Origin of the sequence: Maribacter algarum (ex Zhang et al. 2020) (genome assembly GCF_005885635.1) — a bacterium.
GTDB classification, from domain to species: domain Bacteria; phylum Bacteroidota; class Bacteroidia; order Flavobacteriales; family Flavobacteriaceae; genus Maribacter_C; species Maribacter_C algarum.
The window spans coordinates 1-115,343 of the sequence record NZ_VATY01000003.1 but is presented as its reverse complement, the minus strand read 5'-3'; the positions used below and the strand labels follow the sequence as shown (position 1 = coordinate 115,343).

Sequence of the window (115,343 nt, the reverse complement as noted above, 5' to 3'; positions counted from 1 at the left end):
TTTTCAAAATCGGTCTTCAAACGCCATATCATACCGCCAACCAAACCCTCCACCACATCGTTAAAGAATCGGGTAGTGGCGTTCATGTTGTTGTCCTTCTGTTCCAATAGGTTTTCCACCAGTACCCGTGAAAGCTCGTTGACACTTTCTTCATCGGGCAGGTATCGCGGGGCAATGGGATTGACCCTTGAATGAATGGTGTCGAAGGAAATGATAAAGAAGGGAATATCGCATTGGCTGAATAGGGGGTAGGCCATTTCGGTAATTTCAAAGTCTTTGTAATCATAGATGACCCCACTAAAGTTCCACTGGCTAAAATGATTTAAAAGGGGATAGACCACACTTTCCGTTTTACCACTTCCAGCGGCACCGATAATGGCGATTCCCCTACGGATGTTTTCCAAAAGCAGATTCCCTTTTGAGACTTGCAATTTCACTTTATACCTACTATTGGTATTCGATTCGCTCTCCTTGGGAAAGAAAACATAGAAAAGGATATTGACAAACAATAGGGGCAATCCAATCAACAACAAAATCAACAGAAATCGATTTGTATGAGGAGCATTTGACCAAGCCCAAAAAAGGCCGAGTCCAATCCAAAGGATATTGATAAAGAACCCTTCTTTGACAAAACGCACCAAAAGAAAGCAAAGGCTGCTTCCAAAGAGAAGGGTAAACATCACACTACTAAAATTCAGTTCTTCCATGGTTTTGATTTAAATTCCGATTGATCCCGATTCGATTGCCCGTTGCATTCCCCGTCTCAATCTGTGAAACACTTTTAAGGCCAATTGCACTTTGTTGGTGGGTATGGATGGAATGCGCATTCCCGATTTTGAAAGTAGTTTCAAGGCAAGGGCTTTTTCGTTGGTTGGTAGGTTTCCCAAGAGCATCCGAAACATAGCGGGATTCTTGACCAAGGTTTTCTTGGCGGTATAGGTTTCCACAAAGTTGCGGTCATAGCCAAAAACTCTATCAAAGGTCTGTTCGGCTTTTTCAAAAAACTGATCCCGATGGAAACCCCGTTGTACCTTTTTACCATGCATTTCAACTTCCGAAGCCTTGTAGTTCGATCCAGGGGAAAGGCTAAAGGTATTGGTCACATCCTTGCGGCTAACGATGATATGTATGTGGGATTGATTGCCCTCTTTTTTCATTCCGGCCACAATCATCTGGCCGTTGATTTGATGTGGTGCGGCTTCTTTTAAAGCTGCGATTTCTTGCTCCAATTTTTTGATAGTTCCCTTCAGTTCACCTCGCGCTACTTTTCGGATATCGTTCTCCAACTTGGCGATGCGTTTTCGATATGGCGCATTCTCCAAGACCTCTTTTTCAAATCCGCGATAGGTACGTTCATGCTCTATTTTGGCGAAGTATTTTATCTGATCTACCGTTACCGGTTTCTCCCGGTAAAAGGACTTGGCGTAATCTTTCATTAACTCCCTTGTATAGGTTTTTAAAGCCTCTGGATTGTCCGCTATTTTTTTGAGTTCACGTTGACTTGGACTGACCACGATCGAATAAAATTTGGGTTCGGTTTTTTTGAGTTTTGCGGTATTGGCATCGATTTCCGAAATGACTTTATCAGGAGTAATTCGGTCCTCCGTCTGGTTGAAAAAGTGTTCCTGATTTTCTTGTTCCAAACCCTCGTTTTCCTTTTCGAGATAGGCGACATAATCCGCTGCGCTATTCGAATAACTTTGACCTAATTTCTGTGCTGTGATCGCTATGTACATCTTATGAATCTTTTAAGCCTCTTTTGAAACGGGCGAGTTCTTCTCGAGTGATTTCCAATTTTAAAAAGTCCTTACCGAAACGGTTGCTGACCAGTTCGACCCGCTCCAAAACATACTTCAATCGGTCCCGAGTTTCGGATAGTTTTTCCTGTGTTCGGTCATAGTCGATTCTTGAAATGGTGTTCTTTTCCGCTTTGGATTTTTGTTCGGATTTAGTAACCTTTTTCGGTTCCAATAATTTGGGAGCGTACTTTTTGATTTCCTCTTTAAAGAGTGATTTCAGCATGGCCTCGATATTCATGATCGGAATATTCTGAGACTTCTCAACGGACTTGATAATGGCGATTACGGCATCGATTCGCTTGCGGTTTTTCTTCTGTCCGGCGATTACATCTTTACCGAAACGTTGGTGGGGCGAATAGTTGTGCCATTCGAAAAAGTCCATCATAGCCGTTAAGGTATCCGCATGGGAACGGGCTGTTTTTTTAGAGAAGGCACGAAAGCGGATAACGACCTTTGCCCGTAAGTTCAAGGCCAGATAGTCATACTTGTATTTGTTTTTTACCTTCATTTTGCAACAAATTTTTTCAATGTTTTAGGGGTCTACCGAATGTTTTGCAACAAACTTTTGACCTATTCCTAGGCCGAATTCAGGCCTAAATCAGCTATAATCAATTCATTTTCAAGGCATTGAAAAGGAAATCAAATAGCATAACACCGCTTTAGCGTGTTATCCTCTTGCTATTCCTTTTTCCCCGCAGGGGTCAAAAAAAATACCTTTCCCTCAAGGTAAAGGCTCTTATAGCTACAAGGATTGAAATACCATTTTTTAAGAGGGAAATAGACTCTTTTTTAAGGAATCTGTATTGAATATGGAAAAGCGTTGCATTTCCCGAAACGGAAAAGGGCAACTTTTTTAAAGTCGCCCCATTCTCCTAAAACCTCCTTTCTTTAGATAGTGAACATGAATTTGTAATTGTAAAGATTCTTGATAGCCTCCTCTTCCAAAATTTCTTGATAGTCCAAATGATTTTCTTGGGCATAGGCTTTCATTTCAGAACCGAATTTCAGTGCTACTTCTTTCTTGGATTGCTCCATCAATTTTTTCTGTGTGTCTCCGTCTAGATTATTAAAGTTCAGACGAAACGGTATATCTATATTGATGTCCATAGCGTTCAATTTTACATCAGTCCGTTATCCGCAAAACTGTAGTAGTCGCCATTGGGTACGATCAGAATATGATCTAACAATCGAATATCAAGAAGCTCGGCGGCCTTTTTGATTTTATAGGTGATTTCTTTGTCCGCCGCACTTGCTTTTAGTGTTCCACTCGGATGGTTGTGGGTCAAGATTATTGCCACTGAAAGGGTCTTTAAGACTACCGCAAATAAGATTCTTAAATCAACCAAAGTTCCTGTTATTCCACCTTTTGAAAGTTGGTAGATACCTTTTACTTTATTGTTGTTGTTCAATAGGACGACCTTAAAGGATTCATGTACTTGTATGGTCTGTTTGTCCCAATGTTCAAAGAGCATATCGGCAGCATCTTTTGAAGATTTTATCTTATGCCAAAAGGGGGAAGTTATCCGTTCTTTGTAGCTCACTTTTATTTCATTAACTTGTAATTTCATTGCGTATTAATTTATGTTAGTGGTAATGAAAAAGGGGGCGATACTTTAGCTGGAACGCCCTCTTTCTTTTTTAATCTCAAAGCATTAGGCTGCCTTGTTTTCGTTCTTGGTGCCCAAGAGTAAAACCTCGCTAACGATCACTTCCGTGATGTAGCGTTTTTCACCTTCTTTGGTCTCATAGCTTCGTGAGGTCAATTTTCCTTCGATGGCGATTTGCTTGCCTTTGACGGCATACTTTTCTACGATCTCGGCAGTCTTTCCCCAAGCCACCATATTGTGCCAGTCCGTACATTGTACTTTCTCGCCTTTGGCGTTCTTGTAGTTTTCATTGGTCGCCAAAGAAAAGCGGATTACTTTTTTACCACTTTCCAAAACGGTCATTTCGGGATTATTACCCACGTTGCCAATCAATTGGACTTTGTTTCTAAGATTACTCATAATTGAAAATATTTGGAATGAATTAATAGACCTGCCCGAACTTTTCGAACAGCATTTAATAGCGATTTACTTATTACACCTAGAGCGTTTTCCTTTTTGTTGTTTTTTAACTTTTGTTCCGATTCATTTTTGAGGATTTGATATGATTTCATGATTTCCAGTTTTGATTTACTTCCCATAGTGTATCCTATGGTAAATCCAAATTTCCGATCATAAATTTTTTCTATCATTTTGATTTTTTCCGCGCAAACCCTTTGAATCGATTTACTTATTATATCCTGAGCGTTTTCCTTTTTTGATTTTTTTTGTGCCGTTCCGTTTTTGAGGATTCGATTCGCTTTCATGATTTCTAGTCTTGATTTACTTCCCATAGGGCCTTCGCCGTTACCTTTTTTGATGCTGTACTTCTCTACAATATCCGGGCTTGGTAAGGCGTATAAATAGCGCAGCGGTTTATGCCGCTGTCCAAGAACGGATGTTGTTATTTTGCTATCAAAAAATGTAATTGTGGAGGTACTAAATGTGGGGCAAGACACATTTATGAAAGAATCCAATAACTATAGAACGGCACAAAATGCAATAAGGGGCCCTTGTTGTCCATAGCTTGCTTAATGGGTATTTTTGTAATATCGGACCAAATATGTCATCTATGCAGAAAACGGTATTCGAAATTTCCAAAATGGACTGTCCTTCGGAGGAGAATCTGATACGGATGAAACTGGACGGGATTCCATGTATAGAACACTTGGATTTCGACATTCCGAACAGAAGACTATCGGTCTATCATGATGGCGAACTCAAACAAATCGAGCAATCGATACTTGAACTAAAATTGAGAGGAGAGAGAATATCGACCGAAGAGGCGGAGGTTAAGGAATTCAATGAAGGCCAAGGTCAAAGAAAATCACTTTGGATGGTGCTAGCCATTAACTTTGCATTCTTCCTCATCGAGATGGCAACAGGGGTTTTTTCAAGTTCGATGGGCCTTGTCGCCGATAGCCTTGATATGTTGGCCGATTCCTTTGTCTATGGAATCAGTCTTTTTGCAGTCGGGGGAACATTGACAAAGAAAAAACGGATAGCCAAACTGGCGGGATACTTTCAGATTATCTTGGCTGTTATCGGGTTCGCCGAAGTAATGGGTCGTTTTTTCGGAGCGGAGAAACTTCCAGACTTTTCGACAATGATAACCGTTTCTATCTTTGCGCTGATCGCAAACGGAATATGCCTATACCTACTGCAAAAATCCAAGAGCAAGGAAGCCCATATGCAAGCCAGTATGATTTTCACATCGAACGATGTCATAATCAATCTAGGTGTAATCATAGCGGGACTGCTTGTAAATTGGTTCAGTTCCAACAAACCGGACCTGATAATAGGAACTATCGTTTTCGCCTTAGTGGTCCAGGGTGCGATACGGATTCTCAAACTAGGAAAATAGTTGTGGTTCGGTCAAGATATGTAACCCATCGTATTCATTTAGGGTGTCCCGAGTGCGACTACTGCAAAGGCCCGTGCGACCAATTTGTTTCGGATAGTGTTCAACGTACTCATTTTGCTTTTGCCTAATTCAAGCCTTCGCTCATTATAGGCTTTTATTTCAGGATTGTATTTTAAGGCCGATTTATAAAACATTTAGATATAAATACCAAACTGTCAAGATATTCCACAGCCCTCAAATCATCCCTTTTTTTGAAGGCTACATATTCATTAAAAGATTCAAATAAATTACGGATAAATGTTGTTTTTACTCGATAATCGAGATTTGAACCCTACAAGGCTTGTCTGGAAATCAAAGTATTTTTCCTTACAAATTCGTTGTGGGCTAGCCCGGAAGTAGTTTGCAAATATTGAAATCCCCTTATTTTCCATAAAAGGATAAGCCTTCCCTATGTTTCACAAGGAAGGCTTATAAAAATAAACTTAAACTAACTCAAACTTCTTTTTAATTGTTGCTAAATAATTTATACGTGATTCCCAAATTGAACTCTGCAGGTCTTGCATAGGTGCCATAAATGATTCCCACTCCTGGGTTATTATAACCACCAACCAAATAGGTCTGGTCGGTAATATTGGTGCCTCCCATACTTATTTTCCATGCGCGACTTGCACTTTCTAAAGATAAAGAGGCGTTCAGCAAAGTAATTCCGTCTTGTAATAACAAAGGGGTGTTCTCTACATCGTTGTATATCTCACTTTTACTGGATAAATCTGTGTGGAATATGAGCCTACCCTTGTTCTCACCAAACGGAATTATCCAGTCCATGGCGAGTGAACTAGAGAAGTCTGGTGTATTTACAAAACTGAAATCTTCTTGTATTACAGCATTGGGATCCGTGATTTCGTTGTACGAGGCATCAATAAAACCTAGATTTCCTGAAAAGGTTAGATTTTCTGAAGCTCTCCACTGCGCATCTACTTCCAAACCTTTAATGGTGGCTTGTGCTGCATTTTCCACAAAAGGGGTAATGCCACGTTGTACGGTAATTTGCAGATTTTGGTAATCGGTGTAAAAAGCTGCAATGTTAAAACGGAATGTATTATCCGCCAAATCGGTTTTAAGACCTAGCTCATACGTATTTGCTTTTTCGGGTTCGAAGGTGGGCGCTTCTAAAACTGGGCTAGTTACCCTAGTTGTCCAACCCCCAGATTTAAAACCTTGGGCAAAGAAACCATAGGCGAATACATTTTCAGAGAATTTATATTCCGTTCCTAATCTAAAAGTAGGTTCACTAAATGTCTGTTCATTGACGCCAGGTGGATAGTAAAGCGTAAGATCCGTTGTGGGAAAATCAGCTGGACTTACAACCCCCGTCTTTAGGGCAAAGCTATTTAAATCACGTTGTCTGCCATCGAGTTCTTTACGTTCATTCGTAAGTCGTGCTCCAGCAGTTACACTCCATTTTTCGGAAAGGTTATAGGTAGCTTGCGCAAAGGCAGCATAACTTTTGTTTTTGACAAAATTTTGTCCGTATATCTGCACAAGACCATTACCAAGAATAACTTGGTCGGTTACAGAGCCCTTTTCGGTAAAGTAATACAGGCCACCAATCCACTTTAATTTATCGCTATTACCAACCAGTTGAAATTCTTGGGTAAACTGTTTTTGAGGCATAATGAAACCTGCTGTACCAAAATCCAAGGGTGAAAAGTCTTGGTCTTCTGCGAATCTAGATTGTAGGTTGCGATAGCCTGAAATCGATTTAAAGGCTAACTTATCACTTAATTCCCAATCCAACGTCATAGAAGCACCCCAAGTATCAATTTTAGTTCCGGCATCAGCCGTACCATAGTTGGTAAAGGGGTCGTCAGTTATAAAGCGTTCGTCATATGGTGTGCTACCAGTAAGGGTCAACCCAGGTGCATTGGCGATATTATCACATAATTCCGGAGGTAAAAGGCCGGCCGCACAGGCGTTATAGGCACCTACTATAGTCGGTGCACCACCCACATCATTGAACATGGCCAAAATCTTAGAGGCATTCTGGTTTTCACGAACGCGTTCATAATCCCCGCTAAAAGTGGCCTGGAATTTTTCTGAGGCCAACCATTTTAATTTAGCACGCCATGTATCGTTATTTTGATTGCCTTGTTCCCCGTCGAGGTTTACATCTGAAAACACACCGCCTCTTGGGCTCGCTAAATCTGCATTGGCAGGACCTGTATAAGGTACTCGCTTCATATGACCGTCTCTATTGATTGAAGAAACTGAAAAACTTGAGAGTAATTTATCTTCTACCAAGGGTATGTCAACGGACACTTTTGTGTCTAATCTATTGAAGTTACCAGTCGTTAGTTGGCCTGTTGCTGAGAAAGTTCGCGATGGGTCTTTTGTTGTGATATTTAAAGCACCAGCTATAGTGTTTCTTCCGAACAAGGTTCCCTGTGGTCCTTTTAATGCCTCAACTCTTTCTACATCTAATAAATCGATTATTGATCCTACCGTACGACCAAAATAAACTCCGTCAACATAGAGCCCAACTGCTGGTTCGTAGGTTATCGCAAAGTCAATTTGTCCAATTCCTCTAATATATGGCGATAATACTGATTGGCTACCACTAAAAGGAGCGGTAACATCAATTTCTACATTGGGAATAAAATCTGCAATGCCCGAAACATTTTCAATACCCCTAGCCTCCAAGGTTTTCGCTGAAAAAGCGGATACCGAAATCGGAACTTCCTGAACATTCTCTGATTGTTTTCTTGAGGTTACGACCACTTCTTCCAATCCAAAGCTTCCTTCTGCCAAAACTGCATTTATGGTACTTTGTCCGTTAATGGCAATTTCCTGTGTTTTATAACCCACATAGGAGAAAACCAAAGTTTCTCCGCCTTCTGGAATGGTAATACTATAGTTTCCATCAAAGTCGGTAATGGCTCCTGTTGACGTATTTTTCACTACGACATTAACGCCCGGTAGGGTTGCTCCGCTCGCATCGTTTACTGTACCGCTAACAATGCCTTCTTGTGCAAACACGGAAAAGCTTGTAAGTAGCAGAACTGCTGAGAGCAGCAATACCTTAAAGTAATCTTGTTTTTGAATTGAATTTTTCATTTTTTAGTTTTAAGTTGAGTTGTTATTTTAATTGAACCAGGGTAGTAATCCTGTTTTTGGATGACAGTTGATATATTCAAAGGTTTGCCCTTTGGGGAGCACGGATACTTCGTGCCATAGTTTAATAGCTACCTGTCCTTCAAGTGATTGAACCATCTCTAAAAAACTGTGAAAAATGGCCAAATGCGTTGGATGGGTCTTAGACCATTTTTCTAAATGCTCAAGGGTCAGGAAATATGCGAATCCGAATGTTTTCTGTGTGGAATTTCCATCTAGTGTCAATTCATCTGAAAACCGAGAACAGGCACAACCTGTTTCTTTGGGATTGGTTGCTATGAAATCCATTCCTTTCAAGAGATGCGGATGAACATCTTTATAGTAGTAGTCCAGTTCCTCTTGTTTACAATGCCCTAAATTTTGTGCGGAACGGATAATAGCGAGATTCTCAGGGGTTTTTAAGTGAACCCTTTTTCCTAAAGATTCAATCTTGGACCGTTTTGTTAGTTCGCTGCCATTACCTTCCAAAAGGTTTACCTCCGAGATTTCCAACCTATCCCGCATTCCCCCAAAATAATTATGTTCTTTGATAGGCCCTTTGAAATCATTGAAAATAGTGGCTGCACCTGCTTTGTCTTCACTGGAAAAAAGAGTCTCAAAACGTTCCGTCGGAACTATCATGGGTTCTAGCCAATAGCCCGATGTTTCTCGCGTGCGCTCTTCAGTACCCCACCAGTCCATAAATTCGCTCGAGGAACGGTAGTTTTCATAATCCTCTTTCGAATTCCAATAGGAAATATAGAAGTCGTTGACGTAGTTTTCGCTATCCAGCATTCGGCCTCTTTCAGTGTGAATCGGCGCGTGTTCTGTTTTCATCATACCGGCATACCAGTTGTGAAAAGCAGTTGGTTTTTGACTATTATCCGTAAGGGTCTGAACACCGATGTATTCAATGACTACTTCGGTACAGTCTTTTTCTATTTGAGCACTCCAAGCGGGAACCGGTGGTTCCCAATCGGGGGGCATATTCTTTTTATATTTTTCCATAATTAATCGGCTGTTTCTTCGGCAGGTGCTTGCTCTGCAACAGGTTCTTTGCCAGCATTGTATTCGTCGCGCATTACCACTGGGCGCTGCGGTTTTGGATTGAAGAGTAGTTGTGTTACATCCGGTCTGGAGTAGTGTCCGGCAGGATCGGCCGCAGCCTTTGCCACAGCAATAGCACCCAGGTCGATATCCGCATAAATAATACCTTCTTGATCGTGCGGTAGTGGCTCGGCAAGTTCAGAACCATCAGGGCCGTAAATTCTGGCGTACCCTCCGCCTAGCGGTAAAAAGTCTTTCTTTAAGTCCGTATCACAGAGCACATCGTGCATTTGTTGCGATACCATACAAGACGGGGCTATCACATAACAAGACCCTTCAACGGCATATATTAAGCTGGCAGCAGTATTTACTTCCCACCCAAGGGCATGTGCTTTTCCTTCATATAAAGAAAAGCCCGGCCATGCGGCAAAATGTAATTGCTCGTCCTGCGAATACATGGCATATTTACTCAAAGGCTGTATATGCTCCCAGCAGGCCAAGGCCCCAAGTCTGCCTATAGAGGTATCATGCACTTTGAGATCACTACCATCACCATTACCGAATACAGTACGTTCTACATGGGTCGGCTTTAATTTTCTTCGTGCTGCAATAGTCTCTCCTTGATCATCGATCATCAACTGGGCGATATATAAAGAACCTCCCGCACGTTCAGAAAAGCCCATACAAACAAAGATGTTGTTTCGCTTGGCCGCATCGCAAAGTTGCTGATGCTCAGGTCCACCCACTTCCATGGCACTTTCAAAATAGGGCTGTACAAATTGCATGCCCATTGCAGGAGCATCGAGCCATATCCACCAAGGATAACCGGAAAGCCAAGTTTCGCCAAAGGAGACGACTTTTGCACCATTTTTGGCTGCTTCCTCTATTAAACCAATTGCTTTTTTAAGGGATGCTTGAAGGTCTAAAAAAATGGGGGCGGCTTGTACCGCTGCCACTTTATATTGCGTATTTTTCATATCCATAAAGGTTTTAACGTTATGGATATCAAGTAACTACAATCTAATTGAAACGGATTGGCGAATAGTGCACAAAGTATTGGTCAATAGGGAAACGCTCTTTTTTAGTCGAATTTTAACACCCGACGAAGACCAAAAACCGAATTTAAATGAGTTGCACGGATTTCATGTGGAAGGTTCTGTATTCACCGGGTGGAATACCGAATTTGTGTTTGAAGGATTTTGCAAAATTGCTTACATCGTTAAAACCGTTTCTATATCCGATTTCTGCGATGGTCAATTGGAAGAGATTTCGGTTTTCGATATCGGCCCTACACTTTTGTAAACGTGATTCTTTGATATAGGAATTTATGGTGCAATCTTCCTTTGAAAAAATATTATGCAATTGTCTTTTTGAACATTTGAAGGTGTCGGCAATTTGTTGAATAGTCAACTGAGAACTTGAAATATGCTCCTCAACAAAACATTTTATTTGAAAAAGCATGGTCTCTTTTGACGGAGTACTACTCTTTTCTGTGATAAACTTTAAGTTTAAATAATCGTTGAGCAATTGTAATAGGCTAGCGGCTAAATATTTTCTGGTGTATTGGTCTACGATTTTTAATTCTGCACTTAGCGAGTAAACAAAATTTTTCAAAATTTTACCGAGACCTTCATCATCCAATAGTTTGGCGGTATTTGAAGTAACATATGATGTACCATAGGTAATCAGTTTTCTTGGAATTTTAAGAACGAGTTGTTCGAAATCATTTAGAAAATTCAACTGGTATGGGCGGGTACTATCCGTAAAGGCCCAGTCGTTCGGTTTTAAATGTACATGACGACCGTCTTGCGATAAAAAGCATTCTCCCGAGACTTGGAAATTAATCATGAAATAACCTTCAGTCGATTTTGCTATTTGGCCTTTGGTACGATGCACCCCACTTGATTGTGAATTAATTCTACAAACATGCATTTCATCTAATTGATGGCCTATTAGCGAACCATAAAAATTGGTTTTTGGGCTGCTATGCGAAATGTCCAAACCGATTAAGGTATCGCACACATAATCATTCCAAAAAGAAAGCGATTCTTTCGGATTTACTTTTGCAGTACTAATTTCGAAATCGGTTGTATGTACCATAAGTTCCTGTTTTAAAGATACTTAATTTATTTTTTTATTATCTGTTCTCATTTTATTTTTTGAATTATTCGTGTTTGCCTGCATTCCAGCCTTTAGATGCTATTAATTCCTGTGCCACTTCTTTCGGATATTCTTCCAAATCGGTCGCCATGGTATCATTCCATCGGTTTAGATATCCAAACAAAGCAATCGATGCCACGATTTCTACGATTTCATCTTCGTTAAAGTATTTTTTCACTTCACCGAAATCTTTTGAAGAGGCTGCATTCGGAATTATGGCACCATGATATGCCAGTTGTAGGACAGCTCTTTCGGCATCTGTAAATAGGGGAGAAGTCTTATACTCCCAAACAGCTTCTATTTTCTCTTTTGACGCATGGTATATTTTTGACAAGTTGGCCATGTGTGCTTGGCAATATCTGCACCCTGCCGCTTGACTTGCGATAAGGCTTACCAACATTTTCAGTTCTTCGGATACGGTTCCTTCATACAAAATGGCTTGATTCAAGTCCATAAAAGCCTTTGATATTTTTGGCCTTCTTTGCATTGTTAGAATACTGTTGGGAATAAATCCTCTTGTTTTTTGATAGTGGTCAAATTGGGGCTCTAAATCTGAATGAAGATTTTTAGGAAGCGGTTTTAGATGTGCCATGATTGCTAATTAAACAGTTATTTCTTTATTTGAGAGTGTAGTATTATTTGCAGTGTTCAAAATCGTATTCCATTTTTCTTTGCCCTGGACCGTATCCATTAACAACAAAACTAGATTTGCATTCAGTGCGTCACTTTCTTCTTTGGATAAACCTTCATGTGCCTCGATCAACGCTTTGTACATATCGTCTTTGGCATATGCGGGATTGGCATCCGTGATATTGCTTTTTTCTATGGCCGAGGTGGCCTGTGTAGCTTTACAAATACCCATATTTATGGCTTCATAGTCTAGCGTTCTACCTCGGTTTGCAATATAGTGGTCAGGGCGGATGAGGTACCAACTACCTGGGGTAGCATCATACCGTTTTTTGAAATAACCATTACTATCTACCAAACCTTTGTTGGTATTCCCTTCCGAAATAGAAATTACATTCACAGGAAAATGAGCCGTGATTTTCGAGACATCAACAAGAACATCACCATAAAGCACTAGATTGAAATCATCGCTCAAAGCATCTAACAAATACGAAGTTTCCCCATTATGTTTCAGTGCCACATCGTTCAAAGGATATCCGTTTTGCAGCTTACAGTTCCATTCCTCTTTTTCGCTTGACGTTAGGGTGGAATTTAAATATTTGAATGCATGTGATAAGCGACCACTGTTCACCATTTTTTGAGCGAAAACATGGTCTTTTGCAAGGCTCAATAATTGATTTCTAAACAGTGTGCTGATTTCCGATTTTGGGGAAATAAAATCGGTCGCATTAGAAGAATGGTAGATATTCTCATCGGCAGCCGGACTCCTTTCTTCCTGATAACTATCCAGCAGACTTTTTGGTGCTTTGCCCTGTAGTACATAGGCCAATTTCCAAGCAAGATTGTCGATGTCTTGAATGCTTCCGTTTGCGCCACGAGCTCCGAAAGGAGAAACTTGATGGGCGCTATCTCCTGCAAAAATCACCCTATCGTGAACCATGTTTTTGATGCGCATACATCTGAAATTATAGATACTCGTCCACTCCAGTTCAAATTTGCAATCGTCGCCCAGCATTCTTCGTAGCCTGCCTTTAATCCGTTCAGGGTCTAACTCTTTATCTTTATCAACACCATCTATGCCTAATTGCAAATCAATACGATACACCCCATCGGGCTCTTTATGCAAAAGGGCGGAATACCCTTTGTTGAATGGCGGGTCGAACCAGAACCAACGTTCTGTAGGAAAATCATTTTCCATGGTCACATCGGCAATGAGAAAATTCTCCTCGAAGAGTTCCCCCTCAAAAGGAATATTCATCGTTTCCCTTGTTTTACTGCGCACGCCTCCACAGGCCAAAAGGTATTCTGCCTCGATGTTATAATTTCCAAGTTCGGTTTCTATTTCTAACGTAACCTTATCTTCATCTTGACTTACAAAATGTGCTGCACTTTGCCATCTTAAATCGATTAGCGGTTGGTTGGCGATTTCATCTACGAGATACTCCTCAAAATAATACTGCTGAAGGTTGATGAAGGCGGGAATCTTATGACCGTCTTCAGGCAACAGGTTGAACTTGTATACTTCATCTTCTTGATAAAAAACCTTTCCTAGATTCCAGGTTACCCCTTTAGCCAACATTTTTTCAACAGCTTTTGGTGCAATTCGATTGATAACCTCTAAAGATTTTTTTGAAAAACATAGCGCCCTACTACCAATACTTACCGTATTTTCTTTGCTAAAAACTACACTAGAGATGCCGCGATTTGCCAAATCAAGAGCGGCAGTAAGACCAGCAGGTCCGGCACCGATAATTGCGACCTGATAATTAGTAACGGTATCAGACTCCATATCCGCAACTTTTTTTAAAGGATAGGTAGGATTCTCATATGTTTTTGGCAAAACCCATTTCATAGTGCTACGGTTTTATTATTAATTTACTTCTTAAGAATTCAGTTCGTTCCACATGGCCACATCGCGCTCATCTGTCCAAATTCTTGGATGGTCAATTCCGCTCGCTTCATCGTAAGCCCGAGTTACATTAAAAGGCATACAATGTTCGAAAATTACCCACTCCCCAAAACGCGGTGACATATTTTTCATCAAGGCATCATAGCACTGCTTCAATGTTTCGCCCCTTGTGACGCTAAGCAAAGCTTCCTGATATAGCATGGTTACATATTCAGAAGTCATCAAAATCGCCTCTTGGCATTCTACTTCATTTTTTAAAGCTTCCCCACGACCGGGAACCAAAGCTTTTGGTTTAAAATCGCTCAATTTTTGAAGTGTGGCAGGCCAGTTTTTTAACTGCGCGTCACCACAATAGGGAGTTGCACCATATTCTACCAAGTCACCGGCAAACATCACTTTTTCATCCGGCACCCAAACGATAGAATCCCCTTTGGTATGACCCTCGCCCACATGCATGATTTCAACCTTTTTGTTTCCGAGTTCTATGGTAAGTTTATCCTCAAAAATCATAGTAGGGTGCGTAAGACCAGGAATACTTTCATGCCCTCTGAACAATCTTGGAAAACGCTCGAATTCGCTTTTCCAATCTTGTGCGCCACGTTCTTCAACCATTTCATTGGTCTTTTGAGACATGATGATTTCATCCACACCATATTCGCTTGCCCCAAGTACACGTACCGCATGGTAGTGTGTAAGCACCAAATATTTAATGGGCTTATCGGTTACGCTTCTTATTTTGGCAATAACATCTTTTGCCATACGGGGCGTTGCCTGCGCTTCTATGACCATTACGTAATCATCACCTATGATTACACCGCTATTGGGGTCGCCCTCTGCGGTGTAGCCGTAGCATCCTTTTCCTAGTTCCACAAAAGAGATTTCTTTTTCTCCGAGGTCTGCTTTTGATGCAAATTCTTTTGCCATTGTATTTGTCTTTTAGTTGTATTAAATGTTCATTTCAGGAATTTCTCCTGTGATAATTAAATTTCCTTCCGTAGCAGCTTTGATTTCTTCTACATTTACCCCAGGGGCTCTTTCTAAAAGGTTGAAACCTTTGCTGGTCACCTCGAGTACAGCGAGATTGGTCACTATTTTTTTTACGCAGGCAACTCCGGTCAAGGGCAGCGAACATTGCTTTAATAATTTAGATGCACCGGCACGATTGGTATGCATCATCGCAACGATAATATTGTCCGCACTAGCCACCAAATCCATGGCACCGCCCATTCCTTTTACCATTTTTCCGGGTATTTTCCAGTTGGCGATATCACCATTTTCTGAAACTTCCATCGCACCAAGAATGGTGAGCTGCACATGTTGTCCGCGTATCATTGAAAAGCTGAGGGCCGAGTCAAAAAAAGAAGCCCCGGGCAGGGTGGTTATGGTTTGTTTTCCGGCGTTGATGATATCCGCATCTTCCTCTCCTTCAAAAGGGAAAGGCCCCATGCCCAATACGCCGTTTTCACTTTGAAATTCCACATCAATATCTTCCCGCACATAGTTTGCCACTAGGGTAGGTATACCAATACCAAGATTTACATAGTAGCCGTCTTTTACCTCTTTGGCGATGCGTTTTGCAATACCTTGTTTATCCAATGCCATATTGTGCTTTTTGTCTTACCGTTCGTTGCTCGATTCTCTTTTCGTAGTTTACGCCCTGAAAAATGCGTTGCACGAATATTCCGGGAATATGAATTTGGTTCGGGTCTAAACTTCCTGCGGGTACGAATTCCTCTACTTCGGCAACCGTAATTTTTGCCGCACCGCACATATTCGGATTAAAGTTTCTAGCGGTACCTTTGAAAATCAAGTTTCCGGCAACATCACCTTTCCATGCTTTTACAAAAGAGAAATCAGCTCTAAAGGCATGTTCCAACACATACATTTTACCATTGAATTCACGGGTCTCCTTTCCTTCAGCTACCTCCGTACCGTAACCGGCGGGTGTATAAATAGCCGGAAAACCAGCTTGCGCTGCTCGGCATCTTTCTGCCAAGGTACCTTGTGGAATCAGTTCTACATCTAACTCGCCACTGAGCATTTGTCGTTCAAACTCATCGTTTTCTCCCACATAGGAGGAGACCATTTTTTTGATTTGTTTTTTCTGGAGTAACAATCCCAATCCGAAATCATCTACGCCAGCGTTATTCGAAATGCAGGTCAGGTTATTGAAACCTTGGTGCATCAGTTCTGAAATTGCATTTTCGGGAATACCCGATAGTCCGAAACCTCCAAGCATTAAGGTCATTCCGTTTGATACCCCTTGTAGGGCCTCCCTAGCGTCTGAAACTTTCTTTTGTATCATACTGTTATCAATTCAAGCAAAAAAGGATGCTTAATGCGTTTTCCAAATCATTATTTTCTATGGATGCCACTACATATTTGTGCAGTTCATCCTGCTGTTGTTTTGGGTCTTCGATTGCCAGTATTCCCTGAATTTCATGGGAACTTTGCTGTTTGCTGATTTCATCTTCGGAAGGAAGATGTTCCATATTGCCCAATCGTCCCAGATGATTTCCATTTAAAACAGTACTTGATAAAACATGGGCAGGAAGTTGGTCAACACCAATACCTTTGTTGAAAATCGGTTTGGGAATTTCAAAAAGCGCATCGCCACTTGCACGGCAATACCAACTCTCACCCATACGTGCCACCAAGTCGAGCTTTTGGGTATCCAATTCCCCATTATCTTTCAAATATTTGGTGTGCAAATGAATGCGTTCGATTCGCGATATTATCAAATTACCTGCTCCGCCCTGACTGCCTAATTCAACAATATTATCAATAGTACATTCAAAGGAAACCGGTGCTTCACCAACCCGAGGTGGTTTGATAACCTCGCTGGGTACTTGCGTAAAACCAGCTTTTACAAACTCATTGACACCCGCGTCATATTCCGTGCTCGAAAGTGACATTTGCTCTACGATATCATGGTTTACGATATTGACCACCACTTCAGGGTTGTATTTTGCATTCTCGTAGGTATGCTTGGTGGTATTGTTTCGCCCCCTTCTCGCCGGTGAAAAAATCAAAATCGGTGGATTGGCACTGAAGACATTGAAAAAACTAAACGGACTCAAATTCACCCGACCCCTGGCATCCATAGTGCTTGCCAAGGCTATTGGCCGAGGGGCAACCGCTGAAAGCAGCAACTTGTGCAAATTGGGCACCGCTAGGGTGTTTGGGTCTATACTTTTAATGGTATCCATACTTATCTTTTTGCAGGTAGTATTTTTGTCCGTACTTCACCGAAACCAACTCGAACATCTCCTTTCTCACAGAAGCCTCGCATGATTACGGTATCTAGATCGTTGATGAATTTCCGTTCTTCTCCGCCTTCAAGCTTAACGGGTTTTTGACCTGCCCACGCAAGTTCTAGCATGGAACCATACGAATCTTCGGATTTTCCGCTAATCGTACCTGAACCCATCATATCACCGACATTGAGATTGCAGCCATTCACAGTGTGATGTGCAATTTGTTGTGCCATATTCCAGTACATGTATTTAAAATTTGAGCGGCTGATAACGGTTTCTACTCCGTTATCTGGTTGTAATGCTACTTCCAAAGCGATGTCAAAATTGCGTGCACCTGAAAATCGTAGATAGGGGAGTACCTGTGGTTCTTGCTTCGGACTTTCATAACGAAAAGGTTGTAAGGCTTCCATGGTAACAACCCATGGAGAAATGGAAGAAGCAAAGTTTTTTGCCAAAAACGGCCCCAAAGGCACATACTCCCATTTTTGAATATCCCGGGCCGACCAGTCATTGAAAAGTACTTTTCCGAATATATATTTTTCAGCGTCTACCGTTTGTACTGTTTCACCCAGTTCTGTTTTCTTTCCGATGATATAGGCCATTTCCAGCTCAAAGTCCACACGTTGTGAAGGACCATAAACCGGTTGTGATTCGCCTGCCGGAAGTGTTTGCCCTATCGGTCGTCGAACATCGACACCACTAAGTACTATAGAGGAAGCTCTACCATGATACCCCACAGGAATATGTTTCCAGTTCGGAAGCAAAGCATTTTCAGGATCTCTGAACATTTTGCCAACATTGGTCGCGTGTTCTATGCTCGAATAAAAATCCGTGTAATCACGGATAAAAACGGGCATGTGCATCATAATACTAGACTTATGTGCCGTTAGAAAAGCAGCTTCACCCTTCAAAACCGAAGATTCGTTCGTCAATTCCTTTTGAATGATTTTTCGAACTTTGCTAGTAACGGATTTGCCTAAATCAATGAACGGATTTAGAAACTCGTTGGTGAAAATTCTAATATCTATATTGAGCTCATCGAAAATTCCGGTTTTGGCCGCTATGGACAAATCTAAAATATGGTCTCCTATAGCAATCGCGATGCGTTTTGTACTATTGGAATCACTGAAAATTCCGAAGGGAATATTGTGAATTGAAAAATCGGAGTTTTCGGGAATCGGTATCCAGCAATCTGAATTGGTCATTATTGAATTGAATTAGTGATTTTCTTCTAACCATGATAGATGATATGATTCATCGCCAATGTTTAGTGCTTCTTCTGTTAGTTGTAAAGGTTTAAAGGTGTCGACCATAACGGCTAACTCCTCTGTTTTTGTTTTTCCTATGCTTCGTTCGACCGCTCCCGGATGTGGGCCATGCGGAATACCGGCGGGATGCAATGAAATGTGCCCGGCTTCAACATCATTTCTACTCATGAAATCCCCATCTACATAATACAATACTTCATCGCTATCGATATTACTGTGATTATAAGGAGCGGGAATACTTTCTGGATGGTAGTCATATATACGTGGTACGAAACTGCAAATCACAAAAGCACTCGTTTCAAAAGTCTGATGTACAGGAGGTGGTTGATGAATACGCCCTGTTATGGGTTCAAAATCGTGGATTGAAAATGCATAGGGATAATTAAAACCATCGTAACCCACCACGTCAAAAGGATGGGTAGCATACACCACATCAAAGATGTCTTCTTGCTTTTTTATCTTAATCAGAAATTCTCCTTTCTCATCATGCGTCTCCAATTCCTCGGGCCTTCTTATATCACGCTCACAAAATGGGGAATGCTCCAATAATTGACCAAACCAGTTGCGGTATCTTTTTGGCGTGTATATCGGGTGGTAAGACTCTACTATGAATAGTCGATTGTCTTCTGTATCAAATTCAATCTTGTAAATCATACCACGTGGAATAACTAGATAATCACCATAACTGAATTTAAGATTGCCCAAATGGGTTCTCAGTAATCCGCTTCCTTTATGGATGAATATGACCTCGTCGGCATCGGTATTTTTGTAGAAATATTCTTTCTGTGAAGTTTGGGGAGCAGCTAAAATGATATTACAATCACTATTGGTCAAGACCACCTTTCTGCTTTCCAAATAATCTTTTTGAGGAGCAATCTGAAAGCCTCTTAGTTTATAGGAAGTAATATTATTTTTCTTTGTGATTTTAGGAGCGACACTATATTGTTTTCGAATTTCCCTGACCTGAGTGGGCCTGTGTTCGTGGTATAGATTTGATGACATGCCATCAAAGCCTATGGTTCCGAACAATTGCTCATAGTATAAATCGCCATTTGGCTTTCTGAATATAGTATGTCTCTTGTGCGGAATATTTCCAAGTTTGTGATAAAAAGGCATAATACTAACATTTTGTTGATTCAAACATAAACAATTGTTGATATAAAAACAACAAAATTTTATTAAACCATAATTTTTCTGTTTATTTGTAATGCTCAAAAAAAGTTGCACAACAGGGAAAACCCCATAAAGCCATATAGTATGAAGGTTAGCAATAAGAAGGAAGATTTTTTGCAAGAATCATTAAAACTGATTCACGAAAAGGGTTTTAAAGCAACTACTATGAGGGATATTGCTGAACGAATGAATTTCGATGTGTCTAATAGCTATAACTATATAAAGTCAAAACATGAGATACTTGAAGGTTTTTTATTTGGTACTTCGGCAGAATTCCATTCCGCTATGGATAATGTTTTATCATCAAGTTATTCGCCTGACGAAAAGTTAAAACAAATTATTTCCTCGCATATTACAATAGCCTCGACCAAACCTTTTGAAGTTGCTTTGATGGTTAATGAATGGCGTAATCTAAAAGAACCAAAGTATACAGAGTATATAAAACTTCGTGATAGTTACGAGGAAAAATTGGGTAGTCTGCTTTTAGAAGGAATTGAAATGGGAGTGTTCAAAGCCTTTGATATTACCATAGCGAAGTCCGTTATTTTATCATCTTTAAGATGGTTTTATGATTCGTATGCCACTAATAATCCTAATATAAACCCTATAGAATTGGAAAGACAAATCGTAAGCTTTTTGTTTAAAGGATTTCTTGAGTGATAAGTTTTCTAATGAATTTCCAATTCTTAGTTACTTTCCTTAATCGACTATTTAAAGTGGTCATTAGCTATACTTTACAAGCCTTATAGTATACTGGGATGTAAAGAATCGGCCTCCTACAGAATTTAAATATCCCACCTCACAAGATGGTGAAGCTTATTTTTGAACCAAAAGATAGAAAGTGTTCTCAATTCCCATTAAAAATCTCTGAAAATAAAGCGTCCATTTCAGCTTCCTCATCCGCTCCCGAACCCAAAGATCGATGAATAATTATACCATTTCGGTCTACCAATACCTTGGTGGGTAAAGCACCAACAGCATAAAGCTCGGCTAAATCAGTTTGGTCAACGGTATCATTCTTACCGTTACCTCTCAAAACATGTTTCCACATTCCAATTCCATCTTTTTCAATAGCTTCACGCCATAACTTCTGTCTTTTCTCATCATCGGCAATACCGATTATCTCAAAACCTTTTGATTGGTATTTCTTATATAACTTAATAAGATGAGGATTTCCTTCCCTACAAGGTTTGCACCATGTTGCCCAAAAATCGAGCAATACGTATTTACCCTTAAAATCAGATAACGTCATTTTATCGCCATATATATCTTCCGTGCTGAAGTCTGGTGCTAAAGTTCCTATAGAGCTACTTTTGAACCGCTCTAAACGTTCTTTGATACTCTTACCAAGTTTCGTGTTCTTGAGTTGTTCAGAGAACATTTCAAATTTGCCAAAAATTTGATTATAATCCGGTGAGAGGGCTAATTCATCATCTAGTTTTTCTAGACCAAAGTATGAGGATGTATTATTTTTGACCCATATCAGCTCGTAGTTATCCAAAGAGTCATAATAATCATCCAACTTTGAGTCTACTTCATCCAATTGTGAGTTAAGGGTGGCTATTTGGTCTGCATCTCTATTCTTCAGGACCATAAGACTATCAATACGATCATATAGGCTATCGGCTTGTCTGAAAATATTTAAGTAAGGTGCTTTAAGGCTATCCTTGCCTTTATGGAAGTCGTAGTAATCCTGCTGGGTTTTTGAACCTTGAAGCTCTAATGATGTCACATTTTCAACATCGACCGATAAAATTTGTTCACCCCTCTCTAAATACAAAGTTTCCAATGGATTGCTATTTCCGTTTGGATTGTCGATATACAGAAATCGCTTCTCCACGAGATCATCGATTTTTCCCGTAAACTCGAAATTTCCATCTTTTACCTTAATAATGGCCGTACTATCTTTCTCCGTATTCTTTAAATAAAGGTTTCCATCCTCCATCCCCGAAACTTTGCCAATTAAAGTAAATGCATTTTCTTTCAGGGCCGTGCTCGTGTTCCCTTTCTTTTTGGAATCATCGGCACAACTTGACAAAAGTAGCATGCCAATAAAATAGGATATTGCTTTTTTCATTTTCCTCTTCGTTTTAGTATTTTAAAGGGCAAACTATGTTGAAAAAAGGCTTTTGGTATTGTGTAACCAAAAGCCTTTCTCTTTCTGTTGTTTTATTAATCAGCTTTGGTGATTGTCACCGTTCCTGTTATGGTCTCATCAAAGTCAGAGTCATAGAAGCTGTAGTCAAAAACAATAACACCTGTAGTTTCATCATAAGTACCCGTTCCTTCAATCGTATCTGCATCAATTCCATCAAAACATGCGAACGACTGTGACACAACTTCTACGGTGCCATTGGTCGCACCGTCTGATTCAGGCGTAAAAGCAAAGGTAACCGAAGGACTATCATCACAGAAAATACCTAGTATGTCACCTGCAAATGTCAGTGTGCCACATCCTGTGATACCTGTACCGGAGCCTTCGTTTATAAAACCTCCCAGGTCTTCTTCTGATTCAAGGTTGCCAGCCCAAACCGAAGTGTCAACAGTAGAAGTACAGCTGACGGAATCATCTACATAAGGATCTGTAAAATTCGCCACCTCATCCTGATTGCTAGTACCGTCACCGTCACAGTCTGCAGTGGCCCAAGTAGTATTAGTTTCATCATAGCCTACGTACCCTTGTGACTGTACCGGCAAGCAAGGGTCGTTGGCATCTTCATCATCAGGGTCTAAGACACCATCGCCATCGGTATCCATAGAGTCATTTGTGTCTGGGTTTTCAAGGTTGATGATTACATCAGATTCAAAGGTACCTAGGTCATCGGTAAAGGTCAGGGTCAAATTTATAATGCCACTGGTTACATCATACGTTCCTGTACCGTTTATTTTGGCCATAATATCAGCTGCACAACCATAATCTTGTTCAGTGATCGTTACGGTTCCAGCATCATTACTGGCATCTGGAGTCAATTGCGCTGTAATACTTATTTGAGTATCACAAAGTATCGTATTAGGATCCGTAGGGTCACCTGTAAGAAAATAAAAAGGATCAACACCAGTAACGGAAAGAAGACCACAATCATCTCCCATGGCGCTTATTGTTCTTGCATCTTCACTAGAGGCATCGGTAAAAATATCGCCGCTAAAAGCGGCTGCATTGGCTGTGGTACACACAGCCGCTTCTTCTACTGTAATCGTAACATTGGCTGTTTTGGAAACCTCTCCTTTGGTCACGTTTACCACTAAAACAATATCAGTGTCTCCCAAAGTGCTCAAAAGGTTGGCATCTGCCACAGTAAGGACCCCATCGGTTGTCCCGATGGCCAAAACCCCCTGAGGTGTTTGGGATTGAATGTTGAAATTTACGGAACCGTCATTACTTGAGCCAACAACAGTGCCAACGGTTTCACCTTGGGCCAGGTCACTTTTGATAGTTGCCTGCAGGTCTTCCGCACTAACGATTATTTCTTTTTTCGGTTCATCATCATCTTTGTTGCAAGATGTTGACAATAAAACTGTGAATGCCATAAGGCAGATAATTACTCTTTTCATATTTGCGTTATTTAAAATTAATCTCTTGGGTTTTGTTCTAGTTCCGGATTCTGTTGTATATATCTTGTAGCGATAGGAAATGCCCAATTCAGACTGTTGGCCCTAAGGGTTTCGGTTCGCCCGTTCAGCGTATGGGTGACATCGATATTGTCGTCGTCAAAAAGGTTGTACCTCTTGATGTCAAAAGTGCGCTCAACACTCCCTACCATTTCCCTTCTGCGTTCATCTTTGACAAATTGCAGCAAATCATCATCATTCGAAATGCTAATAGGGTTATATGCTCCTGTTGGGAATCTATTGATGCGCAACGTATTCAAATCGGTATTGGATAGCGTAGTATTACCCAGGCGGGCATGGCATTCGGCTCTTATGAGATATAGATCGGTAGTGTTGATACCCATATAATAATTGCCAGTGTCATCCGCAGCTCCATAATACAACTGGTCGGAATCCAAAGAGCCAAAGAACTCAGTAGCTTGGGTAAACCATTTTAATCGCAGATCATTGGGTTCGTAGAGGTCAAGAAGCTCGTCGGTTGGGAAAATATCTTGGAACCTGACCTGTTTGAACCAAACAAGCTGTTCATCATCTGGAATATTAGGGAAGGATATCAATCCTGGCACGAAACTGCTTTCTCGGTCATCATTCGAGTCCCTAATATTATTTTTCAGGGCAAGGCCCTGATTACAAGCTTCAAGCGCCCCTTCGTACTGCCCTTGAAACAAATATACTTTGGCCAGCAGCCCATAAGCTCCCGCTTTGGATGGCCTAAAGGTCAAATTCGCCTCTTGCACATCGCGCAAATCGTCAATACTCTCCAAGATATCATTCAGTAGATAATCATAGACTTCTTGAACCGATGCCCTGGTCAGGTCAACACCTTCCAATAGGGTACCCTGTCTTATCGGTACTCCCAAATCTTGGTCGGCAGTGGCCGGATTGTAATGCAGGCCATAAATATTGACCAGATTGAAATAGGCAAATGCCCTATGCAATCGTGCCTCTGCTCGAAGTTCGGCTATTTCTTCCGCTGTACCGTCTACCACTGACTCGAGACCTTCTAGAACAACGTTGGCAGCATAGATTTGACTATAATAAAGGCTCCAATCGGCATCGTCTTCCTGTGAATTGAAGACTGTTTCTTCAAAAAGATAGATTCGGGTAATGAAAGCGTCGGTACCGAAAGCGACAAAAATATCATCATCGATAAATTGATTATCTGACATGTACACGGTTTGACCATGATGCCTTCCAAATCCCGTGGACAAAGAAAAATCACGAGAATTCAAGTTTACGTCCACTTGATCCAGCAACGACCTAAAGTCTTCTATCTTACTGGGTATTACGATTCCCCTAGGTTGAAAATCAAGATAATTCTCACGGGTACACCCGTAGCACAGCATAAGGATGACTCCGAGTATAGCACCGAAATATTTTGTCATACTTTTCATGATTAAAATGATGCGGATAGGTTTATACTAAAGGTTGGTCTGATGGGAAACAGCACATTCAACGGGTCAACATTCCACTTATTGAAGTTCCAAACCTTCAGATTCTGGGCTTGAAGACTTAATTGGAAAGATTCCATGGATAGTCGTTCTACCAAGGGCCGTGGAAATTGATATCCAAAAATGATCTCACTCAAGCGAATGTTTGCGGCGTTGTCAACAAATTTATCCGCAAAACGGTAATTTTGATAGCCTGGCAGGCCTATCTGAAAATTGCTGGGCAAGGCGGGTATATCGGTCATATTTTCATCGCCTATATTCTGCCAGCGATTGTTGAAATCTTGAAATGCGTTAAAACCAATATTTGACGGATCGAATGAATTGGTATTTCTAAAAACATGGCCCGCCACATAGGTGGTCAAAATGCGCAGGGAGAGGTTTTTATACCTAAAATCATTGATGAGTGAACCATAATACCGCGGTGTGGTCGTACCCTCGTTAATAAGGGCATTGGTATCGGTGATATCTTCCGATACCCGTGCCAATTCATTGCTCCCATTAATGTACTGTGGTGCTCCGCTTCCATCTAGACCTGCATATCTAAAGCTATATATGGTATTCAAAGGAGTGCCCTCTACTTGTGATAGACCGCGAACAAAACTGAACACGTCTTCTTGCGCCACATCTACCTTGGTTAGCTCATTTTCGTTCAAACTGAAATTGGCCGCAGTGTCCCATCCAAATTGATCACCATTGACTAAAGTGAAATTGAGACTGATATCGACCCCGTTGTTAAAGAGCTCACCGGTATTGAGCAACGTACTGTTGACACCAACCGTCGGATTGAGTTGGCGATCGGCGAGCAAGTCGATACTATTTTTTCTATAATACTCTATACTTCCACTCAAGCCATTTTTAAAAAGACCAAAATCAAGTCCCAAATTCAAAGTTTGGGTCTTCTCTAACCTAAGAAATGGATTGGGTACCGTTGATATGAACGAAAAGATATTCCCGAAAGTGATAAAGTCTATACCCTGTTTGGTCTGTAAAAACGGACTTGTACTTCTATCGACATTGCCATTGGTACCATAGGTAGCCCTTAAACTTAGTTGGTCGATGGTATCACCTTCGTTGAAGAATTCTTGAAAAAGGTTCCATTTAAGACCGACCGAAAAAAGAGGAACGTTCCTGAATTTTTTTGAGGATCCGAAGAGGTTTGTGTCATCTAATCTCGTACTGCCTGAAATCGTGTATTTGTTCAAATAGGAGTAAGAAGCATTGGCATAATAGGATATAAACCTGTTCTCAACAAATAAAAGGTCGGCATTTCTAGGAATCAACGATGGTTGAGAGAATTGTTCCAGTGGTAATGGGAAAAGGGTACTGTAGTCTGGTAAAATATTTAAGAGCGATTGTTCATTAAAACCGTATTTTCTATCGTTGTTGGTTTCACTTATTACTTTTCGTGCCTCATAACCCGCAATTGCCGTGAGCCTATGGTCACCCTCCTTATAATCTTTATCATAGTTTAGTTGTGCCCGAAATGTGTTCGTATTTAGGGTAGCAAAAGACTGGTCTAAAATGCTTCCCTTGGGCACAGGAAAACCGGATACATTTCCTGTATTATCGATTTGTGTAAACTCGTTGACCGTAGACCTTGTTGAGAAAGTAGCTTCATTTTGCAGGTTACGGGCATTCAATTGCCCATATTCGTATTGATAGCTAAGGCCCAAATCCAATCCATCAATAAGCTCATAGGTAAGACCTGTCTGAATCCTGATTTCGGTATTCACACTGGTATTATCCGCATTATCGAACTCTTGTTGCAGATTATAGATCCATGGATAAGCATACCCCCTTTGTTGGGCCAAATCAGAGCTTGCTTGACTAAAACCTAGGGTGGAAGCCGGTATTTGGTTACCATCTGAGTCTAAAATAGCCTCGTTCAATGCATACTGGTCAAAGTAGTTCCCCGGTCCGATACCTGCTGAATTTTCAATCCTGTTCTGTGAAAAATTAACTGAGGCATTGACCCTTAATCTTGAGGATAGGTCAAAGGAATTTGAAAAATTAACGATGAACTGGTCAGATTCATCACCCATAAGTTCGTCGGTATTGCGATTATAGGTCACGGAACCCCTAGCACTATATTTTTCACCTCCGACGGATGCCGCAAGGTTATATTGATTCCATAGCTGTGGCTTTAGAAAAAGGGATGCATATTGCTTACGGCCATCCGTTTTCCGTATGGCCTCGATACGTGAACTCGCATCTTCTTGGGAAATATCGCCGCGTTCTGCTAGACCCAATGCCTCATAAACCCTATTGACCTGACTGAGGCGGCCAGGTTCTAGCGCACCATCAAAAAGCTGGTCGGTATCGAAATACCCACTCGATTCGAATAGGGCTATCTGATAATCGGTCTGGGTCTGCGGGTCGGCATAAGCCGATTTAAAGATATCGGTCTTTAGGGTAAAAGAGGAGTTAACAGATGCCTCAATCGCTAGCTTGTTCTTACGGCTCCCTTTTTTGGTAACGATGACAATTACCCCGTTTGTAGCTCTAATACCCCAAATAGATGCGGCCGCCGCATCTTTGAGTATGGAAATACTTTCGACATCATTGGGGTTGATGGTATTGAAACCACCCCGAATCGGGAAACCATCGACTACCACCAGTGGTTCGGTATTTGCGCGCAAAGACGATGTTCCTCGAATGGTAATGCCCAGGCTATTGTTGTTGTCTCTGCTGTTCACGTTGGGGTCAAAGAGTACACCGCTGACCTCGCCCCTTATTTTTGAAACGATATCTTGATTTATTTTACGCTCCAAGGTTTGTTCCTTTACTCTTTCAAAAGAACCTGTCGCCCTTTCTTTCTCGATTTTTTGGTAGCCTGTAGAAACTAGTTCCACCCCGTCAAGTTTGAAACTGGTCTCGGTCATGACCACATCGTAGATCAGTTCGTTCCCGATGGGAATTTCTATATCCAGAAATCCCAAGTACGAGAAAATCAAAATTTCACCAGAATTTACCGTTACTGCATATTTACCATCTTCGTCCGTAGCTACGCCCTTTTGGGTACCTTTTATCAAAACGGAAACCCCGAACAACGGAATACCGTCAGTATCCACAACACGTCCGGATACGATACGCTGCGGTTCTTCTGGTTCTTTTGTCCGCTCAATGGGCTTTTCATCGATTTTACCGTTTGTTGGATTTTTTTCGGAAATATTGAGAATAATCTGTTTTTCGATAATGGTGTATGTGATATTGGTTCCTTTGAAGATTCGATTTAATAAACGCTCGATTCTTCTACCTTCCATAATGATGGAGATTTTTCTATCAAGATTGACCGTTCTGTCATTATATAAGAATCGATAGCCTGTTTGATTTTGAATGGCGCTGAAAACTTCGTCGATGGTAGCGGACTCCATGTTCAAATCGAACGATTCTTTTTGGGCATATGATTTTGCATGCACTTGCAAAAGGGAAATCAATAAGAGCAGAAACGAAAATTTCATTTTTAAATACAGATAATGGTGTACGGATTTCCCAGTACCTAGCGTATCAGCTATTTTCATATTTTTGTAGTGCAACGTAATTGGTCAGTTATTTGATTGATTACCTAAACCGGAGGATGTTGGCGCATTCTTCGGTTTCTATTTTTATTCGATAAGTATCTTGTTATTTTCTATGGTATACTCAAAACCATAGCCCTTACTGAAATACAATATCGCTTCTTCAAAAGTCTCTTCCTCAAAGATGGCAGTGAACAGCTCATCATCAAGTTGCTCGTCATTGTTTACAATTTGCACATCATAGTGTCGCTCCATTTTTTTTATGATTTCTTTGAAAGGAACACTTCTGAACGACAATTGGCCGTTCATCCAACCTGTGAACCGTGATGATTCCACATCTTGCTTATTGAGTTCTTTTTTTCCTTTAATCCAAGAGGACTGTTCATTTGGGGCCAATATGAGCTCTTCATCTGAATTATAAACCTTAACGGAACCTTCCCTAAGGGTCGTCTTGATCTCGATGTCATCACTGTAAGCCTGCACATTGAATTCTGTGCCCAACACTTCTATGTCAAGCCCATCTGTATGGACGATGTAGGGTCTTGAGCTATCTTTGGCCACATCAAAAAATGCCTCGCCTTCGAGGTGTACGTTTCGCTGTCCTGTTTTTGGAAAATTTATTGGATATCGCAGTGAGCTGCCAGCGTTCATATGTACCTTTGTACCGTCGGACAAGACCAGATTAAACCTTTTGCCATAGGGTACTTTCAAAGTATTGTAGGATTTTGGCAAGGATTCATTTTTGAAATACGTAAGCGTTTGTGCTGAAACTTCACCGTACGTCAATTTCTCCTCGCCTATAGAGTTTACTTCACCTATAAAACTTCTCTGACCATTCTCAAATACTACCTCAACCTGTTTGGCACTATGACCCACTGAATTTGTTGTAAACAGTAATGATTTTAAAAAAAGACCTAGACCAAATAAAATTATAACCACAGCGGCATACTTTAAAATGCTATGGGTAATGAATATTTTGGGTTTTTTGCTACCAGAAATTTGTGAAAGCAATTTTTCTTTTGCCAAATTGGCATCAAACTGCCGATTTGCGTTTTTCAGAACATAGTCATCCTGAACATATTGCTTGAAAATAGCCGCATTTTTTTCGTCTTCCAATAAGACTTCCAAAAGCCGATAGTCAACATCGGATATCTCATCCTTTAAATACAGTACGATTAATTTTTGTAGTTCAGAATCGGTCATAATTGGTTCATCTGTTTGTTGATAGGAGTTCAAAAAACCTTTTTACCCTTACTGCGTTTTATCGAATTATTATTTTTTTCTTAAACTTGCCTTCAATAAGTGCTGATGAACTTCAAACTTTTACATAATGACGATGACATGATTAAGGCCCTCATAAAGGGCAATAAATTGTCATTTTCTATGATTTACCATGCTTATCACAACCAACTCTGTCGTTTTGTGTATTCTTTTTCAATGGATAAGGCGCTTGCTGAAGACATCGTACAGCAAACTTTCATAGACCTATGGGAAAAGAGGGATTCGTTAAAAATCCATACTTCTCTCAATGCCTATTTATATAGGTGTGTAAAAAATAAATACCTCAAGCACATCAAGAAAGTGGATAGGCAAACATCTCTGATTGAAGAACTTCGGTTACAGGCGGTCGTTGAAATAGAGGAATTGGATCGGGATATCAAAGAAAAAAGAATATCGGCAATCGAAGGACTTATCGAGACACTACCACCAAAACGAAAAGAAATTTTTATTCTCAATAAATTTCAGAATTACAAATACCGCGAGATTGCTGAAATGCAAAATATTTCGGAAAGAACGGTTGAGAGCCAAATCCGAAAAGCACTCATCACCATCAGGGAAGAACTCAAGCGAATTGAATTAAAAGGACTGCTTTCCACTTTATTGTTCTTCTTTCTTCACTGAACATCAAAATAATTTTATTCCAACACGGCCCAACATCCATATTTTAAAGGCTCTATTGGCTATAACGAACTAGATTTCAAAATATTTATCTTTTTTGGGTAAGGGTATTTTGTGCGGAGGAGGTCTTACTTATAATAAGAATCCTTAACAAGCGCATTGTTTATGTTTACTAAATTCAAAGTTTTACTCTTTTTAATAATTTCTTTTTCAACGTTCGGGCATGCCCAGGTCATCACAGACATACCGCTGCCCGATTCGGTACGACATGGTAAGCTTCAAAATGGGATGACTTACTACATTATGCATAACAGCGAACCTAAAGAGCGGGTAAGCTTCTATTTCGCACAGAATGTGGGTGCCATTTTGGAAGAGGACGATGAAGATGGCCTAGCGCATTTTCTTGAACATATGGCCTTTAACGGATCTAAGAATTTTCCAGGTCGGTCGATGGACGAATACCTTGAATCAAGGGGGTTAAAATTTGGTCGTGACTTCAATGCGTACACCAGTACCGATGAAACGCTTTACAATATTGATAATGTACCTGTCAATGATACGGAACTCATCGATAAATCTTTGCTTATCATGCACGATTGGTCCGGTTCGTTATCCCTTGTAGGAAAGGATATTGACGAGGAGCGCGGCGTAATCGAAGAAGAGTGGCGTTCGAGCCGTAGCCCCGATATGAGGATACGTGAGAAGGTACTCCCTATCATGTTCGCCGGAAGCAAGTATGCGGACAGGGATGTCATAGGCGACCAAAAATTCATTCAAACATTTGAACATGAATCACTTCGAAACTATTATAAAAAATGGTATCGTCCTGATTTACAAGCGGTCATTATCGTAGGGGATATTGACATAGATGACATGGAGGACAAGGTAAAGAAAGTTTTTTCAAAGATTCCCTTACCCAAAGACGCCCTAAAACGACCTTACTATGAAATTCCCGATAACCGGGAAACAAGTTATGTCAAGGCCGTGGAAAAAGGTGCTTCTCGAGCAAGCATACAATTGCTTTTTAAAGAAGATAACCGAAGACAAAAAGATAGTATTTATTTGAGGCAACAAATGATATATACCCTTTTCAAGGGAATCATCAATGGACGTTATGACGAGATAGTTCAAAAGCCATCGGCGGCAAGTTCTTTAATCGATGCGGGTCGGTACGACATGGCACTATATAAAGGAGCCTACTACTTGGAAGTAAACCCTAAGTTGGGAATGGAGAAGCAAGCTGTTCGTGAAGGGTATTCTGAAATTGAGCGTGCTAAGCGTTTTGGCTTTCTTAAAAGCGAATTTGAGCGAGAAAAGCTGAATATTATCACGGAATACCAAAATGCCGTAAGCGAAGAACCTAGGAAAACGAATTATGAGTGGGCAGCGCAGCTAAGTGAGCATTTCTTTAGTGGAGAACCGGTTAAAAGAGCGGATCATGAACTTGAATTTGTTCAAAATACGCTAACGAGCATTACAATTAACGAAGTTCAGGCCGTAGCGGAAAAATTCAATGATATGGCTCAGAGTATCATTGTGGTTACCGGTCCGGATGACGAAAAGGCGAACTATCCATCAAAGGAAGATTTTTTAAAAATCATTGATGATGTTAAGAACAGTAAGTTGGATAGTTACCAAGACAATGTGGCGGACAGCCCTTTAATCGCAAAACAGCTTACTGGTAAACCGTTAAAAGGTGCTTTTTCAATTCATAATGTCGATGACGCGAAAGGGTATATACTCGACAATGGGGCCAAAATAGTGTTTAATCCTTCCAAAAAGAAGGGGGAAAAAGTGGCTATGAAAGCAATAAGTTTTGGAGGCCTTTCTTTGATCGACGAGCAAGACCTGCCATCTGCGAATGGCGTCGATGATCTTATCGAAGTCTCTGGTCTAGGCGCTTTTGACAAAGTTCAATTGAGCAAAAAGCTTGCAGGACGTACAGCAGAAATATATACAAGCCTTAAAGAATATACTGAAGAGCTTGAGGGGGAGTCAAATTTGAAAGATATAGAACTATTGATGCAATTGACATACCTATATTTTGAAGATCCATTTTTTGACCAAGCTGTTTTTGAGGCCAAACTTCCAGTATTCAAAGAACAGTTGGCCCAACTTAACGACAATGAACAGAAGATTTTTTACGATTCCCTGAATATTGCAATGACCAACCGTCATGTAAGAGGTCTGCCCGTAACACCTGAAGATATCGACAAGGTCAATTTTGAAAAAAGCAAATCTATTTATCAAGAGCGCTTTACAGATGCAGACGACTTCGTTTTTGTATTTACGGGTAACTTTAATCAAGAGGAAGTTTTAAAAAGTGCCCAAAAATACTTGGGTAATATTACAACTTTACCTCGTGAAGAAAAGTGGAGGGACAATGGTATGAGACCGAAGAACGGTTTTTTCTCATCAAGGTTTGAAAGAGCTATGCCCAACCCACAGACGAGTATTTTCTACGGTCTATCTGTAGAATTGCCCTATACATTGGAAAACGAGTTGTTGCTTTCGATTGTCAAATCTGTTTTGGATACCAGATATGTGGATACCATACGAGAGGAAGAAGGCGGCAGCTATGGTGTTCGTGTTTTAGGCGAAGTTGAGCGCATACCAAGCGAACGAATGAATCTGTTGGTCGTTTTTAATTGTAATCCCGAAAAACAGGAGGAACTCTTGAAAATCGTAAAGGAAGAAATATCTACGATCGCTAAAAATGGCCCTAACGTTTCCTATGTTGAGAAAACAAAGAAAAATTTGATTAAAAATCGCGAAGAGCAAGTGCGTGAAGATGGTTTCCGGGAAAAAGAAATCTTGAATGCCATGATGTATGAATCACAACATGTCTCATTAGATGATTACCAAAAAGCGGTGGAAAAGATTAGCCCGGAAATGATTCAAAACTTCATGCAAAAATATGTTGATGAAGCCAGTGTGATTGAGGTGATTATGAATCCTAAAAAAGAAAAATAGATGATGTTTTTCGATGAAATATAGCAACTGTAAAATTGAAAGGCTATATAGTGTCTAAACTTAAAACGACTTTTTACTTAGATTAGAGTTAGTTAGAAAAAGGGCAGATTGAAGAGTATTCAATCACCCTTTTTCGTTTTGAAGTTTAGCCATGGCATGGCGACTATATTTCTGAACAACAAGGAAATTTATTATGATTAGATATTTGATTTTATTATTTCTAATTTCAACAACTCAGGTATTTTCCCAAATTTTGGAGCCTGTTAAATGGTCAACCAGGACGGAGAAAATTTCGGATACCGAGTACAGTTTGATCTCAAGGGCCGTTATCGATCCGGGCTGGCATTTGTATTCCCAGACGGTTCCCGAGGACGGCCCGATACCGACCAGTTTCGTTTTCGACGATTCGGACGGCAGTTTCGAACTTTTGGGCGGTACGTCGGAAGGGGAGGGCCATACGGTCAACGACCCAGTATTCGGTATGCGCATAAAGTACTTTGGCGATAGCGCCGAATTCGTGCAGCGTATCAAGGTCTTGGGCGATGTGGGTACCGTTGGTGCGGTCGTCGAGTTCATGGTCTGCGACGATAGCAGATGTCTCCCGCCGACGGAGGTGGACCTAAGGTTCGCTTTGGGGAACGGTCCGGATACCTTCATGGGGGAAAGTGCGGAAGAGTTGCGGCCAAAAACGAACGATACCGCGGTTATTGCCGACAAAAGCCCGGCGCCCGGAACACTAAGGGGGCTTTGGTCCATTTTTTTCATCGCCTTCATCTCTGGCTTTGCCGCGTTGTTGACCCCCTGTGTCTTCCCGATGATCCCGCTTACGGTGAGCTTTTTCACCAAACAGAGCAAGAGCAGGGCCTCGGGCATTCGTAACGCCGTTCTGTACGGAATGAGCATAGTAGCCATCTATGTGCTTTTGGGTACGGCGGTGACGGCCATTTTCGGTGCAGACTCCCTCAATGCGCTTGCGACCAATGTCTGGTTCAACCTTATCTTCTTTTTACTGCTGGTGGTCTTTGCGGTTTCCTTTCTCGGGGCCTTCGAGATCGCCCTGCCCGGTTCATGGGCGAACAAGGTGGACGAGCAGTCCTACAAAAAGGGGGGTATCATCGGCATCTTTTTCATGGCCCTTGCCCTGGCGATAGTCTCCTTTTCCTGTACGGGCCCCATCGTGGGCACATTGTTGGTAGAGGCGGCCTCAAAGGGCGGTCTTGCACCGATTATCGGGATGCTGGGTTTTTCATTGGCCATAGCGTTGCCCTTCGCACTGTTCGCGGCTTTCCCGGGCTGGATGAACACCTTGCCCAGGTCGGGGGGCTGGCTCAACACGGTAAAGGTCGTTCTGGGCTTTTTGGAGCTGGCGTTGGCCTTTAAGTTCCTGTCCCAGGCCGATCTTGTCCTGCAGTTGCACTGGTTGGAGCGTGAGGTCTTCCTTGCCATTTGGATAGCGATCTTCCTTGGCCTTGCCCTGTACCTCTTCGGAAAGGTCCGACTGCCGCACGATCCGCCGCTGGCGCATATCTCGGTAGGGCGATTGGGCCTTGGGCTGCTGACCCTGACCTTCGTTGTGTATATGCTGCCGGGCATGTGGGGGGCGCCCTTGAACCTGATCAGTGCCTGGTTGCCTCCGCAGGAATACAGCGAATCCCCCTACGGCGTGGGGTTCGCCAAAACGGGCGGCACCGTTTCGGGCGCCGGTCACGAAGACCTACCGGAAGGGGCGCACCTGTTGCCCCCCCACGACATTATCGCCTTCAACGATTACGATAAGGGCCTTGCCTACGCCAAGCAGGTGGGCAAACCCGTGCTGTTGGACTTTACGGGCTGGGCCTGTGTGAACTGCCGTAAAATGGAGCAGAACGTCTGGCCGAAACCGAGGGTACTCGGTATTCTGAAGAACGATGTCGTACTGGTTTCCCTTTATGTGGATGACAAAAGGCCCCTGCCCGAGGACGAGATCACGGACTCCAAGCTTCGCCCGGGCAAGAAACTGAGATACATCGGACAGAAATGGAGCGAACTGCAGGCCCTTCGTTACCGGGCCAATTCGCAGCCCTTCTATGTGATGATGGGCCATGACGAGGAAAACCTTGTCGAACCGGTGGCCTATACCCCCGATATGGACCAATACCATGGCTGGCTGAAAAAGGGTATCGAGAATTTTAGGAAATAACCAAAGGATATGAACATGGAGACCAACTTGGAAAGACATTTCGAAACCTTCAGGGAAGGGATAATCGGAAGGAACGAGACCTTTAAAAATAATAATGGCGAACACCGATTGTTATATGCCGATTGGACGGCTAGTGGCCGATTGTACTGGCCCATAGAGGAAACCATGGCGCACAGGGTCGGCCCGTGGGTGGCCAATACCCATACGGAGACTTCGCTCACGGGGGCGACCATGACGAGGGCCTATCATAAGGCGCGACAGGTCATAAAGAAACACGTGAACGCATCGGAGGACGATGTATTGATATGCTGCGGTACGGGTATGACAGGCGCTATGAACAGGCTTTTGCGCATTCTTGGTCTGCGTGTACCTGAACAGTTAAAGCCCTATTTGGATATTGCGGAAAAGAAATTCCCGATAGTTTTCATATCCCATATGGAACATCATAGTAACCATACACCATGGTTGGAGACGTTGGCCGAAGTGAAATTGATTCCACATACCGAAGACGGACTTGTAGACTTGGAAGCTCTGGAACGATTACTCAAATCCTATCGGAACAGAGATAAAATCGTATCGGTGACGGCATGCTCGAACGTAACGGGTATTGAGCTACCCTATCGCAAGATTTCCAGACTGGCCCACGAAAACGATGCACTTTGTTTTGTGGATTTTGCCTGTAATGCACCCTATGTCGATATCGACATGAATCCCAATGAGACCGAATATATCGATGCCATTACCTTTTCACCCCATAAATTTTTGGGAGGTCCCGGTAGCAGTGGCGTGCTGATATTCAAGAAGAAGCTTTACGAATTATCAGCTCCTGAAAATCCTGGTGGCGGTACGGTCGTCTTTACCGACCCGTGGGGCAACCACAGGTACAAAAAGGATATTGAGGAACGTGAGGACGGTGGTACTCCAGGTTTTTTGCAGACCATACGAACGGCAATGGCGATTCGGTTGAAAGAAAAAATGGGAACGCAACATATCGCCCGACGTGAAGAACAGATAAATGCAATGGTATTCGAAAGACTTGAAAAAGTGGAAGGCCTTACCATTTTGGCCTCTCAACATAGAAAAAGGCTTTCCATCTTCTCTTTTTCCTTGGAGGGATTGAACTATGATCTCGTTGTCAAACTTCTGAACGATAAATTTGGAATACAGGCCAGGGGCGGTTGTTCCTGTGCGGGCACCTATGGTCATTATTTGATGAATATCGATGAAGAGCGGTCGAAGCAGATCATGGCGGGAAGTGAGCTCGGGTGCGTCATAAACAAACCTGGTTGGGTGCGCATTTCGTTCCATCCCACGATGACCGACAGCGAAATCGAAAAGGTATGCGATGCGGTTGAACGCGTAGCAAAAAAGGGAATGGGATGGAAAAAAGAGTATCGCTTTACACCTTTCGGATATCGGCCGAAAAATCAGGAGAATGATTTCTTGGTATCGCTCGAACAATGGTTCGACGAAAAAGATCAAGGGAAAACTTTGAGCAATAGGTAAATATGATAGCTACAAAATCGAGAAGGCAGAGCCAAGTGACCGATACGATTCTTATGGTCAGACCAACCAAGTTTCGAATGAACGAGGAAACGGCCGTGAACAATTATTTTCAGGAAAACCAGGCTGGGGATGAAAAAGATATCAACGATAGGGCAAAGAAAGAGTTTGATACATTTGCGAAAATTCTCAAAGACCATGGTATAAATGTCTTAATAGTCGAGGACAGTAACAGCTCGGACACCCCTGACTCCATATTTCCCAATAATTGGATTTCTTTTCATGAAGACGGAACCGTTGTTCTCTATCCCATGTTCGCGGAGAATCGAAGAAAGGAACGCCAGCTCGATATATGGAAAGTTCTTAACTTATCTGGTTTTGATTCTACAAAAGTAAAGGATTATTCTAATTCGGAACAATTTGGTCAATTTCTGGAAGGTACCGGTAGCATGGTCTTGGACCGTGAAAAAAGACTTGCTTATTGTGCGCTATCGGATAAGGCCCACCCAGATCTGCTTGAAAAATTTTGCTTCGATATGGGGTATACGCCAATTTCATTTTCGGCGTTTCAGGATGTTGGCGGCCAACGAAAACTCATTTATCATACCAACGTGATGATATGTATCGCAAATAGATTCGTTATCATTTGTTCAGAGTGTATTGATGATGATTTGGAAAGAAAAAATGTCATAGAACACCTTAAACAATCCAGTAAACATATCATCCATATTTCAGAAAAGCAGATGTCCAATTTTGCTGGGAATATGCTTCAAGTAAGAAATAACCAAGGTTACGAATATTTGATAATGAGCAGTGCTGCCGCAAATAGTCTTTTGCCGCATCAAATCATAAATATCCAAAAGTATTGTGATATAGTTCATACTGATCTCAGTACAATTGAAATCTGCGGTGGTGGTAGTGCAAGGTGTATGATGGCGGAAGTATTTTTGCCTAAAAGAAGCGGATTGTAGCGTACAGAAAAAACCAAACATAATATCAAATTAATAACAACATTTAGCAGTAAATAATGGTTGAGCTTTCGTCTATTATAGGTGTCATCAATGGAATTTTTAAAACGGGTTAAAAGGTTCAGAAATGCAATAAATTCCTAAATCCCCGGGGATCTCAGTCTTTGGAATTAGAAAGTAACAGTAAATAATTTCCTTTTTTAAATGCAAATCAATCAAAAAATTAAACTCACTATAGAGGCCGATGCAGGGCAACGGCTTATAAGCCGAATTTCCAATGTTTTACTTAGACCGAATTTGGATATTCTACATTTTCAATTTGAAAAAATCGAAGAACATTCTTCTTTGTTCGAAATTATTCTAAATGTTTCAAATGACGACTTTAATAGGATTGTTTTACAAATGGAGAAACAAGTTGATGTTAAGAAGGTTTCCTACAAAGAGAGCAAATAAATGGTAAGGTCAAAGAGACTAAAACACTCATTTTTTTATTCCTTTTATATACGTTCCTCATTTTATTGGAGTCTTCAAAAGTGTTCCAATCAGATAATCAACCAATTAGGTAGATGTAAAGTTGATTAATATATTTCTTTGTGGAATTATTTTACGGTCTTCATTTTTTGATGACTTCCTTTGAGCAAACGGAGCAAGGCAATATGCCTTTCATTTTATATTCGTTAAGTTAGTTGAAAATACTGCGATAAATCCGCTATTTTATATTACCATAAATTACGCTCAATAATTGAATATGAATTGCATAGGACGATAATTTTTGAAATTAGAGGTGTCCGTAGAATACCAATATTTTCACCAGTAATTCTAACCGTAAGTTATAGCCTATTAAAAAGGACACTATTAATCAATGAAGAAAGACATAGAAAACATTATTTTTTCGCGGTTCGTTAATCAACCTATTCCCTTTGAATTTATCTCCATTAAAGAACTTTATAAACGGTGCAAGGAAAGTGCGTATGATCTATCAAATCCGCATAGGATTGAATTTAACGCCATGATATTAGTTACCGAAGGTGAAGGTATCCATACTATTGATTTCAGGGAAGAGATTTTGTCACCTGGGGTAATCTTACCCTTGACAAAAGATCAGGTCCACGCCTTTGACAAAGAGCTTCGGGTCAAAGGATTTGTAATTTCTTTTGAAGAAATCTTCATTACTCAGAACATAAGTGAGAAAAACCTATTTCATTTCCTGCATATCTACCATACTCCAAGCATACTGATCGGAAAAGAAAATATATCAGCTTTAAATCCGACTTTACAGCTTCTTCAAAACTTGCATGAAGATTCCAATCTTGTTATGAAATCTGAAATCATCAACGCGGTTTTTATGTCTTTATTATTACAAATTAAGCGATGCTCCATTTATCAGCACAAAACTTTTGAAAGTCAACGGTTTAAAGACTTTATTAGCTTCAAACAGTTGATTACCGAATGCTACCATGAGAGTCATAATGCAAAGGATTATGCTCAAAAACTATCCGTGTCCTACAAATATCTAAATGACATCTGCAAGCAGATCGGTAATAAAACAGCCAAGGCTTTTTTAGATAGCTGGTTACTGTTAGAGGCCAAGCGCAACATTTCAGAGGACAAATATACTTCCCAAGAGATTGCCTATAAAATGGGGTTTAACGAACCTTCGAATTTTATTCGGTTTTTTAAGAAATTCACTAGTGTTACCCCGAATCAATTTCAGCAGAAATTGAAAAAATCCACTTCCGGTTAGAGATTGACTATCAGTTTGCAAGCATAGATAATCTAATTCCAGTTGTTTGACAAGACATTTGTACCAAACAAAATTGGTATAAAATGACATTGCAAGAACAACTGGAACAGATGCGCAACGCCACTATGGAAAGAATGCCGCGTTCAATAATCAAAGTGTTTACTGATAGTATCGCTGAAATCAGAAAAAATCAGTTAAAGGAAAATGCACTGAAGGTAGGGGACCATGTTCCAGATATGAATCTTCAAACCATCAATGGACATAATTCATTGTTAAGCGATTTGATAGAACAGGAATTCCTGATCCTAAACTTTTATAGAGGGGGTTGGTGCCCATACTGTAATATGGAATTACGAGAATATGAAAGACTACGTAAAGCCTTCAACGAGTTGGATGCGGATATTGTTGGAATAAGTGCCGAAATACCAGAACTGGCGGTTAAAACAAGCGATAAAAATGCACTTTCTTTTCCTGTATTGACAGATTTTGATGCCGAATTAATGAAAGCCATAGGCATAGTATTTCAACTTGACGAAGCCTCTAAAAAGGAATTCGAAAATTTCGGGATGGATTTCACTAGAGTTCATGGGAACAATAATTTTGAATTGCCTGTTCCTGCAGTATATGTTATCAATAGGAAAATGGAAGTCGTGTTCGTCCATTTCGAGGAAGATTACATGACACGACTCGAACCCACAGAACTTTTGAACATTTTGAAAAACAACTTAATAACCGAAAAGATTTAATATTATGAAAAGAAACAAAATCATTTATTGGATTTCAACTGGATTACTTTGTGCGTTATTCATGTTTAGTGCAATGATGTATTTTTTTAACTATCCAAGGATCGAAGGCTTTTTTATAAACCTAGGGTTTCCCGTTTGGATTATTTATCCATTGGCAGTACTGAAAGTTTTTGGAGTTATAGCCATACTTACTAAAAAAGTGAACTTATTAAAAGAACTAGCTTACGCAGGGTTTTTATATGACGCAATACTTGCTTTAAGTGCGCACATAATAGTCGATGATGGTGAGTTTATGCCTGCTGTAATTGCCATAGTTGCTACTGCAGTTTCATGGGTTTATGACAGAAAAGTATTCGGAAATTATGAGCAAGATTTAAAAAAAATAAATGTATAAAATTATGAAAAGAGATAAGATTATTTACTGGACAGCAACAGCGATTATAAGTTTTTTGTTTGCTTCGGGTGCTCTAATGTACCTTTTTAATTACGATTATGCGCATCAATTTTTCATAAGTCTGGGATTTCCTACTTGGATTATATATCCATTAGCAGTGCTAAAAATTCTGGGGCCTATTGTGATATTGACCAGAAATTCGTTGTTCTTAAAAGAATTAGCCTATGCAGGTTTTCTTTTTGACGCAATTCTTGCAGTTGCCGCTCATATTATGGTGGGTGACGGATTTATATACCATGGACTTGCTGCTATCATCTTGACTATAGTTTCATGGAGGTATGATAGGAAGTTATTTGGGGCATATGTACAAAAAGCAAGCACTAAATACAAGCATCATGACGCTCACGATAGTTAGTCGGATGCTAAATGTGGTATTTCTAGCTATCGTTATGTTTTCCTGTAATGAAACTAATAATGAAAATTCCAAGATGAAAAAACAAGATGAAAAAACAGAATTAGGATTAAAAAGGGCTATAAATAGATTAATAGAACCAGATGAGAACTTTGGTGTGGCTCAACTTGATGCTATCTACCATGATGATATGATGGTTATTATGATAGACCCAAATGACAATAAAACTACTTTTAAAAAGGATGCATTTAAAGAACTGATCGCATCTAAATTGGAAGGTGAAGAACGCACAAAGAATTCTTGGGCAAAATTTATTCATTTAGAAGTCAATGAAGATAGAGGCCATATCGTCGTAAAAAGAAGGGTAAATTTTACTGAAGAAAAAAGCGAACTGATAGTGATTCTAGATTTCGTTTGGGAAGATAATCGCTGGCAAATAATTAGAGAAAATATATTAATCCAGCCGCTATAGGATAGGATACCATTTTTGAAAGAAACAAGAGCCATCTCCATTACAGGTGGCTCGTGTTTTTAGAACAACTCCAAAAATTATGACCTTAATAAAGAGGCATTGAAAATCCAATTACTCAATAATGGGAAAGAAATGGACTCTATTCCAAGGACAAACCTCTTTCTAAAAATAAAAACCCCTAATACAGTAAGTGTATAATACAAATAAAATCACAGATAGAACTATACAGCTCCTCAACATAAATACTCAGGTATATTGATAACTTTTGCAATAAAAAGATACCATTTAACAACCCTTTACGTTATTTGGAGAAACCAAAATTCAATCACCTTTTTTGATATTCAAACTTCTATGTGAAACTTCTTCAAGTTCAGTTTTCGTAATTAGCCAAAACTAATCCTTTAATATTAAGAATTCTCTAGTTATTAAGCTCTATAACAATTCGTAAAATTGCAAACTACCATAAAAGAGATTAAGAATCTTTTTTAAATAGCTAACTCTGCGATTATCAAATTGTTTAAATATCTAGCAGGGACATTTTTTACTGGATACCTGATTCTAATATTACCACTAGTGTGGATTATATTTCACCATATATGAACTTATTATTTTGCAAATGCAACTAGTTTTGTAGTGTTGTTTGTAGAATATTTTATGATAAAAAAAGTAGTAACCTTCGGTGAAATTATGCTCCGTTTGGCACCTCCAGGTTTTTTAAGATTTTCCCAGGCCAATAATTTTGATGTGCTATACGGTGGAGGTGAATCCAATGTGGCAGTATCACTCGCCAATTATGGTGTACCCGTAGATTTTGTAACACGTTTACCAAAAAACGATATTGGCGAATGCGCTTTGATGGAAATGCGCAAAAGGGGTGTAGGTACTGATAAGATTGTTTTTGGTGGAGATCGTCTAGGAATATATTTTTTGGAAACAGGTGCTGTTTCTCGGGGATCTAAAGTAGTATATGACCGAGCCCATTCCGCAATTGCAGAGATTGAATCGGGAATGATCGATTGGGATGCCGTTTTTAAAGATGTTGAGTGGTTCCATTGGACAGGAATTACCCCCGCAATTTCTCAAGGAGCTGCCGATGTATGTCTGGAAGCAGTAAAAGCTGCAGACAAAAAGGGAATCACTATTTCCACAGATTTGAACTACCGTGCAAAACTCTGGAACTACGGAGGTGACCGTGAAGCGATTATGACTGAACTAACTTCGTATTGCGATATTATTTTAGGAAACGAAGAAGATGCCGAAAAACACTTTGGTATTCATCCAGAGGGATTGGACGTTCATAAAGATGGTCATGACGTTAAGGCGGAAGCTTTCCTATCGGTCTGTAAACAGATGATGAAAAAATTCCCAAAGGCCAAAAAGGTAATCACAACACTTAGAGGTTCCATTTCTGCATCGCACAATACATGGGCTGGCGTGTTATGGGACGGCTCAAAAATGTACGAAACACGTCAATACCAAATTACCGACATCGTCGATAGAGTAGGAGGGGGCGATTCATTCATGGGCGGTCTTATTTACGGATTATTAAAATATCCTGAAGACGACCAAAATGCACTTGATTTCGCAGTGGCGGCATCCTGTTTAAAACATACCATCAAAGGAGATGCGAATTTGGTAACCGTAGCCGAGGTAGAAAAGCTAATGGGTGGTGACGCTTCGGGTAGAGTGGCGCGATAAGTGCTCTAAAAAGTGGTTATTTCAATAGTCTAAAAATCATATAGTCCATAAAAATGGCGCAATATTCAAGAATTGAAGTAGCAACGGTTATGAAGGAATCAGGAATGGTTCCATTGTTTTACCATCCCGATATCGAGTTGGGTAAAAAGGTTTTAAAGGCCTGTTATGATGGAGGCGCGCGCCTTATTGAATTTACGGCTCGCGGTGATTTCGCCCTTGAAGTGTTTTCATCGCTGAATAAATACGCGATTAAAGAACTCCCCGGAATGATTATGGGAGTTGGTTCAATAACCGATGCGGGAGCAGCTAGTATGTTCATGCAGATGGGAGCTAATTTCATTGTTACCCCATCCCTTCGGGAAGATATTGCAATGGTTTGTAACAGAAGAAAAGTACTCTGGTCTCCCGGTTGCGGTTCCTTGACCGAAATAAACAAAGCCGAGGAATTAGGTTGTGAAATCGTAAAACTCTTTCCAGGTTCAACTTACGGCCCTGGGTTTGTAAAAGCTATCAAAGGCCCACAACCATGGACGAGTGTCATGCCTACAGGAGGTGTAAGTACCGAAGAATCCAATCTTAAGGGATGGTTCGATGCAGGGGTCACCTGTGTCGGTATGGGTTCTAAACTTATTAGTAAAGAAATACTCGTTAATGAGAATTTCGGTGAATTGAAAAAAAAGGTATCCAATACGCTTGCACTTATCAAAAAATTGCAGGCCTAACAATTTTCATATGAAAACTTTTATAAGTGATGATTTTTTGTTGCAAAACCAATTTGCTATTTCGCTATACCATGGATATGCCAAGGAGCTGCCCATAATCGATTATCATAATCACCTTTCACCAAACGAAATTGCCCATAATCGGGTTTTTGAAAATATTAGTCAGGTTTGGCTGGCAGGCGACCATTACAAATGGAGAGCAATGCGTGCCTTGGGGATTGATGAAGAATATATTACTGGGAAGGCTTCCGACAAAGAGAAGTTTTTGAAATGGGCGGAAACCGTTCCATATACTGTAAGGAACCCCTTGTACCATTGGACCCATTTGGAATTACAACGATATTTTGGAATCGATGAACTGTTATCAACTACGAATGCGGAATTAATTTATGATATCAGTTCAAAAAAATTACAAGAAACAACTCATCATACATTGGGTCTGTTACAACAAAAGAAGGTGGAATTTCTTTGCACAACCGATGACCCAACTGATAGCTTGGAGTATCATAAAAGCATTCAAGAACAAGGAATTTCACCTAAGGTGTTTCCAACCTTTCGACCAGACAAGGCTTTTGCTGTTGAAGACACAGAGAGTTATTTGCGATTCGTTGAAAAACTTGAAACCGCTGTAGGAAATCGTATCAATAGTTATGATGATTTGCTTTCTGCTTTGGAAAACAGAATCGATTATTTTCATGAAGCGGGTGGGAGACTTGCCGATCACGGTTTGGAGCAATTATATTATTTTGAAAAGGAGGAATACAATTGTAAAAAACTTTTCGTGAAGCTGAAAGATGGAAAATCACTTTCTGCTAATGAGGTACATTTTTTTAAGTCGAAAACCTTACTCTTTCTTGCTAGACAATATTACAAACAAGGATGGACGCAACAGTTTCATTTGGGAGCAATTCGAAACAATAACACAAGATTATTAAGGTCTTTAGGACCCGATACAGGTTTTGATTCCATGGGTGATTTTTCGCAAGCGAGGGCTTTAAGTGGATTTTTAAACGATTTAGACAGTACCAACGAGCTTGCAAAAACCGTCCTTTACAATTTAAACCCGTCAGATAATGAGGTTTTCGCAACTATGGCCGGGAACTTTAATGATGGAACTATTAAAGGAAAAGTTCAATTTGGTTCGGCATGGTGGTTTTTAGACCAAAAAGACGGCATGGAAAAACAATTAAATACATTATCGAATATGGGCCTGCTAAGTTGCTTTGTAGGTATGCTAACGGATTCTCGCAGTTTTCTTTCCTTTCCTCGGCATGAATATTTTAGAAGGATTCTTTGCAATCTTATTGGGAAAGATGTTGAAAATGGCGAGTTACCTCAGGACGAAAAATGGCTAGGCAAGATTGTGAGTGATATATGCTACAATAATGCCAAAGAGTATTTCGGAATATAATTTTCTTAAAAGCCAAATTGTCTTGGTAGCCAAAGACTTAATTCAGGAAAATAAGTTACCAAGAATAAAGAAATAATCATTGCGATAAACAGTGGCAATAGGGGTTTTACCACCTTTTCTATGGATGTTTTTGCAATACCCACGCCAACAAACAACACAGAACCTACAGGGGGCGTACAAAGACCAATACAAAGGTTGAGAACCATAATAATTCCGAAATGAACAGGGTCTAGACCCAAGGTAGTAACTACGGGTAAGAAAATAGGGGTGAAAATAAGTACAGCCGGAGTCATATCCATAAAAATTCCCACGAATAACAAGAGTAGGTTAATAATCAAAAGAATTACAACGGGATTATCACTTAAAGCCAATAGGCCTGAACTTATATCCTGAGGAATGTTTTCGTAGCTCAATGCCCATGACATGCTCATAGACGCTCCTATCAATAGCATCACAATAGCCGTAGTTGCTGTAGAATCAAGCAAAATCTGAGGCATTTTAGGCAAATTGATTTCACTATAAAAAAGCCCCAATAAGAAACTATATAAGACAGCAATGGCCGATGCTTCGGTGGCCGTAAAAATACCGGTGACAATTCCCCCGATGACTACTACCAACATAAAAAGACTCGGCAAGGCATCAACAAATGTTTTGAAAACCTGTTTCATACTACTTCTTTTGCCAACCTTGTAGCCTTTTTTCCTGGCCCAAATGGAAGCTACGATCATAAGAAAAAGCCCCGTAAGAATTCCTGGGATATAACCTGCCAGAAATAACGCTGCAATGGAGGCACCGCCACTAGCCAAGGAATAGACAATCAATACATTACTTGGAGGGATTATCAAGCCCGTGGTCGCCGCAGTAATATTCACTGCCGCTCCAAACTCTCTCGAATAACCTTCCTTTTCCATTTCAGGGCCTAGGATACTTCCCATTGCCGATGCAGCTGCCATGGCAGATCCTGCAATAGCGCCCATAAGCATGGCTGAGATAATATTGATTAGTGCCAAACCACCTGGTAAGGCCCCAACCAATGTTTTGGCGAAGGCAATTAGTCGATGGGCAATACCGCCCTTGTTCATTAATTCCCCTGAAAGTATAAATAGGGGTATCGCTAAGAGGGCGAAACTATCTAATCCAGTCCCCAAACGTTGGGAAACCGTTGTAGCTGCTGGCAAAATAGGAATACTAACCAGAAGCGTGAGTAATGATGAAATGGCAATACTCCATGCGACAGGTGTTCCAATGGCCAAGAGACATATAAAACTCAACACTAAAACAAGTATGGGGACATATTCCATGGCTATTCTTTTTTTTGGATATCTGAAATTTTGTAGTAGATGATAAGGAGACCACTGAGAGGAATTACCATGTATACCACCGCCAATGGCACCTGAAGTGCAGGGGAATTTTGACCCAGAACATATGTTATGTACACAAGTCTTGAGCCTCCAATAACCATTGCTAGAAAGCAAAAAAGAATAATCAATACTCGCACGATTAGTTTTAATCTTCTTTGTGCCGGTTTACTTAAACGTCTGGGTATTACATCAATCGCTACGTGCATATTTCTACCCGCGACATAGGCGGCTCCCAAAATACCTATCCATATCATGAGATAGCGGGCCAATTCATCGGTGAATGAACTGGGCGAACCTAGAATGAATCTGCTGGCAACCTGCCATAGTACATTAATGACCATAATAGCCATTATAATGACCAGAAAATTAGCCAAAATCTTATCAACGGTTTTTCTCAGGTCCATAAGCTAAATTTTTGTTCATTTTATTTAGTGTTCTGTATTTTTTTGATTAAATCAAACATTTCCGGTTCATTCTTATACTTATCAAAAGAATCCTTGATTTTATCGGAAAACAATTTTTTATCGGGCCGAATGATTTGCACACCAGCTTCTTCTAGGGCCTTTAAGGCCTCATTTTCGGCTTCTAACCAAAGTTTACGTTGGTAGACAACGGAAGTTTCCACAGCTTGCTTTAACCAGCCCTGTTCTTCGGCTGACAATTTTTCCCAAAGATGAGGCCCTGCTAAGAGAACATCAGGTAAAACAGTGTGTTCGTTCAAGGTATAGTACTTACAAACCTCGTAATGTCTTGAAAGATAAAAACTGGGCGGGTTGTTTTCCGCACCATCTACAACCCCTTGTTGTAAGGCTGTATAAAGTTCACCCCAAGAAATAGGGGTAGGTGAGCCTCCAAGACCACGAACCATGTCCATAGCCGTAACACTTTCCATTACCCGAATTTTTTGACCTTCCAAATCTTCTGGGGTTCGAACGGGTTTCTTTGTGTAAAAACTTCTACTACCAGCGTCATAATAACCGAGGCCTTTAAGCCAATATTTTTCTCCGTCTTCTAATAATTGCTGTCCTATTGGCCCATCCAGTACTTTAAAAGCATGTTCCCTTCCACGAAACAGAAAAGGGAGCCCTAAGACTTTCATTTTAGGGGCAAAATTTTCCAACACTCCTACGGAAACCTTCGTCATATCCAAACTCCCGATTTGTAGTAATTCCAAGCATTGACGTTCAGTTCCTAGTTGTTGACTGGGGTAAATTTCGAGTTTTAGTTTGCCAGCTGAAATACGCTCCAAGTCTTCACCCATTTTTACCATGGCCTTATGAACGGAATGGCTAACATCTAGCCCATGCCCTAATCGTAGCGTTTTTGAACCCTTCGCTTCTGAACAAGAATTGATAAGAGCTGAAATCAGAATCAGTACTAAAAGGTTCCTAAATTTCATTTTTATTCTTTAATCGTTACATTCAATGGATTTTTTAATCGCTCCGAGAAGTCGTTCAAGTAGCTATCCCACTCGGCTTTATTGGTAAACTGACCACTTTTCTTCCACCCAAAACCGGCATAATAGACAGCTTTGTTGTTTTTTGTTTTGATGTGGGCGAATAGGTTGCTCTCATCTTTTCTCTCGGTTACAAAATGTTCATGGCCTATCATACCATTTTCCGGTACGACTATTCCTGTACCTAATTCCGAATCTTCATGGGGTTCCCAATAGCTTATCCAATTGTTGTTTTCATCTACCCCGATTTCCCCATCTTTTTCATGCAGGGTAAGTCCGGCTGAGATAGTGTCAGTTCCTTTAAGGGTAATCTCAAATTTGGATAAGTTACTACCATAGTCAAGCGTTATCTTTTTCTCCTCTGATATTTTGTTTCCCGCGGCATCCCAATCTGCATAGGTCAATACGAAGCTGGTACGAACGGGTCCCGTGCTCAGTGTTTTCCATGAAGTAAAATTCTTTGAAATATGATAAGTAGTATCAATCTTTTTGGCGATGCCACCGATCCCTCTACTGATTCCTACGTGAAAATTATCAAGGCCTTCGCCGTCATCTTTATGGTAACTTCCATCTGTTTCCAGTTCTTTTTTATACCATTTGTTTATGATGGGGTAATCTACTCGTTTTAACCATGCATCCATACCGCTTGATAAGGTGCCGCCCTTAATACCCTCCTCTTTCATTTTTTGTGCGGTAGGGCCATAAGTTCTAAACGCGACCCGATTGTTTTCCCATGCGTAATCATCGGTTCTCTCTGGTACGAATCGAGAATAGCAAGCTGGTATATAGTCAATTTTGGATGATTTATCAGAAACGGTTACCTTAAAGATTCTTTCACCATTTGCGGGAACTTCAGGCTGAAATAGAATTGCATCTAGCTGCCCATCACCGTTGGAATCGGATTGTTGTGTAACTACTTCTTTTTGGGTTATGGCATCACTAAGAATAATATTTCCATTTATATTACCCAATTCCAGAGAAGCAATATCCACGGAAACCGTTTCAAAGGAACGTTCGATATCCATTGAATTATTCACTACAATCGTTTTACCACCTTTGTCATCTTCACCACATGACAAAAGCAGCATTAGTGTAAATAAGGAAATATAAAGGTTATGATTTTTCATGCTCGATTCTATTAGTTCTCATTTGAGGGTTTACCAATTGTCGCCAGAATTCCGCCGTCGACATAAAGTATATGACCGTTTACAAAATCGCTTGCCCTTGAGGCAAGAAAAATAGCTGCTCCAGCTAAATCATCTGGGTCACCCCATTTGGCCGCTGGGGTTCGGTTTATGATAAATTCATTAAAAGGATGCCCGTCAACTCGAATTGGAGCTGTTTGCAAAGTGGCAAAATAACCGGGACCAATGCCATTAATCTGAATGTTGTGTTTTGCCCATTCCGTAGCCATGTTCTGCGTTAGCATTTTAAGGCCGCCTTTTGCCGCTGCGTAAGCTCCCACGGTATTTCTGCCGAGTTCGCTCATCATCGAACAAATATTGATTATTTTTCCTTGCTTGCGGGCAATCATGGTTTTGACAACATGTTTTGACATGATAAACGGACTTACCAAATCGATATCTATAACTTCCTTGAAATCGGCCACCTCCATCTCCTCCAAGGGCGTTCTTTTAATGATACCCGCATTATTAACAAGAATGTCAATTGGTCCGACCTCACTTTGAATTTTGCTAAGAGCATCGAGCACTTGGGCTTCATCCGCTACATTAAATTTGTACCCTACGGCTTTGACACCCTCTCTTTCATAGTGTTTTACAGCGTCATCGATTTTTTGTTGTGAAGAGTTTCCGTTTACAATGATGGTAGCACCAGCTTTGCCAAGTCCATTTGCCATAGCCATTCCAAGTCCGTGGGTACTTCCTGTAACCAAAGCTATTTTTCCCTTAAGGTTGAAAAGTTCCGTACTCATATAGCTATCTTAAATCTGTTATTTTGGCAACATCCATATCGCTATAGTCCAAATTCTCTCCGGCCATACCCCAAATGAACGTATAGTTCGAGGTTCCGGAGCCGCAGTGTATTGACCAAGGTGGCGATATCACTGCTTCATGATTTTGCATCCAAATATGTCGTGTTTCTTGAGGTTGTCCCATAAAATGACAAACAGACTGTCCTTCTGGAACATCTAAATAAAAGTAAATCTCCATTCTGCGGTCATGAACATGGGCGGGCATCGTATTCCAAACGCTGCCTGTTTTCAATTCGGTCATTCCCATTTGAAGTTGGCAAGTAGTTACCACACCGCCGATAATCATCTGACTTACCGTGCGATGGTTTGCAGTTTCCATGGACCCTAATTCTAATTTATTAGCTGCTGCCAAAGTCACTTTTTTGGTAGGATATGTAGTGTGCGCAGGTGCGGAATTCAAATAAAATTTAGCTGGTTTTCCGGCATCATCACTTTTGAAAATAACTTCTTTAGCGCCCATGCCTACATACAATGCATCTTTATGTCCTAGTTTGTAGGATGTTCCGTCAACTTCAACAGCGCCACTACCTCCTATATTGATAATGCCTAGTTCACGTCGTTCCAAAAAATATTCGGCTTTTAGAGGGTCAATTGCCTCTAGCTTTAAAGAACCTTGGGGAACTGCAGACCCAGCAATATACCTATCATAATGTGTATAGGTTAAATTGATTTTTCCTTTTTGCATTAGACTATCGATGAGAAATTCATCTCGTAATTCGGTAGTGTTATATTTCTTAACTGCTTCTGGGTGGGAAGCATATCTTGTTTCGTACGATATTGACATTATATTGTGTTTAAGTTTTTTCTGTTTAGTTTAAAATCGATTTTCTAATTCCTAGTTCGAGGCCTCGTAATTCAGCAAGACCTCTTAACCTTCCTATTCCAGAATACCCGGGATTGGTTTTCTTCTTTAAATCATCAAGCATCTTATGTCCATGGTCTGGTCTCATGGGCATTCGTCTATCTTTTCTTCCAGCCAATCTTCTCTTTTCTTGTTCTTTCACCAAAGCTTTCATAACAGCGTACATGTCAACATCACCTTCTAGATGATTGGCTTCGTGAAAATTACCTTCCTCATCACGTTTTGTACTTCTAAGATGAATAAAATGAATACGACAGCCCAAACGTTCTACCATACCGGCCAAATCATTGTCCTCGCGAACACCAAACGAACCTGTGCAAAAAGTAAGTCCGTTATTTGGGCTATCAACTGCGTTGTATAGCTCAATAATATCATTTTCGGTACTGACCACTCTCGGCAATCCTAATATTGGATAAGGGGGGTCATCGGGGTGGATGCACATCAAGACCCCAGCGTTCTCCGCTGCAGGGATAATGTGCCCTAGAAATTCGAACAGGTGTTTTTTGAGCTGTGTTGGCCCAATGGCCCCATAGGTTGCGAGAATATTGTTGAATTCATCCAACGAATAACCTTCTTCCGCACCAGGCAGACCAGCTATAATATTGTTGGAGAGTTGTTGTCTTTCTTCGGCCGTAAGTTTATTGTAATACGACTTTGCAGCCTCTTTTTGTTTGTCGTTGTACGTTTCTTCGGCTCCAGGTCTTTTCAATAAATAGAGCTCAAATGCAGCAAACGCGGCAGCCTCAAATCGTAAAGCGGTAGACCCATCATCAACTTCGTAATTCAGGTTCGTACGTGTCCAATCTAAAACGGGCATGAAATTGTAGCAAACGATATCAATTCCACAAACACCTAAATTGGAAAGTGTTTTTTTGTAGTTTTCAATATATGCCATATATCCATCTGCCTGTGTTTTGATAGCCTCATGAATCGGAACACTTTCCACAACGGACCAACTAAGTCCGGCAGCTTCTATTTCATTCTTTCTTTTATTAATTTCCGAGACGGTCCATATCTGCCCGTTGGGTATGTGATGTAATGCGGAGACTACCCCAGTAGCACCCGCCTGTTTTATATCTTCTAAAGATACTGGGTCATTGGGCCCGTACCAGCGCCAAGTTTGTTCCAATGTCAAATTCATTTTATGTTCGTTAAATTCAATTATACTCCACTAAAAGCGCTAAACCCGCCATCAACGGGTACTACAACTCCGGTCACAAACGAGGCCCCTTCGCTACAAAGCCACAATGTTGTTCCGATAAGGTCTTCTGGCTCCCCAAACCTTCCCATAGGTGTCTGACCTATGATGGTATTCCCCCTAGACGTTAACGAACCATCTTTGTCGGTTAACAGTGCTCTATTTTGGTCGGTTAAGAAAAACCCTGGAGCCAAGGCATTAACCCTGATACCGACTTTTGAAAAGTGAACCGCCAACCATTGCGTAAAATTAGACACAGCTGCTTTAGCGCCGCTATATGCAGGAATTTTGGTCAAGGGAGTAAATGCATTCATAGAGGAAATATTGAGAATGCTACATCCCTCTCTGCCCACCATGTCTCTAGCAAAAACCTGAGTTGGTAAAAGTGTTCCTATAAAATTGAGATTGAAGGTGAATTGAATGCCATCAGCATCTAAGTCAAAAAAAGTTTTAAAACCCTCCGCTGTGTTTTTGAGGTCTTCTTCTTTTAAGTAAGGGTTGCTTGTTGTTCCCAAGGGATGATTGCCTCCCGCTCCATTAATCAAAATATCACATGGCCCTAGCTGCCTGTTTACTTCCTTTTTTGCCAAATCCAACGATTCTTTTTTCAATACATTGGCCTTTACGCCTATGGCTTCACCTTCGTAAGAGTTAATAGAATCTACAACCATATTGGCAGCTTCTATGTTTAAATCTAAGACAGCAATTTTGTGACCTTCTTTGGCTAATGCCTGTGCTAAGGTACTACACAGGACACCTCCCGCACCTGTTAGAACAACGACTTTTTTACTCATATAGTACTGTTTAATATCCTATTTAGATGGTAATATGCTATTTGCACTACCTTTTTCTCAAATTTCATTTTTTTAATTTAAACGGACTAATCATAGCAATAAACAATAGTACACAAAGGGTGTAATTAAGTCCATTTGGATAACCTTAAATGTAAAGGCAATAGAAAATACATCCGTCCTGTGCTATCTTGTACAAGAAAACAACATAGGTTTTTTCAAGTGTTTTCAAAACAAGAAATTCATACTAACCTGGTTGACTTTTTCAGAAATCAATTCGTCTTTGTTTAGATTTTAAATGGAAAAGTAACCCAATGCTTAATGTCCCCTTTTGGATGATTATCAGTTAAAGTTGAGGTTACGTAGGTTTTGATTGTTTCATTTTAATACCTTTAATTAGAGCGTAAAAAAGGGATAGGTTTGAGATTTATGAAAATAAGGTATCTAATTGTATTGTTTTTTCTTACCAGTTTTGGCTTGGGAATTGCTCAAGAAAAGAAGACCACTTATAAATTCAAACATTTGAATACCAACGACGGACTTTCACAAAGTTCTGTCATTGCAATGGAACAAGATACATTAGGAAGAATGTGGGTAGGTACCCGTGATGGTCTGAACCTTTACGACGGAACCGATTTCAAGGTGTTTCGGCTTAATGTCAACGACTCTACAAGCATAAGTAGTAGTGATATTTTGGCCATTATGGAAGACGCTGAAGGTTACATTTGGATAGGTACGTATAATGGGTTGAATCGGTATGACCCGGCTAAGGAAATTTTTAAGAGATACTTCCATTCCAATGAGGAAAATTCATTATGCAATAATACGGTCTGGGCCATTACGGAGACGAATGATGGTGAAATATGGGTAGGCACATCCAACGGACTTTCCATTTACGACAAGAACAAAGATAGCTTTACCTCAGTCTACAGTTCTAATTCTAAAAACAGTCTTCCGTCGAACTATGTCTTGAGTGTTGAACAAAGCAATAGTGGTGAAATCTGGGTGGGCACCTCTAAAGGTTTTTGCAAGGTGGTACAATTGGACAATCAAATTACTTTTCAAAGTTTTTGGCCAGAAGATAAAAGAGAAGTTCCTTTTGTACAGTCTATTAAAGCCTGTAATGGTAATAGCCTTTGTATTGGAACCAAAAATATGGGATTATTAAAGTTTGATTTAATTTCCGAACGTTTCATCCCTGATATTTACAATGGTCCTGATAAAGATGTTAGGGCGATAGCAGAAGAAAAAAATGGTTCGTTGTGGGTAGGTACTTCCAACGGGGTTGTAGTAATCAATGCTAAGGGTAAATCCCAAAAACTCGTAAATCAACCGTATGAAGATGGTAGCCTTAGCCAAAACTATATCAAATCGATTTACACCGATAAAAAGGGTTCTATATGGATAGGTTCGTATTACGGCGGTATTGACATTTGGGACGATTCCAACACGAATTTTATAAATTTTGGGGAGTTCTCAGAAAAGAACCGACTTAGTTCGAAAGTTGTAAGTTCGATAGTTGCAGATGATAAAGGCAGCCTCTATTTTGGTACTGAAGGCGGAGGAATTACCATTTTTAAATCCGGAGGGCAACAGCCACAGTATCTTACTACTTCGAATTCCCAGGCTCTTTTGACAAATAATATCAAGTCTTTGTACTATGATAACGAATTGTTGTGGGTAGGTACCTTTAATAAGGGATTGAAGGTCTATGATATTGGGCGTCAACGATTTGATGATTCTGTAATACCTGAACACGCAAAAAGCTTACTCTCAGATGCCGGGGTATATGCCATAAGAAAAGGATTCGACAATCAATTATGGATAGGAACATTTGGGGATGGTCTCGTGTTGCTCGATTTAAAGGAGAAAGTTAGTTCTGTTTTTAAAAACGAGGCAGCCGAGCCCAACAGCCTGTCGAGCAATCGAATTCGTAGCTTAATGATCGATAATTCGGCCAATGTTTGGGTGGGCACTCAAAGCGGACTCAACCTTTTGCCTTATTCGTCAGAAGGATATAAATCAAAGAATATTTCCCGCTTTTTTTATGATACGGAAATGGGCTCCGGAGATGATGTACTTTCTATTTTTCAAGATAATTCCGGTACTATTTGGGTTGGTATTCGGGCGAAAGGTCTCTATAAGTTTGATGGCAATGATTTTCTTCATATCCCCATCAATACCGGAAAAATGATTACTTCGATCTATGCAATTCTGCAAGAAGACGATGGTGTATTGTGGATGAGCAGCAATCAAGGTTTGATTCGATACGAAATCAATACGGGTAATTCAGCGGTGTACACCCAAAAAGACGGTTTGATAGGTAATGAATTTAGTAGCGATGCTGCCTTAAAAATAGGGGAATCCAACTTCTATTTTGGAGGCGTGGCAGGGGTATCCAGTTTTGATTCTGACAATATTGATATAAATGACTTTGCCCCTCAGGTAATCTTAACAGGTTTTCGAATCAAGAATGAACCTGTCTCCCCGAAGGATGAAAACAATATACTATCCGCAAGTCTACCGTATACGGAGGAAGTATCGTTAACATATGACAGGGCGAATTTTTCAATAAACTATGCCATACCCAATTTTATCAATCCGGGAAGTAATCAATATCAATATCGTATGGTGGGCCTGGATGAAAACTGGACCATAACCGAGCAAACGCAGGCCAATTACACCATTCAAAAGCCAGGGAATTATATTTTTGAGGTTAAGGGTGCGAACAATGATGGGGTTTGGAATACGCATGCAACTGCCTTGAAAATAATGGTTAAACCCGCTCCATGGCTGAGTGGATGGGCGTTTGCACTTTATGGGTTTTTAATTTTGGGTGCAATTATAGGTTTGGGCAACATGATTCGTTCCCGAACCAAATTAAAGCATGAACTACAATTAGAGCTTGTGGAGAGTGAGCGCAATCAGGAAATCAATGATGCGAAACTGCGTTTTTTCACCAATATATCACACGAATTTAGAACACCATTGACTTTGATTACTGGACCGTTACAACAAATCTTAATCGATTATAAGGGTAGTAGTGTGGTTTACAAGAAATTATTGGTTATCGAGAGTAATGCCAAACACCTCTTGCAACTTATCAATAGGTTAATGGATTTTAGGAAGCTTGAGTACAAGGATTATGATATTGAAACCGCTGAAGGAAATATGGTCAAGTTTCTACGGGAAATCTACCTTTCTTTCTCGGAATTTGCCAAATGTAACGGGTACCGGTATAGTTTTGATACCGATAATGAGGAGATATCGGTGTTTTATGATAGACCAAAATTGGAACAGGTTTTTTTCAACTTAATTTCCAATGCCTTCAAATATACACTTCCTGAAGGTGAAGTCGCCATAACAGTGCGTAAAGGCGCAGATAGCATTACTGTTGATATCAGTGATTCCGGACCGGGTATTGCAGATGAATATAGAGATAAGGTTTTTGATCGTTTTTTTGAAATTCCGGATTATAAAAAGTCAAAAAACGGACAGGGAACAGGAACAGGAATAGGGCTATCGATTGCAAAAAGTATCGTTGATATGCATAAAGGGTCGATATTTGTAATTAACAACCCGACTGGAGGTAGCGTCTTTAAAGTCAGTCTTCCGTTGGGCAGGGCACATTTAAAAGACAAGCAAATTATAAAAGATTTTAAGTTCAGTGATGATCTTGAATTTTACGAGTCGCAACCTACCTTGGCTACCGATAAAAGAAATGACAAAGCTGGTGAGCTGATGTTGGATTATGAAAAGGCGACGATTCTCTTGGTCGAGGATAATGTTCCCCTAAGAAACTTCATGAAGGATTTGCTTAAGGAAACGTATAATGTTCTAGTGGCGGGTGATGGACAAGAGGCATTCAAAAAGGCCCTAAAGCATGTACCTGATTTGATTGTATCCGATGTGATCATGCCCCTTATGGTGGGCACCGAACTTTGTTCGAAAATAAAGGGTAATCTTAAAACGAGCCATATACCGCTAGTGCTATTGACATCACGTACTTCTTTACTCTACAAATTCGAGGGGCTCGAAAGTGGAGCGGACGATTATATAAGTAAACCATTTGACGTGCGTGAGTTTCAGTTAAGGATCAAAAATTTGATAGACTCTTCGAAAAGGTTACGTCATAAATTTTCATCAGAACAGCGTTTTACCCCGAATGAGATAGTGGTTTCTTCAATAGACGAGCAATTGTTAAAGAAGGCATTGCAAATCGTAGAAGATAACGTGGGTAATGAGCAGTTCGATATTCCCATGTTCAGTTCCGAACTAGGTGTAAGCCGTACACTTTTATTTACAAAAATAAAGGCTTGGACAAATTTTACACCAAATGAGTTCATTCAAGAAATAAGAATGAAAAGGGCCGCTCAGCTAATAGAGCAGGGTAAACTCAATATTTCTGAAATTAGCTACAAGGTAGGTTTTAAAAACCCAAAGTACTTTAGTAAATGTTTCCAAAAAAAGTTTGGTGCTAGCCCCACGATATATCAAGAAAAATTCTATGGAAGTTACTTAGAGTAAGGAAGATATTGCCCACGGACCCCAAAAACATTGAATTCTGGACTTTTAGCACCCTACTTCTGGATTTTCATCTCCATAGTCTGCCTTAATTTTGAAAACAAAGATTAAAGAACTCCAATTCAAATCCTTCGGTTTTGTTCTAGCGCGTTAAAGCAAGGGCCATGGGATGATTGGTAAACCATTAAAAGTTAAACTAACTCAAAATTAGAACTATGTTGAAAAACAAGATGAAAAATTGGTTAAAAACACTTGTTACCGGTATTTTTCTCCTAACCATATCTGTTGGATACGGTCAGCAAAAAACAGTAACCGGAACAATCGTTTCCAACGATGACGGAATCGGTATTCCCGGGGTGAACATCGTAGAAAAGGGCACTCAAAATGGCACTTCTTCAGACTTTGATGGCAACTACTCCATCAATGTTGCGGAGGATGCGGTTTTGATATTTAGTTACATAGGCTATGTATCCCAAGAGCGTAGCGTTACCGGTAGCTCTTCGATGAACATCACTTTGGAAGTAGATGTGAATGCCCTGGAGGAGGTTGTTGTAGTCGGTTACGGAACCACAAAGAAATCCGACATTACTGGTTCTGTTTCCTCGGTCAAATCCGAAGAACTTGCCGCATTTCCGGTGCTTAGTGCAGAGCAGGCACTTCAGGGTCGTGCTGCCGGTGTGGCCGTACAATCGAACAATGGTGGGGAGCCCGGTGCACCTATCAATATAAGTATTAGGGGAAATACCTCTATTGGCTCAAGTAGTGCGGCCTTGGTAGTGGTAGATGGCTTCGTTGGTGGTGCGTTGCCACAACCTACGGATATCGAATCCATAGAAATCCTTAAAGATGCTTCCGCAACGGCCATTTACGGTTCTAGAGGTGCTAACGGTGTCATAATGGTAACCACTAAAAAAGGAAAAAAAGGTAAAATGGTGGTCGAAATAAATTCGACCTATGCGACACAGAATACCACTGAAAGAATAGAACTTTTGAATGCGAATCAATTTGCGGCCTATAGACAGGCGATCAATCCGGCTTACGTTCAAGGAGGAACAGAGACAGATTGGCAAGACTTGATTTATAGAACTGGAAACATTTCAAATCATCAACTTTCTTTTTCTGGTGGTAGTGAAAATATAAACTACTATGTTTCAGGTAATTATTTCAATCAAAAAGGGGGGGTGATCAATTCAGGTTTCGAAAGATTCTCATTTTTGAGCAATGTTGACGTACAGGCGACTGAAAGATTAAAATTAGGTTTTAACGCATACGCCAATAGAGGAAACAAAAATGGTATACAAAGTCAAGCTGGCAGTGGTGGTAGCGGCGGTGGGGATGTCATCTCAACGGCCTATCGTTTTGCGCCAGACACGCCCATTCAAGACGCTAATGGAGTTAATACCACCAATCCTGTGGGTGATCAATTCGACAACCCTTTTGCTATCGCTACGGAATCGGTCGATGAAACCAAAACTGATGAATATCGCGCTAATTTTTATGCAGACTACGAACTTTTAAAAGGGTTGAATTTTAAGACAACTTTTGGCTTCAGTACCGAAAATCAAACCCGTGGAAGGTTTCAACCTTCAACATTAATCGGTCAGGCTGGTACTCAGGGGGGTATTGCGAGCATTGCATCCGTAAAGGGAACTAATATTCTTTCTGAAAACTATCTGACCTATAATGCTGAACTTGGTAAGGGTAACTTAACATTATTGGCAGGATATTCATATCAGAAAGACCGGACGGAAAGATACAGTACTGGTGCTCAAGGCTTCCTGAGCAATAGCTTGTCGTATTATGCACTCAATGCAGGTTCTGACATACAAACGCCGTTCTCATCGCTGTCTGAACGGGAAATTGTTTCACTTTTCGGCAGACTCAATTATGAATATGATGACCGATATTTATTAACCTTTACCGCAAGGCGTGATGGTGCTTCCAATTTTGCGAAGAACAATAAATACGCATTTTTTCCATCGGGGGCGATTGGGTGGAGAATTTCGAACGAAGGGTTTTTAAAGGATAATAAAACGCTTTCTAATCTAAAATTGAGAGCAAGTTATGGTGTGACCGGTAATCCATCGATTACTCCCTATCAATCTTTGGCTAATTTCCAACCGATATATGCCAATGTTGGTGATCAAACCGTGGGAGCTGTTGTGCCCGACTTAATCGCGAACCCTGATTTAAAATGGGAATCTTCATATCAGACCAACTTAGGTTTGGATATCGGGTTTGCCAATGACCGTATTACGGCAACGTTTGATTATTATTCGATAGATACCAAAGATCTTATATTACGTAATTCAGGTTTGCCAGAATATGCAGGTCTCTTGAGCAATCCTTTTCAGAATGTGGGTGAAATCAACAATACTGGTTTCGAGATTACCCTTTCGACCAAAAATGTACTAAATGAAGACTTTTCATGGACCACAGATTTAAATTGGTCGACCAATCAGGTGGAAGTGGTACAACTAATTGATGGCCAGGATATATTCTTAGATTCATCGCCAGGTTCTTTTTTACAGGATGAGACCCACTTATTACGAGAGGGAGAGCCAGTTGGGGTTTTCTGGGGATACGAGTATAGAGGCGTCAATCAAGGAACACCAGAAGCAGGTACCGCAGGATATGCTGAAACAGGCGCAGGAGATGAGTTATTTACAGATTTGAACGGAGACGACGTCATAACCGGTGATGATCGTAAAATCATAGGTGACCCCAATCCTGATTGGATTGCCGGTTTGAATAATAATTTTAGGTATAAGAACTTTGATATGAACGTATTCTTTCAAGCATCAGTAGGAGGTGATATCTATAGTTACACCTTTCTTGAACTTGCCTCCGGTGAATCAAATGCTACACCAGAGGTGCTTAATGCTTGGACACCTACCAATACAAATACCGACGTGCCTTCGGCAGCAGTTCGTGAAAAGCGTATCACTGATCGTTTTGTATACGATGGAAGTTATGTGCGTTTGAAAAACCTGTCTTTAGGCTACAACTTACCGGTTGATGTTGTTGATAAGATAGGATTTCAAGGAATTCGACTTAGTCTAAGTGGGCAAAACTTATTGACCTTTACTGATTTTCCTGGTACGGACCCTGAGGCACAATACAGAAGCCAAGGCTCACAAGACAGCAACGTAAATAGGGGATTTGATTATGGTAGCTATCCGAATATCAGATCATATACATTATCAGTAAATCTAAAATTCTAAAAAAAACTACTATGAGAAATTTAAAATATTTATCGATTTTTTTAGCACTTATTGCAATAGTAGCGTGCTCTGATTTAGAGGAGGTGCCGGTAGGTAGACTCTCCCCAGATGGATTGGTTCAGTCCCCGGCAGATGTTCAAACCTTAATTAATGGTGCCATTGGTAATATGGCTACGGAGAGATATTGGGGCAGAAAATTGTCATTGCCCATAATGTTGAGGAGTGATATGGTTTCCATCGGAGATTTGGGAACACCTGGGCGTAGACAAGAAGTGAATAATTTTTCGATGGGTGCCGATAATGGAATGGTAACAGCGCTATGGCCGAAGGCATATGAAGTAATAGCAGGCACAAATGAAGCTATTGCATCTGCTGCCACTTTAGATGCGGATCCTGCACAACTCGATCCCGTGACAGCTCAAGCTCATTTTTTTAGAGCGTATACCTATTACCATTTGGTGCGCCTTTTTGGTGATATCCCCTATTTAGACGCACCTGTTCTTGATGTAGATGCGGCGTTAACGATATCAAAGACTTCTGCTGCTGAAGTATACTCCAATATCATCGCAGACCTTGAAGAAGCCAAGCTTAATTTACCGGCAACGCAGCCTTCAAGAGCATTACCTTCTAAAGGAACAGCTGCGGCATACCTTGCCTCTGTATACTTAACTCTAGGAGATTATCAAAAGGCATATGATGAAGCCAAGTATGTGATTGATAACGAAGGTGAATTCGGACTGGTTCTAGAAGCTGATTATCAAGATTTATTCAATTCTGGCGTGAAAAGCAATGAGCCTTTATTAACTCTTGATTTCAATGGTTTTAGTGATGGGGATACGGGAAGGGATTATGCACCCGCTCTTACGGGTATTCGAGCTAACGAGCGAGGAAATATCGGGGGCGGATGGTCAGTTGCAGTCCCTACGATAAATGTATACAATGCTTGGGATGGACGTGATTATAGAAAAGCTGTCAGTTTAGATACTACGGGAATTTTCAATGGTGTTGAGGAACCTTTCACCAAATTCCCGGATTTTGACTCTCGAAACATCCAAAGTGCATATATCGCTAAATACACGAGATTCGTTGGGGCCACAGGTACGGGAAATGGCCGTGCATCTAGTTTAGATTATAATCTAATGCGATATGCGGAAGTTTTGCTAATTGCTGCAGAAGCATTGAACGAAATTAATCCTGGAACAATTGAAGCCGAGGGTTATGTTAATCGTGTTCGTGAAAGAGCACGCAATGGTAATGGCTCTGATTTTCCTGCCAATGTTACCTCTGGCATGTCGCAAGCTGATTTTAGGGATATGGTTTTGGAAGAGCGCAGGTGGGAGCTTGCTTTTGAGTTTAAGAGATGGTACGATATTAAAAGGAGACAGCTAGGTATGGAAGCATTTGGCCTGGGCGGTTTGGAGCCGCAGCCAAGCTTTGATCCGGCTAGGGATTATCTATTTCCCTTACCTTTCGATGAATTGGATCGGAATCCTAATTTAGCGCCGAACAATCCAGGGTACTAACCATTTGGCTCATTAAGGTACGGCTTCGTTAACTAAGCCGTACCTCATATGGGTTTTTTAAATCTACTCAATGACTAAACTTCATCATTCTCTTTTGGCCATTTTACTTATTGGCCTTTTTTTGGCATGTAAAAATGATGTCAAGGATAAGCCTGTTAGTGATTCTGTTTCCGTTGACTCGCTATTGCAATTACGTTACCAAAAACTATTGGAATATCCTGTGGATTCTGTGTCATTTCCTAGAAGCTTTACAAAAAGCACAAGTACTACCAGAAAAGTCCCGTCAAAGGATTGGACTAGTGGTTTTTTCCCCGGTAACCTATGGCAATTGTATATGCTTACCGGAAATGAAGCCTATAAAATTAAGGCTATTGAATGGACAGCCTTAATGGAAAAAGAAAAGAATAATGGGGGTACACATGATATGGGTTTCAAAATCTACTGTAGCTTCGGTAACGGCTATGAAATTACTGCTGATGAGAAGTATAAAGAAGTCATAGTTAGGAGTGCACAAACGTTGAGTACTCGTTTTAATGAAAACGTTAGTAGTATAAGATCATGGGATTTTAACCGTGATGCATGGGAGTTTCCAGTAATCATAGACAATATGATGAATTTAGAACTTCTATTTGAGGCGACTAGAATAACTGGGGATAGTACTTATCACAAGATGGCTGTTAGACATGCGAATACTACCTTGAAAAATCATTACAGAGAAGACAATAGTAGTGTTCATGTCGTTGTCTATGATACTATCACTGGCGCTGTAAAAGAGAAAGTCACCCATCAAGGTCTTACGGATGAATCTTCATGGGCTAGAGGTCAGGCCTGGGGTATTTATGGTTTCACTATGAGTTATAGGTATACCAAGAATCCGGCGTACTTGGAAAAAGCTAAAGCCGCTACGGCTTTTTTCTTAAATCACCCTAATTTGCCTCAAGATGGTATTCCCTACTGGGATTTTGACGATCCTGCAATTCCAAATGCTCCCAGAGATGTATCCGCTGGGTCTATAGTTGCCTCGGCATTGCTTGAATTGGCAACGTATCATAAAAGCTCAGAGTATTTATCATATTCCCACAAAGTTTTGAATGCTCTTCAATCCAAAGAGTATCTTATAAATAACAAATTAATCGCACCGTTTATTTTAGATCATAGTACAGGTAATTGGCCAAAGAAAGATGAGATGGATGAACCAATTGTCTATGGAGATTACTATTTTCTGGAGGCTTTATTGAGAACAAAATCTAACCAACCATAACCGAACACTTGTGCTAAAATCGATACTTACAATTCTTTTAGGGCTAATTGGGATTACCTCTTGGGCACAACAACAAGATAACTTGCCTGCACGTACGGTTATGAATATCAATGCCCAATGGCACTATGCTGAAAATCCTACTTCAGATCAAAATGCTATTCAAAATGAACTGAATTGGGTTTTAATAGATTTACCTCACACCTGGAACAACGAGGATGCCACAGACAACATACCGGGTTATCGAAGAAGTGCAAGTTGGTACAAAAAGGATATTGCCATTGCGAATGTTGTTCAAAACCAAAAATACCTACTCTATTTTGAAGGGGCGAATATAACTACGAACGTTTATGTAAATGGGAAAGAGGCCGGTGGTCACATAGGTGGATATATCGGTTTTGAAATTGATATTACAGCGTATTTAAGAGATGGGAACAACGTGGTATATGTACGTGTTGATAATGAGTACAATCGAGATATTATTCCCTCGCAAAAAAGCGACTTTTATATTTATGGTGGATTGACAAGGGATGTCTGGTTGATAACCAAACCCGATATCGCGATAGGAAAAGTTAAAATTACAACACCAAAGGTTTCCAATGAAAGTGCCGATTTAAAAATAATGGTTCCTATAGATAACGATATAAAGGCATCGAATCTTAAAGTAAAAGCTACATTGGATAGCCCTGATGGTAATGAAGTAAGCATTAAGATTGTTGAAATTACCTCTCCAGAGCAAGAGCTTATTATGGATAATATAAGGAAACCAAAGCTGTGGGATACCAAAACCCCTAACTTATATACGGTAAAGCTCTCTCTTTTAAAGGATGATAAAGAGATAGATGCAATTTCTGAAAAAGTAGGGTTTCGATGGTTTGAATTTAAAGAACACGGACCCTTTTACCTAAATGGTGAACGTTTACTTTTGCGTGGTACGCATCGGCATGAAGAGCATGCAGGTTTTGGTGCTGCCATGTCAAATGAACTTCACAGAAAAGATATGGAACTCATAAAAGCGATGGGAGCAAATTTTGTTCGTTTGGCGCACTATCCCCAAGACCCTGAGATTTATAAAGCATGTGATGAACTAGGTATACTGCTTTGGGACGAATTACCTTGGTGTCGTGGAGGAATGGGTGAAGAGGTCTGGCAGTCAAATACCAAGAATATGCTGAGAGAGATTATAGATCAAAATTATAATCATCCCAGCATAATTATTTGGTCTTTAGGGAATGAAATGTATTGGTTGCCAGATTTCGAAGATGGAGATAATACAGCTAGAATGAATAAGTTCCTTAAAGAGTTGAATACTATTGCCCATGAAATGGATCCGTCTAGGAAAACTGCTATCAGAAAATACTATGAGGGAGCTGAAATTGTTGACGTTTTTTCACCCTCTATTTGGTCAGGTTGGTATTCTGGAAGTTATAAGAGTTATCAAAAAGCAATAGATACTTATAAACCTCAATACAAACACTTTTTACATACCGAATACGGCGGTTCAAGTCATTTAGGAAGGCACTCAGAAGCACCTGTTACAGGGGAAGGTCTTATAAAATCTGATGGATGGGAAGAGGCAATCGTTCAAAATCATGTCGACAACATTGCCAAAATTGGGGATTGGAGCGAAAACTATATTGTTGATTTATTTGATTGGCATTTAAGAATATCTGAAACCGACTCAACCTTTACGGGTAATGCACAATGGGCATTCAAAGATTTTGGAACGCCGCTTAGACCTGAAAATGACATTCCATATATAAATCAAAAGGGGTTGGTAGACCGTAACGGCAATCCTAAGGATTCATTTTATGTTTTCAAAAGCTACTGGGCGGATGACCCATTTGTTTATATAGAGTCCAAAACCTGGACGGAAAGACAGGGGCCGAAGAACTTATCTAGAAGTATTAATGTTTTTAGTAATTGCAAAGAAGTAACCTTGTTACATAACGGTAAAAACCTAGGCAAACGAGTTAAAGATATTTCCAGTTTTCCAGCCTCAGGTCTAGTCTGGGATGTTCAATTTAAAGAAGGAAACAATGAATTAATCGCTATTGCAAATACCAAGGACGGATCTGTTACAGACACTTTGGCCATAAACTATAGATATGCAAAAAATGGCCCGGCAAAAAGGTTGACACTTTCCTCTGAAAAACTGAAAAATGGGAATTATTTGATTAGCGCAATCGCAGAGGATTCACAAGGGTTGAGATGTCTTGACTATGAAGACAAGGTGTATTTTCAATGTCTTGAAGGGGGTGAAACATTGAAAAACCAAGGCACCTATACTGGAAGTGAAATTATTGCAATGTCCAACGGAAAAGCGGCTATTGAAGTAGTTCCAGACGATAAGGAAACTGATATCAAAGTTATGGTTTTGAACCAGAACTTTAAGGGATCCTTCTTAAGTATAAAACGATAATTGTTAGTTTGTTTGAGTTAGTTTTTTGTGCTATGCCCCTTTCCCAGGGGCATAGTATTTATGAGTTCTAAACTTTCGAATAATTTCAATCGATTAAATTTTCACCCTTATAGAAAAGATAAAAATAACTGGAGAAATGGAGATATAATTAACTTGAAGAAAGATTTGGGCGTGTTCGTCAATCAAGTATATTGTTCGAAGGACTTAAGTTGAACAACCAAAAGTAACTGGAACTTTACGGTCAAACGTAGATTGCGATACCTCTATGAATGAAACAAGTTATAAATATGGATAGGATAATCAAATCTTATAAGTGCCGAAGAATTGATTCTCCAATATAGTAAACCTAAGTAGACCACAAAAAGTCAATTAATATATCAATTATGAATTCAAAAGGAAAAATTGCAATAATTACCGGTGCCACCAGTGGTATTGGACTTGCAGTAGCTAAAAGATTAGGTAAAGACGGATTTACCGTAATATTAAACGGTGTCCAAGATTCTCTAGGAGCTGAAAAAGTAAAGGAACTTTCTGCAGAAGGAATTGATGCAGAGTACTTTGGTTTTGATGTTACTGATGAAGAAGCTGTTAGGTCAAACATTAAAGTTATCGGAGAAAAGTACGGAAAAATTGATGTGTTGATTAACAATGCCGGCGGCCTTGGGGGTAGGTCCAGATTTGAGGAAATGACAACTGATTTTTACCGATCAGTGATGGCCCTAAACCTAGATTCAGTTTTCTTCACTTCAAGGGCGGCGATACCCTTTCTTAAAAAAGGGAATAATGCGACGATAATAAACTATACCTCCATTGCAGGTTGGAATGCAGGAGGACCAGGTGCTGGAATTTACGGAACTTCTAAAGCTGGTGTTCATGCGCTAACAAGAGCTTTGGCAAAAGACCTTTCTGAATATGGCATTCGAGTGAATGCTGTATCGCCTGGTACAATCGATACCGCTTTTCACTCACAAATTAAATCAACTAAGCCAGAAGTTTTCGCTTCCTGGAAGAATAATATCTTATTGGGCAGATTGGGAGAACCAGAGGATGTGGCGTCGGTCGTTTCATTCTTGTCTAGTGATGATGCGGTGTTCATTACGGCTGAAACTATTCAAGTGGGTGGTGGACAAGGTTTGGGAATTTAATTGTCGGACGGTTCGGGTTACTGGTTAGTGATAATATTTTAATAATGAGCAGTACCGCGGCAAATCGTCTTTCTCTATACAAGATTTTAATATTCAAAATTATTTTGATAATCTTCATACAAATCTCAGTAAAATTGAAACCTGTCGTGGCGGTAACGCACAGTGTACGATGGCAAAGGTATTTTACCTAAAAACTAATGATTGAGTTAGGCCATTATGGAACTAATATTTAATCTTCAAATTCTGTAATATTTATATCAAGGGACTTTTGCAACCGGAATAAAAGTTCGGCAATCTAATTTACTCCTATGAAGAAATATGGAGGCTTTATTAAAATTATCTTTTTTCAAATGCAAATCGAACAAGAAAAATCAAACTAATCATAGCAGCTGATTCTCCTGCTAAATTAAAATCGGTGTACTTTGTATAGTTTTGATAAACCTTTCCTCTCTTTAAGTTACGAAAGCGTCAAAACTCTGCAATAGCTGGCTTTTTTGTTTTTGGCTCTCGCTTTTTCAAGGCAATTTACTTAGGAAATGTAATAGCAAAACCATCAGTCCTCCTGAAATTGAAACTACCGCAGTTAGGGTGCTAAAAGTTTTTAAAAGCTTAGTTGTTCCAATATTGTGGATTTCTTTGAATAGCCAGAAGAAACTGCTGTTTAAATGAATAATTCCCAATGAACCAGCGCCAATTGCTGCCGCGGTCAATTCAGCAGGGAGACTACCATTGGTTACCATTGGTGCCATGATGGATGCCGTTGTTATCAAGGAAACTGTAATCGAACCTGTAACCGTGGTAAACATAAAACTCAATAAAAAGGGGAGTATGATTCCAAAGGCTGTAAGTTCACCAGCTTCGGGTAGCAAAGCGTTTACAATTTCAGTATCCTTAATGACTTGACCAAACGCCCCGCCAGTACCTGTTATCAAAATGACCGTTGCCGATTTTGCTCCTGCGGTTTGAAAAAAATCGTTTAGTTTTTTTGAAAAGTCTTTTTTGTCTAAAAGGGGCAGGGCAAAAACCACGCCGATGAGCAGTGCCCAAACGGGATTTTTTATAAAAGCTACAAATGGATTATCCCCAGAAAATAAATTCCCCATTCCCATTAAGACTAAAGGAATCAAGAGTGCGGCAAAGGGCAAAACACGCTTAAATCCTTTAATTGAATTTTTAGTTTCGTAATGGATAACTTCTATTGGTAGTGTAATTGTCAAATTCTTTTTATTGAATTGTATCCAAACTAATCCTCCTAAAACAGCAACTAGTCCGACAATCACGTTAATAGGAATCATACCACCAATATCAGTTTCCAAGATAGCAGCTACGGCCAATGGCCCTGGAGTGGGTGGAATCAGGGCATGAGCAACTGTTAAACTACTGGCTAAGGAAAGCCCTAATACCAAAACGGAATGACCTGATTTTCTAGAAAGCGCAATAATGGTTGGAAGCAGTGTAAGGTACGCCACATCTACAAAAACGGGAATGCCGACCAAGAAACCGATAACCGCCATCGCCAAAGGCAAACGCTTGATTCCAAAGACTTTAATGACACTATCGGCGATAACATCGGCACCTCCGGTTGCCGCGAGTATCTCGCCAAGTAAGGTTCCGAACAAAATAACGAGGCCAATCCATTTTAGGGTGTTTCCAAATCCTCCTAGAAGGCTTTCTGTTACAGTTTCAACAGAACTACCTGATGCAAGGCCCAAAATTAAACCTGCGATTAAAAGTGCTGGAATTGGGTGTATCTTAAAAATTGTAATTGCTACGATGAGCAATACAATACACCCAACTAAAACAAAGAGACCGGACATCTATTTTAACTTGCGTAAATAATTCTGATTTGAGTTTGATACGTATTTTTCTGTGCTTCTAAAGTTTTTTATGGAATCTAAACAAGCCCAGAATGTCAATCCTCACATAATCGCATTTTAATAATAACTTTATGGAAATTATCTTACCACCCTACCGGAAGCATTTCCACCCATTAATCGTTCAACTTCCGCTCGCGTGGAATAATTGAAATCTCCTTTTATAGAATGTTTTAAGCAAGAAGCTGCAACGGCATAGTTTACAGCTGTTTGAGAATCACTACTTAATTCTGGAGTTGTTAGGGCAAAAATCAATCCACCGGCGAATGAATCTCCACCACCAACACGGTCGACAATATTTTTTATTTGATACGGATTGTAATTTCCATCTTCGTCCAAAGGAGCAAAAGAAGGTGAATCACTAGCTGCATCGAAAAGCATTGCTCCCCAATTATTATGGCTTGCAGAAAGACTTTCACGTAGCGTAATGGCTACTTTACCCACATTCGGAAATTGTTGAATTACCTGTCTCGCAACATCGGGGTATCTGGAGGTATCCAACGTTCCAGAATGTACATCAGTATCACCTGCTTGTATTCCCAAAACATCGTGGCAGTCTTCTTCATTGCCAACGACAACATCAATAAAAGGCAAAATTTCTCGCATGGTCTTTTGAGCCAAATCTTTGGCGGAATAATTCGAATCCCAATTCCAAAGCTTTCCTCTAAAGTTTAAGTCAATGGAAACCGAAGCTCCTGCTTCCTTTGCTTTTTGTGCTGCAACTAAAGTAGCCTCGGCTGCAGTCTTAGATAGCGCAGGAGTAATTCCACTGAGATGTAACCATTGAGCATCTTTAAAAATATTACCCCAATCATATGCACTGGCAGGCGTAATGGACACGGCCGAATCGGCACGGTCATAAATTACATTGCTAGGCCGTTGGTTCGCTCCCGTTTCCAAGAAATAAAGTCCCAATCGGCCTTCATCGGTGCGTAAAATATAATCGGTGTCGATTCCAACAGCTCGAACGGCATCCATAGTCGCTTCACCCAAAGCATGCTTGGGAAGTGCGGTCACATATCTGGCTTTTCCGCCAAAATTACATATGGAAGTCGCCACACTGGCCTCTGCACCGGCATAGGTAACTTCAAATTGCCGTGTTTGTCGTAATCGTAAGTTATGAGGGGCAGCTATTCGCCCCATAATCTCTCCAAAGGTTACTACTTTCTTCATTTGTAATAAATTTATTGTCATTCCTGCGTAGGCGGGAATCTAATTTTCCTATCTCGAATTTCTTTAAGACCTGATTTTTGTGATTAAATTTCTAATTTCTAGCGCATTTTTAGTAATCGATTCCCAATTTTCCGATTGAATCAATGGGCGTTTTGCGACCCATGAACCGCCGATGGCGGTAATCAACTCAGATTCTAAATAACTGGGTGCGTTCTCTAGATTACAGCCTCCTAAGGGAATAAACTTCAATCCCAAATAATTATACGGAGCCGACATGCTTTCCAAATGCTTCATGCCACCCGAGGTAGCTGCTGGAAAAAATTTCAAGATACGGCAGCCTTCCTGAACCGCTATTTCAATATCCGAGGGAGTCATAATACCCGGTGCAAATGGAAGTCCTTGTTTAATGGCCTCGGCGATTATTTTAGGGTTACAACCCGGGGAAACAGCAAAATCCGCTCCCACATCAACTACCGCTTTTACCTGATCTACGGTCAAAACAGTTCCAAAACCCAAGGTTATTTCTGGGACTTCTTTTTTGATTGCCTTCGCAGCATCTAAAGCCGCTGGTGTACGAAGCGTCAATTCGATAGCATCTACACCTCCTTTGAGAAGCGCGTTTGCCAATGGAACGGCATGCTTTACCTCATCAACAATGAGGACGGCAATGATGCCCGCATCATCTATTTTTTGAATTAATTCTGGCGACATTGCCTTTTGCGCTATTGGCTGCATACTATAATTTTAGTTTTGATAATAAATTTATCTGAAGATACTACTTTGCCATGATGCAGTAGGTGACAAAACCTAATCTTGACCATATGTAATTTAAAAAAACCTAAATCGCCATTGAAATTCGTTTTTTGACCAGATAATCGTCCAAAGCCAAATGTGAACAATCATGTCCGATACCGCTATTTTTGATTCCTCCATGAGGCAGATAAATAGAATATTTCACGCCATTGATCTGTATTTCACCGAATTGTAAATCCCGTGAGAAGCGTTCAATGCGTTGATGATTGTTGGTGAAAATATAGGAAGCCAAACCGTATTCCGTATCGTTCGCCAAAGCCAAAACCTCATCATCGGTATCGAATGGCATCAGAGCTCCTAAGGCACCAAAAGTCTCTTTTCTGAACACATCCATTTCGGGTGTCATTCCTGAAAGTACCGTAGGTTGTATCCAATTGCCTTTTTCCATGCCTTGGGGAATTTTTCCACCGCATTCCAATTTCGCTCCTTTGCTGACAGCATCTTCAATCAAGTCGAACATACGGTCACGGTCCCTTTTGGAAACCATAGGCCCCATATCGGCATCTGAATCCACACCGTGACCCAATTTTAATTCAGAAGCTCTTTTAACATATGCTTTTAGGAATTTGTCATAGATACTTTTATGAACGAATATTCGATTCGCTGCTACACAAACTTGACCTGAGTTTCCAAATTTCAAGGCTATCGCCAAATCGAGGGCTTTATCGAAATCAGCATCTTCAAAGACGATGAATGGTGCATTCCCGCCCAGTTCCATTCCTAGTTTCTTAATCGAAGTAGTACTGTCAGCTATTACCTTTTGTCCGGTTTGTGTAGAACCGATCATCGTCAGAACAGCCGGAATCGTACTAGTAGTCATCGTATGAGCGACTTCACTGCTAGGCCCGCAAAGAATATTGACCACTCCAGCAGGGAAATCAATGTCATGTAAAATTTTTCCAATCAAATAGGCCGAAAGGGGAGAAGCTGCCGAGGGTTTGATAATCAAAGAACATCCACTTGCCAATGCCGGGCCCATTTTAAAGCCAACATTCAACAAAGGGAAATTCCATGCCAAATACGCCACTGCAACCCCAGCAGGTTGATGCACCATTTTGTGGGTATGGGTATTTTCATAGTCGGGTATCTGCTCATCACGCATGTTCTTCATGGCAGCAGGGTACCATTCCAAGCCATTGATAACTCCCTCAATATCTTCCCAAGCTCCTTTGTAGGTCTTACCCATTTCGTAAACCATGGCCGCTCGTAATTCGTGCTCATTTTCTAACACTGCGCTTCTCAACTTTAGCATCCATTCGGTACGTTCTGCCAATGATAATTTAGACCAGTATTCAAACCCTTTTTTGGCTTCAATCAAGGCCAATTCGGCATCCTCCACACCGGCCCAAGCAATTTCAGCAGTACGCTCTTCGTTGGCCGGACAAATTACTTCATATCGTTTTCCAGAAACAGCATCTAACAATTTGCCCCCAATATATAATTTGTGGTATCCAAAATCCATAGTATTCTTTGCTTAATTTAAATAAGAATTTCCGAAGAAAAGTTTCGCACTACCTCTTCGTCCACTTCTATGCCCAAACCTGGGCCTTGTGGAATATCAATAAATCCGTTTTTCATTGCTATTGAAGGTGATGTAAGAGATTCGCGTATATCGTTTTCCGTACGATCATATTCAATATACATATCGGGCGGATACATACGACCTGGAATTGGTTCAAGATTCGCAATAAAATGCAACGCCGCATGAAAGGCGATTCCCGTGCCCCAAACATGTGGTATTATTTCTACCCCTCTTGTATTTGCCAAGGTAGAAATTCGTTTTGCCTCACTAAGTCCACCTGCTCCGCATATATCTACTTGAAGAATATCTACGCAATCATTTTCCAAAAGCGTTTTAAATCCATAGCGCAAATATTCACATTCACCTCCCGCTATGGGAATAGTCGTTTTTGTTCTCAATTCCTTATAATGATGGTAGTATTCTGGCGAAACAGGCTCTTCGAAAAAGCCGATATTATACTGTTCGACGGCACGCGATAACTCGGCAGCTTCCCGAAGTGAGTAGGCGTGATTTGAATCTATCATTAATTTAATCTCATCTCCGATAGCCTCTCGAATGGCTTTAACCAAAGCGATATCTTGATCTACGGAAAGGCCTACTTTCATTTTCATAGCCTTAAAGCCCAGCTTAACATAAGTTTTGGCCTCTGCGACCAACTTAGCTGATAGGTCATCACTTTCAGAAAAATAAAGTCCGGTCGCATAGGGCACTACCCTTTTACGATGTTGGCCTCCCATTAGAACGCTCACCGGTTGGTTTAATATTTTACCTTTCAAATCCCAAAGGGCGACATCGATAGCACTTATTGAGGCAGCTAAGACTCCGCGTCTAGCAAAATCCAGTGTTTTTCGATACATCTTGTACCATAAAGTTTCATTCTGCAATGGGTTTTCTCCAATTATTAAAGGAGTAACCATCTGAATACCCGCTTTAATTACATCTGCAGGGCCGTAACCTTCACCCCAGCCTACCTTACCATTGTTGGTGGTGATTTTTACTATGCAAATGCGTCTTTCGCTATAAGCCCATTGTGAAAAGAAAAAAGTTTCTTTTAATTGATTTGATAAGACGAATGTTTCGACTTTGGCTATTTTCATTATTTTAAAGTATTAATGGCAGGTATAACAAAAAAATAAAATTAGAAAAGGCAATTCGATTACATTGGATGGTAATTATCTGTGACTAACATTATTTTAACCCTAATTTTGATTTTTAATTCCCTCTTTTAAGTGACTTCATTTAGTTCACTCAACCCAAAATTTTTATAGTTGTTGCACTGGGCACTTGCTAAAACTCAGTTACAACGTTAAAAGACTCGATTTCAAGTAGTACAACCGTGGCTTCACTTTCAAAGGGAATCCTGCATATTTTTAAAGCAATACTTATTTTAAGAAGAAAGGTAATGAGTTTTAGATAAGGACCGTAGCGTTTGCGCAGCCTGTTCAGCTGTGATATCACGTTGAGGGTTTGCAAACATTTCATACCCCACCATAAATTTCTTAATTGTAGCTGAACGTAATAATGGTGGATAAAATGACATATGCAAATGCCATTCGTCATATGCTAACCCATTAGTAGGTGCTTGATGAATACCCGAAGAATAAGGAAATGATGTTTCAAAAAGATTATCATATTTGGTGGTGATAACTTTTATGGCCATTGCGAAGCTCGCTTTTTCTTTATCCGTCAAATCTGTTATTCTTTGAAAATGCCTTTTAGGTGCTATAATGACTTCATATGGCCATATGGCCCAATAGGGAACAACCGCTATGAAGTATTCATCTTGCCAGATGATGCGCTCGTTGGCTTTTATTTCTTGTTTTAAATAGTCCCCTAAAAGACTTTTTGTATTGGTTTGCCAATACCTCAATTGTTGTTCCCCTTTTTTTACAGCCTCTTGGGGAATTGAATTCTGGGACCAAATTTGCCCATGTGGATGTGGGTTACTACAACCCATTAAAGCTCCCTTGTTTTCAAAAATTTGAACATAATTAATATCCCTTATAGCTCCTAGTTCATCAAACTCCTTTTGCCAAATAGTAATAACATCTTCAATACTAGGAACCGACATAAGTGGTAAAGTCAACGAATGATTAGGTGAAAAACAGACCACTTTACAAATGCCCTTTTCTCCTTTTGCGACTAAAAGGCCATCTTCAACTGTTGTCGATGGAGTGTCTTCCAAAAGCGCGGAAAAGTCGTTTTTAAAACTATAGACTGATGTATATTTTGGATTGATATCCCCGCTAGCTCTTTCATTTCCAGGACATAAATAGCAAGCTTTGTCATAGGAAGGCCAATCATCGGTTACTGTCTTTTCTTGCTTCCCTTGCCATGGTCTCTTTGTTCTGTGAGGAGAGACCAATACCCATTCTCCAGTCAGGATATTATAACGTCTGTGAGGTTGTTCGTTAAGGTCTAACTTCATCATTCCTCGATTAAATAGGTACCATCGCTTGGCACGGTTACAAAATATGAAAGATCTATTCCAAATTTATTCCTGTAAGCCACCGAAACCTTGTTAATAAAATAATCGACACTTCTTTTATGAATGATATTTAGGGTGCATCCGCCAAAACCTCCACCCATCATTCTAGCCCCTAGTATTTGAGGTTCGGTCTTGGCCAACTCTACGAGAAAATCCAACTCTGGGCAACTGACTTCGTATTTTTTGCTCAGGCCCCGATGGGTTTCAAACATGAGTCGACCAAATAATCCAAGATTATCATTTTTAAGAGCCGCAACCGCTTCTTGCACCCTTCTGATTTCTTCAACAACATAAGAACAGCGATTATAGATGATTGGTCCTAGTTCCTTTTTTGATTCATCCAATTTTTTCATGGAAACATCTCTAAACGAGCTTTCAATACCATATTTTTTTACAAGTAGTTCCAGTCCTTCTTCACATTGTTCACGTCTTATATTATATTCTCCCGTGGAAAGATTGTGGGAAACATTGGTATTGAGCATTAACAGTCGGTAAGGCTCTAGTTTTATTGGGATATATTCAAAGTGCAACGATTGACAGTCTAAAAGCATGGCATGATTCTCTTTCCCCATAACAGAGGCAAACTGGTCCATGATTCCACATTTTGTACCCACAAAATTGTGCTCGGCATTCTGACCGATTTTTATCAATTCCAATTTGTCAAATCCCAATTCAAAGAGCTCATTTAGACCAAAGGCTAAACCACATTCCAATGCCGCTGATGAGCTGACACCAGAACCAACTGGAACATTCGATTCCATCTCACAGTCGAATCCTTTCAATCCCGGATTCAATACTTGTATTTCGTGCAAAACACCTAAAGCATAATTGTGCCAGCCCTCAGTTCCAGGTTTGAGACTGTAAAGGTCTGCAACCAAAACACTATCAAAACCTTTGCTCTTAATAGTACAGCGACTTTTGGAGCCATTTTTCCTAAGTGTCATTGTGATGCTCTTGTCAATGGCCGCTGGTAGCACAAAACCATCATTATAATCTACATGCTCACCGATCAAATTGATTCTGCCAGGGGAGCGAAGAATTAATTGATTACCATTTGCCTCGATCATTTCATTTCCAATTTAAAGGTACTTCCAAACTCCCCCATTTGTTTTTCTTTCCAATCTATACTTAATTCTTCGGGGTCAAACCATTGGGGTTTTGTATGGGATTTACTCCATTTTTCTACAGCTGCAACCATTTTTTTTAGCTGTTCAGGGTGTTGCTCGCTAATATCATTGGTTTCACCAATGTCAACACCAATGTCAAACAACTGCCATTTATTTTGATTTGTCTTTAGCGCCTTAAACTGATTTTGACGAACGCCTACATCACTGTACCCCTCGCGATGTCTCAGTACAAATACCATTTCATCTTTTCTGAAATTTTGGTCGTTGCCAATCGCTTCCCATACATTTCTTCCGTCAAGTATTTTAGAACTTGGTATTTCCGCTTTTGCCAAATGGGCAAAAGTTGGATAAAAATCCAGAGCGGAGACAGGGTAGGAAAATATTTTTCCCTGAGCAACCTTCTTTGGCCAATGGAAGAGCATAGGAACACGATACCCACCTTCCCAAGTATCTCCCTTACGTCCAGTAAGCGGATTGTTGGTAGCCCCCTTCCCCGTATGACCACCGTTATCGCTTAAAAAAACAACTAGCGTATTGTCATATTCTCCATTTAGCTTAAGAGCCCTTGCCAAGTCTCCAATTCCTCGGTCGACGGCATAAACCATTGCCGCATAAGTTCTTCTGTCCGTGTCCTCAATATGTTCAAATATCTTTAAATCTTCTTCTTTAGCTTCCAAGGGAACGTGCGGAGCATTATAGGCCAAATACATAAAGAAAGGACTATCCTTCTTACTTGCTACGTTTACAAAATCGATTGCTTTACGGGAAAGCTCATCCGTTAAATATTCAGTTGGATTTTCAATGATTTTTCCATTATGTTCCAAAGGTTTTAGATAGTCAAAAATGACTTCCCTTCCTGCCGCTTTTTGCTTTGTATATTTAGCTGTATACTCTTCTGGAAAATATTTATGACCTCCCCCTAAAAATCCATAAAAATCATTGAAGCCCCTGTCGTTAGGATGGTACTTAGGAACCGCACCTAAATGCCATTTACCTACCGCACTGGTATAATAACCGGCATCTTGCAACATCTTGCTCATAAAGGTTTCTTCTAAGGTAATCCCTTTACCCACATGCACTTCACTATTGGCGGGTAGGTTAAATTGCGAGCCTATGGTGTGCGGATAGCGGCCAGTCATCAACGCCGCCCGACTAGGGCCGCAAAATGGATGCGCTACGTAAGCCGAGGAAAAAATGGTACCGTTGCGCGCCAGTTCATCAAGATTAGGAGTTGAAATATCCTTGGCCCCATTAAAACCTACATCAGAATAACCTAAATCATCGGTGATGACCAGAATTATGTTAGGTCTATTATCAACTGTTGAGTTTTCTGTAAGCTTTTGCTTTTCTTTACAAGCAACGAAGCTTATTAATAGAAAATAGGCTATTAAAGGTGTTTTTAACTTTACGTACATATTATTATTTTATCTCCAAAAGCAATACTTCTTCTGAAGCCAAACTAAATTCTGCTTCAACCGGATTGGAGGTCATTAAATTTGTAATCTTCATAGCAGCGCCAGAAGCGAGTTCCAATTTTATTTTCGCAGCATTATGACCTACATTCAACAAATTAACGAGGTACGAACCATCTTCTTGTTTTACTACTCGAGATATGGTGGTTTTAAAAATTTCCCCATTATCAGAAGTAACCCGAACCTCTGGCATTTGGTCGGCAACTTCAGCCAAAGCTGTTTTTTTAATTTCTTCAACCGCAGCGCCATTTAGAGGAATGAGTTTCCCTTTTCCTGCGGATAGTTTTTGACTCCGTTTTTTCCCGTATTCATTCATTGAGAGACTTTCTTCGGAATCTAAAATTACAGTACCTCCATTATCTAAATAGGTTTGTAGGGCTGCAAATTCGGTATCGGTTACAAACTTGCTTTTGTATACCACTACGGTATTCCAAGTACTATTGCCTTGTTTTTCGATAATGTTCTTGGTGACAAAGCCCAACGGTAAACCTTCAAAAAAGAGCGACTTATATAGTTTAGTGGCTTCTGTCATATAATCAGCCGTATTAATCGCTGAGGTTTCTGAATAAAATAAACGCAACGGACGCTTTTGCTCACGCAGGGCAATGATTTCTTCAGAAAACGTATTTAAATCATACATCACTTGTGTTACCTCATTAGCGATATGCGGTTGCATATTATTTGAACCTGCATAGGCACCCCCTAAACCGGGGTCAAAGAAATTCAATTCTCCCTCTAAACGGTCTTCTGGAGAACCATCTGGGTCACGTGCCCAAAACCATCCCATATTGGCATCCATACCCATTAGGGTAGATAACCAATAGACATTTCGAACATAACTGGTACGAGCATTTAAGTCACGCCACTGCCCCGAAGAAAGGAAATGCGATTCTGAGTTTACATTGATTTTATCCGGACTAACAGATTCCAAAAAGTCATGTAAAATAGCCATACCGTCCCACTTGTACGCATACTTTTTGATGAAATCAGAATTAATATGCGGTCGAATACTTTTACTACCCAAAGCTTTGGCATCATGGCCTATCATGGTGGTTAATTCGGTTAGGGCTTCAATATCCATTCCGTGCGAACGAGAATCTTCGTAAAAAGTTCTTGGGAATATTTTAATGTGGGTATCCGCTTCCGGATTCACAGCATGCAGATTGTCTTGGTTGAAGGTAAACCAGTCGGTAGTTCTATCCATGTGATATCTATTCCAATCATACCAGATGGGTTTTCCCGTTAGGGCGATATCCATAGGGATTTCAATCTCAACTGTTTCAAAACTTTTGAAATTACTTTCCCAGTTGGCATTCAGTGCTTTTAGATTGCCTTCGTATTTGTTTTTTAACCAGCTTCTGAATTTATTCAAAGTATACGATGAAATGGCATTCATCTCTTGGTACTTGCCTGTCCAGTGGCCTTTTTCAGAATACCAATGCGGTTCATTGGCGAAAATATAACCTAGTTCTGTGACCTTTTTTCCTTTGGTCAATTCCCCCGTTTTACGGATAATTTTCCCCCAAACATCACGTGCGAGGGGATTATCAATATCAAAACCAGTAAATAAAGAACGCCCTTTTCTAATTTCAGGTTCCTTGGCTTCCACCCATTCCGGAATACCCATAGACCAGTAAATCAAAAAGCCAATATTGGTATCAGGAATACCTGTAAGTTCTTGCATTAATTCTTCATCAAAGGTGCCATCTTCATTCAATAAGAAGGAATTTATAGCACGGTCATGGTCTACCGGATATAAGTTTTCGCCACCGTGATAAATCGCTCCCAAATGGTCATTGTACACCTCTTCATTGGTCAAGGGTTGCCCAACAGTTTTAGAGAAATAGTCGTAAGGGAAGGATGGTTTTCCATTGCTCACAAACATATTATCGCCTGCCTTGGCGTTTTGCCAATCAACCGTATTAACAGGTCTTCGGGTTATTTCACCTGCGAGTTCTTTTTTTAACTCCGCAATCCCGTGATCTAAAATTTCAATGACTTTTTTACGCTCAAAATCGGGTAATTCTGCCGCTAATTGTGCCTTGTTCGGGGCGTAATAACGCTCATAGCCATACAATTTTTCAATGGCATCCTTATTGGCTTCATCCCAATTGGCAAATTTTATAAACTGATTCGAAAACCAAAGCACGGTCTCCTCACGTTGCACATCAATGTCTTTTTCTTTGGCTTCTGCCATCAAAGATTCTAAGGTTTCAATTTTCGCCAAAGCTTCTTCTTCCAGCGTTTTTTGTGCTTCGCAGGCAATGAATAGTGCTAGCATTAACAAACTCAATATAGCTGAACTTCTCTTTTTTATCATTTTTTATGTTTTAAATAGCTGGTGTTATTTGTTGTTGAAATGGTATTATTTTGCGAGATTTCCTTCCCATCCTTTATTAAATTGCTCCAATAGGCTAGCAACGAGTTCAGGTTGGTCATTGGCAATATTTACCGTTTCATTAGGGTCTGTTTTATGGTCATAGAGTTCAAAGAAAATAGGAGCTGCCTCTGGGTTTGTATAGTCTTTCCAAACCGTAAATCTGTGGTCTGCCGTACGCATGGAATAGCCCATTAATCGATTCTCAAACAAATCTCTATCCCAGGTATCTCCTTGTTGTACTTTGATGCGGGCTTCTACATCTTTTAAGAGCTTTCCGAAATAAGTTTCACGCATTCCCGGAGATAATGGGTTTGCTGCCCATTCTCGTAATGCGGGATTCGGAAACTGCATAAATGCAGCCGTTTTCCAAGCTTGTTCCGGATTGCTCAATAAGGGTTTAAAACTTTGTCCTTCAGTATGCTCTGGAATCGGGATTCCTACCATATCACAGAGCGTGGGGTACATGTCAACCAATTCTACTAAGGCATCTGTCTTTTTTCCTCGGACTTCCTTTGGCATGTTGGGCGGAGAAACTATCAAGGGAACACGGGTTGCAATTTCATAGTTGGTGGCCTTGCCCCAAATGCCCATATCGCCCAAATGCCAGCCGTGGTCGCTCCATAGCATTACTATGGTATTTTCTTTGAGTCCTTCTGCTTCCAAGGCTTTTAGCATTTTGCCTATCTGCGCATCTACATAACTTACGGTTGCCAAATAGGCACGTTTTAAGTTTTTGGCTTGCTCAGCAGGAATGTTGCCATAATTAGGAATATCCGCTCGGGCGCGTAACTCAAAGGAGGCATGTAATCCCATTGCAGCGCCATCTTTCGGGCCTTGGTCTAAATCGGTCATTTGCATATCGACTCCCTCGTACATATCCCAATATTTTTTTGGGGCAATCCATTCCAAATGTGGTTTTTTAAAGCCTAGCCCTAAAAAGAAGGGTTTGTCTTCGCCAGCCATTTCTTTCATCGTCGCAATAGCTAAATCGGTGCTGTGACCGTCGTCATAGGTATGGTCTGGCGCGTCGGCAAATTCATACGAAGGGCCTTTTCCTAAACCATTTCTTGGGGCGTTCTTACCATATTTGGCAATAACTTCTTCTCGGTTTTTCTTGAACATTTCTTGATTTTCCTCTAAAACGTAACCACGTATTCTTTTAGGAATTGGAGAAACATCCGGTCCCGAATAGGGTTTTCTACTCCATGATTTTTCTTCATCGGTATATCCAGGATGGAAAATTTTACCCGTATACACAGTTTCGTAACCGTTTGCCCAAAGGTGTTGCGGAAGGGTAACAATATCTGGATTCTCATCACGGAAGTAGGTAAAATTCTCAATCACATTGATGGTTTCCGGTCGTGCGCCGGTCATGATACTTGCTCGAGACGGACTGCAAATTGCTTCTTGGCAATAGGCGTTGTTGAAAAGGAGTCCGTCTGCCGCTAAGGCATCCATATTTGGCGTAATGGCAATTTCTGAACCGTAAGCACCCAATTCAGGCCGTAAATCATCTATTGCAATAAATAAAATATTCGGCTTTTTTGCAGGTTCTTCTTTGGGTTGTTCAGTTGAATTTTTACATCCTAGAAAAACCAAGGACACTAGTGCGATAAGCAGAAATTGTTGCGAATATTGATTCAAGAATTTGGTCATTTTATATATCAATTTATAAGAATCATCTGAATTTAACTACCAATGTTTATAGTAGTTTTCCCGTTCGTTATTTTCATTTTTTTGGTTTCTCCATTCGTCCAACGGACTTCCACGGTAACAGCTTTTGAACATGCACCCAGCCCAAAGTGAACATTGGTATCGAAACTTAGCGAGTATTGCGAGCCAGAGCTGCCAATACGTTTGGTTTGTTTTCCTGTGCATCCTTTTACCGTAACCACTGCGCCCAAGGCAGTCGCTTTTTTAGAAGGGGAGTGGTCGATGGTTATTGTTACGGATTTATTTTCTGGGGTATTGTTTTGAAATAAATGCCATTTGCCGCGCTCATTGCCGAGAATAGCATCCATATCGCCATCCAAATCATAGTCCAATACTTCTAGGGCCATGCCCACTGCGCCCATATCTGCGGTAGTAATACCATGATTTTGAGCTTTTGAAAAGGTCTTTCCATTTTGATTGAGATACAAAAGCGCCTCGTTCTCAAAAACTAGATTACCTCTTTTAACCACCAAAATATCAGGATAGCCATTATTATCCATATCGGCAATTGAAACACCAACCGTATGCTCTTTTTCTATGAAGCCCATCTTTGTACTTACATTGATATAGGTACCATTTTTATTTTCTAAAAGGATATCGGAGAGTCCCGCTGGATGTTCATACTTAGGATAGTCCAAAACTCCCTTTACAGTCCCAGTAGTTGGCGACCATGTATCAACAGCAATGCGCCATTTCTCGTTCCCAACGTATCCTACATGAATACCACCGTCTTCATTTAAATTATCCGGAAAACCCAAAGCATTGCTATTTACCAAACGAATGTTTTTCCCAGAATGCGTTTCTCCCGGAAACTCATAAGTGTAGGCCGATTCGCCAATATAATAGGCGTCATTAAAAGGCCATTGGCTCTGAAAATTATGCATTTGCAATACATCGCCCACAAGAATATCTTTAAACTCAGACTTTCCTCTTCTGCTGAAAAACCCCCAGGTTTTGGTGGTCTTGTTATAAAAAGTTTCCCCAATTTCAAATTCTTTACCGCGGGCTATATATAAGTCCATATCGCCGTCGTTATCAAAATCCAGTTCTGCAATAGCAGTAGCATGGTTTATTTCTTTGGAAAGAATTGTATTGGTAACCTCAGTAAAGTTGAGCTTTCCATCGCCTTGGTAGGCTTTAATTGGACCATCGCCAAACAGAACAATATCTGCAATGTGGTCATTATTAAAATCGGTCAACAGCGTTTTTTGACCATCTTTTTTTATTGACGGAATAGTGCCGTTTAAAACTAGTTGTCCGTTGCCATTATTCTCATAGATATAGTTTTCGCTTTTTCCTTTTTTTTCTTTGGATGGAAAAGCGAAGTTGATTAAATCTAAATGCCCATTATTGTTACCATCAAAGAATTTAACAGTACGCCCGCGCATCATTTCCAAAGGGACATCAAAATCTGGGAGTGCAGTAAATTCTCGGTTTTTGCCAACACGATACATTTTGGAGTTGCGGGCATTAGCACCCGAACCGCCGCCGCGGGAAAGAATCAATTCCAAATTACCGTCCTTATCAAAATCCCCAACTGAAACCCCGTGAATATCGCCCATAATCAGGTCGTAGGGTTTGGCGAACTTTCCTTTGTTGTTCCATGAAATATTGATGCCTAGTCCGTGGTCATTCAAAATTAAATCAGGATAACCGTCTTGGTCTAAATCTGCCACAACGGGGGAGTCCCATTTTCTGAGGTCTTTTTCTTTTCTAGGGAATTCTTTAAAAACTTCATCAAACTGCACTGAAGCTTCTTTCTGTATTTGCGCTGAGGATGTAACAGAAATAAATACCAAAAGACAGAAGCAAAGCACTTTTAAAATCGGTGTTTTCAAATTCATTGGTATTCTTGGTTTTGGCGATTATTATAATTTAAACAGTGCATTGGTCTGCCCTTAGCCTTTTTTGATGGGTTGTTACAAACGCAATACAAGCTAATACAAGTAACTAAAATACAGTAGCACCAGGGGCGTCATTTTTAACCAACAGTTACACTATTTTACCCCTCAAAAAGGCAGGTTTTAAAAATAGGCAGCTTAAAAGTACTACCCTTATTTGGTTTTAGTAATATCCACAAAAAGAGGTCCTGTTGCCAAACGGTCTGTTTTAAAATAGGCGTGAAAATTTCCTTCGCCCTTTGGTAATTGCACATCCTTAAAAACAACCTTTTTTTGCCCTTTGCTAATCGCTTGTTTTAAGTGAATGTCATTATATTTTAAGTGTGCTATTCCATCCTTAGGAACTTCTGGAAGGTCATACGAAACCTCATAATTGCCTGCTTCGGTGGTTACTTGCCAATACCCTAATTGATTGTCCTCGATAACTCTTGGTCCGCCATAATCAAAACGAGAAATGACTCTGGGGCCGCCCCAATCAAAACGTGATAAATTGGTATGCAACTGCGCCTTGGTTCCTAAGTGGATGCGTTGAATGCCGCTCGCATCGCGCTCTTCGGTAACTTCATCAAACCAAGTATCATATTCTTCCAATAGTTGGTCAACAATCTCAGGATGTTGTCCTGCGATGTTTTTTCGTTCACTTGGGTCGTTTTCAACATCGTATAACTCAAGATTTTTCAGGACGTTTTTTAGTTCAAAATCGGTAGGTTGATGTACGATACCGTGCGGGAAATTATGAGGACTAACCAATTTATATTTTTGCGTTCTGGCAGAAAAGTGCATGTATTTAAACGGAGTAGGGCCGTAGTGCATTTGTACAAAATACGTCCGCTTCTTTAAAGTATTGGTTTCGCCTTTCCACAGTGGTAGTAGTGATTGACCATCAACCTTCAATTCTTTTGTAACAGGAATGTTACACGCATCTAATAGCGTAGGTAGAATATCGATGGCCGTTCCCATTTGGTTGGTAGTGATTCCCTTTTTGAAAGCTTTGGGCCATTTCACATAAAATGGAACCCGAATTCCATTATCGTAAGCACTTGTTTTTGTCCCCCTTAAATTAGCAACCCACCGGCCAGGATACGTATCATTTTTTGTCCGTCGAGTCCGTGGACCATTATCCGATAGGAAAATAACTATAGTGTTTTCTTCGATGCCTAATTTTTTCAATCGCTTTAAAACCCGACCCACATTACCATCAATATTATCCAACATTCCGTAGGTCAATGCATTGTCTTCATGCAAACCCATTTCGCGGAAAGGCTGCGCTTTCTCATCAGGGACTTGCAACGGAAAGTGCGGCAGATTGGTCGCCAAATAGGCGAAAAAAGGCTGTTTCCCCTTTTTACTTATAAAATCAATGGCAGCATCGGTAAAGATATCATCACAATAGCCTTCATACTTTTTGGAGACATTATTGTGCTCGAGAATAGGGTCAAAATAGGTGTTACCTGCTGGTCCTGCTGCTTGACCGATTCCTCCACCTTTATGCACCAAAGCTTCTTGAAAACCTTGGTCGGTGGGTCGCATTGGCGCATTATCGCCCAGATGCCATTTTCCGAAAATTCCTGTTCGGTAGCCATTATCGCTCAAAATTTCAGCAATGGTCGTTTCTTGGGTATTCATAAAATGGTCCACCTGAGTAACTGCCGTTACACCAGTTCTGTACGGGTAGCGCCCCGTTAAAATCGCTGCGCGGGAAGCAGAGCAATTGGGGTAGGCAAAAAAATGGGTCATTTCTACCCCTTCTTCTCCAATAGCCTCAATATTGGGTGTTTTTAAATACGGATTTCCGTGTGCGCCAATATCGCCATACCCTTGGTCATCACTCATCATAAGGATGATATTTGGTCGGTCTTGGGCCTGCACAAAAAAAGATATCCATAGAACAAAAAATACAAGTAAGGAAAATTCTCTTTTTAGTTTCATACTATAGTTCTTTAATACATACTTCATTTTTACCAATTGGTGTAGGAGCCATCGCCCCTTTTTAATCGGGGTGTTTCAACTGGTTCAAATTTTTTGGAGAGCACAAGTTCTTCATTAAAATCAACCCCCAAGCCTGGTGCAGTAGAAACGATATAGCGAGCGCCATCTAATTCGGGTTGTTCGGGGTAAAATTCTTTGCTATTGGTGCCTGGTTGTTCGGCAGGCGTATTGACCTCTTCCAACCAAGCGACATTCGGACACGCAGCAGCCAAGTGAATGGATGCTGCCGTACAAATTGGCCCTAGGGGATTGTGCGGCATTAAATCGATATAGTGTGCTTCAGCCATGGCAGCGACCTTCATAGCCTCAGTGATTCCGCCAACATTACAGACATCAACTCTGGCAAATTGGGTTATGCCTCTTTCGATATAGGGCAAGAACTGCCATTTACTTGCAAATTCTTCGCCAATGGCAAAGGGCACATTTATCATTTTACGAAGACTTTCATAAGCCTCAGAAGTTTCATCACGAATAGGTTCTTCTATGAAATCAAGCGTTCCTTGCGGCATTTTAGCCATAAAAGAAAACGTTTCTGCTGCAGTCAAGCGATGGTGGTAATCGATGCCAATGGTAGGTGCACTACCCACTTCCTTTCGCAATCGCATTACCCATTTGGCAACCTTGGCAATAGACTCGCGGGGTTCAAAAGTGCCTTTGCTGTTAGCTTCATACTCAGCAGGAGCGAGGCGAAGGACATTCCATCCCTCCTTGATTAAAATTTTTGCTCTGGTCAGTAGTTCTTCTTCCGAAGTAAAACGTAGAGAAGCAAAACAATCGACATAATCTCGTTGTTTTCCCCCTAAAAGTTCATAGACGGGAACACCCAAAGCTTTTCCTTTGATATCATATAATGCAATATCGATAGCTGAAATTGCAGCTGTTAGTACACGACCGCCTTCAAAATACTGACCGCGATACAAATCTTGCCAAATGGCGCCAATTTGATTGGGGTCTTTTCCAACTATATTCGGGCGGAAATGGTCAATGGCACCCATAACGGCGAACTCCCTTCCTGAAAGTCCGGATGCACCCCAACCGTAAATTCCGGTATCGGTTTCTATTTTGATAACCAATTGGCTTCCAAAACCAATGTTGATGGGAAATGTTTTTACAGCGGTAATTTTCATAAGTATTAGTTATTTCAATGGGTCGTCGATTTCAATTCGTTTTACTTCTCCTACAACCAGAAGGAAAGATAAAAAACCCAAAAGGGTTATTCCCCCGATAAAATATAATGCGGGACTAAAATCACCATCCTTTACCAAAAAGCCAATCATAACTGGAACGACTACGGCCGAAAGCCCACCAATTAAGTTAAATACACCTCCTACCAGACCAATCAGATGTTTTGGCGCCATAAGCGACACAAATACCCAGGTAATTGATGCTAGACCATTCCCAAAAAAAGCCAAGGCCAAAAAGAAAATGATATAAAAGGTGTCATCGGTAAAATTGGCTCCGATTACAGATACGGATAGTAAAAGTCCGCAGAGTACGGGTGCTTTTCTAGAAACTTCTACTGAATATCCTTTTTTTACCAGATAATCAGAAGTAAACCCCGCTAATAGCACTCCAACAAAAGCCGCCAAAAAAGGAACAGAAGCCAAAAAACCTGATTTGATAAAATCCAGACCACGATATTCGACTAAATAGGTCGGAAACCATGTCAAGAAAAATATAGATACGGAACCAAGACAAAACTGACCAAGGTATACACCCCATAATTTTTTATATTTGAAAGCTTCCGCTAAATCGGACCAGTTAAATTTTGTTTTCTCCATAGCTTTCCCTTTGCTTAAGGCGAGTCCGCCCCCTTTTTCGATTAAATTAAGTTCGTCTTTTGAAACGGTCTTATGGTCTTGAGGGTCGCGATAGAAAAAGTACCAGACTACAGCATAAACAATACCTAAAAGTCCCGAAACAATAAAGAGACCGCGCCAACCGAGTTGGTCTTGAATAACCGCAAGCACTGGAAATAAGAGTGCTAAACCAATAAATTGTCCAGAGGTATAAATGGCAATTGCCGATGCCCTTTCATTTTCAGGAAACCATTTGGTCACGATGGCATTATTGGCAGGGTAAGCCGGAGCTTCGAAAATACCGATGCTGGCGCGAAGACCTAACAGTACAACAAAAGAATTGACAAAGCCTTGAATTAGGGTAGCGATGGACCAAAAGAATAGCATAATACTATAAAGCAATCGTGTGCCAACTTTGTCAACTACGATTCCCCCGGGAATTTGCAGTGCGGCATACGTCCAAGCGAAGGCTGAAAATATGAGTCCCAATTGAACCGAACTCAGTTCTAAGTCTTCACTGATGGCGGGGGCGGCCACTGAAATATTTGTTCTATCTAAATAATTGATAACAACGGCACCAAAAATCAATGCTAAAATGTTACGTCTTTTTTTTGCCATTTTAATTCGGTGCTTAACTGCTTTAGAAAGCGGTTGTTTGAAATAAAGCATTACAGCGTAAAAAAAATACCAGAGGTAAACCTCCGGTATTTATAACGCTAACTTTGGTAATTAAAGAAAGTTAATTAATATCCGGCATTCTGAATTAAAGAGGGTGCTTTTAAAATCTCATTATTAGGAATTGGCAAATAATACTGCTTATCAAACCAAGGTCTTGTAACAACTGTATATTCGGTATGGGTTAAATTACCTGTGGCATCTTTCTCCCATTGTAGGCCTTTGATGTCAAAACCTAAATGTTCAGTATTCATCCATCTTCTTTCGTCCCAAAAGTTATGACCCTCAAAAGCGAGTTCAATTCTTCTTTCCCTTTTAATTGCTTCCAATAAATCCGTACCGGACGCAGTTATCTCCGGCTGCAAGGCTCGGGTAGAAACTTTATTTAAGAAGGCAAGCGCTTCCACTTCATCTCCTAGTTCTGCTTTTGCTTCTGCATAATTTAGATAAATTTCTGCCAAACGATATAGAATATAGGGTCTGCCAGGAGTAGTCTCATTTATAGATGCTAAACTTTCATTATGAAATTTCCTGATGTTATAACCGGTTTTAGAAGAGTGTAAATCATTACCTGGGCTACCAGCAGTAGAACCTTCCGGAGAATCTAAACCATGTAGGGCGGGATTATCTGGTGACAAGGCATAATCAATAGGACGCCCTCTAAAATTAGCTCCTTGAAAATTTAAAATCGCATAATACCTCATCTCTCTATTAGCATTTGGATCTGCAGGGTCAAAAGTTGCACCATCAGTAGAAGTGCCATCGGCCATATTAAACTCCAACGCGAAATTGTGACTTGGCGAAGATATCGCCCAACCGCCATAACCAGGTGGTGATTGTGTTTGGTCTATCAAAGAATTGGCATCTAATCCAAAATCATATAAATCACCGCCGTAAGCCCTTGCAAATAATATATCCTCATTTGGTGACAAGAATAAATTCCTGTAGGACTGTGCATCAGGTGTAGCGATTAAATCTTTGGCTCCAACGATATCTATTATTTCTTTGGCAGCGTCTGCTGCGTCTTGCCATTTGGTTGCTTTTGAATAATCGTATAGCGGCCCGCTAGGTTCAGTAGAGGAATCATGCAGACTACTTGCGGCAAAAAGCAATGTTCTACTCTTAACAGCCAAAGCCGCCAATTTAGTGGCTCTTCCAAACTCTCCTGCTGGTCTGGTTTCAGGTAGGACAGCAGCGGCCTCATCTAATTCTTTTACGATAAAATCCACACATTCCTCATACGTATTCCTGGTAACATCGAAATCTGAATCTAATCCGAAGGCCGTGGTAAAAATAGGAACCCCACCATACATTTTTATCATTTTCGTGTAAATATTGGCTCTTAAAAATTTCATTTCCGCTTTTAAGGAATTTACTTTTTCTGGGTCATCAGCCATCGCCTGACTATCGTCTACATTGTCTAAAAATTGATTGATTTCGTTAATAAAACGAAAATTATCGCGCCATTTATTTCTAAAATCCCCTTCATTTTGAGCGGTCCATCCATTGCCTCTTAAACGCAATCTATCCAAATCCCTAAAGTTGAATTTAGCTTCAAAGGAGCCCGCTTCAATGTTATATCTTCTCGACCACCAAATGGTTTTATTCAGAGCCCATCCTTCTGTACTATTGTAAGCAGAAAAAACCACTCTTTCTAACAGGTCAGGGTCACTATATACGGTGTCTTCCGAATAGGCGCCAAGATTATCCGTGTCTAATACATCTTCACAACTTGTTATTGTTAAAACTGAAACAAGAAGTAAAAACATTTTCTTTGTCTGATTCATAATTTTTATTTTTTTTATTCAATATATTAAAAGGTGAAATTCAATCCAAACGTATACATCTTTAATGATGGGTACGTGGAGTTTCTAAAATTGTCATATCCTGCTGCTTCGGGATCTAATCCTAGTTTTTGTACGTCTGAGAACATGGTTAGGAGGTTGAGCCCTCTTGCAAAAAACTTTATATCCGCAAGGCCTATTTTCTCTTTGGTCAGCGTATAGCCAATCTCCAATTCTTTTAATCTTAAGAAAGAAGCATCATGATACCATAAGTCTGCAAATACATTGTCACCATTAGGGCGGGTTCCTTGAGGACCGCTAAACTCATCATTTAACCCAAATGCCCTTGGATATCTTGCATTTCTATTGTTTGAAGTCCACCTGTCCGTAAATACATATTCAGGTTTAGAACCAATTTGATCAAAGAATAGCAGAACTTTCGCTTTTGCTTGCCCCTGAAATAGGAAGTTCAAATTAACATTCTTGTAATTCACCCCACCAGTAAAACCATATTGAATTTCAGGAATATTTGAAGAATTTATTCTTACCCAATCTTCATTGTTTATTACACCATCGTTATTCGTGTCCGCATAAAATGGTTCCCCTTCAACCGTATTTTCAATTACGGCACTAGCATTATCTACTTGACTTTGATCTTGAAATATTCCGTTAGTAGGAGCTACAACATAAGAACCTATTCTAAAGCCTGTGATATCCTGTCTTTCCGGGGTATTTTCCGGTTGAGGTAGAAAGATCACTTCATTTTGAGCTTGGGTAAAATTGAATCCTAAATTATAATTGACATTTTTTCCAATCTTATCTGCCCAGCCAAGTGTAATCTCATACCCTTTACTGTCTACTCGACCTAGATTTTCATCGGGCAATTGTACACCGGTAAAGTCAGGAATCGCCCCTTCGTTTGAAACTAAGATATCAGACCTTTTTTGATTATAAAAATTGACTTCACCAGATAATCTATTATTAAGCATTGAAAACACGAAGGCAATGTTGCTCATTTCCGCAGTTTCCCAAGTAACATTTGGGTTTGGAGCAACTCCTGTTCTAAAGCCATTAAAAATAGCTCCAGATTCTCCAAAAATGTAATAGTTAGGTCTTGCATTATTTGGGTTATTATTTCCAAAACTAAACTGTGAAAGGAATTGGAAAGGAGGAATTCGATCGTTACCCATTACAGAGTACGATCCTTTAATATTCAAGGCATCTAACCAAGACACGTTCTCCAAGAATTTCTCGTTACCTAGGGCCCAGTTACCACCAACACTGTAGAAAGTGCCAAATTGCTTGCCTGGGCCAAACCTACTTGAACCATCTCTTCTAAGCATTAAATCTATGAAGTACCTCTTGTCGTAATCATAAGAAAGTGTTCCAAAATAACTCAAGAGTGCTAGTTCAGAGGCCGTACCTCCATTAATTGCCGTTTCCGGATCACCTGCAAATAGAAAAGGTAGTTGATCAGTTGGCAAATTGTTAGCCTGGGCAAAGGTAGTACTCGATTCAGTTGTAATTTGCTCAGCAGCTATCATTGCGCTTAGAGAATGCGTATCTGCAAATATATTTTTATAACGTAAAGAACCGTTCAGTAAAGTTTCATCAAACTCAAAAGAGGTATCTCTTAATATATTGACGGAGCCTTGTTGTGAGAATCCTGTATTAGCTTCGAACTCATTGGTCGCCTGATTCAAGGCATAGTACGTCCAAGGGTTATAAAAATCTTTTTGACTGGATACGGTTTTTCTAAGTCCTGCGAAAGCATTAATACTTAGACCTTTAGTTATTTTATCCAATTTCCAATCAAAAGATAATCTACCTCTAAGGTCATTCACGTCATCATCATTGAACCCAGCAGTTCTGCTAGACATGACTATTGGATTTGCACCGTTCTCTCCACCTACCGCGAGTAATCCATTTGGAAATACGTCAATATCTGTTGGTAAGTTTGTGTAAACGTGTTTGTATATAAAACTTACTGGAACACCTGGTGCTCTGCTCTTTGCAAATCTGCCAGATAAATCTAAACCTATTTTTATATCGTCCGTAATATTTACATCAATATTTGATCTGACTTGATTTTGTTTGAAATCTGTATCTCCAGATTCAAATAAGCCTTCTCTTTGCAAGTTGTCTAAGCTGATAAAATATTTAGATTTCTGTGTACCTCCAGAAATTGAAATAGAGTTTCTTCTTTCTGGAGCAGAATCTGCAAAAGTGGCATCAAACCAATTCGTGTTTGGAAAATTTATTGGGTCAGAGCCGGATGCAAAATTATTTATATTTTCCTGTGAGAAAGGTAATTCATTGCCAAACCTATCCGCAATTTCATTCTCATGAATAGCAAACTGTTCCGAACTCATCAATTCTGGTTTTGCTGAAAAAGAAGAAACACTATAAGATGTGGAAAAATTAATTGTTGGTTTACCAGATTTGCCTCTTTTTGTGGTCACCAAAATAACTCCGTTAGCAGCTCTATTTCCATAGACAGCAGCTGCCCCATCTTTCAAGATACTTATATTGTCTATATCTTGAGGTGCTAATTGGTTAAACGTACCCACTCCTGTTGGAAAACCATCTATAAGTATTAGTGGAGCATTATTGTTTAATGTCGCTTGACCCCTAATTAGCAGATTAACATCATCATTAGAACCGGGTAACCCCCCTCTATCAGAAACCACCAAACCGGTCACTCTACCTGCCAAGGATTTGGCAACTTCCCTATTGGATGTGCTTTCTATATCTTCAGCCTTAAGTGTACTTATAGAACCGGTAACTTCACCACGTTTTTTAGTGCCGTACCCAACCACAACCACTTCGTCAAGCTTAGAAGCATCTTCCAGTAGTGCAATATTTATCACTGTTTGGTTACCCACTGGGATTTCTTGAGTAGCATGTCCAATATAGGATACAACAAGTACCGCATCAGGATTGCTAAGTTCTAAAGAATAATTCCCGTCAAAATCAGTCTGGGTGCCGTTGGTAGTTCCCTTTTCCACGACACTAGCCCCGGGTAAAGGTCCGTTACTATCCGAAACCGTACCAGTGACTGTAGATTGCGGAATTAGTTTTTCTATCGTCAGTTTTGATAATAATATTTCATTTGCGAATGTGTTGGAAAACATGGTAAGACAAAATAGAAATGCCAGTACATTTTTTAAAACACTTCCAAAACTCAAATAACACCATGGTGAATGGGTTATCCTAGCTCGTGGTTTTCTCATTTTCTTCATAATTCTTTGTAGTTTAAGGTTTAATTAAGTTGAGTAAAAGAATTTTGTTGGAAAGCACCTTATTTTCAATGATCAGAGATAAAGTTTTCCCTCCCACACAAAAGAAAGCGAAGAACAGGTCTTATGTTTTCATTAAATTACCCACCCTTAGCATTATTCTAACATTTTATTTTAATTAGAATATTATTCAAAGATTTCTGTGCCTGAACGATACTAGGGAATATTATTGAGGATTAAGATGGCTTTTATTTAGAATCATGTTATTGATATGAAAATACCAAAAACGGCGATAAGAAATAAATTTCCTATCGCCGTTGTTAAACTAATCAAACTAACTCAACAATTCGCATTATAATAGATTACAATGGAATCATACTTACAACTTATAAAGCAAAGTACTGACTTATTACTATTTTATTATAGGTAATAATTAACTGGCACTTACACTATTTTATCAATAGTTGAAAAAATTGCTTTTGATATTGGTTTAGATCAGGCGGTTTCTAATTCCATCTTTACCTGATACTGATCCATATATTCTGTTGGAGTCATGTTCATGATACTTTTGAACTGTCTATTGAAATTCGTTAAGGTATTAAAACCAGATTGGTAGCAAACATTGGTTATCTGTAAATCTCCTTCAATTAAAAGCTTACAGGCATTACCAATTCTTATTTCATTTAAATATTGAATAAATGATTTTTGGGTTCTTTTCTTGAAATAACGACAGAAGGCATTTGGAGCCATATGCGCAATTCCGGCTACAGTCTCTAGCTCAATTTTATTCTCAAAGTTCTCGTTTAAATAAGATATGATACGGGCCATTCGCTCTTTTTCATTTTTCTTGTACGAATTATCAAATCCATTTGAACACAAAAAACCATAATTTTCACTAATCGAGAGAATATCAAGAATTTTCAAAAGCCCAACAATTCGTGAAAGACCCTTAGACCATACTAGGCCCATCATATGTGTATGAACGAGATAGGTAGCCGCTTTTGAAAATTTAAGGCCCCTATTAGCATTGTCGAATAATGTTTCTAAACGCTTTGCTTCTGGTAATTCCTTAAACACTTCTCCTAGAAAATCACGCTCGAATTTAACCACAATTAGGTCAACTGCCTCGTTTTGCTCATCAACATTGTCATAATACTCACGATGATTTCTAAAAAGATGAGGAACATTACCCCCAATAAGGTACAATTCACCTGCTTCAAAATTTCCCACAGAATTTCCGACATACCTTGTTCCTGTACTTTTTAAAAAGTAAATTAGTTCAATTTCTGGATGAAAATGCCAATCTTGTTCAATACAAGGCATCGTATCTTGCCTTGCTAAAAAAGAGTTCTCAGGTCTTCTATCTGATTGTTTGTAAGTAAGCTTCATAGTGTGTTAGAACAGTCTGATGGTTTTCAAACAAGTACACCCATGTTACTATAAAATGGGTGTAAATCAAAATTATCAACTAAGATAGCAATTAATTATCTTTAATTTTAAAATAATTGGTTGAATGAGTTAGAATATGTTTAGTGCAGATTGATGATGCGTATTTAAAATCTCAGTCGGCTAGAATACCTGTAGAATATTAGTCTTCAGTTTTATTTCTTCTTTGGTGCCAGAGCTAACTGGACTTCTTCAATAGTCATATTTTTGGTTTCTCGTAAGTAGAAGTAGAGAATAACTAAACCAATTGTCACGATAATCGCGTAAAATAGTAGAGTGGAACTGATTCCCATAGTCGCCAATTGCCAAGGGAAGAACTTTTGCACTAACCAGCTCACGGTACTTGTAACTAACACAAAAAAGGGAATTGCAATACCACGATTTGAAATTGGAAATATTTCAGAGAATAGGACCCACATTACAGGACCTACAGAAAAGTGAAATGCAGCAATAAAACTTAATATCCCGATTAGAATTAAAATACCATTTATGTTTGCTGCCTTTTCGAGTAAAAGCCCCGAATAATTCCTAGCATCTGATTCTCCAATAGCTTCTATTAATGCAGCTTTAAAATCAATATCACTGTCATAAGATAAATCTACTAGTGGGTTGAGCCGTTCAGCATTTGGTATTTCTGAAAGCTCGGTCAACGCTTCTTTTGAGATGGAATAGTCAGCAGTCTTAAAGCCATAATAACAAATACCTAAGCTCAGAACTATCCAAAACATTCCCCAAATAATCATGGGTCTTCGGCCAATTTTATCTACCAATAATAAGCCTAAGATGGTGAAAATGATACTGACCAACCCTATCCAAATTGCTTGTGCAAATGCAGCGTCAGTACCGATGCCCAATTGTTCAAAAATAGTAGGAGCATAAAATAAAATAGCGTTTATACCCGTGGCCTGTTGTGCAATGGCAATGGTCATGGCGATTATAAAGGTAATTCGCATAGGTTTGCTGAAAATCTCTTTTAACTGCGCCATAGTAGACCTATCTTGATTGCTATTCTCAAGACTCTGTTGCATTTCGATAATCTGTTCAGAAACTTGGTCTTCAGGAATTAGCTTTCGCAACGTTGCCTCAGCCTGTTTGGTTCTTCCTTTATAAACCAACCATGCTGGACTTCTAGGGATAAAGAATAAAAGGATCAACCATAACAAGGCGAATATGACTTCGGCACCTAACATCCAACGCCAAGTATGTTCGTTAATGCCCAAGGTCTGCACCCAGGAAGCTTCCGAATCTGCCAACCCTAAAATAAGATAGTTTATAAAATAGGCTGCTGAAAGACCTACCACAATATTAATCTGTGTCATTGAAACCAATTTTCCTCTCCATTTAGGCGGAGCTATTTCTCCAATGTACATCGATGCCATAGAAATAGAACTAAAGGCAAGCCCTCCCAAAAAACGAGCTGTAATCAAGGTCCAATATGAAGGCGCTATTGCAGAACAAATGGCAGATAACAAATAGAAAGCCGCCGCGATTATTAAGGCAGTTTTTCGACCATACTTATTACATGCATAACCTACAAAAAGCAGAGCGAGTAAAACCCCCATTGCTGGAGCTCCTACCACCGAACCCAATTCTAACTCGTTTAGCCCAAAGTCTTTGGTGATGAATTTTGTAGTTCCTGAAATCAATGCGGCATCTAAGCCAAAAACAAAGCCTCCCATGGCCACGATAGTTGCGTAGGTATATGCATTTTTTTTGTACGAAGCCATAGTTTATCTTGTTTTGGTTGTTTGATTTAAACGGTTCATTCCCAAATGATAGGTAGAAAAACGGTCATTTCTCCCTGCCCGCGATTGCTCCAGGTGTAATATGGAATCAACTGTGTTTGATAGGTTTCCATTTCTGGTTTACTTACTTCATTGTACATCCCTTTGGCTTTGTCTTTTCGGATGAGAAAATCGGTTTCTATTGTGGTCACTCCACCAAACAAATCAGCCTTGTGGACTGGTTTTAATTCCTTAGAACTTGCAATATAGACATCGGTAATTGCTGTGTTTTTTGGAAGGTCAGCAGTTTCTAAGGTGTATACTACAGGGCCTCTTTTTACGGCCACTTGATTTCTAACCTCCTCAATTCTTCGATGCCCTTCAATGAATTTAGGTTCCATAGGCATGTTCAAAGAAACGATATCACCAGCCGACCATTGACGTTCAATTGTTACAAAACTTCCTGGGCTAACATTTTCAATAGATTGACCATTTACTTTTACCGTGCTTCCTTTTGCCCAGGCAGGAATTCTCAATAACATTTCAAAAGGTTCTGATTTACTCTCGTGAATTATGATTTCCACAGCACCATCCCAAGGGTAATTACTTTTTTGGGATAGTTTAATCGAAGAACCATCGATTAAAGTAGTTTCCAATTTATTTCCTCCATATAGATTTATTGCAAGGCCGTTTCCGGTTTTACTGTAGGCCCATGCGGGAGACTTTGCAATTGTACGCACCAAGTTTGGCGGGCAGCAAAAACACTCTAAATAGGGTTGCCTTTCTGGGAATTCCACATTCATGTTTTCATAATCCAAAGCTCCATCGATTTTTCGCAAGGGATTCGAATAGTAATAATCTTTTCCTCCAACACCAATACCAGATAGTCCGCTGTTATGTAAAACCAGTTCCATGACATCACCGTGTTTCGAGTCACCTGTTAAAGTCAACATGCGATAATTGAACATGGAATTGCAAATATTAGCACAAGTTTCATTGTAGGCAGTCATATTCGGCATCATATATTCGTCGATAAAACCTTCTTCTATTTTATCCAAACGAGAAGACCTTCCATAATGTGTTTGCCCTACAGCGCCTGTCAAATACATTTTTTTGTTGGTCACATTGTCCCATAGTCTGTTTAAGGCATCTATCAGAGCTTTTTCCCCTGTTTCAGCATATACATCGGCCGCACCGGCATAATAGTACAGGGCAAGAACCGCATGGCCAACCGCTTCGGTTTCTTCACGTAACGGAACTCGTTCTTGTACCATATCGCCAATAGGATATCCCTCAGTGGTCGAATCTTCAACAATGTCAAAGGAACCTCTAAGATTGATAAATTGTTCGGCAAGTTCTAAATAGCGCTTATCTCCAACAGTTCTATATAATTCAACCAGACCCATGATTTGTGTTTGATTGAAACCGAAACGTTGTAGTTCTGGAGTAATCGGCACAAAAAGGTCATAAAGGTAATCTGCATGTTTTATAGCGATATCCAAGAAATTGGTCTTTCCGGTAACACGATGATGTATACAAGCACTGGTCAGCAAATGTCCACTGTTATACAATTCGTGATATCTTCTATTCGAAAATGGCTTTATGTTCTTATCAATGATGCTTGGTGTGGATAAATATCCATTTTCAAGTTGAGCCTGTCCGATGATATCGATAATTTCATCCATTTCTTGGATGATTTTCTCGTCCTTGTTAACAGCATAGATGTACATGCTGGCTTCCATCCATTTATAGAAATCACCATCATGCCACCACCAACCTTTGTGTTCACCATCCTTCAGTCCGGCAGCGATTTTGAAATTATTTAAACCATGCCCGGTATCACCTTTCAATAAGCTTCCCATATACGGTACCATGGTTTCTTCGGCCTGTTTCCATTTTTCGGACCAAAAGCCTTCCGTCCATTGACAATCACCTATATCGATACTTTTTAACTTTACATTCGGACTGTTGGTATTATTGATAATACCTTTGGCGTTATCTTTTATCATGGCAATAGGTTTGTTTTGTTTTGTTTTCTGGGATTTATCTTTGGAATTATTACAGGATACAATAATTAGTACCAGGCAAATGGTCTGTGCGCACAATCTTAAAGTTTTTGCAACACTCATATCTCAGTTTACTGGGTGTTTGTTTTCGACCAATACTTATCCATACGTTGTACATCTTGCCATTCAAACTGTTTTTTTAGCAGCCATCGCGGTCTTTCTATACTGGCCTCCCAAGCAAAAAGTTCTTTGTACATTGTTCTGTAACGTTCCGGTTCTTTAGCCGCTAAATCATTCAATTCACTTTCATCCTCAGGAATATAAAATAACTCAGCTGGGCGATCAGGAAATCGAATCAATTTCCAATCGCCTTTTCGAATGGCCGCTCTTGCATCACGTTTCCAAAATAGCGTTTCATGTGGCCGCGTTATATTTTGTCCATTGATATAGGGAAGTAGATCTACCCCATCTACCTCCTTCAAATCATTGGTGTTTCCTCCAGCGGCAGCGAAAAAGGTGGGCAGTAAATCAAACGTGCTGATTGGAAAGTTGTAGGTTGAATTTGCCTCTATTTTTCCGGGATATTTTATTATGAGAGGTACACGTACACCACCTTCTAAGTGGGTTGATTTTATACCGCTTAACGGAAGGTTGCTAGAGGCATTTTTGTCCGTAGGCCCACCATTGTCGTTTGTGAAAACAACTATGGTATTTTTAGCTATACCCAGTTCTTCGAGCTTGTCCATTACTTTTCCGGTAGCTCTATCCAAAGCCAGTGTCATCGCCGCAACAATTTTGCGGTCTCCAGAAAGATTAGGAAATTTAGCCAAATCTTCTTCCGTGGCATCCATCGGTGTATGCACAGCATTGAACGAAAGAAACGCAAAGAACGGTTTGTTCGCCTTCGCATTCTTTTCAATAAATTTTATGGATTCGTCAGCAATCGCATCGGTCAAATACACTTTGGATTCCTCAAAATTAGCAAAACCGCGTTCCATCAAGTTCATGGGATCTGCTGGTGGTTTTTCATAAGGAAAGTAGCTACGCGCACCTCCACGAAATCCGTAAAATTCATCAAATCCTCTTTTTGTGGGATGGAATCTATCGGCACCCCCCAAATGCCACTTGCCATAAACGGCAGTTGAATACCCACGTTCCTGTAAATATTCACCCATGGTTTTCTCTTCGACTGGGAGTCCCATTTCAGCTCCATCGGCAGCAGAAACTGAGCTCATAAAAGTTGGTACGTTGTTCTCCTCGTAGCCAAAACGGTATTGCGATTTTCCGGTGATTAGACCTGCACGAGATGGCCCGCAAGTGGGATGGGTTACATAGGCTTGTTGAAAACGAACACCCTGAGATGCCAGTTTATCTAAATTAGGCGTAATCATTTCTTTACTCCCGTGAAAACCAAAATCTGCATAACCCGCATCATCAGCAAAAAGTAAAATGATATTTGGTTGCTTCGGTGTTTCAATAGGGGGCGATTGTTGCGCTGAACAGCCTAGAGGAAAGTAAACAACAAATAGGAGTGGAAGAAGTCTTTTCATTTTAAAGTGTGTTATTCAATACAAGAATACAGATAACCGCCCCGCAATGATTTGCGGAATTTATCCCCTGATAGCTCTATTTTAACCCTTTTTTATTTATTTGAAGAAACATTTAACCATAAATCTACCGCGTAGATAAGATAAAATAGAGTCTCTACTCGAAACAGGAATTATCTAAATATTGGTTGCTAAACAGTATTCAAATTTCAGAGAGTTGAATTGATTGGAGAAAAGAAAGATAATGGTATGAACATAAAGATTGTAACCGATTATCACCTAATTGAATTTGAGTTGATTTAATACCGATTTGTTATCTTTATTTAACGAAAGCGTCAAAGCGTTGTGTTGGGTGTCCTTTTGGGTGTCCTATTTTAAAAATCTAAATGTAAAATATTGATTTATAAGGGTATAGGGTAGGATTTCGAATCCTGCCACCCCGACGAACCACTTTTCAAGTGGTATCAAAGCACTGTTAACTGACTGGTTGACAGTGCTTTTCATTTTTAGTGAATTCATCTGATATCATCTAATATCATATAAAAGGTGTAGAGTTCGGTGAATGGATTGGTACGATGGTTGTGCATAATTTTGGTAGTGAATAGGGCTATTTATAGTCGTCTTTGCAAACAAGGTTTGTTCAACTTAAAAGACTCGTATCATGCGCAACAACAGCACTTTAGCAGTACTCATTTTCACAAGGGACATCAATTACAATCCTGATAAGCTCACGATTTATGCACGTATAACTGTCGATGGAAGGCGTGCCGAAATCAGTTTAAAGAGGTATACATCGGTGAATGTTTGGGACGTTTCCAAGGGAAGGGTCATCGGAACGACTTCAAAGGCCAGGTTGCTCAATAGCTATTTGGACGAGGTATATGTTCAGATTCTCGACGCACATAAACAGCTTTTAAGGGAAGGCAAGGTAATTACCGCACAGGCCGTGAAGGCCCGTTTTCTGGGGCAGGATGAGCAGCACAAAACACTCAAAGAACTTGTGAAATACCACAATACCACCATGAACTCGGTGCTGAAATATGGAACGATGAAAAACTACTATTCCACTGAACGCTATCTGCATAGGTTCATAAGCGACAAATTCAGTTCCCCCGACGTCTACCTAAAACAATTGAATTATAGGTTCATCGTAGACTTTGAACAGTACCTTTTGAACTATCGTCCAGAGAAGGCTAGAAAAACCTGTTCTAATAATGGTGCAATGAAACATTTGGAGCGCCTCATGAAAATGACAAATCTAGCAGTGAAACTGGAATGGTTGGAGAAGGATCCTTTCCATCAATACAAGCTCAACTTCCAGAAACACAATCGAAGCTACCTCTCCGAAAGAGAACTGCAATTGATAGAGGAGACCACTTTTAAAGCGGGCTATGAAAAGGTGAGGAATATATTTCTATTTTCCTGTTACACGGGTCTATCTTATGTCGACGTCAAAGAACTATTTCAAGAACAATTAGTCCTGGGAATAGACGGCAATTACTGGTTACATACGAAAAGGGCAAAGACGGATGAAATTGTAAAGATTCCATTGTTGCCAAAAGCAAAAGCCATAATCGAGAAATATGCTGATGAAGTGAAAAATAGTCCAAGTGGTAAATTACTCCCAGTTTTTAGCAATCAAAAAGTGAACAGCTATTTGAAGGTAATTACCAAAGCTTGCGGAATTCATAAGAACATTACCTTCCATTCCGCTCGACATACGTTCGCTACGACGGTAACACTTTCCAATGGAGTACCCATAGAAACGGTTTCCAAAATGTTGGGCCATGCCAAGCTGACAACTACCCAAATCTATGCACGGGTATTGGAAAAGAAAGTAGGGGAGGATATGCAAGACCTGATGGACCTTTTTGAAGCAAAGGAGAAACAAAGAAGCGAAGCCCCCAAATCTTACCATAACTGAAATGCGCAAGGTCCCTGTTGGATTTTTGTAGCGTCCCGATAGGTAAGCGTGAAGCAAAAATAGAATAGGGCGCATCCTACTTTTTTGGTTATTGAAGAGCCCTGTATAGGGTATTCAAAACTTAGGAGTGGAACGAAGAAGATTTGAATAGCAAGAGGACAACGCGCTAAAGCGACGTTGTGTATTTAATTATTGATTCAAATCACTGAATATCAATATATTAAAACAAACTCTAAAACCATAGAAATTGTCAAAATTGTAACAATCAGCAATAAAACCTCTATGAATACAGGAATAAATTGTAACAATCGTTCGAAAAAGAAGTGAAAAATGGACGGATTCGGTACCATAAGGCTACATGATAGAACCATCAAAAGGTTCAAGGGGTTTTCAAGGAAATTTAAAAGTTCCTATTCGGAGACCTTAGAAGCTGTTATGGACTTTTTCGAATGGCATGGAATACAGCCATCAAACCGCTATGCAGAACAAATCAACAAGGAAGAACAGAAGACAAGAAAGAGGGTAGAGGCAACGATAGCTATAATCCGGAACATTGAAAAGACACAGACCCTGCCAACGAATATTATGTTAGAAGCTTTGTTCGGAAAGCATGAAATCGTACGAAAAAGAAAAGAGCCGAAATTGGTAGAAACGAAGTTCGAGAAGCTCACAAGGGAAGAATGGAACAAAAAGGAAAACAAGGTCTCGCGAATCAAGTATGACCAGCTTAAGGAAAAAAACGATTCCAATATGGAGATAATTTTAAACACTTTGAATAAGGTTCAAAAGATAGAACCACGATTTGGGAAACCATACCTGAAAATAGAAATAAGTCCGATGGAATTGGCTAAACTTAAACGTCAATTTACAAATTGATATGAAACAAGATGCCTCGCAAGCAGATTAGTTTGGTAAGGATTTGGGACTTGCAGCACGAAACTTCGTTTCGCTTGCTCTCTTAACTATTGAATAATCTTATTTATAACCGATTTTATTGTTTTTGTCTCTTGCCATACTGATAGTTTCTCTAGCGATAATTCACTTATTTCAGACCGGGGAAAGCTACGTTTTAATTCTAAAAATATTTCCAACAATTTTTTTACACCCCTAATAGGAACATTATTCATGTTACCAATCATATTATCCAAAAGCCTATAGAGAGATTCGTTATGTCCCTTGGAAACATTGAAAAGGCTCATAGTCATTAAGTCTGTAAACCGTTTAAGGGGCGCGTATTCTCCCTTCTGAAGTTTTCCAACGATTTGACCTAATAATAAACTGTTCATGTTTCCTTCAGCACTTGCTTTAATCCATACTTCTGCAGCGAGTTCTCTAGAGACTTTATCACTGCATAAAAGCCCTGAAGCTAAAAATAAATAGGTCGATTCCTTAAAATCAGGTCTAATCCAAATTTCGTGTAAGCCTTTCAATAAATTAACCATATTCTTTTTACTGCTCTCATCAAAAAAAGTAGATTCTTTAAGGTTATTATGAATAACATGACTTAAGAACATACTTGGATTATTTGGAGATAAGTACAAGAATTTTATTTCATCATTTGGTTGTATGGTAGTGTAATATTTTTGTTTTTTGAAGTGGATGTAGTTATAAATGCTATTGATTTTTATCGTTTTTTTATTTCTGCCAAAAAATCCCTTGAGGCCATCAACAAGGGAATCAGGCTTGGCTTTTTGAAGATTAAAATCTTTAAACCCCAATTCTTTTCTAACCATTTTTTTCTGTACCTGCTTACCAAGGGAATAATCATATTCTTTATAAAAATGGTCCTTCATTTCGCAATCCCAGACATATGCCCCTTTTTCCTTTTGTAAGGAATTAGCCAAGTACTCTTGAAAAAATGAAACTTCTGAATCCTTATTTCTGCTCAATACGCTTTGAAGCCATAATTCAGGTCTGGTAATTTTTTCATTATTAATATCAAGTAGATTAAAGTGATATTGTAGAATTTTTTTAGAGTCCTCATCCTTTATACTCTGAATAAGTCCAGTTACATCTTGGCCCTGATTATTTATCGGTAACCGCCCTAGAGCTAATTGAAAATCATATAAATCCATTACCTCGTTACTTCTCTCGTACGCCAAAATTCTTTCAATAAGTACCTTCGGGTCAATCCAACAAGGACTATGAGTTGGTGTGGATAACAATTCTAAGGTTAAACTTTTTTTAATTAAGGCCTTGGATTTTATGAATAGAAAATGATGGATTTGGTAGATATAATCAGGAATAGGTTGTTTTTCTATCTCCTTCAAATTTTGCTTGTAATGTGAGCTATAATACCTGTCCTCCTTGAGTTTTTTTATTTTTTTGTCCTTCGCCTTTCGGAAGCTATCTAGCTCAGCAGGAAACTTTCTCATTAAAATTTCCGCAAAGTCATTCATATAGAGAGCTGCCTCTGATTCTAAATTACCAATTTGGCTATTCCAGTCAAAGCTCATCGAAAGGTCGAAAGATCGCTTAAAAATAGGTTCCAATTTCCCGACATTATCCTTGTTCAAAAGAACATTCAATTTGGGTAAATAGCTTAAGAGTAAATCGATATGATATACTTCGTTATTGTCAAGAGCCTGACTTACAAAAAAGATTAACTCGTCAAACGTTTTGTAAGATGACAACTTATTTTCTTCAGATATCACCTTTGATTCTTCCACCTCATAATTGTAGGCTTCAACTTCTTCTTGCTGAGTTAAGTATTCGTGCAGTACTTCCTTGGATGTATAAAACAGATTGTCAGCGTACAAATTGATTTCATCAAGAAGTTCCACTTTTTTTGGATTTCCGTATTTCTCAATTATTTTGGCCGCCCTTAATTGAATTTTTTCATCGATATTGATCAAAGCTTCTGAAGCTTTTTGACAAGCTGATAATTTTGAAGAAGGGTGAATTTTAGCGATTTTATCTAAAATCATCAAAGTTGAGTTAACAACGGACTTCGTTTCGGAATTTAATAGTAACGACGAGTTCTCAATAAAAGTTTTATGCTTAAACTTTTTAAGATTGGAGACAGATTTAAAATATTTTAGAACTGTATTTATTACTTTAGAATGAGGTGAATTCAATGCTGCAAATAGTTCATTTTGCAAACTCAATATTTCCTCCTCAGTTAGATTTAATTTTAAGAGCAAATCGAAGAACCAACCACTTAATGTCTTGTTAAACCCTTTAGTAGATGTATATATGGTTGCCCGTAAAACTTTTTTTCGATTGAGTTTCTCATCATGAACTAAATTGCAAATGGTATCAATCCAAATATCATTACCTCCTTTATAATTTTCTAGATGTAGATAGTTGTAATAATTATTTATACTAGAATCTTCCTCAAACAATAACCAAATGTGCTCGTCTAAGGTTTTTTTATGATTGAATAAAACTTCAGGTTTGTAATAACTAAGCCTTTTCTTATCCTTCCACTCGTATTCGACTATTGCACTTGGAAGTTTGTTTAGAAGTAATGCATGAGATGGTTCTAGTAAGCCGTCTTTACATAATCGCATTGTCTTGTCGTAGGTCAATTCCCAAGGCATATCTTCATTAATCAAGTCGCCGTACCAATTTGGAGTATACCAAGGAATGATATTTTTTAAATAATCATCACTTACAGAAAGATTACTAACATTGAAAAGTGCCCTTTTTATATCTGTTTTATTGAAACAAACATAACACGCTTTATGCATTAGCGCCCTTTGTTTTTCAGTATGAGTATGTTCATAAGTATAAGATAAGCCCCATTTGGATTTTTCCTCTATAGTCTTTAGTTCAAATACTCTCTCTTTTAGCTTTTTTAGAAAAGGAACAAGTTCTCTTTTATCTTTTGGACTGAGTTTTTTTAAGAAGGTGATAATACTTTTCTCTTTGATAATAATTTCTTCTAATTCTTTTTCAAGCATATTAATTGGATTTGGCTTTTTTCTTTACGGCTAATATATGTTTGCATACTCCGCGTTCACCTTGATTCTTGCTGTACCAGGTACAGGTACACTTTTCCATTGAATCCTTAATAACTACATAGTGATGAACTCCGCTACCTTCAACTTTAGCCTCTATCTGGTTTTCTTTATTTGAAGTAATATTAACCTTGTCTTCCAGTAACAGTTTTTCAGCGCCCTTCAGTCTTGGGTTTAAGGATAATATTCTACTAAGTTTGAAAGGCAATCGTCGGTAGAAAAACCCATTTTTTTCTAAATCATAACCTAGAAGACCCATGGCTGATAATTTGGTAGATAGTTTCTCTATTTTGCTCAAATCAATGTTTTCTTCCAAAGCAATTAAAGCAGGATTAAACTCTTGATTTGCATAAGAATAATTATCAAAGGCTTGAATAAGCGAATCAGGTAAGTCTTCTATTAGTTCTTCAAGAGCGGCTCCTTCACCAGAAAAACCTCTCCAAAAATCTCGTGATACCGAAAATGTAAAATTGACATGGTCGAAACACATAATTAAGCTAACAGACTGTAAATCTTTATGAGGATATATTTTAAGTTCATTAATTAATGGAATGAGATGATTTAATAAACGTAACCGATGAATACCTCCGATACAAATCGCATCTTTAGATTTTAAGGGTGAAAAGGAATAGCGATTTCCTCTTTTTAACAGAAAATAGTCTGTTTTCACCTTACCATTCGGTATAGTCTTAAATAACTGAATAGCTTGTATTCTATTGAGAGTAAGTCCATACTCTGATTCTGAAAAGAAATGTTGAACGGTTGTTAAACCTTTTATCCATTTTGCTGGTAAAGGAACTTTACGTTCTATAGTGCTTTTTCCATCTTTATGGAACCCAACCTCTTTTTGGCCAACAGAAAGCACCAGATTGTCATTTTTTTGGATTTTTCCTAATTCCGAGATTAGTGGTGTATTGAAATCGACATTGGTTGTGCCATTTTCAATGAATTCCCCATCTTGGCCGCTGTCTAAAACATCGACTCTGGCATATACTCCGGCACAATGAGAAAATCCTTCAAAACGAATTTGTTCATTTCCAGCGGTTACAATAGGGTCCTTGAGTAAGGCTAATTGGAAAGGTGAAAGATTAAAACTGGACTGTACAATATTCGAAAGGGTAATCAAGCACCTTGATAGTTCATAAGGTTGATTTAAGGTACCCCAAAAGAAACAAGGAGAACTTCCTTTTTCTACCTCGCTAAATTTTGATAGTAGTAGACTCTCTTTGCCATTTTCCTTTTTTAGGGAGGATGCAGTTTTGTATTGATAGTTAAGTGTATCTGAAGCCATAGTTAAGGGTTTGGATAAATACACTTAAAAATACAGGTATATTTTTATTGCTAAGAATTTTCTGGTTGAAATAGAATATTATTTCTGTAAGCGATCAGTTTGAAGATAAATGCACTTTATTTTGGTTATATTTGTGTATATTTTACACATATAATGAAAAGCAAAATTAAACTTACCGTCGACGCAGTAGTGTTTGGTTATGATTCGGGGAATATATCTGTACTTCTGGTCAAACGCAAATACGAACCCTTCAAAGATGGTTGGGCTTTACCAGGAGGCTTTGTATTGGAAAATGAAGATTTAGAGCAAGCAGTTCAAAGAGAATTGTCGGAAGAGACGGGTGCTAGAATTAACTACTTGGAACAATTGTACACCTTTGGGGATTTAGGGCGAGACCCAAGGGGTAGAGTAGTCTCAGTAGCTTACTTCGGATTGGTCAAACCAAATGCCTTCAAGTTGACCGCATCTACTGATGCAAAAAAAGCAGAATGGTTCGATATCAAAAAGTTGCCTAAGTTGGCATTTGACCACAAAAAAATCTTAAAAATTGCCATTGAAAGACTACAAGGAAAGATTACATATGAGCCTATCGGATTTGAATTACTCGATAAAAAGTTCCCTTTTTCCGATTTAGAAAAGCTTTACACCACCCTGCTGGATCGTGAAATTGACAGAAGAAATTTCAAAAAGAAAATTACTAGCCTGAAAGTTTTAGATGAATTAGACGAGAAGGTTTCTATAGGCAGAGGTAGGCCTGCAAGCCTTTTTAGCTTTAATAAGAAACGTTATTTCCAACTAAAAAAGGAAGGTATCATCTTCGAAATATAGCCTTATCTACAAGCTTTGAATTTTAATTTGCGTAAAAAAAACACAAAATATCTTGTGTGATTCAAAAACACATTTTATATTTGCGTAATAAATACACAAAATTAGATTTAAATATTTCAAAGGAAGTATCGTTATGTACAAATACCATATTTCCACCAACAGATAAAAACTAAAACTATGAACGGATTACTACTTACAGACGGATATAAAACGGGACATCATCAGCAATACCCCAAGGGAACAGAAGAAGTATATTCTAACTGGACTCCAAGAAGTAATAAATATGCTCCGAAAGGCTGTGATAAAGTCCTTTCTTTTGGGCAACAATATGTAATGCAATGGTTACATGATTATTTTGAAGATAATTTCTTCTCTAAACCAAAAGCAACCGTTTGTGCTGAACTGAAGGAAGAACTTTCGTTATATCTAAATGCGCCTTACGATGTTACTCATTTTGAAGAGCTGCATGATTTAGGCTATTTGCCAATTCGCGTGAAGTCTTTACCTGAAGGTGTTGAAGTTCCTATTCGTGTGCCTATGTTAACCGTTGTAAATACTAAAAAAGAGTTTTATTGGGTGACCAACTTCTTAGAAACCATTTTGTCAACCATGTTATGGTTACCAATGACATCAGCATCTATTGCATTGACCTATAAACGTATTTTTAAAAAATGGGCTTTAAAAACTGATGCTGAAAATTTGCCATTTATTGATTTTCAAGGACATGATTTCTCGATGCGAGGAATGGGTGGTCTTCAGAGTGCTGTAGCTTCCGGTATGGGTCATGCTTCTGTATTTCTAGGGTCTGATACTTTACCCGTGATTCATGGACTTAAAAAATACTATCAAGCAGAAGGTTTTGTGGTTGGTTCTGTAAATGCAACCGAACACTCCGTAATGTGCGCGGGTACCAAAGATGATGAAATCGGAACTTTTCGTCAATTGATGGAAACGTATCCAACGGGAATATTATCAGTAGTAAGTGATACTTGGGATTTATGGAAAGTACTCACCGACTATCTTCCTGCTTTGAAAGAAGAAATATTAGGTCGTAATGGTAAATTGGTAATTCGACCTGATAGTGGAGATCCTGTAGATATTATCTGTGGAACAAATGGAAGACTTGGTGACGGTAGTCCATCAGAAAAGGGAGTCGTAGAACTACTTTGGGACGTTTTTGGTGGTTCAGTTAACAAAGAAGGTTTTAAAGTTTTAGACCCTCATATTGGTGCGATTTATGGTGATAGTATTACACTTATTCGTTCAGAAGATATTTGCCAGCGTTTACATGATAAAGGTTTTGCATCTACCAATGTTGTATTGGGGATTGGTTCTTTTACCTATCAATTCAACACTAGAGATACCTTTGGCTTTGCTATGAAAGCAACCTCGGTTGTTGTTAATGGCGAACGAAGAGAAATTTTCAAAGACCCAATCACTGATGATGGTGTTAAGAAATCTGCAAAAGGATTGATTCGCGTCGATAAAGTAAACGGAGATTACGTTTTAGTTGATGAAGTACCAGAAGCGGAAGAGGAAAAAGGAGAGTTGAAAATTATTTTTGAAGATGGGAAGTTCGTAAGTAGAACTTCCATTGAAGAAATTCGAGCTCGAATAAATGAACACCTTTAAAGCTAATTATTGACCCATTAAAATCAGTAAAATGAAATACGAAATAAAGAAATTTAAAGACGGGCAAGTTGCCGCTAAAATTCTAGAGGAAGGTAATCTTGATGTTCACATACGTGGGAATAGTTATGATGATTTATTTGCCATCGCAGCCATAAAGGAAGCTTGGGATGCTGAAAATAGTATGAATAAGACTGCAACTGCAACCCTATCAATCTATTGTTTAATTGGGCAACGTTCGGATAGGCGCTTTAATGCAAAAGAATCTTTTGATTTAAAGGTCATTGCAAATTTCATTAATTCAATGGCTTTTGATAAGGTAGAAATTTTACATCCTCATAGTCCTATTTCTTTGGCCTTGATAGAAAACGCAAGTAAATTATCCCATTTTCCTTATGTTAAAAAAACCTTTGAGGCTATTGGAAACCCTGTATTGGTTAGTCCAGATGCAGGAGCTTATAAAACTACTCACGAGATTGCTGAAAAGCTTGAGGCCGATTTGGTTCCGTCTAACAAGGTTCGTGTAGATGGCATCCCTCAAATTAGTATCCAGGGCGATGTAAAAGATAAAGACTGTCTTATTGTTGATGATTTAGCTGATGGCGGGCGAACGTTTAAATTTCTTGCTGACGCCTTAAAAAAACAAGGCGCAGCTAAGGTTTTTTTATATGTCACTCATGGTCAGTTTAACTATGGTTTCGATGAATTGAAAGAAACAATTGACCATGTGTATTGTACTAATAGTTTCAAGAAAATTGAGGACGAGTTTGTGACACAGTTTAAAGTGATATGAATGTAATTACTGCACCAGAAAAACTTCTTCTAAACAGCTACAGTGTTTTTTTAGCAGGTAGTATCGAAGGTGACACAGCACAAAAATGGCAAGATATTGTTATTGAAAGGTTGGCGAGTAAACAGGTGATTTTGGTAAACCCAAGAAGAGATGCCTGGGATGCCAGTTGGAAACAAGACATCAATAATCCGAAATTTAATGAACAAGTAAGCTGGGAGTTAGTAGCACTTGAGAAAGTAGATTTAATTATCATGTATTTTGATAAAAGTACTAAATCACCAATATCGCTATTAGAACTTGGACTATTTGCGAAGAGTGGAAAACTAATTGTTTGCTGTCCTGATGGTTTTTGGAGGAAAGGTAATGTAGATATTGTTTGTGCCAGATATGGCATCCCACAAGTTCAAAGCTTGAAGGAATTGATTAACGAAGTCAAAACGAGAATGAAATGAAATATACACTAGACATAATCAAACAAGAATTTGATCAAAACGAAAATTTAAAATTCTTATTCTTCTGGGGTCATACACCAAGCAAGGATGGTTCTGTTATCAAAAGCTGTTTTAGTCAATGGTGGCGGTCATCTTTTACAAAAGAAAATGAAACCTATAAAACAGCGGAACATTTTATGATGGCTGAAAAAGCTCGTCTTTTTAAAGATTTAGAGATCAGAGCTAAAATTATAGCTTGTGAGCATCCGGCTGAAGCGAAAAAGCTAGGGCGAAAAGTAGCGAATTTTGACCCCAAAATTTGGAATGAAGAGAAATATGCAATCGTCAAAGAAGCAAATTATCTTAAGTTTTCTCAACATACAGATTTGAAAGAGTTTTTGTTAAATACAAAAGATAGAATTCTTGTTGAAGCTAGTCCGGTTGATGCCATTTGGGGTATCGGATTGGCACAGAATGATTCAGACGCTCAGAATCCAAATTTGTGGCAGGGTGAAAATCTGTTAGGTTTTGCTTTAATGGAGGTACGAGATGATATAAATAGTAACCTATGATAAAATACGCAGCACTATTTGGTGGTTCTGGAAACAATACTGAATCTAAAGAATATCTAGAGACCATACGGATCGGTTCTTTTTTAGCTAAACAAGATTATATAGTAAAAAATGGTGGCTATGGTGGAATGATGGAAGCTGTTTCAAAAGGAGCAGTCCAATCTGGAGGTAAATCCATTGGAGTAACTTGTAAACAAGTAGGTTCTTCAGAAGGAAACAAGTATTTAAGTGAGACAATCGTAACAGAAAAATTGTTTGACAGACTCAAAATATTGCTCGAAGGCACTTCCGTCTTTATTGTTCAAAGAGGAGGAATAGGAACTTTGTCGGAGGTTTTTTTAATCCGTAAAGAACCCAAAGAGGAGCGACCTAAGTTGTATTTCATTGGCGCCATTTGGAAGGATTTAATCGTTAGTTTGAAAGCAAATTTAATTCCAGATTATGAACATGACCTGTTTCAAATTGTTGAAAATTCTCAAGAACTCCGAGAGAGAATGTTAATGGATTTTTCAGCAAATTAAAAATTGCCATTGAAGAGAACTATAGAATTTATAAAGAATTATTAGAGAAATGACAGAGAAACAAGCAAAACAGATCAGCAAATTCCTAAGCCTGGTACTAAGACATAAACCGCAATTGCTAGATTTAGTATTAGATGAGAATGGATGGGCGGATGTTGAAGTATTGCTAAAGCGTATGCAAAGAGAAAGCAAAGCGATAACTTTTGAACAGTTAGAATTTGTGGTGAAAAGTAATGATAAACAACGTTTTGCCTTTAATGAAGACAAGACACAGATAAGAGCTAGTCAAGGTCACTCGATATCAATAAATTTGGATTATGAAGCTGTAAAGCCCCCAGAGTTTTTATACCATGGCACTCCGGTTAAATTTATAAAACCGATAAGAGAGAAAGGCTTGCTGAAAATGAAAAGACACCATGTACATTTAAGTGTAGATATAGAAACAGCAACAAAAGTGGGTGCTAGAAGAGGAAAACCAATAATATTAAGTATTAGTGCTTTAGATATGCATCATGAAGGGCATAAGTTCTTTATGTCGGAGAACGGTGTTTGGTTGACAGATAATGTACCGCCAAGATTTATTGATTTTAAAGATAAAACGTGAAACGAAGATTAGTGATTGGTGATATCCATGGTGGTTTAAAAGCCTTAACTCAAGTTTTAGAACGAGCAAAAGTTACACCTGAAGATACTTTAATTTTTCTAGGAGACTATGTTGATGGTTGGAGTGAATCTGCTCAAACCATTGAATATTTAATTGAACTCTCAGGGAAACAGAACTGTGTTTTCATTTTAGGAAACCACGATTTGTGGTGTAAGCTTTGGCTAGAAAAAGGAGCAACTAACCCTATTTGGCTTGCTCATGGGGGGCAAGGCACTATTGATAGTTATATAAAGACTGGTTATATAACTCAAGAGAGTCATCGAAATTTTTTCAGTGGTTTGAAAAATTATTACATAGATAATAATAATCGTCTTTTTGTGCATGCAGGTTTTACTTCAATGCACGGAGTAGAAAAAGAATATAATGAAAATGATTTCTACTGGGATAGAACACTTTGGGAGGCGGCAAGAATATTGAAGCATGTTAAAGAAGAAAAACAACCCGAATTGGAAACTCGATTAGGTCTATATAATGAAATCTATATTGGGCATACGCCAACTACTAATTATGGAGAAATAGTGCCAATGAATTCTATAAATCTATGGAATATAGATACTGGGGCGGCATTTACGGGCAAACTAACTGTCTTAAACATAGATACAAAGGAATATTGGCAAAGTGATAGTTTGACTGAATTATATCCTAACGAAAAAGGAAGAAATTGAATTATAGCCTTCAATAAAAAATGCGCCAACTCACATTGACGCATTCTAACCAACCTACTTATTGACGGAGAAAATCTCCTTCAATTGCTTTACCATACCTCCGTTGCCGGAGACGGTAATCTCACCGATTTTCTCAGCGATCTTCTCAACGTATTCCATTTCCTTCAACTTGAAGAGCATTTCGTTGTCTTCCATCAACTTTGCGGTGTTCAGCAAGCTTCTGGTAGACGCAGTCTCTTCACGTCGGGTAATGATATTCGCCTGAGCTCTCTTTTGGGCAACCAAAACCTGGTTCATGATGTCTTTCATTTCACCAGTTAAGATTACATCACGAATACCACAGCTCAAAACTTCAACACCCAATTGGGTAGCTGCTGTTTTGATATCTGCAAATACGGCTTCTGCGATGCTTTCTTTTCGCTCTAGAAGCTCATCCAAGGTATAGGTGCCAATATAGGCACGCAATACCAACTGCATTGCAATGTACAATTGCTTTTCATAGTCTTTGCTGCCTAGCAAAGCCTTTTCAATATCAACAACTTTATACTGTGTATAGAAGTTGATACGAATAGCCGCCTTGTCTTTAGTCAACAATTCTTGACCAGAAATTTCCAATTGCAATTGACGCATATCCGCTCTGGCAATTTTGATGGAGATGTCGTTCTTCCAGAAATGGTAGGTACCACTTTCCAGTGTTTTGACATAAACATCATCAACCAAGAGGACAGCTTTCTCATATGCCGCAACTTCTAAAGTACGAACATACGCTCGCAACTGAGGATGGCTTAGCATCGCTTTACTGATAGCTTCTGTGATGTAGATCTTACTCAGGTCCGCCATAACGAACTCGAAGTTTATTAGACCTTTCCAGAAAGCGTACTTACCAGCGGTAAGGACTTGTTTCAAGTTTCCGTTTTCAGAAACCAAGGCCAATTCGGCATCCTTAACTTCGATGATATGCAACATAGCTTCCAAGCCTTGGTCCTGTAGCAAGATTTCTAATGCTATAGGAGCAACAAAGGCCTTGGTAAGGTCATAGACCTTAACCATATTTTGAAAGCCCACCCAGTGTGTACCTTGGGTAATAACTTTTTGGTAATCGCCTCTTTTGAAGACCAAACCTACTTTTCCTGCATTGATTCTTACTCTTTTCATTACTTAAAATTTGTGTCCGCCAGTCGATTGACGGACGAACGGGTTAAACTATTTTCATTTATTATTAATTGGTTTATTCTCTTTTAAAAAACCGCAACTATAACTCATCTATTCGATACGGAAATATTGGTTTTCGAAGTTCGTTACGATTTGTTTTTTGGTATGCTTCGGTCGGTGTTTCCAATACTATTTATTGGTTTTTCCGAGGGAAGGATATTCAAAAAAGAAATTGCCTTTCACATCAAAAATTCAGTATTTCAAAGTAGTTTCAAGACTGTTGATTCATCCGAAGAAAAACCAACCGACCTATACCTACGGCTTTTTGTCAATTATACGGAGTGACCGTCCGGTGGTCTTTTTACAAGTGACCTTCTTGTTGAAAATGGATTTTGAGTCCATAACCTACATTAAAAGTGTAGTGCTCTAACCAACTGAGCTATCCTATCGTAATAGGAGCGGGAGTCGAACCCGCGACACCTACGTCTATCGCTCTAACCTACTGAGCTACTTCCCCATTTTTCCTGTATAATTAGAGGGGAAGGTGGGAATCGAACCCACGACCTATAGAGTCGGGACTATTTTTTGGAAAACAGCCAAAACCTTCAAGTCAAGTTGTATATGAAGACCTAATACTTCTCAGCAAAACTTCACACAATAGTGCTATACAGAAACACCCAACAAGACAAGCTTGATATCTTGTTCCCGCGAAGGCGGGAATTTTATTTTCAATGAACTTTGTACCTCTTGCCAGATTCGAACTGGCACTTTCGTCGAAACGAACAGATCGGCTATAAATGCGCTTCCCTACTTTGATTCTTGACCATTTCGGTGCTTCTGCAAATTCTATTCATTAGCAGGCACGCCGCTAACAACATCTTCCAATCACTCCGTGGCTACGATCAATAGCTTTTACCACAGCTCTTCCTTTTAAGCTAAAGAGGTA

The 115,343-nt window shown here is 39.7% G+C and carries 87 protein-coding genes (1 of these 87 running past the window's edge); 32 read left to right on the top strand and 55 right to left on the bottom strand.

Annotated features, from left to right (window positions below; genetic code table 11):
- The 7 genes from FEE95_RS14310 to FEE95_RS14280 all read right to left on the bottom strand — a co-directional run.
- Nucleotides 1–707, bottom strand: partial view of a type IV secretory system conjugative DNA transfer family protein gene (locus tag FEE95_RS14310; protein WP_138658692.1) — the 5' end (the start) only. 883 nt of this gene lie to the left of the window's left edge; 707 of the gene's 1,590 nt are visible here — the first part of the coding sequence; it begins with the start codon at nt 705–707; its stop codon lies beyond the left edge, outside the window.
- Between the two features lie 9 nt (nt 708–716).
- Nucleotides 717–1,736: a MobB family relaxase gene (gene mobB / locus FEE95_RS14305; RefSeq protein ID WP_138658691.1), complete on the bottom strand. Its 1,020-nt coding sequence runs from the start codon at nt 1,734–1,736 to the stop codon at nt 717–719.
- 1 nt (nt 1,737) lies between these two features.
- Entirely contained in the window at nt 1,738–2,307 is a 570-nt protein-coding gene (locus tag FEE95_RS14300; protein ID WP_138658690.1) for a BfmA/BtgA family mobilization protein, read from the bottom strand.
- A 380-nt stretch (nt 2,308–2,687) separates the two neighbouring features.
- The gene (locus FEE95_RS14295) at nt 2,688–2,906 is read right to left on the bottom strand and encodes a hypothetical protein (RefSeq protein ID WP_138658689.1); all 219 of its coding nucleotides are present in this window, start codon (nt 2,904–2,906) and stop codon (nt 2,688–2,690) included.
- An 11-nt stretch (nt 2,907–2,917) separates the two neighbouring features.
- Nucleotides 2,918–3,367 carry a JAB domain-containing protein gene (locus FEE95_RS14290; RefSeq protein WP_138658688.1) on the bottom strand — a complete coding sequence of 150 codons (450 nt, stop codon included), beginning with the start codon at nt 3,365–3,367 and terminating at the stop codon, nt 2,918–2,920.
- Between the two features lie 84 nt (nt 3,368–3,451).
- The gene (locus FEE95_RS14285) at nt 3,452–3,805 is read right to left on the bottom strand and encodes a single-stranded DNA-binding protein (protein WP_138658687.1); all 354 of its coding nucleotides are present in this window, start codon (nt 3,803–3,805) and stop codon (nt 3,452–3,454) included.
- Nucleotides 3,802–4,341, bottom strand: a complete 540-nt coding sequence (locus tag FEE95_RS14280; RefSeq protein WP_138658686.1) for a hypothetical protein — start codon at nt 4,339–4,341, stop codon at nt 3,802–3,804. The genes FEE95_RS14285 and FEE95_RS14280 overlap by 4 nt, the downstream gene beginning before the upstream one ends.
- A gap of 113 nt (nt 4,342–4,454) precedes the next feature.
- On the opposite strand from FEE95_RS14280, the gene FEE95_RS14275 reads away from it, so the two are divergent.
- Nucleotides 4,455–5,246: a cation efflux transmembrane domain-containing protein gene (locus FEE95_RS14275; protein WP_138658685.1), complete on the top strand. Its 792-nt coding sequence runs from the start codon at nt 4,455–4,457 to the stop codon at nt 5,244–5,246.
- Nucleotides 5,247–5,750: 504 nt separating this feature from the next.
- Here the strand turns inward: FEE95_RS14275 and FEE95_RS14270 are convergent.
- The 12 genes from FEE95_RS14270 to FEE95_RS14210 form a co-directional block, all read right to left on the bottom strand.
- On the bottom strand, nt 5,751–8,360 hold the full coding sequence (locus FEE95_RS14270; RefSeq protein WP_138658684.1) for a TonB-dependent receptor: 2,610 nt from the start codon (nt 8,358–8,360) through the stop codon (nt 5,751–5,753).
- A gap of 27 nt (nt 8,361–8,387) precedes the next feature.
- Nucleotides 8,388–9,404, bottom strand: a complete 1,017-nt coding sequence (locus FEE95_RS14265; protein WP_138658683.1) for a phenylacetaldoxime dehydratase family protein — start codon at nt 9,402–9,404, stop codon at nt 8,388–8,390.
- Nucleotides 9,405–9,406: 2 nt separating this feature from the next.
- Nucleotides 9,407–10,399: a carbon-nitrogen hydrolase family protein gene (locus FEE95_RS14260; protein WP_212748445.1), complete on the bottom strand. Its 993-nt coding sequence runs from the start codon at nt 10,397–10,399 to the stop codon at nt 9,407–9,409.
- 166 nt (nt 10,400–10,565) lie between these two features.
- Nucleotides 10,566–11,543 (bottom strand): AraC-like ligand-binding domain-containing protein, encoded by a 978-nt coding sequence (locus FEE95_RS14255; RefSeq protein ID WP_138658681.1) that lies wholly within the window; start codon nt 11,541–11,543, stop codon nt 10,566–10,568.
- Between the two features lie 64 nt (nt 11,544–11,607).
- Nucleotides 11,608–12,195 (bottom strand): carboxymuconolactone decarboxylase family protein, encoded by a 588-nt coding sequence (locus FEE95_RS14250; protein WP_138658680.1) that lies wholly within the window; start codon nt 12,193–12,195, stop codon nt 11,608–11,610.
- 9 nt (nt 12,196–12,204) lie between these two features.
- The gene (locus FEE95_RS14240; protein WP_212748444.1) at nt 12,205–14,082 is read right to left on the bottom strand and encodes an FAD-dependent monooxygenase; all 1,878 of its coding nucleotides are present in this window, start codon (nt 14,080–14,082) and stop codon (nt 12,205–12,207) included.
- A 30-nt stretch (nt 14,083–14,112) separates the two neighbouring features.
- Nucleotides 14,113–15,063: an MBL fold metallo-hydrolase gene (locus tag FEE95_RS14235; RefSeq protein WP_138658679.1), complete on the bottom strand. Its 951-nt coding sequence runs from the start codon at nt 15,061–15,063 to the stop codon at nt 14,113–14,115.
- Nucleotides 15,064–15,084: 21 nt separating this feature from the next.
- On the bottom strand, nt 15,085–15,741 hold the full coding sequence (locus FEE95_RS14230) for a CoA transferase subunit B (protein WP_138658678.1): 657 nt from the start codon (nt 15,739–15,741) through the stop codon (nt 15,085–15,087).
- Nucleotides 15,728–16,444, bottom strand: a complete 717-nt coding sequence (locus tag FEE95_RS14225) for a CoA transferase subunit A (RefSeq protein WP_138658677.1) — start codon at nt 16,442–16,444, stop codon at nt 15,728–15,730. The genes FEE95_RS14230 and FEE95_RS14225 overlap by 14 nt, the downstream gene beginning before the upstream one ends.
- A gap of 7 nt (nt 16,445–16,451) precedes the next feature.
- Nucleotides 16,452–17,348, bottom strand: a complete 897-nt coding sequence (locus FEE95_RS14220; protein WP_138658676.1) for a flavin reductase family protein — start codon at nt 17,346–17,348, stop codon at nt 16,452–16,454.
- Between the two features lie 2 nt (nt 17,349–17,350).
- Nucleotides 17,351–18,601, bottom strand: coding sequence for a fumarylacetoacetase (fahA, locus tag FEE95_RS14215; RefSeq protein WP_138658675.1), 1,251 nt, complete (start codon nt 18,599–18,601; stop codon nt 17,351–17,353).
- A gap of 12 nt (nt 18,602–18,613) precedes the next feature.
- Nucleotides 18,614–19,780, bottom strand: a complete 1,167-nt coding sequence (locus FEE95_RS14210; RefSeq protein ID WP_138658674.1) for a homogentisate 1,2-dioxygenase — start codon at nt 19,778–19,780, stop codon at nt 18,614–18,616.
- 141 nt (nt 19,781–19,921) lie between these two features.
- Here FEE95_RS14210 and FEE95_RS14205 point away from each other — a divergent pair, with 141 nt between their 5' ends.
- On the top strand, nt 19,922–20,497 hold the full coding sequence (locus FEE95_RS14205; RefSeq protein ID WP_138658673.1) for a TetR family transcriptional regulator: 576 nt from the start codon (nt 19,922–19,924) through the stop codon (nt 20,495–20,497).
- Nucleotides 20,498–20,684: 187 nt separating this feature from the next.
- Here the strand turns inward: FEE95_RS14205 and FEE95_RS14200 are convergent, their stop codons facing one another.
- The 5 genes from FEE95_RS14200 to FEE95_RS14180 all read right to left on the bottom strand — a co-directional run bounded on the left by FEE95_RS14200 (nt 20,685) and on the right by FEE95_RS14180 (nt 29,651).
- Nucleotides 20,685–21,914 carry a TlpA disulfide reductase family protein gene (locus FEE95_RS14200; protein WP_138658672.1) on the bottom strand — a complete coding sequence of 410 codons (1,230 nt, stop codon included), beginning with the start codon at nt 21,912–21,914 and terminating at the stop codon, nt 20,685–20,687.
- A 95-nt stretch (nt 21,915–22,009) separates the two neighbouring features.
- Nucleotides 22,010–23,389 carry a hypothetical protein gene (locus FEE95_RS14195; protein ID WP_138658671.1) on the bottom strand — a complete coding sequence of 460 codons (1,380 nt, stop codon included), beginning with the start codon at nt 23,387–23,389 and terminating at the stop codon, nt 22,010–22,012.
- Nucleotides 23,390–23,406: 17 nt separating this feature from the next.
- Nucleotides 23,407–24,831 (bottom strand): RagB/SusD family nutrient uptake outer membrane protein, encoded by a 1,425-nt coding sequence (locus FEE95_RS14190; RefSeq protein ID WP_171037051.1) that lies wholly within the window; start codon nt 24,829–24,831, stop codon nt 23,407–23,409.
- An 11-nt stretch (nt 24,832–24,842) separates the two neighbouring features.
- On the bottom strand, nt 24,843–28,418 hold the full coding sequence (locus FEE95_RS14185) for a SusC/RagA family TonB-linked outer membrane protein (RefSeq protein WP_138658669.1): 3,576 nt from the start codon (nt 28,416–28,418) through the stop codon (nt 24,843–24,845).
- An 84-nt stretch (nt 28,419–28,502) separates the two neighbouring features.
- On the bottom strand, nt 28,503–29,651 hold the full coding sequence (locus FEE95_RS14180) for a FecR family protein (RefSeq protein ID WP_138658668.1): 1,149 nt from the start codon (nt 29,649–29,651) through the stop codon (nt 28,503–28,505).
- 72 nt (nt 29,652–29,723) lie between these two features.
- Between FEE95_RS14180 and FEE95_RS14175 the strand changes: the two genes are divergently transcribed.
- The 14 genes from FEE95_RS14175 to uxaC all read left to right on the top strand — a co-directional run bounded on the left by FEE95_RS14175 (nt 29,724) and on the right by uxaC (nt 45,536).
- Nucleotides 29,724–30,317 carry an RNA polymerase sigma-70 factor gene (locus FEE95_RS14175; protein ID WP_138658667.1) on the top strand — a complete coding sequence of 198 codons (594 nt, stop codon included), beginning with the start codon at nt 29,724–29,726 and terminating at the stop codon, nt 30,315–30,317.
- Nucleotides 30,318–30,479: 162 nt separating this feature from the next.
- Nucleotides 30,480–33,287, top strand: a complete 2,808-nt coding sequence (locus FEE95_RS14170; RefSeq protein WP_138658666.1) for a M16 family metallopeptidase — start codon at nt 30,480–30,482, stop codon at nt 33,285–33,287.
- Nucleotides 33,288–33,480: 193 nt separating this feature from the next.
- Complete coding sequence (locus tag FEE95_RS14165; protein ID WP_138658665.1) at nt 33,481–35,466, top strand: protein-disulfide reductase DsbD family protein; 1,986 nt, start codon at nt 33,481–33,483, stop codon at nt 35,464–35,466.
- Nucleotides 35,467–35,481: 15 nt separating this feature from the next.
- On the top strand, nt 35,482–36,972 hold the full coding sequence (locus tag FEE95_RS14160; RefSeq protein WP_238474584.1) for an aminotransferase class V-fold PLP-dependent enzyme: 1,491 nt from the start codon (nt 35,482–35,484) through the stop codon (nt 36,970–36,972).
- A gap of 2 nt (nt 36,973–36,974) precedes the next feature.
- A complete protein-coding gene (gene ctlX / locus FEE95_RS14155) occupies nt 36,975–37,940 on the top strand; it encodes a citrulline utilization hydrolase CtlX (RefSeq protein WP_138658663.1) in 966 nt (321 codons plus the stop codon).
- Between the two features lie 201 nt (nt 37,941–38,141).
- On the top strand, nt 38,142–38,390 hold the full coding sequence (locus tag FEE95_RS14150) for a hypothetical protein (protein WP_138658662.1): 249 nt from the start codon (nt 38,142–38,144) through the stop codon (nt 38,388–38,390).
- Nucleotides 38,391–38,799: 409 nt separating this feature from the next.
- Nucleotides 38,800–39,681, top strand: coding sequence for a helix-turn-helix domain-containing protein (locus FEE95_RS14145; RefSeq protein WP_138658661.1), 882 nt, complete (start codon nt 38,800–38,802; stop codon nt 39,679–39,681).
- An 83-nt stretch (nt 39,682–39,764) separates the two neighbouring features.
- Nucleotides 39,765–40,427 carry a peroxiredoxin-like family protein gene (locus tag FEE95_RS14140; RefSeq protein ID WP_138658660.1) on the top strand — a complete coding sequence of 221 codons (663 nt, stop codon included), beginning with the start codon at nt 39,765–39,767 and terminating at the stop codon, nt 40,425–40,427.
- Nucleotides 40,428–40,431: 4 nt separating this feature from the next.
- Nucleotides 40,432–40,821 carry a DoxX family protein gene (locus FEE95_RS14135; RefSeq protein WP_138658659.1) on the top strand — a complete coding sequence of 130 codons (390 nt, stop codon included), beginning with the start codon at nt 40,432–40,434 and terminating at the stop codon, nt 40,819–40,821.
- 4 nt (nt 40,822–40,825) lie between these two features.
- Nucleotides 40,826–41,236, top strand: coding sequence for a DoxX family protein (locus tag FEE95_RS14130; RefSeq protein WP_138658658.1), 411 nt, complete (start codon nt 40,826–40,828; stop codon nt 41,234–41,236).
- Between the two features lie 73 nt (nt 41,237–41,309).
- On the top strand, nt 41,310–41,705 hold the full coding sequence (locus FEE95_RS14125) for a nuclear transport factor 2 family protein (RefSeq protein ID WP_138658657.1): 396 nt from the start codon (nt 41,310–41,312) through the stop codon (nt 41,703–41,705).
- 657 nt (nt 41,706–42,362) lie between these two features.
- Complete coding sequence (locus FEE95_RS14120; protein WP_138659190.1) at nt 42,363–43,403, top strand: sugar kinase; 1,041 nt, start codon at nt 42,363–42,365, stop codon at nt 43,401–43,403.
- 53 nt (nt 43,404–43,456) lie between these two features.
- Nucleotides 43,457–44,125, top strand: a complete 669-nt coding sequence (locus FEE95_RS14115; protein WP_138658656.1) for a bifunctional 4-hydroxy-2-oxoglutarate aldolase/2-dehydro-3-deoxy-phosphogluconate aldolase — start codon at nt 43,457–43,459, stop codon at nt 44,123–44,125.
- 10 nt (nt 44,126–44,135) lie between these two features.
- Nucleotides 44,136–45,536 carry a glucuronate isomerase gene (gene uxaC / locus FEE95_RS14110; RefSeq protein WP_138658655.1) on the top strand — a complete coding sequence of 467 codons (1,401 nt, stop codon included), beginning with the start codon at nt 44,136–44,138 and terminating at the stop codon, nt 45,534–45,536.
- 5 nt (nt 45,537–45,541) lie between these two features.
- Here the strand turns inward: uxaC and FEE95_RS14105 are convergent, their stop codons facing one another.
- From FEE95_RS14105 to FEE95_RS14070, 8 genes are read right to left on the bottom strand one after another with little or no spacing between them, the layout of a single operon-like run.
- The gene (locus FEE95_RS14105) at nt 45,542–46,837 is read right to left on the bottom strand and encodes a TRAP transporter large permease (protein WP_138658654.1); all 1,296 of its coding nucleotides are present in this window, start codon (nt 46,835–46,837) and stop codon (nt 45,542–45,544) included.
- Between the two features lie 2 nt (nt 46,838–46,839).
- Nucleotides 46,840–47,301 carry a TRAP transporter small permease gene (locus tag FEE95_RS14100; RefSeq protein WP_138658653.1) on the bottom strand — a complete coding sequence of 154 codons (462 nt, stop codon included), beginning with the start codon at nt 47,299–47,301 and terminating at the stop codon, nt 46,840–46,842.
- A gap of 20 nt (nt 47,302–47,321) precedes the next feature.
- Nucleotides 47,322–48,296 (bottom strand): TRAP transporter substrate-binding protein, encoded by a 975-nt coding sequence (locus FEE95_RS14095; protein WP_138658652.1) that lies wholly within the window; start codon nt 48,294–48,296, stop codon nt 47,322–47,324.
- Nucleotides 48,297–48,298: 2 nt separating this feature from the next.
- Nucleotides 48,299–49,480 carry a DUF4861 family protein gene (locus FEE95_RS14090; protein ID WP_138658651.1) on the bottom strand — a complete coding sequence of 394 codons (1,182 nt, stop codon included), beginning with the start codon at nt 49,478–49,480 and terminating at the stop codon, nt 48,299–48,301.
- 11 nt (nt 49,481–49,491) lie between these two features.
- Entirely contained in the window at nt 49,492–50,286 is a 795-nt protein-coding gene (locus FEE95_RS14085) for a gluconate 5-dehydrogenase (RefSeq protein WP_138658650.1), read from the bottom strand.
- A 4-nt stretch (nt 50,287–50,290) separates the two neighbouring features.
- Entirely contained in the window at nt 50,291–51,130 is an 840-nt protein-coding gene (kduI, locus tag FEE95_RS14080) for a 5-dehydro-4-deoxy-D-glucuronate isomerase (RefSeq protein ID WP_138658649.1), read from the bottom strand.
- A 25-nt stretch (nt 51,131–51,155) separates the two neighbouring features.
- Nucleotides 51,156–52,337: a mannonate dehydratase gene (uxuA, locus tag FEE95_RS14075; protein ID WP_212748451.1), complete on the bottom strand. Its 1,182-nt coding sequence runs from the start codon at nt 52,335–52,337 to the stop codon at nt 51,156–51,158.
- A 32-nt stretch (nt 52,338–52,369) separates the two neighbouring features.
- Nucleotides 52,370–53,200 carry an SDR family oxidoreductase gene (locus FEE95_RS14070; RefSeq protein WP_138658648.1) on the bottom strand — a complete coding sequence of 277 codons (831 nt, stop codon included), beginning with the start codon at nt 53,198–53,200 and terminating at the stop codon, nt 52,370–52,372.
- 426 nt (nt 53,201–53,626) lie between these two features.
- Here FEE95_RS14070 and FEE95_RS14065 point away from each other — a divergent pair, with 426 nt between their 5' ends.
- From FEE95_RS14065 to FEE95_RS14040, 6 genes are all read left to right on the top strand, one after another.
- Nucleotides 53,627–57,724, top strand: a complete 4,098-nt coding sequence (locus tag FEE95_RS14065) for a hybrid sensor histidine kinase/response regulator transcription factor (protein WP_238474583.1) — start codon at nt 53,627–53,629, stop codon at nt 57,722–57,724.
- A 212-nt stretch (nt 57,725–57,936) separates the two neighbouring features.
- A complete protein-coding gene (locus FEE95_RS14060) occupies nt 57,937–60,945 on the top strand; it encodes a SusC/RagA family TonB-linked outer membrane protein (RefSeq protein ID WP_138658646.1) in 3,009 nt (1,002 codons plus the stop codon).
- A gap of 11 nt (nt 60,946–60,956) precedes the next feature.
- Nucleotides 60,957–62,468, top strand: a complete 1,512-nt coding sequence (locus FEE95_RS14055; RefSeq protein WP_138658645.1) for a RagB/SusD family nutrient uptake outer membrane protein — start codon at nt 60,957–60,959, stop codon at nt 62,466–62,468.
- Nucleotides 62,469–62,538: 70 nt separating this feature from the next.
- Nucleotides 62,539–63,729 carry a glycoside hydrolase family 88 protein gene (locus tag FEE95_RS14050; RefSeq protein ID WP_138658644.1) on the top strand — a complete coding sequence of 397 codons (1,191 nt, stop codon included), beginning with the start codon at nt 62,539–62,541 and terminating at the stop codon, nt 63,727–63,729.
- A 10-nt stretch (nt 63,730–63,739) separates the two neighbouring features.
- A complete protein-coding gene (locus FEE95_RS14045) occupies nt 63,740–66,148 on the top strand; it encodes a glycoside hydrolase family 2 protein (RefSeq protein WP_238474582.1) in 2,409 nt (802 codons plus the stop codon).
- A gap of 380 nt (nt 66,149–66,528) precedes the next feature.
- Entirely contained in the window at nt 66,529–67,293 is a 765-nt protein-coding gene (locus FEE95_RS14040) for an SDR family NAD(P)-dependent oxidoreductase (protein ID WP_138658643.1), read from the top strand.
- A gap of 515 nt (nt 67,294–67,808) precedes the next feature.
- Here FEE95_RS14040 and FEE95_RS14035 read toward each other — a convergent pair.
- The 20 genes from FEE95_RS14035 to FEE95_RS13940 all read right to left on the bottom strand — a co-directional run bounded on the left by FEE95_RS14035 (nt 67,809) and on the right by FEE95_RS13940 (nt 99,968).
- Nucleotides 67,809–69,110, bottom strand: coding sequence for a GntP family permease (locus tag FEE95_RS14035; RefSeq protein WP_138658642.1), 1,302 nt, complete (start codon nt 69,108–69,110; stop codon nt 67,809–67,811).
- Nucleotides 69,111–69,248: 138 nt separating this feature from the next.
- Nucleotides 69,249–70,340 (bottom strand): sugar kinase, encoded by a 1,092-nt coding sequence (locus FEE95_RS14030; RefSeq protein ID WP_138658641.1) that lies wholly within the window; start codon nt 70,338–70,340, stop codon nt 69,249–69,251.
- Between the two features lie 63 nt (nt 70,341–70,403).
- Nucleotides 70,404–71,075, bottom strand: coding sequence for a bifunctional 4-hydroxy-2-oxoglutarate aldolase/2-dehydro-3-deoxy-phosphogluconate aldolase (locus tag FEE95_RS14025; RefSeq protein WP_212748443.1), 672 nt, complete (start codon nt 71,073–71,075; stop codon nt 70,404–70,406).
- A gap of 103 nt (nt 71,076–71,178) precedes the next feature.
- Nucleotides 71,179–72,615, bottom strand: a complete 1,437-nt coding sequence (locus FEE95_RS14020; RefSeq protein ID WP_138658640.1) for an NAD-dependent succinate-semialdehyde dehydrogenase — start codon at nt 72,613–72,615, stop codon at nt 71,179–71,181.
- Between the two features lie 17 nt (nt 72,616–72,632).
- Nucleotides 72,633–73,772 carry a mandelate racemase/muconate lactonizing enzyme family protein gene (locus FEE95_RS14015; protein ID WP_138658639.1) on the bottom strand — a complete coding sequence of 380 codons (1,140 nt, stop codon included), beginning with the start codon at nt 73,770–73,772 and terminating at the stop codon, nt 72,633–72,635.
- A gap of 290 nt (nt 73,773–74,062) precedes the next feature.
- Nucleotides 74,063–75,103, bottom strand: a complete 1,041-nt coding sequence (locus FEE95_RS14010) for a UDP-glucose--hexose-1-phosphate uridylyltransferase (RefSeq protein WP_138659186.1) — start codon at nt 75,101–75,103, stop codon at nt 74,063–74,065.
- Complete coding sequence (galK, locus tag FEE95_RS14005) at nt 75,103–76,230, bottom strand: galactokinase (protein WP_138658638.1); 1,128 nt, start codon at nt 76,228–76,230, stop codon at nt 75,103–75,105. Before galK ends, FEE95_RS14010 begins: the two co-directional genes overlap by 1 nt.
- Nucleotides 76,227–77,705, bottom strand: coding sequence for a sulfatase-like hydrolase/transferase (locus tag FEE95_RS14000; RefSeq protein ID WP_138658637.1), 1,479 nt, complete (start codon nt 77,703–77,705; stop codon nt 76,227–76,229). Before FEE95_RS14000 ends, galK begins: the two co-directional genes overlap by 4 nt.
- A gap of 4 nt (nt 77,706–77,709) precedes the next feature.
- On the bottom strand, nt 77,710–80,082 hold the full coding sequence (locus FEE95_RS13995) for a beta-galactosidase (protein ID WP_138658636.1): 2,373 nt from the start codon (nt 80,080–80,082) through the stop codon (nt 77,710–77,712).
- 45 nt (nt 80,083–80,127) lie between these two features.
- Nucleotides 80,128–81,798: a sulfatase gene (locus FEE95_RS13990; protein WP_138658635.1), complete on the bottom strand. Its 1,671-nt coding sequence runs from the start codon at nt 81,796–81,798 to the stop codon at nt 80,128–80,130.
- 32 nt (nt 81,799–81,830) lie between these two features.
- Nucleotides 81,831–83,699, bottom strand: coding sequence for a CRTAC1 family protein (locus tag FEE95_RS13985; RefSeq protein WP_138658634.1), 1,869 nt, complete (start codon nt 83,697–83,699; stop codon nt 81,831–81,833).
- A gap of 210 nt (nt 83,700–83,909) precedes the next feature.
- On the bottom strand, nt 83,910–85,685 hold the full coding sequence (locus FEE95_RS13980; RefSeq protein ID WP_138658633.1) for an arylsulfatase: 1,776 nt from the start codon (nt 85,683–85,685) through the stop codon (nt 83,910–83,912).
- Between the two features lie 29 nt (nt 85,686–85,714).
- Complete coding sequence (locus FEE95_RS13975; protein WP_138658632.1) at nt 85,715–86,872, bottom strand: mandelate racemase/muconate lactonizing enzyme family protein; 1,158 nt, start codon at nt 86,870–86,872, stop codon at nt 85,715–85,717.
- Nucleotides 86,873–86,881: 9 nt separating this feature from the next.
- The gene (locus FEE95_RS13970) at nt 86,882–88,162 is read right to left on the bottom strand and encodes an MFS transporter (protein ID WP_138658631.1); all 1,281 of its coding nucleotides are present in this window, start codon (nt 88,160–88,162) and stop codon (nt 86,882–86,884) included.
- Between the two features lie 125 nt (nt 88,163–88,287).
- A complete protein-coding gene (locus FEE95_RS13965; RefSeq protein ID WP_138658630.1) occupies nt 88,288–90,006 on the bottom strand; it encodes a RagB/SusD family nutrient uptake outer membrane protein in 1,719 nt (572 codons plus the stop codon).
- A gap of 26 nt (nt 90,007–90,032) precedes the next feature.
- Entirely contained in the window at nt 90,033–93,245 is a 3,213-nt protein-coding gene (locus tag FEE95_RS13960) for a SusC/RagA family TonB-linked outer membrane protein (RefSeq protein WP_238474581.1), read from the bottom strand.
- Between the two features lie 492 nt (nt 93,246–93,737).
- Complete coding sequence (locus tag FEE95_RS13955; RefSeq protein ID WP_138658629.1) at nt 93,738–94,631, bottom strand: AraC family transcriptional regulator; 894 nt, start codon at nt 94,629–94,631, stop codon at nt 93,738–93,740.
- A 212-nt stretch (nt 94,632–94,843) separates the two neighbouring features.
- Nucleotides 94,844–96,415, bottom strand: coding sequence for a sugar porter family MFS transporter (locus FEE95_RS13950; RefSeq protein WP_138658628.1), 1,572 nt, complete (start codon nt 96,413–96,415; stop codon nt 94,844–94,846).
- A 35-nt stretch (nt 96,416–96,450) separates the two neighbouring features.
- On the bottom strand, nt 96,451–98,421 hold the full coding sequence (locus tag FEE95_RS13945) for a glycoside hydrolase family 127 protein (protein WP_138658627.1): 1,971 nt from the start codon (nt 98,419–98,421) through the stop codon (nt 96,451–96,453).
- Nucleotides 98,422–98,549: 128 nt separating this feature from the next.
- Nucleotides 98,550–99,968 (bottom strand): sulfatase, encoded by a 1,419-nt coding sequence (locus FEE95_RS13940; protein WP_138658626.1) that lies wholly within the window; start codon nt 99,966–99,968, stop codon nt 98,550–98,552.
- A 658-nt stretch (nt 99,969–100,626) separates the two neighbouring features.
- Between FEE95_RS13940 and FEE95_RS13935 the strand changes: the two genes are divergently transcribed.
- Both FEE95_RS13935 and FEE95_RS13930 read left to right on the top strand, forming a co-directional pair.
- Entirely contained in the window at nt 100,627–101,889 is a 1,263-nt protein-coding gene (locus tag FEE95_RS13935; RefSeq protein ID WP_138658625.1) for a site-specific integrase, read from the top strand.
- 330 nt (nt 101,890–102,219) lie between these two features.
- Complete coding sequence (locus tag FEE95_RS13930; RefSeq protein WP_138658624.1) at nt 102,220–102,765, top strand: BfmA/BtgA family mobilization protein; 546 nt, start codon at nt 102,220–102,222, stop codon at nt 102,763–102,765.
- 86 nt (nt 102,766–102,851) lie between these two features.
- On the opposite strand, the gene FEE95_RS13925 is transcribed toward FEE95_RS13930, so the two are convergent.
- A complete protein-coding gene (locus FEE95_RS13925) occupies nt 102,852–105,794 on the bottom strand; it encodes a DUF6493 family protein (RefSeq protein ID WP_138658623.1) in 2,943 nt (980 codons plus the stop codon).
- Between the two features lies 1 nt (nt 105,795).
- A complete protein-coding gene (locus FEE95_RS13920) occupies nt 105,796–107,142 on the bottom strand; it encodes an SWIM zinc finger family protein (protein WP_138658622.1) in 1,347 nt (448 codons plus the stop codon).
- A 153-nt stretch (nt 107,143–107,295) separates the two neighbouring features.
- Here FEE95_RS13920 and FEE95_RS13915 point away from each other — a divergent pair, with 153 nt between their 5' ends.
- The 8 genes from FEE95_RS13915 to FEE95_RS13880 all read left to right on the top strand — a co-directional run bounded on the left by FEE95_RS13915 (nt 107,296) and on the right by FEE95_RS13880 (nt 113,245).
- Nucleotides 107,296–107,970 carry an NUDIX hydrolase gene (locus tag FEE95_RS13915; protein WP_138658621.1) on the top strand — a complete coding sequence of 225 codons (675 nt, stop codon included), beginning with the start codon at nt 107,296–107,298 and terminating at the stop codon, nt 107,968–107,970.
- Between the two features lie 177 nt (nt 107,971–108,147).
- On the top strand, nt 108,148–109,602 hold the full coding sequence (locus FEE95_RS13910; protein WP_138658620.1) for a nicotinate phosphoribosyltransferase: 1,455 nt from the start codon (nt 108,148–108,150) through the stop codon (nt 109,600–109,602).
- Between the two features lie 31 nt (nt 109,603–109,633).
- Nucleotides 109,634–110,392: a phosphoribosyltransferase family protein gene (locus FEE95_RS13905; RefSeq protein WP_138658619.1), complete on the top strand. Its 759-nt coding sequence runs from the start codon at nt 109,634–109,636 to the stop codon at nt 110,390–110,392.
- Complete coding sequence (locus FEE95_RS13900) at nt 110,389–110,844, top strand: nucleoside 2-deoxyribosyltransferase domain-containing protein (RefSeq protein ID WP_138658618.1); 456 nt, start codon at nt 110,389–110,391, stop codon at nt 110,842–110,844. Before FEE95_RS13905 ends, FEE95_RS13900 begins: the two co-directional genes overlap by 4 nt.
- Entirely contained in the window at nt 110,841–111,395 is a 555-nt protein-coding gene (locus FEE95_RS13895; RefSeq protein WP_138658617.1) for an NADAR family protein, read from the top strand. Before FEE95_RS13900 ends, FEE95_RS13895 begins: the two co-directional genes overlap by 4 nt.
- Nucleotides 111,392–111,916 (top strand): LOG family protein, encoded by a 525-nt coding sequence (locus tag FEE95_RS13890; RefSeq protein ID WP_138658616.1) that lies wholly within the window; start codon nt 111,392–111,394, stop codon nt 111,914–111,916. Before FEE95_RS13895 ends, FEE95_RS13890 begins: the two co-directional genes overlap by 4 nt.
- Before the next feature lie 49 nt (nt 111,917–111,965).
- A complete protein-coding gene (locus tag FEE95_RS13885; protein WP_138658615.1) occupies nt 111,966–112,520 on the top strand; it encodes an RNA 2'-phosphotransferase in 555 nt (184 codons plus the stop codon).
- Nucleotides 112,517–113,245, top strand: coding sequence for a metallophosphoesterase family protein (locus FEE95_RS13880; RefSeq protein WP_138658614.1), 729 nt, complete (start codon nt 112,517–112,519; stop codon nt 113,243–113,245). The genes FEE95_RS13885 and FEE95_RS13880 overlap by 4 nt, the downstream gene beginning before the upstream one ends.
- A gap of 54 nt (nt 113,246–113,299) precedes the next feature.
- On the opposite strand, the gene FEE95_RS13875 is transcribed toward FEE95_RS13880, so the two are convergent.
- Nucleotides 113,300–114,400, bottom strand: coding sequence for a slipin family protein (locus FEE95_RS13875; protein ID WP_138658613.1), 1,101 nt, complete (start codon nt 114,398–114,400; stop codon nt 113,300–113,302).
- Nucleotides 114,401–115,343: the final 943 nt, after the last annotated feature.

What these genes read in the sequence shown, in the direction of transcription:
- FEE95_RS13885 (WP_138658615.1), top strand. Translation starts at nt 111,966, where the DNA reads ATGACAGAGAAACAAGCAAAACAGATCAGCAAATTCCTAAGCCTGGTA.
- FEE95_RS13995 (WP_138658636.1), bottom strand. Translation starts at nt 80,082, where the DNA reads ATGATAAAAAAGAGAAGTTCAGCTATATTGAGTTTGTTAATGCTAGCA.
- FEE95_RS14145 (WP_138658661.1), top strand. Translation starts at nt 38,800, where the DNA reads ATGAAGAAAGACATAGAAAACATTATTTTTTCGCGGTTCGTTAATCAA.
- FEE95_RS14050 (WP_138658644.1), top strand. Translation starts at nt 62,539, where the DNA reads ATGACTAAACTTCATCATTCTCTTTTGGCCATTTTACTTATTGGCCTT.
- FEE95_RS14020 (WP_138658640.1), bottom strand. Translation starts at nt 72,615, where the DNA reads ATGGATTTTGGATACCACAAATTATATATTGGGGGCAAATTGTTAGAT.
- FEE95_RS13985 (WP_138658634.1), bottom strand. Translation starts at nt 83,699, where the DNA reads ATGAATTTGAAAACACCGATTTTAAAAGTGCTTTGCTTCTGTCTTTTG.
- FEE95_RS14170 (WP_138658666.1), top strand. Translation starts at nt 30,480, where the DNA reads ATGTTTACTAAATTCAAAGTTTTACTCTTTTTAATAATTTCTTTTTCA.
- FEE95_RS14210 (WP_138658674.1), bottom strand. Translation starts at nt 19,780, where the DNA reads ATGCCTTTTTATCACAAACTTGGAAATATTCCGCACAAGAGACATACT.
- FEE95_RS14100 (WP_138658653.1), bottom strand. Translation starts at nt 47,301, where the DNA reads ATGGACCTGAGAAAAACCGTTGATAAGATTTTGGCTAATTTTCTGGTC.
- FEE95_RS14085 (WP_138658650.1), bottom strand. Translation starts at nt 50,286, where the DNA reads ATGAGTACGGAACTTTTCAACCTTAAGGGAAAAATAGCTTTGGTTACA.
- FEE95_RS13975 (WP_138658632.1), bottom strand. Translation starts at nt 86,872, where the DNA reads ATGAAAATTACCGCTGTAAAAACATTTCCCATCAACATTGGTTTTGGA.
- FEE95_RS13890 (WP_138658616.1), top strand. Translation starts at nt 111,392, where the DNA reads ATGATAAAATACGCAGCACTATTTGGTGGTTCTGGAAACAATACTGAA.
- FEE95_RS14230 (WP_138658678.1), bottom strand. Translation starts at nt 15,741, where the DNA reads ATGGCATTGGATAAACAAGGTATTGCAAAACGCATCGCCAAAGAGGTA.
- FEE95_RS13960 (WP_238474581.1), bottom strand. Translation starts at nt 93,245, where the DNA reads ATGAAGAAAATGAGAAAACCACGAGCTAGGATAACCCATTCACCATGG.
- FEE95_RS14130 (WP_138658658.1), top strand. Translation starts at nt 40,826, where the DNA reads ATGAAAAGAGATAAGATTATTTACTGGACAGCAACAGCGATTATAAGT.
- ctlX (WP_138658663.1), top strand. Translation starts at nt 36,975, where the DNA reads ATGATAGCTACAAAATCGAGAAGGCAGAGCCAAGTGACCGATACGATT.
- FEE95_RS14095 (WP_138658652.1), bottom strand. Translation starts at nt 48,296, where the DNA reads ATGAAATTTAGGAACCTTTTAGTACTGATTCTGATTTCAGCTCTTATC.
- FEE95_RS14140 (WP_138658660.1), top strand. Translation starts at nt 39,765, where the DNA reads ATGACATTGCAAGAACAACTGGAACAGATGCGCAACGCCACTATGGAA.
- FEE95_RS14135 (WP_138658659.1), top strand. Translation starts at nt 40,432, where the DNA reads ATGAAAAGAAACAAAATCATTTATTGGATTTCAACTGGATTACTTTGT.
- FEE95_RS14270 (WP_138658684.1), bottom strand. Translation starts at nt 8,360, where the DNA reads ATGAAAAATTCAATTCAAAAACAAGATTACTTTAAGGTATTGCTGCTC.
- FEE95_RS14125 (WP_138658657.1), top strand. Translation starts at nt 41,310, where the DNA reads ATGAAAAAACAAGATGAAAAAACAGAATTAGGATTAAAAAGGGCTATA.
- FEE95_RS14025 (WP_212748443.1), bottom strand. Translation starts at nt 71,075, where the DNA reads ATGCAGCCAATAGCGCAAAAGGCAATGTCGCCAGAATTAATTCAAAAA.
- FEE95_RS14160 (WP_238474584.1), top strand. Translation starts at nt 35,482, where the DNA reads ATGGAGACCAACTTGGAAAGACATTTCGAAACCTTCAGGGAAGGGATA.
- fahA (WP_138658675.1), bottom strand. Translation starts at nt 18,601, where the DNA reads ATGACCAATTCAGATTGCTGGATACCGATTCCCGAAAACTCCGATTTT.
- FEE95_RS14190 (WP_171037051.1), bottom strand. Translation starts at nt 24,831, where the DNA reads ATGACAAAATATTTCGGTGCTATACTCGGAGTCATCCTTATGCTGTGC.
- FEE95_RS13915 (WP_138658621.1), top strand. Translation starts at nt 107,296, where the DNA reads ATGAAAAGCAAAATTAAACTTACCGTCGACGCAGTAGTGTTTGGTTAT.
- FEE95_RS13920 (WP_138658622.1), bottom strand. Translation starts at nt 107,142, where the DNA reads ATGGCTTCAGATACACTTAACTATCAATACAAAACTGCATCCTCCCTA.
- FEE95_RS14200 (WP_138658672.1), bottom strand. Translation starts at nt 21,914, where the DNA reads ATGAAAAAAGCAATATCCTATTTTATTGGCATGCTACTTTTGTCAAGT.
- FEE95_RS14115 (WP_138658656.1), top strand. Translation starts at nt 43,457, where the DNA reads ATGGCGCAATATTCAAGAATTGAAGTAGCAACGGTTATGAAGGAATCA.
- FEE95_RS14165 (WP_138658665.1), top strand. Translation starts at nt 33,481, where the DNA reads ATGATTAGATATTTGATTTTATTATTTCTAATTTCAACAACTCAGGTA.
- FEE95_RS13895 (WP_138658617.1), top strand. Translation starts at nt 110,841, where the DNA reads ATGAAATATACACTAGACATAATCAAACAAGAATTTGATCAAAACGAA.
- FEE95_RS14185 (WP_138658669.1), bottom strand. Translation starts at nt 28,418, where the DNA reads ATGAAAATAGCTGATACGCTAGGTACTGGGAAATCCGTACACCATTAT.
- FEE95_RS14015 (WP_138658639.1), bottom strand. Translation starts at nt 73,772, where the DNA reads ATGAAAATAGCCAAAGTCGAAACATTCGTCTTATCAAATCAATTAAAA.
- FEE95_RS14030 (WP_138658641.1), bottom strand. Translation starts at nt 70,340, where the DNA reads ATGAAGAAAGTAGTAACCTTTGGAGAGATTATGGGGCGAATAGCTGCC.
- FEE95_RS13980 (WP_138658633.1), bottom strand. Translation starts at nt 85,685, where the DNA reads ATGAAACTAAAAAGAGAATTTTCCTTACTTGTATTTTTTGTTCTATGG.
- FEE95_RS13935 (WP_138658625.1), top strand. Translation starts at nt 100,627, where the DNA reads ATGCGCAACAACAGCACTTTAGCAGTACTCATTTTCACAAGGGACATC.
- FEE95_RS14150 (WP_138658662.1), top strand. Translation starts at nt 38,142, where the DNA reads ATGCAAATCAATCAAAAAATTAAACTCACTATAGAGGCCGATGCAGGG.
- FEE95_RS14060 (WP_138658646.1), top strand. Translation starts at nt 57,937, where the DNA reads ATGTTGAAAAACAAGATGAAAAATTGGTTAAAAACACTTGTTACCGGT.
- FEE95_RS14000 (WP_138658637.1), bottom strand. Translation starts at nt 77,705, where the DNA reads ATGTACGTAAAGTTAAAAACACCTTTAATAGCCTATTTTCTATTAATA.
- FEE95_RS14035 (WP_138658642.1), bottom strand. Translation starts at nt 69,110, where the DNA reads ATGTCCGGTCTCTTTGTTTTAGTTGGGTGTATTGTATTGCTCATCGTA.
- FEE95_RS14225 (WP_138658677.1), bottom strand. Translation starts at nt 16,444, where the DNA reads ATGATACAAAAGAAAGTTTCAGACGCTAGGGAGGCCCTACAAGGGGTA.
- FEE95_RS13990 (WP_138658635.1), bottom strand. Translation starts at nt 81,798, where the DNA reads ATGACCAAATTCTTGAATCAATATTCGCAACAATTTCTGCTTATCGCA.
- FEE95_RS14275 (WP_138658685.1), top strand. Translation starts at nt 4,455, where the DNA reads ATGCAGAAAACGGTATTCGAAATTTCCAAAATGGACTGTCCTTCGGAG.
- FEE95_RS14065 (WP_238474583.1), top strand. Translation starts at nt 53,627, where the DNA reads ATGAAAATAAGGTATCTAATTGTATTGTTTTTTCTTACCAGTTTTGGC.
- FEE95_RS13900 (WP_138658618.1), top strand. Translation starts at nt 110,389, where the DNA reads ATGAATGTAATTACTGCACCAGAAAAACTTCTTCTAAACAGCTACAGT.
- FEE95_RS14175 (WP_138658667.1), top strand. Translation starts at nt 29,724, where the DNA reads ATGAACTTCAAACTTTTACATAATGACGATGACATGATTAAGGCCCTC.
- FEE95_RS14205 (WP_138658673.1), top strand. Translation starts at nt 19,922, where the DNA reads ATGAAGGTTAGCAATAAGAAGGAAGATTTTTTGCAAGAATCATTAAAA.
- FEE95_RS13945 (WP_138658627.1), bottom strand. Translation starts at nt 98,421, where the DNA reads ATGATAAAAGATAACGCCAAAGGTATTATCAATAATACCAACAGTCCG.
- FEE95_RS13905 (WP_138658619.1), top strand. Translation starts at nt 109,634, where the DNA reads ATGAAATACGAAATAAAGAAATTTAAAGACGGGCAAGTTGCCGCTAAA.
- FEE95_RS14300 (WP_138658690.1), bottom strand. Translation starts at nt 2,307, where the DNA reads ATGAAGGTAAAAAACAAATACAAGTATGACTATCTGGCCTTGAACTTA.
- kduI (WP_138658649.1), bottom strand. Translation starts at nt 51,130, where the DNA reads ATGTCAATATCGTACGAAACAAGATATGCTTCCCACCCAGAAGCAGTT.
- FEE95_RS14295 (WP_138658689.1), bottom strand. Translation starts at nt 2,906, where the DNA reads ATGGACATCAATATAGATATACCGTTTCGTCTGAACTTTAATAATCTA.
- FEE95_RS13875 (WP_138658613.1), bottom strand. Translation starts at nt 114,400, where the DNA reads ATGAAAAGAGTAAGAATCAATGCAGGAAAAGTAGGTTTGGTCTTCAAA.
- FEE95_RS14220 (WP_138658676.1), bottom strand. Translation starts at nt 17,348, where the DNA reads ATGGATACCATTAAAAGTATAGACCCAAACACCCTAGCGGTGCCCAAT.
- FEE95_RS14195 (WP_138658671.1), bottom strand. Translation starts at nt 23,389, where the DNA reads ATGAAAAGAGTAATTATCTGCCTTATGGCATTCACAGTTTTATTGTCA.
- FEE95_RS14250 (WP_138658680.1), bottom strand. Translation starts at nt 12,195, where the DNA reads ATGGCACATCTAAAACCGCTTCCTAAAAATCTTCATTCAGATTTAGAG.
- FEE95_RS14240 (WP_212748444.1), bottom strand. Translation starts at nt 14,082, where the DNA reads ATGAAATGGGTTTTGCCAAAAACATATGAGAATCCTACCTATCCTTTA.
- FEE95_RS13930 (WP_138658624.1), top strand. Translation starts at nt 102,220, where the DNA reads ATGGACGGATTCGGTACCATAAGGCTACATGATAGAACCATCAAAAGG.
- FEE95_RS13965 (WP_138658630.1), bottom strand. Translation starts at nt 90,006, where the DNA reads ATGAATCAGACAAAGAAAATGTTTTTACTTCTTGTTTCAGTTTTAACA.
- FEE95_RS14290 (WP_138658688.1), bottom strand. Translation starts at nt 3,367, where the DNA reads ATGAAATTACAAGTTAATGAAATAAAAGTGAGCTACAAAGAACGGATA.
- FEE95_RS14105 (WP_138658654.1), bottom strand. Translation starts at nt 46,837, where the DNA reads ATGGAATATGTCCCCATACTTGTTTTAGTGTTGAGTTTTATATGTCTC.
- FEE95_RS13940 (WP_138658626.1), bottom strand. Translation starts at nt 99,968, where the DNA reads ATGAAAAGACTTCTTCCACTCCTATTTGTTGTTTACTTTCCTCTAGGC.
- uxaC (WP_138658655.1), top strand. Translation starts at nt 44,136, where the DNA reads ATGAAAACTTTTATAAGTGATGATTTTTTGTTGCAAAACCAATTTGCT.
- FEE95_RS14285 (WP_138658687.1), bottom strand. Translation starts at nt 3,805, where the DNA reads ATGAGTAATCTTAGAAACAAAGTCCAATTGATTGGCAACGTGGGTAAT.
- FEE95_RS14265 (WP_138658683.1), bottom strand. Translation starts at nt 9,404, where the DNA reads ATGGAAAAATATAAAAAGAATATGCCCCCCGATTGGGAACCACCGGTT.
- FEE95_RS13910 (WP_138658620.1), top strand. Translation starts at nt 108,148, where the DNA reads ATGAACGGATTACTACTTACAGACGGATATAAAACGGGACATCATCAG.
- FEE95_RS14010 (WP_138659186.1), bottom strand. Translation starts at nt 75,103, where the DNA reads ATGAAGTTAGACCTTAACGAACAACCTCACAGACGTTATAATATCCTG.
- FEE95_RS13955 (WP_138658629.1), bottom strand. Translation starts at nt 94,631, where the DNA reads ATGAAGCTTACTTACAAACAATCAGATAGAAGACCTGAGAACTCTTTT.
- galK (WP_138658638.1), bottom strand. Translation starts at nt 76,230, where the DNA reads ATGATCGAGGCAAATGGTAATCAATTAATTCTTCGCTCCCCTGGCAGA.
- FEE95_RS14090 (WP_138658651.1), bottom strand. Translation starts at nt 49,480, where the DNA reads ATGAAAAATCATAACCTTTATATTTCCTTATTTACACTAATGCTGCTT.
- FEE95_RS14235 (WP_138658679.1), bottom strand. Translation starts at nt 15,063, where the DNA reads ATGGCAAAAGAATTTGCATCAAAAGCAGACCTCGGAGAAAAAGAAATC.
- mobB (WP_138658691.1), bottom strand. Translation starts at nt 1,736, where the DNA reads ATGTACATAGCGATCACAGCACAGAAATTAGGTCAAAGTTATTCGAAT.
- FEE95_RS14055 (WP_138658645.1), top strand. Translation starts at nt 60,957, where the DNA reads ATGAGAAATTTAAAATATTTATCGATTTTTTTAGCACTTATTGCAATA.
- FEE95_RS13970 (WP_138658631.1), bottom strand. Translation starts at nt 88,162, where the DNA reads ATGGCAAAAAAAAGACGTAACATTTTAGCATTGATTTTTGGTGCCGTT.
- FEE95_RS14070 (WP_138658648.1), bottom strand. Translation starts at nt 53,200, where the DNA reads ATGAGTAAAAAAGTCGTTGTTCTAACAGGTGCGGGAGGTGTCCTGTGT.
- FEE95_RS13950 (WP_138658628.1), bottom strand. Translation starts at nt 96,415, where the DNA reads ATGGCTTCGTACAAAAAAAATGCATATACCTACGCAACTATCGTGGCC.
- FEE95_RS14255 (WP_138658681.1), bottom strand. Translation starts at nt 11,543, where the DNA reads ATGGTACATACAACCGATTTCGAAATTAGTACTGCAAAAGTAAATCCG.
- FEE95_RS13925 (WP_138658623.1), bottom strand. Translation starts at nt 105,794, where the DNA reads ATGCTTGAAAAAGAATTAGAAGAAATTATTATCAAAGAGAAAAGTATT.